Genomic DNA, 115343 nt, shown 5'->3' on the forward strand with positions numbered 1-115343 from the left:
TGTTGCTGTTAATTCGCGTGCAGCAAGTGCATCTGGGTTTAGCCATACTCGCATTGAGTATTTACCGCCACCGAATAAGCGAATATCACCTACGCCTGGCAAGCGCGCAATTTCATCTTTAATGTTTAAATCAGCATAATTAGATAAGTAAGCTGTGTCGTGCGTTTTTTCAGGTGAGTATAAATGCACTAACATGGTTAAATCGGGTGATGATTTTTCAGCCACAACACCTAAACGTTGTACCTCTTCTGGCAAACGCGGAAGTGCACTGTTTACACGGTTTTGTACTTGTACTTGAGCACGGTCTAAATCGGTACCTAACGCAAATGTTACCGTTAGTGTCATACGGCCATCACTGGTACCTTGCGAAAACATATACAACATGTTTTCAGTACCGTTAATTTCTTGCTCCAGCGGTGTTGCCACTGTTTGCGCAATAACGGTAGGGTTAGCACCTGGGTAGTTGGCGGTAACAACAACTGTTGGAGGAACTACTTCTGGGTATTCACTTACTGGCAATTGGAATAGTGATATGCCACCAGCAATTAAAATAACCAACGAAAGCATAGCCGCAAATATTGGGCGCTGTATAAAGAAATGCGAAAATTTCATCAATAAACCTTATTGCTTAGCCACAAGTTGTGCGTTGTCGTTTGACAATGTAAATGCCACACCGCTTGTATCAATTGTTACTGTTTGCGGAGAGATTGGCATACCAGGACCTACGCGAGCAGGACCATTTACAGCAATTACATCACCTTCGTTAAGGCCCGATGTAACCGCACGTAATGCACCGTAACGCTCACCAATAGTAATTAGTTTGTATTCAAGTACGTTGTTTTCGCCAACGGTTAATACAAAACGATTTTTTAAGTCAGTTCCAATTGCACGTTCTGGAATAATAATAGCGTCGCTAATAGAATTGGCTGCAAGCTTGATACGTGCAAACGAGCCTGCGCGTAATTGGTTGTTGTCTTCATTAAATACCGCACGTACACGTAATGTGCCCGTTGATGAATTAATTTGGTTATCAATAAAGTTAATGTAGCCTTTATATGCAAAATCACTTTGACCGACTTTTTGCATTACAACAGTTTGATGGCTCGCAGCAGTAACATCATTAAAAGAGCTATTCCATGTGCGCTCATCAACATCAAAATAAGCGTACATAGCTTGGTTTGAAACAATCGATGTTAATACGCTTTGACCCGCAAGTACGTTATTACCTTTAGTAATATTTGCACGAGAAATAATGCCATCAATTGGTGATACTACTGACGTAAATTCTAAATCAAGTTCTGCTGAGGTAAGTTGTGCTTGCAGTGCAGAAAGCTGTGCTTCGCGTTGGCGCAGTGTTGAAGTACGCGCTTGTGCTTGCTCAGTTGAGATTGCCTTACGGTCTAATAAGCGTACCGCACGTTTGTCTTCACTTTTAGCTTGTTCAAGTGCGGCTTCTGCACTTTTAATTTGCGCTTTTAAGCTTGCAACAACCGCTGCAAATGGGCGAGCATCTAATTGAAATAAAACATCGCCTTCTTTAACCACGTCGCCTTCTTTAAATTCAATGCTATCGATGATTCCTGATACACGCGGCATTAAAGCAACTTCTTGTGGAGACTCTAAACGAGTTGTATATGTGTGCCAGCTCTGTACCGGCTTAACAAGCACCTGTGCTACATCAATTGGTTGAAGTTGCTGTGCAGGTGCTGATTGAGCTGTGCTCTCATCAGCACAACCCGCAAGTGTTAAAGATGCCGCAGTAAGTGCAGCAGCAATTAGATGTTTGTTCATGAAGACGCTCCATTGTTGATTAGCCTCGCATAATACGGATTAAACCCGTGTGTAAAAACCATAGATTTTTAAATTCATTAATGCCAAAATGGCATCAATAGATTAGTTAAGGTGTAATAATGGATACAACAAGTCGACTTTTAATGTTACTTGAAGTAGTTGAGCAAGGCTCTTTTGCTAAAGCTGCAGAAATACGCAACATAGATCGCTCTGTTATATCTAAACAAATTAGCCGTTTAGAGGATGAGTTAGGCGTTAGGTTACTTAACCGTACTACCCGTTCATTTTCGCTCACTGCGGCAGGCGCCGAAATGATCAAAAAAGCCGCAGAGCTTAGAGAGCTGCTCGGCGAAACCGTGCGCATGGCTGAAAACTACCATTTAGAGCCGCGCGGCGTTTTAAAAATTACTTCATCAACACTTATTGGTCGTCGTTATTTACAACCTGTACTTAATGATTTTCAAAAACGCTTTCCGCAAGTAGAAGTTGAACTGCGTTTAGACGATAGATTAGTCGATATAGTCTCTGAAGGATTTGATTTGGCTTTTCGTGTAGGAGAGCCTAAAGACTCGTCACTTATTGCACGTAAAATAGCGCGTAATCGATTATTAATTTTAGCTGCGCCACAGTTTATTGAAACTTATGGTATGCCAAAAACAATGGAAGAGTTAGCGAAATTACCAGCAGCAAGCTATGCCAGTAATTCTATTCGAGTAGAAGCAATAGATTATTACGATAGTAAAGGTGAGCGCTGCGAGCAAAAAATAAAAAGTGTGTTTCGTGCTAATGATGCCGAGTCATTGTTAATGAAAACATTATCGGGTACAACTTACTTTGTCGCCCCTGCATTTATTATTGGTGATGAAGTAATACAAGGTAAGTTAGTGCCTTTATTGACCGATGTAAAACTGATGGAATTGAGCGCAATGTATGCCGTATATCCGCATCGAGATTTACCAGTAAGAACCCGATTATTTTTTGACGCTGTACGCGAGCATTTAGGAAAAGATAAACCGATTTGGGAAAACGGGATCCCTAACTTTGAACAAATGTACTAAGTAGCACGACTTACGCAACGACTGCCTGGTAATCATTTTCTTTTTTAAACTTACAATACACTTTATTGCGACCAAATTGCTTTGCTTTGTATAACTGTTTATCAGCTTGGTTTACAAAGCTTTCCAATGAATTGGTACTTTTAAATTTTGCGACACCAATACTGGTTGTAACATTGATTGCAAGGCCGTCAATGTCAAATGTGGTACTTTCAAAACGTGCCCTTATTTGTTCAGCGGTATTAAGTGCAGCCTCTTCATTTTCAAAAGAGCTAAATAAAGCAAACTCCTCACCGCCGACTCTAAATAAATACCCTCTAGCGAGTATAACTCTTAGTAAAGTCGCTACTTCAATAAGCACTTGGTCACCCACACCATGGCCATATTCATCATTTACTTGTTTAAAAAAATCTAAATCAAGTAAGAATAAATATAACTGTGATTTATCTTGTAGTTCTACTTCAAAGTAGTGGTTCATTGAAAGGCGATTGCCTGCACCCGTTAGTGGGTCAAGTAACGCTAAATTTTTAAGTCGCCTTGAAAAGTGTGAACGACTCCCTTCAAAAACGTGAGAAATTGCCCAAATACTTAAATAAGCACAGAGTAGATTAAGGGATAAGTTAAAAGTCTCAAAAGGGGCAAGAGTAGACTGACTACCTAAAATAAACACTTGGATCACTAATAAATTTGCAGAGAAAATTACACCATATTGTTTACCCAATAGTAGGTAGTACAAAATAGGTAATGCAAACGACCATACATACACACCGTTACGAGGCGACGCCAAAGATGTACCCAAAATAACGATGAATGTGATAAGTGCGCACATTACAACGGATTGCCAAAACTGTAATGGTCGGCGTATAAGTGTAATGTAAGTAAATATACAATAAATAGAAAAACAGATTTCGATATAGCCAAGCAATGGAAAGTTATTTACAGTTAAATTAAATCCCGCAAATCCAACCGATAAAACACCAAAGCAAAGGCACATCCCTCTTAGAACGTCCTTTCTTAATGATTTAGTGCTATTAAGGGCTGCGATATCCATTCTAATCACTTAATAAAAATAAAAAGTAAGTTTAACGTGAAAATACAATTTAACAAGCTTTGTTGCTCTAAAACCATGTAAACACACCCTTTTATTGGTGATTTAGGAACACGTTTGATGTTTTTGTTTACAAGTTAGCTCTAAAAATTAACCACCTAACATAGATAAATTAGTGGTGATGCCCGTATTACCTTGATGCAAAAGATGAGTTGGCTTCTTAGTTTTAATATAACGAGATAACAAGGCCATTAATTCACTATGCGAACTATCGTTCATATATTCTCTTAGCGAAATACCCTCTTCAGAAAACAAACACAAGTGCAGATTTCCTTTTGCTGTAACCCTCAATCGGTTACAGGTACTACAAAAGTCGTTACTGTAAGGCATTATTAAACCAATTCTGCCTTGATAATCGGGGTGGGCAAACTCTTGAGCAGGACCTGCTGATGCACTACGCGCAACTTGCTGCCAGCCCGTTTGTAGTAACTGAGTTTTTAAAACTTGCCCAGAAACATGGTTAGCATCAAAAAAGGCTTTGTTGTCGTTTGTTTGCATCAATTCTATAAAGCGGATGGTGACGGGGCGGTGTTTAACCCAATTTAAAAATGTATCAAACTCTTTTGCGTTGTATTGCTTCATCAGCACGCTGTTTATTTTTACCGAATCAATACCCGTTTCAAGCGCAGTATCAATACCTTTCATTACTGAGGTAAATTTGTCATGCCCAGTAATGGTGTTAAACATGCGTGAATCTAAACTATCAATGCTTACGTTAATGGCGTTTAAGCCTGCATCTACCCAGTCATGAATATTCTTATGAAGAGAAAAACCATTGGTGGTCATTGCAATTTTTTTTATGCCCGCAACATCTTTTGCCGCGCGAACAACATCTATAAAGTCTTTTCTAAGGGTTGGCTCTCCGCCAGTGATCCTTACTTTTTCAATACCATGGTGTGCAAACGCTTTAAGCGTATTGCTAATTTCATCAATTGTGAGGAAGCCACGGTCGTGACCGCCCTGATAACCATCTGGTAAACAATAAACACACTTAAAATTACATACATCCGTAATAGACAAACGTAGGTAACTAAACTCTCGCCCTGTTGGGTCGATTAGCATAAATAAACCTTAACTAATATCAACACGTAATAACAACCTAATACCAATTTGCAATAATGCTTAATCGTTTAATTAAGCAAACTGGTATAAACAACGCTACCTATTGATACATAAATAATAATTACATAAATATATTTAATAACTTAAAGGGGCAGCATAAAACATACCCCTTTAATTATTTTTGTTTTACGCTTCTAAGCCTTTTTTAAGTTCGCTTGGCTTCATTGGTAGGTCACGTAAACGCACGCCTACAGCATTAAACACAGCATTACCAATAGCAGGAGCGACCCCTATAACACCAGGTTCGCCTAAACCAACTGGAAACTCATCGCTTTGTAAAAATTCAATGTCAATATCTGGCGCATCTTGCATTCTTAGCGGTAAATAAGTATTAAAGTTAGTCGCTGATACCTGTCCATCTTTATACGTATTTGATTCATGCAATGCAAGGCTGCTGCCCCATAGTAACGACCCTTCAATTTGCGCCAGTGCGCCATCAGGGTGAACTATTAAGCCCGCATCTACAACAACATAGAGCTTTTTAAGCGTTATTTTACCACTATCACGGTTAACGTGAACATGCGCTGCGGTTGCAAGCCATGCTGGCATGGTACGTTCTTGCCCTGAGCTTACAGAAAAACCAATGCCCTCATCTTTAGCTAATTTAACAGAAGCTACTTTATCAGACACCGTTTTAAGCACATTACGTAAGCGCAGTGCTCCACCAACGCTCTCAGGTGCTTTACCCGCTTGCTTGCCTTTACCGTCTAACATTTCAATTCTAAATTGAACTGGATCTTTGCCTTGCTTATGGGCAATTTCATCAATAAACGACTCAAGGCTCCATGCAATCCAGCCAGGCCCTACTGAACGTAACCAACCAGGAGTAAAGGTGCTTTGTGCAACTTCGTTATTAATAGCACGTGCACGATGACTGCTCATGCTATACCAATGATCAGCGCCCGATGCCGAAAATGCATCAAATTTACCTTTGCCATCAACACCCGGTGATAAAAACCCTGGTGCCATAGCTTTAGTAGGCCAACCAGCGGCAAATGCATGTTCCATTCCTGTGAAGGTACCATTTTTATCAAACGACGCCGTCATTTTTGCAGCAGATGCAGAGCGAGACTGATCGAATAAACTATCATCTGCTCGTGTAAATACCAGTTTTACTGGTTTACCTACTGCTTTTGCAGTTAGAGCCGCAGGTACAGTCCAATCACCAAATAATCGACGACCAAAACCACCACCTAAATAGTAAGGACGGATAATTACTTTGTTTTGTTCTATATCGAGTGCTTTAGCAAGCGCTGGTAACGTAAGTGACTGCCACTGGTTACCAGTATGAATAATCCAATTTCCGTCTTTAAACTCTGCAACCGCATTTAATGGCTCTAGCTGATAATGACTCGCTGTCGCTGTGGTATACATTGATTCTAACGACTCACTAGCGTCTGCTTGGGTTTTCTTTATATCGCCTTCATCAACAAACAAAGTGCCCGAGTCGCGTTGCTCGCATAATCGCTTACCTTCTTTTTGAATATCAGCTTCAGATATATTTGCCGACTCACCCTTTTTGTAACTCACCTTTAAAGCATCTACTGCTTTAATGGCACTTGGGTAACTATCAGCTAATACAACAACCCAGCCTTGCACTGTGTTACTAGGGTCATTTAAAATTTCATAGCCTTTGTAACCTTTAATTGCTTTTGCTGCACTATCGTCAACGTTTGTTACTGTGCTGCCATAACGAGTTGGTGGAATAACTGGACGCGCGTACAGCATGCCTTCAACTTCTACATCTATCCCATATACTGCTGTACCATTTGTTTTGGCTGGTATATCAAGCGCTTTAAAGTCTTGTTTAAGCCCAGTTAAATGACGTTTATTAGCAGGTTTTAGTGGAAGGTTTGCAACTTCATCACTGGTAAATGTACGATTAAACTCGCCTTTTTTAACTATGTCAGCATAACTAACCGATTTTTCGCCTGCAATAATGTAGCCCTTTTCAGCACGACATTTATCTGCAGGCACGCCGAGCATTTTCGCTCCTGCTTCTATTAATGCAATTCGACCCGCAGCGCCGGCTTGAGATAATGGCTTAAAGCTTTGAAATACAGACCATGAACCACCCGTTACCATAAAGCCCCATTTTTCATGAGTATCTACGTAGGTAATTGATACTTTATCCCAATCACATTCAAGTTCATCAGCCACAATACGCGCAAGAGCAGTACCGATATGTTGACCCATTTCAACTTTAGCAATACTCACTTCTACGGCGCCGTCGGTGCTCATCGTCCACCAAATAGTGGGTGAAAAAGCCTGTTGCGCAATTGATTCTTTTGCACTGAGCGAACCCGAAAATAACGCAGGGGCAAACGCCATGACTAAGCCTGCGCTAGCAGTGCCAATCATAAACGAGCGACGATTTAAATTAACGGTTTCGCTATTTTTTTGAAATAATTTTTTCATTATCGGCTCCAGTTAAGCGTCTTGTGCATTTGGATCAAATATATTTACTACACTTTGTGACTCATCTGCAGCGCGTTGAATAGCAGTTTTAATACGTTTATAAGCCATACAGCGACAATAGTTACCATTCATATGGCTTACTATTTCTTCATCTGAAGGGCTTGGATTAGCTGCCAGTAATGTAGCAGCTTGCATTATTTGCCCCGACTGACAGTAACCGCACTGTGGTACTTGCTCTTCAACCCATGCTTTTTGAAGTGGATGTTCGTTATTAAGCCCTTCAATTGTGGTAATGTTTTTTCCTGCAATTGCGCCAATTGGTAAAACACATGAGCGAGTTGCTTGCCCATCTAAATGCACCGTACACGCACCACACATTGCAATACCGCAACCAAACTTCGTACCTTTTAATCCAATTTCATCGCGAATAACCCATAACAATGGTGTATCTTCACTTGCGTGTGATTCAACCACCTTGCCATTAATTGTAAACGTCACCATAGCTTGCCCCTTGATTAAGCTTTATAAACTGCGTTTAAATTGTTTAATTTAAACTCAGGTTATAACAGTTAAGATTGTTGTAACTACTAATCCATAACACATATAGTTACCGCATAAGCTACATTAACAGCTAAATACCATAACCACTACACTAAAGCGTTAGCGCAGCTAAATACCATAACCACTACACTAAAGCGTTAGCGCAGCTAAAACTTATTTTGCCCTACTACTACTTTATCACTCATTTTTAGCTATAAAATTACTTAGCTGCTTTTGAGTATCTATGTCTACACTCGCACTACTTAAACTAATTGTATTGACGACCTCACTGCTGGAGCGCAGTAATTGCTGCGCACCTCTATCTGAAGTTAAGCTTGCAAGCTGAGATAAATCAACCGCTGGGAATAAAGCGGGTACACCTAAACGCTCGCCATAGTTTGCGCACCAGCGCGATGGGTTACGTTTAAAACCAGTAACTAGCTCACTTAAGTGCGCTACTTTTAGCTCAACCTGATCCGCAAGCATAAATAAAATCCCATCAAAGGACTTATTTTTAAACAAAGTTTGAGAAGCTGTCGCTATTGAATGACCCAAACCTTGGCTCCATTGCTTGTTCTCAATCAGCTCTATGTTTTTATAGCCTGCCAGTACTTGCGCTACTTCTTTATGCCATGCCCCGGTAACTACATACACGGGCGTGTCATCAAGTGCTTGCAGTGTATTTACAGCATGCTCAATCATTGTTTTGCCAAAGCCAATATCAGCTGTTAATTTACAGCCGTTAAAGCGAGATGATTGCCCTGCGGCTAAAACAACTTTTGCAATTAGCACGGCTCCTGCCCCCAATGACTTAGTGATTGGGCATCTTTATCACACAGCACTGCATGTATTTCGCTGATCAGCGATAGTGCAATACTCTCTGGCGAGTCGCCGCCTAAATTTAAACCGACGGGCCCAAAAACAGGAGACTTAATTTGTGAAACACGCGTATTTGCGTGCTCTAAAACTTGTTCACGTCTGTGCTTCGGACCCAATAATCCTATATATTTAAACGGAACATCTTTAAATTGAGCCAACGTACTGGCGTCAAGTTCAACGCTGTGAGCCATTAAAATAGCAGCATCTACTTTATTAGTTATGCAATATTCTTTTAACTCACTCGGTGTGGAGCGCAAAATAGCATCTGCATTTTTAAAATATTGCCTTTTTGCATTGGCAGCGCGTGTATCCCATACAGTTACACTCCAACCAAGTTGTTTGGCAAATGTATAAACCGGAACTGCATCGGCCCCACCACCCACTATTAATAAATGAGGCGGCGGATAAATAGAAGTTTGCAAGCACGTAGCGCCTTGTAATTCTACCAACTGCGCTTTGCGGTTCATTGATAAACCATGTAACTCATCATTTTGCGTAAATACACCACTGCCGGCTGGCAAAATGGGGCTTACTTGTTGAAGGTATCGCCCTGGTTTATTCTCATTAAGTGCTTTAGATACAAGCTCTAACTGCAAATAGTCATTAGCTTTGTGAATGGGCTGTAGTAAAATATGTACTATGCCCCCACAACCAATGCCAAGTTGAAATGTTAAATCGTCTTCATCGGTGGCATCATAACTAATGGTTTTACTGGTTAAAGTACTCATTACTTGTTTAGCGTGGCGCTGTATGTCAGCTTCTAAACAGCCACCCGAAAGCATCCCCAAGCGCTCGCCTAGGCTCGAAATAAGCATCATAGCCCCTAGTTTTCTGTAGCTAGAGCCTTCAATTTTGTACAAAGTAGCTAAAACCCATTCTTGGTTGTCCCTATTGAGATGCCAAGTGTTTAAGATACTTTTCAAATCTGTAACCATATATTGCCCTTTAAAAAGCATTTTTTGCGTTTAAAAACAAACCAGCCTAAACAGCTAATTTAAAACTTAATAATTCACGCACAATTTAGTTTTCTATTATATCGTTTAAGGTCTCAATTAACTCATCAAATTGATCATTAACACTTTGGCGTTGTTTATCATTTAGAGTTAGGTTTAATTTGTAGAGTAAATTTATATATAAATTTAAGTTTACTTCATTGCTTTTCAATAGCGCGTTGCTCATATAAAGTTCGCGCTCTTCAATAACCGTACTTAACTGATTTATAAATTCTTTTTTTGTAATTTCAGCATTTGTAAATACCTGTTTGGCTGCATTCAAACGGTTTTGCTTGTACTCTAACCACAGCGCTCCTGCATCTTGGTGCTGCTCATTAGTTGATTTAATCAGCGCTTTTTGTTGTTTATTAAGCTTGCCTATCCACTGCTCGTAGTATTCAAATTGCTCTTCTAAACGCTCACTTTTTCGCTCAAGCGGGGTTTGTTCGTTAAACTCTTCGCGTTCGTCGTTAATTTTTATTTGGATATTGTTTAAAAGCTCACCTCTTTGCTCACTTGATAAGGTTGCCCCAAGCTCAGCTAAAGGCAGCTTTGCGTATCCAAGTAGGTTCTGCCAATGTTGTTTTGCAAGCACAACCTGTGTTTTTAATTGTTTAGCCTCCAATGTTTGGTTAAACAATACTTTTATATTTTGTATGTCTTGTCTGTAGGCGGGTAACTGGGTAGTTCGGTGCCAATTTTGTGTTGTTGTAATTATGTTTTTTAGCTGTGTATTTTGCTTTTTATTTAAATCAACATAATCGTCAACCCAAAATGACGAAAGCCAGCTCAAGTTGTTATAAGTGAATGAGGCTGAACAGCTACACAAAAATACCATGCTGATAGCAAAGCATGCATTTATCACTTTTTTAGCTTTAAGATTATTAAGCATCACTTTCCTTATTTTAATTTTATAATTATGGAAACCTTATTTGATAATAATTATCATTTAAGTATTGACTTGCATTTAGATCTAACTGATAATCGTTCGCACAAACACAGTGTAACGACCTCAGTGCCTACGGAAGAATATTCAGCAAGGATGCTGACACATTAAAAGAAGAGCGTGCCGCTTCGTGTTATTACTTACTCGACCCAAGTAATAACATCAAATATCACATTTACTTGCTACATTGCTCATATTAGTGACGGTTAATATGACTCAAAAAAGCCCTAACGGGCTTTTTTTATTTCTTTAAATTTTCTATAAAATCTGTATCTTACACTTCTTAAACTCGTTTACTTACCTTAAAAGTCCACCGCGCTATTATTTACATTTTATACGCACGATCTGATAAGGTATCGCCTTGCGTTTACGCTAAAGCTGGCGTAAAACATAACAGTAGGCACCCTTTTTTGCATCTATTTATAATAACCGATTTAGTCTCTACTTAAATGCATTGAGTATTAAACGTTTGAAATGCCCAAATAGTGCAAAAATTTAATAATTTAGCATTTAACTAAAGTCTGTTTACCTTTCGGGATTAAAACTTGTTCTATTTAGACGCTATTTAATCCCGGCAAGATATACTGGCCCTAAAACCTATCGTAACTATTACTAATTGGAGACATTAATATGTCACAGTTTAATTTGAAAGCACTCGTTCTTGCTGGCGTTTTACTTGCCAGCCCTTTCGCTCATGCAACATTAGAAGATGGCATAAGAGCAGCTAACGAAGGTGAATTTGCAGTCGCCCTAAAAGAATTCCAATACCTAGCAGATAAAGGTTTTGCGCCAGGAATTTACGAACTAGCTAAATTATACGAAGGTGGATACGGTGTAACACGCGATTACCGCAAAGCAGCTGCACTTTATCAACAAGGCGTTAAAAAGAACCATGCTGATTCGATGTTTGCTCTAGCTGTTTTATACGATGAAGGTAAAGGCGTTAAACTTGATCATCAAATGGCAGTTACCTTATTTGAAAAAGCAGCTAAGAAGAATTTACCTGCAGCTCAATTTAATTTGGGCGTAATGTACGCTAATGGCGTGGGTGTTACACGAGACTATGAAGCGGCACGTAACTGGTACGAAAAAGCAGCTGCAAACAATTACTCTTTAGCGCAATTTAATTTAGCCCTCATGTATTTTGAAGGACTAGGTATGCCGAAAGATTTAGAAAAGTCATATATTTGGAATACTATCGCTGAGTACAACGGTAATATGCAAGCGAGTCATAGCCGTAAACTTGATGAGCGTAAAATGCTGCCTAAAGAAATTGAAGAAGCTAAAGAAAAAGCCGATGCCATTTATGCAAAAATACAAGTGGGTACTTATGCTGGCGAAGGTCGCTTATTTTAAAGTCTTATTTTAAAGTTTAAGAGTTTAAGACCGTAGCTTTAAACTAATCTAAAAAAGGCTGAATTACATAATGTAATTCAGCCTTTTTAATATATCTTGATTAGCAAGTTAACACTTATTCAACTTTACCAAATCAGCACCCTATTATTTTATGTAAAGCCACTTTAGAAGCTTAATAATAAGTTTGCTTTGTTTTAGTAGCATAACAATGCGAGGATTAAACGAGCCCGATACTAACGTATTTTTAGCATGGCTAAACGTTAAAAACCCTTCTATACCATGATAATGCCCCATTCCTGAATGCCCTACACCACCAAAGGGAGCATCATCAGCAGTTACTTGCACTAAGGTGTCGTTTATTGCCACAGTGCCACTGATTGTTTGCTTCATAATGTATTCTTGAGCGTGCTTATCTTGGCCTAAAATATAAAGCGCTAATGGGTGGTGATGAGCTTTAATATAGTCAATTGCGCTGTCGAGCTTTTCATAACTCATTATTGGTAGTATTGGACCAAATAACTCATCTTGCATAAGCTGCATTTCGTCAGTTACTTGAGTTACTAAATGCAGCCCCATACGGTGCTTTTCTTCGTCTTGCTGGTTTTGCTCAAGTGGCTTAATAATGTTTGCACCCAGTTCTTGGGCTTGCTCTAAGTAGGTTGCCAAACGTTTATAATGCGCATCGCTAATGATAGAAGTTAAGTTTTTACCTTCAACACCGTCTTTAAAATGCTTTTTATACAACTCGCATAATTGCTGAATAAGCTGATGCTCAAGCTCTTTGGGTACAAATACGTAGTCGGGTGCAACGCATATTTGCCCTGCGTTGGCCATTTTGCCAAACAGTAAGGCTTGTGCCGCTTTTTTAATATCGGCATTTTGCGTAATAATAACTGGCGATTTACCACCGAGTTCAAGCGTTACCGGCGTTAAATTACGACTCGCTGACGCCATTACTAATTTACCTACGTTCGTAGAACCCGTAAATAATAAATGAGCAAATGGCAGTGATGAAAACTGTGCTGCAACATCACTCGCCCCTAGTATTATTTTACAATGAGCTTGCAGATCATCTTTAAAGATTTTTTCGATAACGGCGTTTGTATGAGGTGTGAATTCGCTTAATTTAAGCATCACTCTATTACCGGCAGCTATAGCGGTAAGCACAGGTACTAACGCTAACTGAATGGGGTAATTCCACGGTGCAATAATACCAACCACACCTTTGGGCTGATAATTAACACTTACTTTTGAAGGCCATAAGCTTAAACCCACAGAGCGATTACTTGGCTTTGCCCATTTTGGCAATTTTTTAATAATGTGCGCGAGTGTTTGCACTGTAGGTAATATATCGCCTAGTAATGTATCGAAAGCGGTTCTGTAACCAAAGTCTTTTGAAGCAGCATCTACTAGCTCTTGCTCAAGTTCAACAATACGTACACGGAGTTTTTTCAATAAAACGAGACGTTTATCAATTGGCAAGTAAGGCGTTTCGAGAAAGCTTTTTCGCAATTCATCAAACTGGGGAATTAAAGGCATTGCCTGTGATGTCTCAGTGCTCAAAATAGGTTACTCAATTTTTAAAGTTATTAACGACTATAACCTTGTTCTGTTTTTCGAGCAATAACACTAATTATCTAAAAAAGAGCTTCTTGAGTACTACAAATAAGTATAAAGAGTAGTTTTGTTTAAAACTGTAAATATAAACAAAGCTACTCTGGCATAGGTTGGTTAGAACTAATTTAGTTCAGCTTTAAAAGCCAAATACTTGGGCTGCAATCGTCATTGTAACCAGCGTAATTAATACAATAGCCACAATGTTTAGCACAAAACCCGCTCTTATCATGTCGCGCATTTGAATTTGCCCTGAGCCAAACACAATAGCATTTGGTGGTGTCGCTACCGGCATCATAAACGCACAACTACACGCTATAGCTGCAGGAATAACCCAAACCAATGGTGAACCTGTTATAGACTCTGCAACGGGCCCTAACAAAGGAAGAAAGCCAGCTGCAGTCGCTGTATTGCTTGTGATCTCAGTTAAAAACGTAATTAATGCCACAACAACAAGTACACTCATAACAAGTGGAATAGTGCTAGCGCCTTCAATTAGGTGAGCAATAAATTCAGCAAGCCCTGATGACTTAATTTGAGATGCAAGCGTAAGCCCGCCACCAAATAATAATAAAACGCCCCACGGCACTTTAGCTGCGCTTTCCCAATCAAGGATACGCTCATTTTTGCCTTTATTCGCTGGCATTACAAACAACAGCAATGCCGCTGCAATTGCAATAGTAGTATCTGAAATATTAAGACCTGTTATGTCACCTAATAGAGGTCTTAATATCCAACACAGTGCTGCTAAAACAAACACAAATAACACGCCTTTTTCGGCGCGCTGCATTATACCTAGGCTTTTTAACTGCGTTGAAAACACCGCTTTTGTATCAATTTTTTGATCGTTTTTAATATTAGCATCTACTTTATACGCAAATTTAGTAAGCCAAACCCAGCTAATAATTAGCATGCCTAAAGACAGTGGTACGCCTACAATCATCCATTGCGCAAAGCCAATTTCTATTTGGTAACTATCTGACAAGTAAGCAGCCATTAAAGCATTAGGCGGAGTACCGATTAAGGTAGCAATACCACCAATACTTGCACCATAAGCAATTGATAACAGTAAAGCCTTACCAAAACCTTCATTACTCGGGTCTGATTGCTTTACTAAATTGGTAATCGAAAGCGCAATAGGCAGCATCATTACAGCTGTTGCGGTATTAGACATCCACATCGACAAAAATGCGGTTACCAGCATCATGGCTAAAATTTGCAAGCTTGGCTTTTTACCCGCATATAACATGGTGCTTAGCGCAATACGTTTATGTAAGCCCCAACGCTCCATAGCAATAGAAATTAAAAAACCACCTAAAAATAAAAATATTAGTGGGTGCGCATACGGGGCAGCCACGCTTTTAATTGCTGCTATATCAGCCAGTGGTGATATTACCAGAGGGAGCAAAGCAGTTGCTGGAATTGGTACTACTTCGCTCACCCACCACGATGCCATCCAAAATGCTAAACCTGCGGTTTTAAATGCCGCTACAGACATACCCATTGGTGGATCGAGTAAACATGTCATTAGCATTACTACAGGGCCTAGTATCAAAAAAAGCCATTGGAAATGTCTTTTCTTATCTGGTTTTTGCGTGAGTATATTATCTGTCATGGCAGGCCTCTAAAATTTGTATTTAAGACCAAGCGCAACACTGCTGTCGTCTTGTTCTTCTAAATTAAGGTCGGTGTATAAAAGGTAAGCAGTTGTTTGCTTATCAAATACATAGTCAAGGCCCGTAGTCCATTGTGTTGCCTCAGAAGTTTGACGAAGTAAAGAGTCATCTTTAGCAAACTGTAATTTAGGTACCCATTTATCAAGCGTATAGCTTGCACTTAACACATAACCGCTACCTGATTTTATACCATCTGTTGATTCAGAATGCTGATATAGCGCACCAAGCTGTAATTGTTCAAATTTATAGGCTGCTGCTATTCGGCTCGCATTAATATTATTAAGAGAATCAACATGGCTTAATGATAAGTAATATGAGGTGTTTTTTAAGCTACGATCACCATAAATAAAAGTTGCTGCAAATCCAGCTTCGTTATCTTTGTTGTCGTCTTTTGGAGCATAAGTAAACGAAAATTGCGTATTATGCCAATAATTAGAAGTGTATGTTAGCGTATCACCAAGTCTATCTTGTCCTGCAATAACTTGGGCTATGTCACCTTGGGTTTCATTAAAGTTATCAACTTTGCCTTCAGAGTATTTAAAGCGAGTATCATTTCTTCCCACTACAAGCTCGCCAAATTGACCTTTTAAACCAAGATAAGTATTCCTTGCACTAAATGGCTCTTCGGTGTCATCTTGCTCAAAGCCTTTTACTTGCACTTCGTATTTAAAAACAACGTTTAAATATTCATTTAATTTGTGTTGCCCTTGAATGCCTATACGCGAAAATGGCGCTTCAATCTGCGTGCCTTCTTCTGCGTAACGCATAATACCCGTATCTGTATTAGCAATTTGAACTTCGGCTTTACCATAAACATCATATTCAGTAGCGCAAGCCGTGTACGAGTAAAAAGCAAAGCTACTTATTGAAGTGAGTAAAATAGTAGAGTGTGTAAACTTTATCATTATGTGTCCTAATTATTAGAATCTACTTGTTGTCAGACCTAATAAGGCAACTTTACTGCCAATGGTAAAATACTCTTATATTTCAGGCACTTAATGGATATTGCATATAAAAAAAGAGAATAAATGTGCGGTTTCCCACACACCATAAAAACGAAGTTGTCACATAAACCACACAATTTAGTCAATAAACATATCGCGGTTTAAATTGTATTTACTCATTTTATCGTAAAGGGTTTTACGAGCGATTTGCAGTGTATCCATCGTATTTTTAATACTGCCATGGTTACGCTCTAGGGCTTCTTCTATTAACGACTGCTCATAAAAAGCAACTTTTTCAGATAAGCTTAAATCGGGAGAAAGCTCACCTTTAGCCTGCGTTTTGCTAACACTAAAAGCAAGTTCTACTCCTAATAAAACCGCGCGCTCAGCTTGGTTTCTAAGCTCCCTTACATTACCAGGCCAGTCGTACGCTAAGAGTCGCTGTTGTATTTCGCTATTAAGAGGTGCTGGCGGCTTGTGATAGCGTGTTGCTGCAATAGAGCTAAAATGCTTAAACAGTAATACTATATCTGCTTTGCGAGCTCTAAGAGGCGGTATATCTACTTTTACCAAGCTTAGTCGATAATATAAATCTGCTCTAAATTCACCTTTTTCAACTAATAAAAGCAAATCTACTTTAGTGGCTGCAACAATTCTTATATCTAATTCAATTGCTTTATTATCACCTACTGGAGTTACTTTTCGCTCCTCTAATACGCGTAATAATTTAACCTGCAACGACATTGGGGTACTTTCTATTTCATCTAAAAAAACGGTACCACCTTGTGCAAATTCAAACTTTCCCTTACGAGTGTGAGTTGCTCCGGTATAGGCACCACTTGCAGCACCAAACAACTCGCTTTCTATCAACTGCTCAGGCACCGCGCCGCAATTTATAGCCACAAAATTACTTGCTGAGCGAATACTTTGATCGTGTAAGTAACGCGCTACAAGCTCTTTACCCGTGCCAGTTTCACCTTCAATCATTACATCAGCTGGGGTATCAATAACCGTATTGAGTAAATGCATCATATCTTGCATTTTAGGAGTATCACCCAGTATTCGTACACCCGGCGCTGAGGTTTTTTGTACAGCAAGTTTTAGTGCACGATTTTGAATCACTAAGCTACGCTTGTCGCATGCTCTTGCTATGCAATCAAGCAATGTTTCGTTTACTGGTTTTTCAAATAAGTCATACGCGCCTAATTGCATAGCTTTAACAGCAATAGTTACATCGGCGTACCCTGTTAAAAATATAACCGGCAGTTCACTATCAAATGCCGTGACTTGCTCAAGTAAAGTAAGCCCATCCATTGCAGGCATATTTATGTCACTCAGTACAACGCCCATAAAACGTCGATTAAGCTTTGTTAGAGCCGTACTTGCATCATTAAAACACTCAACTGTATAGCCTTCGAGAGTAAGTAATTGTTTTAATGAATCTCTGATCATCGCTTCATCATCAACTACAATGATGTGCTTACACGGTGAGTTTTCAATCATCTGTTTTATCCTGCGTGCTTGATAGACTGATTATAAACTCAGCCCCGCCTTGCAGTCGATTGTGCGCACTTAAAGAGCCATTAAACGAATCAATGATTTGTTTTGAAATAGATAATCCAAGGCCTAAGCCGTTACTCTCTTTAGTACTATAAAAAGGTTCGAAAATATTACCAAAAGCATGTTGCTCTATTCCAGGCCCTGTATCTAAAATTGAGAGTTTTACTCGATTATCAAAGCACTCAACATTAAAACTTAATTTACGTATTATTGCGCCATTCATAGCTTGGCTCGCGTTAGTAATTAAGTTAACCAACACTTGCTCAAATTTAAGTGAATCAACCCACACTATTAACCCACTATCTAAATTAGGCTGCTCTACGTGTACGTTATCTTGCTTTAGTTGTGAGCTGGCAATCATCAAGGCGTTATTTAATAAACCAGCTAACGGATAAGGCCTTAATTGAGTTTGTGATGGTTTGCTAAAATGTTTTAGCTGCCCCACTATTTTGTGTACGCGACCTACAAGCCCCTCAATCACCGTTATGCTTTCGCCAAGTGCGGTGTAATTTTGCTTAGCGAGTAAACGTTTGGCGCTTGCTAGGTAAGTATTCATAGCGCTAAGGGGCTGGTTTATTTCGTGATTAATACCTGCGCTTAACTGCCCAATTGTTGCAAGTTTTGCTGATTGAACTAATGCAACTTGCGTTTTCTCAAGCTCTTGTGTGCGCTCAATCACTTTTTGCTCAAGACTATGCCTAGAGTAAACGAGCTTTTTATAACCCGCAAAACGAGCAAGTAAACTATAACCAACAATAATAACTAAAGCATAAATGCTAAGTGCCCAAAACAAGCGTATTAATTGAGCTGAATTTACTTTTGTTATATCAACAAGTACGTTCATATGTGCACTAAAATAACGCAGTGGTTTTGTCGCACTCACATAAAGGTTTTTATTAATTTTAAAATGCGAAATACCCTGGCTCTTATATTGAAATTGCTTAATATATACAGGTTGATGATCTAAATAAGCACGGCGTAATTTTATATTACGTCGCTTTGTTATATCAAACTCGCTGAAGCTATTTAAACGCCATGTTTGCATATCAGACATCGCAATTATATTATCACTAAGCTCTAAATAAAAATGGCTACCTTTAGATGTATTTAAAAGCTCTCTGTCGTTTTCAAATTTGCTTACATTCACTTTTAATACAACAACACCAACCGCTTTGTTGTCGTGATAAACAGCCTGCGAAAAATAAATGCCACGCTCTTTTGAACGCATACCTAGTGCAAAGTAGGCCACTTTTTCACCTGCAAATGCACGTTTAAAGTAAGGTCTAAAGGCAAAGTTACTGCCTAAAAATGTGTAATCGGCTTGCCAGTTACTACTTGCCGTTACTGCGCCTTGGGCATTAAGTACAAATATATCTGATGCACCACTGGCTTGTTGTATATCAGCTAAGTAATTATTTATAGCGTTGTAATGGGCTTGGTCGCCGTTTGCAAATTCAATCATTAACTGATTATAAGTAAGTAGCTGGGGAATAGCCGAAAAACGAGCGAGTTCAGTATCAATGTAATTATTTAATTGAGTAACCTGACGCTGCGCTTGAGCTGTTGCTTTTTCAATATCGTGAGCGCGGCCTACCCAAAATGTAACAACCAAAATTAATACTAATAATATACATACTGTAATTATTTTTTTAGAAAACGTAAACATGGCCTACCCGAGAAATAGCCTAAAAATTTAAGGTCGCTAGTGTAACGACTTATATGAGGCAGGGATATAAACTTTTTGTTAACAAATGAATTTAATTATACTTATTAATTAAATCTAGTCCTAAAAACAAAAAACACCGCAAACAGGTCTGCTTGCAGTGTTTAAGGTTTAGAAAAAAATTAATACGTTATTAATTTGTAGCTAAAGCTGATCTGTTTTTTAGGTATTTGTATAAACCAATTAATGAAGCAGCTATCCAAAATATTTCTATCACAAAGCTAGCTAAATTAAAGTTATAGCAAAGGCTAATTAACAACAAAATCGCCCCTGTTAAATTCATCATATTATACGTTAGGCTAGATGGGGACGTTTTTCCTAGCTGCAGTAAGAAAAATGAACCAACTACTAAAAAAGTACCTGTCATACCTATGATGTCAAATAAGAGTGCTATCACGAAACTATCCTTTATCCATTTTTAAATAACCCAATAAACTGGCCCGATCCATGGGGAGGGTATTTTTTCATTCATTGAAACAGCAAACCGAGCGATTCTATCAATATGGTAAATTCTAACAAGGCCATATGTCCGTATGAAGAAATTTTACTGTATCTGAATTATTTAAAAGTTACTTTGCCACCAATTATTTTATAGGCAGGCGCACCACGAATAATCGCTTCTCGGGCAAAAGGCCGACTGCAATTAGGGCAAATACAGGGCTCGTGTGTAAAGTCTTGACTAATACGCTCTTTAAAACACTTAACTAATGCTCCTTTGCCTCCTTTTCGATATTTAAATAGGGAAGCTTTACAAGCAGAGCAAAAAATATCGACCGTTTTAGTAGGGCCTTTTTTATTGGGTTTTGCCATTAAGTCCTGCTGTACTATATAAAAAATTATTCTTTATGATACCAGTTTATAGCAATTCGTTTAATTAAGTGATCTATTTGAGGGTAGAAAAACGTGTTGATAGCTAGGCGAAAATTCGCTATTTAATTGTCCTAAATGAGAATTTTTTAACACAGGGAGAGATACATTTAGCCTCGCAAAATGATTAAGTATTATTGCTCATTGGTATTAGGTGGGTAAAGGTGACCACTGGGTTTTAGAATTTTTACGCGGTATAGTTATTAAAGTGAGCTCATAATAATTTAATGATGATGAAAAATATAACCTAATCTTTGAAAAAGAAGCGGTTTAATTGAGATGATAATACATTCATATTAAAAGGTTTGATTATAAACCCTGATACTTTAGCTGCAATAACTTGCTTAACTTTATCTGTACTATCCTCACAGGTAACCATCAACACAGGAATATCGGCAAGGGCTCTGTCTTTTCGAATGTTTGTGAGTAAATCAACACCATCCATTTTTGGCATATGAAGATCTGTAATAACCAAATCGAAATGTTGGTCACGCAATAAAGCCAAAGCTTGTAATCCATCAGTAGCTTCAACGATATTGCAATACTCCAATTTTCTTAGCATATTAATTAAAACATGACGCATGAGCGGCATATCATCAACTACTAATATTTTCATTAATACCGCTACCAAATCATGTAAATACGATTATATAAACCTACTCTACTCTCAGGTAAGAATCAAACTGGGCATTAACGGCTACTCAACCCTTACGGCCAAATACCTAAAATAAGCCCCATTAACGAAAACTGTAAAATACAGTAACTCCCGTTAATTAAAAATAGCTTTAAAGGGCGTTGCTCAAATATATAACTTAACCCTAGTGAACTACTGATCCAAAAAAAGCCGATCACAAAGCCTGTTCCTATACACTCAACTAAGCTTGCGTCTTTACCTAAAAATAGAGACAACATTAAAGCCGCTATAAATACTAAAAAGAAGCTGCCGCCAAATATCAACTTAGGATTGGCTGATTGTAAATCAAGGACAGTTAAGCCAATACTTTCTAGCCAAGCGTTTTTAAAGAGTGCTTTTGAGTACCATATGCCGCCAAGCATAAAAGAAGACAATGCAGCCACCAGTATTGCAAAATAATCTACATCTAAAAGGTTCATACAAACAGCCGTATACAAAATGTGTAATACCGTTTGGTATTAAATATTAACGGTATAAAGATACTCTCAATGTAGTTACAAATAAGGTATTGAGCAAATTGCTTAACTTGAGTTAATTGCCTTTATGAAGAGTAATTTTAAAAATAAAGGCTATAAATCGCCAAATTTAGCGTCAGTTAACGCCGCTAAATTAGTTGGGGAGAGTGCGATTTCTAAACCTCGCTTTCCGGCGCTCACATAAATAGTATCAAAAAGTGAAGCACTACTATGAATAAACGTAGCTAAGCGTTTTTTTTGTCCAAGTGGACTTACTCCCCCTAAAATATAACCAGTGCTAGCTTGAACTTTTTGCGGGGCAGCCATTGCTACTTTTTTGGCACCACATAATTTTGCCAACTGTTTTAAGTTAACTTGTTGCGACACAGGAGTAACAGCAACAATTAGCTGCCTTTCATGCGTTTCAAGAACGAGAGTTTTATATACTTGGGCGCTATCTAAATTTAACTTTTCAACAGCTTCAAGCCCATATTGACTATTACCTGCATCGTGTTCGTAACTGAGTACTTCAAAGGGGATTTTTTGTTTTTTAAGTAATTCGATTGCTGGGGTCATACTATTTAATCGTGTTTTTTTTAACAGTAACAAAAATAAAATTTAAAGCAAAAAAAACGACGCTAAAAAGCGCCGTTTCATTATTAATAATAATTTAAATTTACTTAGTTAAATCATCAAAAAACTTTTTAACACCGTCAAAAAAGCCTTGCTCTTTAGGACGATTTTTCGAGCTATCTGTACCCATACTTTCATCTAACTCTTGCAGTAGTTCACGTTGACGCTCGTTAAGATTAACTGGCGTTTCGATTACTACCTTACAAATTAGATCGCCTTGGGCACCACTTCGAACAGACTTAACGCCTTTGCCACGCATACGGAACATTTTGCCCGTTTGCGTTTCAGAAGGTATTTTAAGTTTTGCACGACCATCAAGTGTAGGCACCTGAATTTCGCCACCAAGACCTGCTGTTGTAAAGCTAATTGGTACTTCACAGTATAAATTATTTGCTTCACGTACAAATATTTCATGTTCGCGAACAGATACTTGCACGTACAAGTCGCCAGATGGCGCGCCGTGCATTCCGGCTTCACCTTCACCAGTTAAGCGGATACGGTCTCCTGTATCAACGCCAGCTGGAATTTTAACTGAAAGCGTTTTAGTTTTTTCTACGCGGCCCTGACCATGACATTTGTTACAAGGGTCTGAAATAATCTGACCTTGTCCCTGACACGTTGGACACGTTTGCTGAACAGCAAAGAAACCTTGGCGCATTTGTACTTGGCCAGCACCATGACACGTAGTACATGTTTTAGGCTTAGAACCTGCTTTAGCACCACTGCCATCACACGGCTCACAACCCACCCATGTTGGTACTTTAATTTCAACTTCTTTACCACGAACCGCTTCTTCTAAGCTCAAGTCCATGTTGTAACGTAAGTCAGAACCACGTTGTTGACGAGATTGACGTCGACCACCGCCGCCACCAAAAATATCGCCAAATACGTCACCAAATACATCACCAAAATCGCCATGACCGCCACCAAAGCCGCCATGACCACCGCCACCGCCTTGCTCAAATGCCGCGTGACCATGTTGGTCATACATTTGGCGTTTTTGAGGATCGGTTAAAATCTCGTAAGCTTCTTTAACTTCTTTAAATTTAGTTTCAAGCTCTTTATCGCCTGCGGTACGATCTGGATGATATTTCATCGCTAAGCGTTTATACGCTTTTTTTATGTCTCGCTCACTCGCATCTTTGCTTACGCCGAGGGCTTCGTAATAATCGCGTTTTGACATATCTATCACACTACTCTTTTCTGTTTGCAGCGTGAGCTGCTGGATAAACCGATAAATCGCATCGATTTATCATTGAATTTTTAAACCTTAAATACATGCAAAAGGCGCGACAAGCTATTGCTCGCGCGCCTCAATTGTTCATCCTAACCTAAACACTCGATTGAGTTAAGTGTTTTTGGCTAGCGAGAAGCGTTAGCAACAATTACTTGTCGTCTTTCACTTCTTCGAACTCTGCATCAACAACGTCGTCGTCTTGCTTAGCTGATTGCTGTTGCTCGCCTGCATCTGCTGAACCTTGCTGTGCTTTCGCTTGTGCAATTTCCATTAGTTTTTGAGACTTTTCAGCAAGAGCTTGAGTTTTAGCTTCAATCTCTTCTTTGTTGTCGCTCTTAATAGCAGCTTCTAAATCTACAACAGCCGCTTCAATCGCTTCTTTGTCTTCGCTTGGTAATGCATCGCCAGCTTCTTCAATTTGCTTACGAGTACCGTGTACTAGAGCATCAGCTTGGTTACGAGCAGCTACAAGTTCTTCAAACTTTTTATCGTCTTCAGCATGTGCTTCTGCATCACGAACCATTTTTTCAACTTCTTCATCGCTTAAACCTGAAGATGCTTGAATTGTGATTTTTTGCTCTTTACCTGTATCTTTATCTTTCGCAGATACATGTAAGATACCATCGGCATCAACATCGAATGTTACTTCGATTTGCGGCGTACCACGTTGTGCTGGGCGAATACCTTCTAGGTTAAATTGACCTAGAGATTTATTGTCGCTTGAACGTTTACGCTCACCTTGTAACACGTGAATTGTAACAGCAGATTGGTTATCTTCAGCTGTTGAGAATGTTTGCGATTTCTTAGTAGGAATCGTCGTGTTTTTCTCAATTAATGCAGTCATTACTGAGCCCATTGTCTCAATACCTAGAGATAATGGAGAAACGTCTAGTAATAGTACATCTTTTACGTCACCAGCAAGTACACCACCCTGAATCGCTGCGCCTACTGCAACTGCTTCATCAGGGTTTACGTCTTTACGTGGTTCTTTACCGAAGAAATCAGCAACTGTTTTTTGTACTAAAGGCATACGTGTTTGGCCACCAACAAGAATAATATCGTTGATGTCGCTTACTGATAAATCAGCATCAGCAAGTGCACGTTTAAGTGGCTCTAGAGATTTAGTTACTAAATCTTCAACTAGTGATTCAAGCTTAGCACGTGTTAGTTTCACGTTCATGTGCTTAGGACCAGATGCATCAGCAGTTACATACGGAAGGTTTACTTCAGTTGATTGTGCAGATGACAGTTCAATTTTTGCTTTTTCAGCAGCTTCTTTAACACGTTGCATTGCAAGAGGATCAGTTTTTAAGTCTAAACCTTGATCTTTCTTGAATTCAGCTACTAGGTAGTTGATTACACGGTTATCGAAATCTTCACCACCTAAGTGTGTATCACCGTTTGTAGCAAGTACTTCAAAAGTGTGCTCGCCTTCAACTTCATCAATTTCAATGATTGATAAATCGAAAGTACCGCCACCTAAGTCATATACTGCAACGATGTTTTCGCCACGGTTTTTATCCATACCGTAAGCAAGTGCCGCAGCAGTTGGCTCATTGATAATACGTTTAACTTCAAGACCCGCAATACGACCTGCATCTTTCGTTGCTTGACGTTGTGAATCGTTAAAGTATGCAGGTACTGTGATTACAGCTTCAGTTACTTCTTCACCTAAGAAGTCCTCTGCCGTTTTCTTCATTTTTTTCAGTACTTCAGCAGAAATTTGTGGTGCAGCGCGTTTTTCGCCACCCGCTTCTACCCATGCATCGCCGTTATCAGCTTTGATGATTTTAAACGGCATAATGCCGATATCGCGTTGTACTTCTTCGTCTTCAAAACGACGACCAATTAAACGCTTGATTGCAAATAATGTGTTTGTCGGGTTAGTAACCGCTTGACGCTTAGCTGATTGACCTACTAATGTTTCGCCGTCTTGCGTGTAAGCAATAATAGACGGGGTTGTGCGATCGCCTTCCGCGTTTTCAATAACACGTGCTTTGCCACCATCAAGTACTGCAACACAAGAGTTTGTAGTACCTAAATCGATTCCAATAATTTTACCCATGAAACTTCTCCAACTTCAATATTCGTTAATACGTTCGATGACATAGTAAATAGGGATGCGCCAAACTTATTTCAACTGTAAAAATGAAAAAAAATCCATTTTTTGTGATTTATTTACAAAATAACCCTAATAATTGTAAGGAATGGTGATTTTTGCACCGCCAGAGACGTTTTTAATTACTGGTCTGACTAGTTTGGTTGTGTTATAAATTTATTAAATCGCACTATAAAAGGACATCTTCATGCATTTTGAACAATTACTTCTACAAGCTGCAAAAATTGGAAGTTCAGACAATACCGAACAATTAACTAGCACAATGCAATTTCCAGAAAACTGGTGCCAAGGCAGAACTGCCTTTGGTGGGCTCTCAGCCGCACTGTTGTATCAAGCTATCAGAGGAAAAGTATCTAATGATCGTCGCCTACTCTCACTCAGTACAAATTTTGTAGGGCCATTACTAGCTGATACTCCTTTTTCGTTATCGGTAGAAATATTACGACAAGGTAAAAGCAGCACACAAGTACTTGCCAAAGCCATTCAAAATGAACAAGTGTGTGTAATTGTACAAGCGTGTTTTGCTAAAAGTAGAGAGTCGGGTGTAAATGTGCCAGTTTCAAAGTCTTTAGGATTAAAACCGGTAGACGAGCGCCATACTCTACCTTTTATTAAAGGCCAGATGCCTGAATTTTTTCAACATGTTGATTTATGTCCTCAACAAGGTGCCATGCCATTTAGCAGCGCAGAAACTTCTCACTTAGGGGGGTGGATGCGCTTTAAGCACACCCCAGAGCAAATAACAGAAGCGCATGTAATTGCATTAACAGATGCATGGCCACCTACGTTATTACAAATGTTTAAACAACCCGCTCCAGCTAGTAGCATGTCATGGTATTTAGAGTTTGTACAAGAGCCAAACTTAACACCTGGAGAATGGCTTGGCTTTGAAGCAATCACTCATCATTCAAAAGATGGCTATGGTTTAGAAGATGGCTGTATATGGTCACAATCCGGTGAGCTAATAGCGCTTACACGTCAAACAGTGGCGTTATTTGATTGATGAATGGGTTTGGCCTTCATCAACAATTCTTTTATAAGTACCGTTTTGCTTGATGAGCGCCAAACCAATATCAAACTCAGTAGCTAAAGAGAAGTTATTAAAATAAGCAGGTCGCTCTGCTTTTGGAAATAAAGTGTAAATTTGCACAGCTTCGGGTGATTTATGTTGATTGTAGTAATAGTAAAAAATACGCTTATCTAACACAATTATATCCACCCAACCTTTTAACAGCTTATCTACTTGCGCTTTTTGATTAATAACCTCTTGATATGAGCTAAAGTGTTTAACATTACTTTTAAATATAGAAGGCAGATATGCAGTTGCATTTTGAAAAGCAAGAACGTTTTTATTAAACATGCCTTCTATTTCATCAATATTATATTTATTTCGCTTGAGTGTAATGGCTACATTTTCATAACTAAGTACCGGTTTACTTGGGTAAATACCAGGACTACTTCTTCCTGCATAATTTAAAAGTATATCCACTCCTTTATTATGCAATTGATGCTCAGCGCGTTTATTCGACATATATTGCACATTAATATTGGCAAATCCATTAGCCTTTAACGCGGCTTTGATTAAACCTAGGTGTATACCCGAGTCTGTCTTTGCAAAAACATAGGGCGGGATTGATGCGCTCGCGGCGATAATTACTTCTCGCTCTTTATTAATAGCCACAGCATTTTGCGAGAAAATAAAGAGCCACATTAATATGCAGTACAAATAATATTTCAAACGCTTCCTTTATATAACGAGCAGCTTGATGGCAGAACGCGTTGTATTAATGTATTAAATATAGCAAAATTGAAGAAATATTCTTCTTGCTTGGTATTAAATTGCAAACTGTCTGCCCCTGTTGTGATCTGATCATAGATATACCTCGCATAATCGCAAAACAAATGGCGATATGCCCACATTGTCACCATAAACTTTGCGAAGCCGATGTTAATCACGACAGTCGCATAGTTGCACTAAGCTTTAGCGCACTATTAATGCTGCTCAGCAGTATGTTTTACCCTTTTATTTCATTTAGTAGTAGCGGTATAACTCAAACTATTACACTGCCCGACGCGGCTCGAATTTTGTTTAATTATGATAGTGAGCTGCTTGGCTTATTTATTGATTTGAGCATTATTGCCCTGCCCATGGGTTTGCTTGTTATTTTAATTCCTTTGCATCTTGGGCTTTTAAAAGCATTACCAGAGAGCATTGCAAGGCGACTACTAAAGTTCACTTTGGCGTTAGAGCCTTGGATTATGTCGGAAATATTTTTAATTGGCGTACTTGTTAGTATGGTTAAAATCATGTCGCTGGCTGATATTAGCTTCGGCACGAGTTTTTGGGCTTATGTGGGGTTTGTTATTTTATACATAGCTGCACTTGTTCACTTAAATCGCCCACGCTTATGGGCTCAAATAAAGCCTGTAAAAGTACTCGAAGGCGCAGAGCATGCTAAACGTGCAATAGATGAAAATATTAAAGCCTGCCATGTGTGCCATCAACTATGTACCGGTAATATTTGCCAGCGTTGCCATACAAAAACACACGTCAGAAACCCTTATAGCGTACAAAAAGCAGCAGCTTGGCTAATTACTTCTGTTGTTTGTTATATTCCAGCTAATGTTTTACCTATTATGCATACCACTAGCCTTGGGGATGAATCACCTTCTACTTTAATTGGTGGCGTAATTACACTTTGGAAAAGTGGCTCCTACCCCATTGCTGCCATTATATTTTTAGCCAGTGTTGTTGTGCCGCTTGCAAAAGCATTTGTACTCAGCTTTTTATGCATAATGGTAACAAGGCCTGCAAACAGACACACAAAAAGTTATACACGAATTTATCAACTGACAGAGTTTATTGGTAAATGGTCGATGATAGATGTATTTGTAGTGGCTATTTTAGTTGCCTTGGTTCAATTGGGTAATTTAATGTCAGTAACGCCAGGATTAGGCATTGTATTTTTTACAGTTATGGTAATATGCCAAATGATGGCTGCCCATGCCTTTGACCCACGCTTATTGTGGGATTCACCCAAAAATAAAAAATCAGAGAACAAAGCATGACCGAAACTGCCGAAATAACAAAAGAACCGAAAATTTCCGCTATCTGGATTATTCCGGCAATTGCGCTGTTAGTAGGCATGTGGATGCTATACCAATACCAAGCTAATAAAGGCCCTACGATTTTTATCGAAATGCCACAAGCCGAAGGCATTATTGCAGGTAAAACTGAAATAAAAGTACGCAGTGTAAAAATAGGTCAAATTGATCATGTTCGGCTATCCGACACGCAAGACAGCGTAATTGCTCGCGCGCAAATAGATAAAAATTACAACGAGCTACTGACTGACGATGCCAAAATTTGGGTCGTGAAACCACGCATTGATGAAACAGGTATTAGCGGGATGAGTACGTTATTGTCTGGTGTATATTTAGAGTTTTCACCCGGTGAAAGTAAAGAATTAAAAGAGCGTTTTAAGTTACAAGATGAACCCGCCCTCATTGGTAAAGATGTGAAAGGTGGTCGTTTTAAATTAATGAGTTACAACGCTGAAGTACTTGATGTAAGCACCGGTATATTTTTCAAAAATTATAAAATAGGGCAAATAGAAACCGCCACTTTTGATTGGGAAAACCAAGCAATGAAGTACGGCGTATTTATTAAAGCCCCTTATCAAAATCTGATCACCATGAACTCTATTTTTTGGGTGAACGCAGGAATTGAAATTGACCTATCTGCCGATGGTATCAATATTAATACGGGCTCTTTAAGCAAACTTTTAAAAGGCGGTATTTCGGTTGGTTTACCTGAGCAACAGGCCCCGGGTGAAATAGCACAAGATGGGCATAGCTTTTCATTAAGCCAAAGCTATAAAGAAGCATTAGAAGAGCGCTTTTACGATTTTGATTACTACCTAATTGAATTTGAACAATCAGTTCGAGGACTACGCACTGGTGCACCTGTCGAATACAGAGGTATGCGTGTAGGTACTGTTGTTGAAGCCCCTGCTAATGTAATTGTTAACGGTAAGCCCGCTCACTTTAGAAACCACAATACGGCCGTTCCGGTACTTATAAAAGTAGAATACGGACGCTTGTATCACGACAGTGCTTCAGCAAAAGAGTATTGGCAAGGTAGTTTAAAAGGCTGGATTGAAAGTGGTATGCGCGCCTCGTTAAAGCCTGGTAATTTATTAACAGGTGCTGTGTATGTAGATTTTGATATATACCCAGATGCACCGCAAGCACACCTAGGTAAACTTGTTCAGTATGATGTTTTTCCAAGTGTTTCTAGTGGGATAACTGTATTAGCAGATCAAGTTTCTGACGTACTTAATAAGGTAAACAACTTAAAAGTTGAAGACAGCTTGGCACAAATGCAAGCTACATTTACCGATTACCGAGCGCTTGCTAATGAAATGCGAGAGCTGCTAAGCCAAAAAGATACACAAAACTTACCAGGCGACTTTAACCGTAATTTCGAAAAGATGACAAAAAGCATGGAGCAATTTGAAGTCACTATGCGCCAATTTGATAAAACCATGGCCAGTTACCAAGCCGGTTCTGAACTTCATCATCAAATACAGCAAACATTAAAAGAGTTTAAACGTTTAAGTGAAGGTCTACAGCCTCTAACTCGCGGATTAAACGAGCAACCTAATATGCTAATTTTTGATAAATCATTACCAGCAGATCCAAAACCAAGGAAGCAATAATGAAATCGTTATTTTTAACTGTAAGTTTATTATTACTATTGGCAGGTTGTAGTTCATCAATACAAACTGCGACACAGTATTACCAGTTTGAGCAGCCTATAGGTGCATCGTCTCGAAACGTTGCAGATACAGATGCGCAACTAAGAATACAAACTGTTGTACTTAGAGGCGCTTTAAATAATTTGGGCATTGCGATGAAAATAGATAGCAACCAAATTCATGCTGCAAATTATAACCTGTGGGGCGAATCGCCGGATGTAATGCTTACTGCAACAGCCCAGCAAACACTTTTTAATGCTATGCCCAACTGGATGGTAATAAAAGGCTTACCGGTCATTACTGAACTTGATCAACAAACGTTTTATGAGCTTGAATACGAAATTCACCACTTTAATGGCGATATGCAAGGTAACGCTGATATTTCTGGGCTTTGGCGTTTATATTACACACACCCTGAAACAGGCCGACGCCTTATAAGTATTCATAACTTTTCGCAATTGGTCCCTATTGATGATGATGGCTATGACGGTTTAGTTTCAACACTTGAAGCAACATGGCTAAATATAAACCTAAATGTTGCAAAACAAATAGAACAAGCAAGACTTTAATCGTTAAGTGACAATATAATCACGGCGGTTTTATCATCATTGATAACCGCCTTGCCCTCTATTTTAAAACCCAATTTTAACAACACATTCTGCGATGCCCTATTATCTGGTGATGTTATTGCACACAGTTTTGTAATTCCAAATTCATGCTTATGTTGCAAAAGTGCGCTGGCCGCTTCAAAAACATAACCCTTTTTTTCAAAACCGCTTACAAGTGCAAAACCTAAATCAGGTTGCAGTAACGCGGCGCGTTTATAAAACCCAACAACGCCAACCACTACAGCATTATGCAAAGTAATAATGTAAGGCCCAAAGCCTTGGCGTACATGAGAAGCAATAAATGACTGATTGATGTACGACTTGGCATCATCAAGGGTATAGATTGCTTTATCACCAATATGCTCTATGAAACTCGCCTGATTAACTAGCTTAAGTAAAATAGCTGCATCAAGCTCATTTGCATGGCGCAACAACAATCGATTTGTTTTAAATACAGCGTTCAATGTAAGCTCCTCTAAAAAACTTTGTTTTGCATGTAACTTTTTGTTGACTGAAATTAAAAAGCAGATTATTTTTGCGCCGATGTTTTTACAGGCACAACAATAGCGGTTTGCACTCCTTGCACCGTCTGGCGCCAAAGCCAACGCGTTTCACTTAAGCCGCTATTTAACATAACTGTTTATGTGTCCCTCCCTCGCGTACAAAAGCAGTGACTTGGAAGATGATTTTACAACAAACTTATCATCTTCTTTGTTTTTGTATAAGCAGTTTAAAAATTAATACTATTTTAATTTTTATACATGCTTTTAATTTTGTGAATACTTAAATGCTTGAACCTTCTGCGTTAAGTTTACTGCCACCGTTGGTGGTAGTTGTATTGGCTGTTGTATTACGCCGCCCCATTTTATCTTTACTTATTGGTGCTTTAGTTGGTTTAGTTATCGCCGATCCTGCACAAGTACTTACTAACTTTGCGAGTACATCGCTAAAAGTGATGACAGACGAAACCATCGGCTGGCTAATACTTGTATGTGGTGGCTTTGGTGCTTTAATCGCGCTATTAGTTCGCACAGGTGGCGCATCGGCTTTTGGCAAGTTAGCCCTTAAATACACTAAAGGTAAACGCTCATCTTTGTTTATGACCTTTTGTTTGGGTGTAGTTATTTTTATTGATGACTACTTAAATGCGCTTACCGTGGGTGAAACCATGAAACGCATTACCGATAAATTTAAAGTGAGCCGTGAGATGCTTGCCTATGTTGTAGACTCTACTGCTGCACCAGTTTGTGTACTTGTCCCTTTATCTACCTGGGCGGTTTTTTTTGGTGGCTTACTTGTAGATAACGGTATTGCTGAAGAAGGCAAAGGGATTGCGGTTTATATCCAAGCCATACCGTATATGTTTTATGCGTGGTTTGCAGTGCTTGTTGTTTTACTTGTTGTGCTGGGTATTATTCCTGCGATTGGTCCAATGAAAAAAGCAGAGCAAATGGCGCAAATTGAGCAAGCTCAAGTCGATCCAGCCCAATACAATGATGTTCAAACAGCGGATGAATATGCAGTAAAAGCCGTAGAAGAGAACTTTGAAGATGCTGATCCTAAAGGTAAATTACGTAACTTTTTGGTGCCGATTATTTTACTGGTTGCATTTACTGTTTACTTTGAAATAGACGTATACAAAGGCTTATTAGCAACAATGGCGGTCACTCTCCCGTTTTATGCTCTACAAAAATTAATGAGCGTAAGTGAAATGATTGAACGCATGCTTGATGGCTTTAAAAGTATGATCCCCGCGATTGGTACTGTTATAGCTGCGTTTATATTTAAAGATGTATGCGACTTAATTGGTTTGCCTCAGTTTGTTATTGGCAGCTTAAGCCCTTATATGACCGCTGCATACTTACCAGCCGTGGTATTTATTTCAATGGCTATTTTAGCGTTTGCAACGGGGTCTAGCTGGGGTATTTTTGCTGTATCAATTCCCATTGTTATGCCACTGGCTAATGCGGTTGATGCAAACATACCACTGGTAATTGGGGCGCTATTATCGGCTTCCTCTTTTGGTAGCCAAGCGTGTTTTTACTCAGATTCAACCGTACTCGCAGCGCAAGGTTCTGGTTGTAATTTAATGAGCCATGCCGTTACACAATTGCCTTACACGCTAATTGCTGCGGCATTAGCTGTTATAGGCTTTTTAATAATGGCTTAAATTAGCTGAATAAATAAAAACCCCAATGTAGTAATACATTGGGGTTTATTTTTAGCTGTATAAATAAAGCTTATTTTTGTAGTTTAATACCATTGTAATAGGCATCAAGCGTTGTGATTTTAGTTTGATTTGGTAAATCGGCAAAGTCACTTTCTATAAACTTAGTCCCGCGTAATTGCACATTTAAACGTGCCGCATTAGGATTAAGCATTGTTTGCTTGTAGTAGTCCTTTATATCTGCAAGCGTTACTTTTTCAACTTCATCAATCAGCTTTTGCTTAGAATCAAAGGTAAAGTTTTCACGGTACCAATCGTTTATAAGTGGGCTCATTTCGTCACTTAAGTTTTTAGGCTGCTCTTTAAGTGATACAAGGGTAGAGTTTTTAAGCTGCTCAAAAGTCTCTTCGCTCATGTTATCAAGTTCAACTGCGTATTCTTTTTTAAACTTATCAAAACGAGCTTGTATTTCTTTTGGTCCTTTAACCGGTGTTTGGATATACAAACCAATTGCTGAGTAATCTTCAATTGGGCGAGCTAACGCACCTACTGCGTATGCAAGTTGCTCCTCAGTACGCATTTTATCAAACGCAACTGTTCTAAAGTGGCTTTGTAATACAGCTGCTTCTGCTTTTTGTTTGTAACCCGCAACAGGATGAACGGTCATATCAACCACCGCTACATCGGCTACATCGATATCTTTTTGCAGTACCAGTGTTTCGCCCGGTTGTGGCAACCACGCTTTGCTTCGTGCAAATTCACTGCGCTTATGATTACTTGGTAATGTTGCACTTAACTCTTGTGCAATCGCGTCAATATCTTGCTGATCGTAGTTACCGTAACTAAATACGCGTAAATCGTTTTGTGCAAACGTAGCTGTTTTTAATTGTGCTAAGTCGGCAACACTCAGTGAGTCAGCGGCTTTTATAAGCGCATCTGTATCAAAGCCACCTGTACGGGTTAGTTTTGAATACTCGCCAAATGCTTGTGCATACGGAAACTGCTTTTGTTGGTTTAGTAAATTACGCTTAAAGCGATCTACCGCTTGGCTAAATGCTTGTGCTGTTTCATCGGCTTTTAATCCGGTTAAAGCTTGTTTAAGCAATACATCTTGCTTATCTGTAAAACCACTCATAGATAAAACAAGACCATTACTCGGCGCAAGGCTTACGCTCATACCGGCGATTGCTGCTTCGGTACTTAACTGACTTTGTTGAATATTGTATAAATCAGCCCAAACAGAATAAAGTACTTCTGCTTTGATATCGTTCAAACCGGGTTGAGTATTTATATAAACTTCGACAAGCCCTTTTGGCTGCTCTGCAAATTTTTGACTTGCTTGGCGCCATACTTTTACACCATTTTTATCGTAAGCAAGTTCTGGGTGTTTTTGCTCTTTAAATGCTTGCGTTTTTATTGCAAAATTTTCAGGCAATAAATTGTTTACTGTTGGTAGTGCTAACTTAAATTCGCTTAGTTTTTTCCAGCTGGTAATTTCATCATCGCTAATGTCACTGATGCGGTATTTACCGTCGTAAAAGTGTAGTTGTGAGTCTGTCTCTTCTTGCTGCGATACATACCAAATACGAAGGGTGTCGGCATTTAACTGCTCAAGTACATTGTTTACAGCGTCAGCGTCAAACTTTGCATAATAATAATGTGCATTAATAGCGTGATTTAACGGATAGTCTTGCATGCTTTGCGTAAGCGAGCTTACATAATTAAACTCATCACCTTTTTCTAAAAACTTAAACTGGTTATTAAGGGAAGTACGAATTTCGTTGAAGTACTTGCTATCAACGCCTTCTTTTTTAATTAAATCGATGTACTGCATAATAGTCGCAACTATTTCATCACGATTTTTCATGCCTTCATCGGTAAGTTCTACATTTACATTTAACGAACCATAGTTGCCATATTGATTTGGTGCAGCTGAAGCTGAAAGCTGAGACACCCATCCTTTATCACGAAGAAGTTGCGCTGGGCTGCCCGGCATTTCATTACTTAGTAAATACGCTACAAATCGGTTTGGTTTAAGTGCAAATTCGCTATTATTATTAGCAATGGTGAAATCAAGTTGCAGCTGTTTTACATCTTCATTTGGTGCATAAAACACGCGTTTTCCGCCAGCGTTATCAAAATCAAGTTTTGCAGTCACTGTTGGTTTTTCGATATTTTTATTTTTTATGTCAGCAAAGTATTTTTGCGCTTTTTGCTCCATTTCAGCAATAGGTAAATTAGAAATAAGCGCAACTTTCATAATATTTGAAGAGTAGTATTTATTATAAAAATCAACCGTTTCTTTATGAAGTGAACTGTTTTCTTTATCACCAAGGGTTTCTAGGTTACCAATTAAAAAGCGATTAGCTGGGTGATCGCCCATCATTTTACGCGCGAGTTTAAATTGTCCAAAAAAGTCCATTTCGCGGCGCATTGACCACTCTGCGTTTACTGCATTTTTTTCTTTGTCTGTGTATTCTGGGTATAACTTAGGCGCTTTGAAAAAGTCAGCAAAACGGTCTAGCCCTTCATCAAACGCGTCGTTATTAATTTTAAACATGTAATTAGTAATATCGAGCCACGTGTAAGCATTGTGCGCGCCACCATTTTTGGTCATAAAATCAGAATACCCTTTTGTGTCTGGGTAGCGATCTGTGCCTAAAAACAGCATGTGCTCTAAATAATGCGCCATACCTTGTTGCGACATTGGGTCGTGCAGTAAACCAACACCAACGCTTAGTGCCGCTGCTGATTTTTCAGCACCTGGATCTGACACTAAAATTACTTCAATGTCGTTTGCCAGCTTAAGTGTTTTATATTCACGGTTATCGTTAGGACTAACGACTAACGTATCTGATAGTAAAGAGGCCTGAGGCGCCACTGAAACCGAAGCCGTATTTGAACAACCACTTAAAACTGCAAGTGCGATTGCACTAAAACCAATAATTTTTTTCATTTTTGTTTTCCATTAAAAAGTATTGCGCAAAATAGCGTGCGCCAATTCAAAGCAATATAGTTAAGCTAAACTAACATTTTCAATTAATAACTTTCTACAAAATAACGCTATTTTGTGTAACACATTGTGAAAAATGTCTTCATAATCGGATATTAGTTGGGAGTCTGCCAACCTTGCGAGACTAAAAATCATTCAATATCAAAAAATACGCAAATTCTAAATAATAATAAGGAAAAACAATGGAAAAAATCATCATACTTGCCATGTTTGCACAAGTTACGCTTTCACTGGTTGTCATGCTCATTATGGGTAAAAGGCGCTTTGCCGCAGCTAAAAACAAACAACTAGATTTAAGTGATTTTAAAACAATGCAGTTAGATAAGGCTGGGGACACTATTAGGGTTGCAGATAGAAATTTTTCAAATCAGTTTGAAATACCTGTGCTTTTTTACGCGGGATGTTTACTTGCACTGCAACTAAATAGCGCCAGTACACTTGTGGCAATACTGGCCTGTTTATTTGTAGCAACACGTATTGTGCATAGCGTTATTCATTTAGGTGAAAACAACGTACGCGCACGTTTTAACGTGTTTTTACTGGGTTGTATTTGTGTGTTTTCAATTTGGCTAGCAATGGTTTGGCGAGTACTATTTTAAACAGCAAAGTTTAATAATAGTAATGTGGACGGCTGGTTTAGGCCATCCACATTACCGTTAATTTTAATTATTTAGCACGTTTTAAACGAGGTACCGCAAGTAAAAAAGCACCTAAAAGCCAAATTAACCCGCCGCTAGAACTGCTGCTAGAATCTGTTGATGTGTCAGAATCAATTAGCGTATTTTCAGTAACAGTAAGGCCTGCTGCTGAATTAGGATCATCATCCATTACCGCCACATTTTGAATAGTCACTAAGTTAGCACTACTAATTGTTACATCAGTACTTGCACATTGCTCAGCAGTAATATCAACCACGGGTGTTTCATCACAGTGTACTAAGGCTGCAATTTTATCTAAAGTTGATTGGCTTGCTGCAGTAATTTGTCCAAACACAGTAAAGCCACCATTTTGCGTATCAAGTGCTGCACTTCCTGCGCTATTATTAGACATATTAAAAAACCACTGACTTGTTGCGCCATTAGCATCACCCGATAATTTAGCCATCGCGATGGTGCCCTTAACATTAGAAAAAACGGGCTCATTTTCTACAGCAGGCTTTGTAGTAATCGCATCTAGCGAATCAGAAAATGTAAATCCACCACCTTGAATAACAAAGTTACTAACAGAGCGGTGAATTACTGTTTCGTTATATGAATCGTCTTGAACGTAACTTAAAAAATTTGCGACTGTTTTGGGGGTTTGTTGATCAAACAGGTTAATCTCTATGACACCTTGGCTCGTGTTCATTTCAACTATAGTAGCGGTGCTTGTAAAACTTGCTGCAGCAAGTGCTGAGCCAAGTAAAAGTTTTTTCATGTTTTATTCCTGTTGTTATATTTTTTAAATTATTAGTGAATGCGTTAACACATTAATGCCATCGGCGACTAAAATCGATTCTAAAGTGTGAGTAGATACAATTAAGACCGTGTTGATAACAAATTAATTACATATGCCATTATTTATATTCTTTTTTGCTATATAAATCTAACTATTTAAAATTAAATCATCTTAAAAGTGTGGTCACTTATTTGTTACCTTAAAAAAACACAAACAACAGGATCTAACAATGCCACACACTAAACAAACAATTTGCGACTTTGGTTTACACAAAGGTGAACCATACACAAAACTACCGGCGAGCTTTTTAACGTGGATGGTAGGTATAAACCATACTAAGCGGGAATATGCGGATGCAGAGTTAAAGCGTCGCGAAAGTGCCGCCACAAATCGATTAACTGTACCTTCTAAATAAAATGTCAATAAGTACGTTTTTTTAGCATAAAACTAGTTTAAACTACCCGCTTGATAAATTAAGTAGACCTTAATCCATAGGTATTTTATGCGTATAATTATTTTATTTTCGATTATTTTTAGTGTACTTGGATGTACATCTCCTGCTCCTGAATCAACCTCTAACAGTACCCCTACTGAATATTTAACTGTTCTTCATACTAATGATAATCACGGCCGTTTTTGGCAAAACGAAAAAGGCGAATACGGTATGGCCGCTCGCAAAACGTTAATTGACTCTTTACGTAATGACGCCCAAAAGCAAGGTCATGCCGTTTTACTTCTCTCTGGTGGTGACATCAATACCGGTATTCCTGAGTCAGATTTACAAAAAGCAGAACCTGACTTTAAAGGTATGTCGCTGATTGGTTATGATGCAATGGCATTAGGTAATCACGAATTCGATAACCCTATTGATGTATTGAAGCAACAGCAAAAATGGGTGAACTTTCCTTTTCTATCAGCCAATATATTTGAAAAAGAATCAGGCGAACATGCGTTTGATAGCTATAAAATATTCAAAAAAAATGGCTTAACTATTGCTGTTATTGGATTAACAACAACAGACACAGCTAAAATTGGTAATCCTCAGTATATTGGCCACTTAGAGTTTAAAGACCCTGTTGACGTTACCGCAAAACTAGCTAAAGAAATAAAAGCTAAGTACAACCCTGACATTACCATTGCGCTGACTCATATGGGTCATTATGTTGATGCTAGCTTTGGCATTAATGCACCAGGTGATGTAACACTTGCTCGCTCACTTCCTGCAAACACACTTGATATGATCATTGGCGGTCACTCACAAGAACCTGTGTGTATGAGTGATACAAATGTAAATGACGATAACTTTAAACCTGGCCTTGCCTGTAAACCAGACCAGCAAAACGGTACTTACATTATGCAAGCCCATGAATGGGGTAAGTATGTTGGTAAAGCTGAGTTTAAGCTTGAAAACGGAAAATTAACGTTACTAGACTACAAACTCATGCCTGTTAATTTGTATGTAGATAAAGTTCAAGCTGATGGCTCTACTAAAGCAGTATTAGCAAACGAGTACATTAAACCAGACCCTAAACTTGAATCTTATTTAGCAGTATACCAAGCTAAAGGCGCTAAACAAATTGAAGGTACCATTGGTGAAGTAGATGCTCGCTTAGAAGGTGACAGAAACAAAGTTCGTTACCAACAAACAAACCTTGCACGTGTAATTATCCAAGCTCAAATGGATGTAGTAAATGCAGACTTTGGATTAATAAGTGGCGGTGGTATTCGCAGCTCAATAGAGGCTGGTAAAGTAAGCTATAAAGATATTTTAAAAGTACATCCTTTTAAAAACCGCATTACTTATATGGATTGGCAAGGCAGTGATTTATGGGATTACTTAAATACAGTAACGAGCTTCCCACCGGATGCTGGTGCTTATTTGCAATACCATAAAATATCGTTTGAGCGTAAAAATAATCAGTTGGTTAATGTTTTGATCAATGGCGAACCGCTTAATAAAAATAAAACATACAGAATGAGTCTAAATAGCTATAACGCATCAGGCGGTGATGGTTATCCTGCGCTTACAAATAAAAAAGGCTTTGTAAGTACAGACGAAACAGATGCTAAAGCACTTCAAGACTTTATTTCAAAAAATAGCCCTCTCAAAGCGGCTGAATTTACCCCTAAATAACCTCTAAGAATAAGAGGAAAGTAATCTAGTTACTTTCCTCTTATTTCAATATTACCTTTTTTAATATTTACCAGCCCATAACTATGCAAACGAGAACGAGAGCCTTCTCCATAGGCTTTAGGTGGGTAATATAACTCTTTTTCTTCAGGACACTCACTAAGTACTTCATCTAACGCCGCACGTATTTCACTCAAGGTTTTTTCTAGACTATTATTAAAATTAGGTCTTTTTCTAACCGTATGACCAAGTTCGACCAACCTATAAAAATACTTGTTAGCGAGCTCTAGAAGCTCCTCTGGTACATCTTTATTATGACTAAGCGCTACATCATCGTTATTTGTACAATACTCTACAAGTGCTAAATAAAAGCATAATGGCTTATTGGCTAAACCCACTTTTTGCTCTGTATTACAACTACTTGATAGTGTTTTATCGTTAAGGTCAACTATAAGTATTAGCGGCGTAGGCTCTGTAATTGATTGATGCTGTGCATTATTAAACTGCTTATTACTTTGTTTAATAAACGCAAACTTTACCCAAAAACTAATCAACACACTTAATACTAAAAATATAAAATAGTAAATAAAATGGCTTAATGTAAAGTGGGTTTGCTGAACGTTAAATACAACTAATATAGGTCCATTATTAGTGCTCAAACTACGTGTTATTCGGTGTGAATTTACAGGTGCTAGCATTTCGCCTTTTGGTGCAATAGCAACAACTTTAAGATCGTTCGAATTAATGTAGCTATTTAAGGTTTTAATGTAGCTATTAACGGCATCTTTATTCCCCGAATGCTTTAGCAGCTCATTTGATAAATCAAGTAATGGTAAGTCGAGTGCTATTTGCCTTTCTATCTGCGTTATTTTTTGTTTAGTAACTTGCTGGCTTTTTTGAATTACAGAAATATAAAACACAGAAGATAAAGTTAAAAATAAGCATAGTAAAACAAGTAGTTGTTTATATTTACTCATCACTAACTTCCTCTTTTAAGTTTACTGAGCTAGTACCGCAACTCCAAAACGATTGTGCATTTTGATAATAATGCAAACTTTGATCTTTAGACATATCAAGCAAATTTGCCTGTACTGCACATAATAAATCAGTATTGTTTTGCTGCATTTTTAAATACCATCTTGTTCCAGTAATATTATTACTCAAAGGCGTAATATAGTTTTTTGAAAAACGTTTTTCGTCACTCTCTTTCCAAAACGAAGCAATAATATCTACTTTTCCGTCGGCGAGTAAATCGCGTAATTCGTTATGAGAACTAGCATAAGTGATTTTCAAATTAGCTAAATTTATATCCAGTTCTTTAAACATTTGCTTTGGTAAAATATGCCCTGATCGGCTGGTAGGATAATCAAGCAAACCTATGCGTTTATCTAAAAAATATTGTTTAGTAATTCGAGGTTTTTCTTTAGAAGATATAAAAAAAGCCGTGTAGTCAGAAAAACCAACTACGGGTTGGTAGTTATAGGTCGACTCCGCTTTAAATGCAGCCATAATATTGCTTTTAGCCAAAATTAGGTCAGCAATTCCTTTACCAACAAACTCAAAGCTATCTGCCGTTCTATATCCCCAATACCCTTTTACCGTGCCATATTGCTTAGCTACTACGTTATCAGAGCATAACTTTTGTGTTAATAACTTGGCTATTTTTTTTGATTGTGTAAAAACAATTAATTGGCCTTTATTACTTGTAGCAGTTGTTTGACACTCTGTTGAGGTTTCGATCATAACCGGAAAATGTAAATCATCATTGTATACACTAACTTGACCGCAAACCCACGTAACGACCAACAATAGAAACAAAAATGTAACAATTAAAATTTTGTGCAACACAATATTTTTATAATTCAAAGCAATGCCACCCAAAAATAGACGATATAGTGTATTTGAACAATTTCGCTTACCTATTACAACAAGTAATTTTACCTGTCAAACATAATACACTGATTTTAAAAGAAATTCAATAAGAAACTATGAATTTTAATAAGTCCTTCCTATCAACATTAAAAATGAGGACAATTGACCGCATTAGCTTATAGCAACCCCATGAAATATTCATTTAGGAAGTTTTAATGCATAACAATATAAAGTACTCGATATCTTCTGCGCTTTTGATTAGTGCGATATTCACAAGCACTAACTCACACGCTTGGGGTCAAAATGGCCACCGTATTGTAGGGCAGATTGCACAATCTCATATAAGCGAAACAACTAAAGCGGCAATTAAACCTTATTTAGATGGTGAGTCACTTGCGCAAATATCAACGTGGCCTGATGAAATGCGCTCTGCTCCTGGCGACTTTTGGCAAAAGCAATCATCTCGTTGGCATTATATTAATGCAGCACCAGGAAAATCTTTCAGCTTCAATCACGATCACACTAAAAACAAAGAATCTGTAAGTAATATCCTAGAAGGCATTCACTATTCAATGCAAACACTCACTGATAAAAATAGCACCTTAGATGCTAAGCAGTTCAGTTTGCGTTTTTTAGTGCATTTAGTAGGCGATAGCCATCAGCCATTTCATGCCGGTCGAGGTGAAGACAGAGGTGGTAACCGTATTAAGGTTTCATTTTTTAACGAAGAAACAAATCTTCACAGCCTTTGGGATACAAAGTTAGTTGAGAACGAGAACTTGTCGTTTACTGAATACGCTCAATTTATTGATACAAATAACAGCGAATTAATTGCTGAGTATCTACAAAGCTCACCTAAAACTTGGGTTGAAGAATCACACAATTTAGCAACAAAAATTTATAAGTACACCAACGACGAAGTTGGGTACAGCTACATTTATAACAACACTCCAATTGTAAAAACACGCCTACAACAAGCGGGTATTCGACTAGCTGGACTATTAAACGCCTTATTTGACCCTTCTGCAAAAGAGTTAGAAACGGCACTAAAAATGACGACTGACAAATAAACAGTATTAAATTTATATAACCTACACACGGGAAATCAACATTATGACTAAGCTTCGCCTTTCGAAATTAACTGGAGCGGTAATTTTAGCTCTAGGTGTTTCTACAAGCGCAATAGCTGCTGATACTTCATCTGCAATGCGTGGTAAAATTACGACGCCTTCAGGTGGCAGTGCTGCAAACGTTAAAATTAAAGTAGTTCACCAACCAACGGGAACTATTAGCGAGCTAACTACAAACGAAAGTGGTACGTTTATCGCTAATGGCTTACGTGTAGGTGGTCCTTACATGGTTATCATCGATTCTGATAAGTTTAATGATACAACTGTTGAAAATATCTATCTAAATCTGGGTGAAACTTACCGTTTAAGCTCGCAGCTTGCTCCGCTAAACATCGAAAAAATTGAAGTGTCTGGTTATAAGATTGTTCAGCAATCTGGTGGCTCAAGCAGCTCATTTGGTTCTGATACTATTGAGAACATGCCAAGCTTTAACCGCGACATTAAAGATATTGCGCGCTTAAACCCACTTGCCAGTATTAATGGTAATGGCGAGCTAACGTTTGCAGGTAGTAACCCTCGTACCAACGGTTTAACCGTTGACGGTATTGGTCAAAATGATGACTTTGGCTTGAACTTTGGTGGCTACCCTACTTCTCAGCCTCCTGTAGCACTTGATGCTATTGAACAAGTTTCTGTTGATGTATCTCCTTTCTCAGCTTCTAAAGGTAACTTTGGTGGCGGTACTATTAACGCAGTAACAAAATCTGGTACAAATGAGTTTAAGTTCTCTGGCTTTTACGAAATATCTACCCCTGAGATAGCTGGCGATGTAAAAAGTATTCGTGAAGAAGATGAATTAGACCCACTAACGGGTCATAAAACTTATTCTTTTTATGATGTTGAGCCTATTCAATCAGAAAAGCGTTATGGTTTTAACGTAGGTGGCGCTATTCTTGAAGACGAGCTGTTTTATTTTGTAAACTATTCTAAATGGTCAAGCGAACAAGATCTAGATTACGGCTTCGACGGTTCTGGTGCTGCTAATGAATTTAATACTTCTGAAGCTAACTATAATCGTTTCATTTCTATTTTAAATAATGAATACGGCCTGACTGATTCATTAGCAGGTGCGCCTGAAGATACTAACGAAAGCTTATTAGTTAAACTAAGCTGGAATGCTAGCGATGAACATCGCCTAGATTTCACGTATCAGTGGCAAGACGACCAAGACGAGCGCAATAGCAGTAGCGGTGGTAACTCTGTTGTTATGCGCTCTAACACTTACGCTTATGTTACTAAGTTTAATAATTTTTCAACTAAATTATACTCAGATTGGAGTGACAACTTCTCTACTGAGGTCGGCATTGCATATAAAGACGTAACTTCAAACAGCAATACACGTTCAAATATAGGCAGTGTTAGTGTCTATGAAGAAGAAATAAACGGTCGTGGTACAGGCGCTCAATTTGCTTTTGGTACAGACAGCACCCGCCACGCTAACGTATCTGAAACTAAAAACCTAACGCTTACGTTTGATGCAACCTATTTAATGGATGAGCATGAAATTAACTTTGGTGCGCAGTACGAGTCATTAAAACTTTATAACCTATTTGCCGAAGATTCATTAGGGTCGTGGCAGTTTAAAAGCTTAGATGATTTTGAAAACCGCATGGTAAGTTTTGAAGCTAAAGATTCGAAAAAAGATGAAAATGGTAACTACCCATACGCTTTTGAGTACAAAAATGCCTATACTAATAATTCATCTGATAAAGCTTATGATGTAACGCGTAACCAACTTGCGCTTTATATTGAAGATAAGTTTTACATTGGCGATGACTTAGAAATGACTGCTGGCATTCGTTACGAGCGCTTATCATCAGATGACAAACCAACGCTTAATGAAAACTTTGCTAATACCTATGGCTTTACTAATCAAGAGAACCTTGACGGACTAGATATTATTTTACCGCGTATTGGCTTCAAATATTATGCTACAGAAGCACTTACAATAAGTGGTGGTATTGGTCGCTTCCAAGGTGGGATACCAAACGTATGGTATAACAACTCATTCCAAGCTGACGGTATTACAGAGGTAACCGCTCCTTCTAGCGTGATCAACGAATACTTCGCGAATAACCAAGCTGATATTACGCAGGTACCTAATGAAATTAAAAACTCATTAGAAAAAGGCAGCGGCAGCGTTGCTTTTATAGACCCTAATTTTAAATTGCCTTCAAGTATTCGTACTCAAATTGGTTTTGAATATGAATTCGACTCTGAACTATTAGGTAATGGTTTTAAGTGGCAAGCAGAAATTGCTTACCATAAAAAAGAAAATGAAGCGGTATGGCACAATGCTTCGATTCAACCAGTTGGATTAGCAGCCGATGGTGAGCGTGTTATAAACCAAACTATTTACAACAATTTTGATAATGCTGATATCGTAATGACTAACTCATCTGAAGATGGTCGTTCAATTATTATCTCAACAGGCCTTGCTAAAGAATGGGACAACGGTTTATTTACCTCTTTTAGTTATGCACATCAAGACGTAACTGAATCTTCTATTGGTTCAGCATCGCAAGCTGAAGGTAACTACAAACATAATGTTACTGTTAACCGTAACGAAGACCTTGCCGCACGTGGCTCTTACGAAGTAGAACACAGTTTTAAAATTAATTTAGGTTACAATACTGAATTCTTCTCAGGCTACGCAACCAAGTTTAATGTTTACTTTGAACGTCGCTCAGGTCGTCCATTTAGTTATACTATGGATATGTATCAAGATGACGATTTAGGCGATACGAGTACGTTATACAAAAACAGCGCATACTTACCTTATATCCCAACAGGAGCTGATGATTCTCTCGTAAACTGGAGTGAATCAGGAATGAATTGGAATCAGTTAGAGCAGCTGTTAAATAAAGCAGGTATATCTGAACGAGGCCAAATACTTGGTAAAAACACAGCGACTCAGCCTTGGGTAACAACCATGGATGTGAGCATCAAACAAGAAATCCCTGGCTTTGCACAAGGCCACAGTGGTGAAATTTACTTCATGATTGATAACTTTGCCAATTTACTTAACAGTGACTGGGGAATCGAAAAACGCTTAAGCTATGCAAACCAAACTATTTATGACTTCGGTGGTTTAGATGATGAAGGTCGTTATATTATCGATTCAGCATACGACGGTGCAGATGTGCGTAAGTACTCGCAAATCAGTTCATCGTCATCAGCATGGCAGGCTAAAATTGGTATTAGTTACAAGTTTTAAGCCTTAAGAAAATACAAATGACTTGTTAAGTTATTTGTTAACAAAACCCATTGCAAATTTGTAATGGGTTTTTTGTTTTTCACACCCCAATTTCACATGTTTGTCATAAAGCCCACGTAATATATACCCCGATATAGAGTTATTGCTCAAAAAAACACTCAAATAGACAAAAACAGTACTGTTTATTAAAAATATATTGCAGTTGTATTTTATTTGTAACGAATAAATAAGGTACACTAGTAACGGATTTTGAATAAATGAACTTTAACTGTTTATTTTGAAAAATTTTAAAATAAAAATATAAAAATTTAATTAATAACTACACGGGAAAATTAAATGAAAACTCAATTACGCAAAACAGCTCTATCACTTGCTATAGCAGCATGTGTTGGTGTGAGTGGTGCTGCAATTGCAAACGAAACAACCTCTGCAATTAAAGGTCAAATAAAGGGCCCTAACGGTAACCCTGCTGCAGGAACTAAAATTACTATTTTACACGTTCCTTCAGGCTCTGTTAAAACAACTGAAGTAAATGACGCTGGTTACTTTACTGCTAAAGGTCTTCGTGTTGGCGGCCCTTACAAAGTAATCGTAGACTCAGACATCTACGCTGACCAAGAGTTCAATAATATTATCTTGAACATTGGTAGCGACTACCCTGTTAATACTTCACTTGAAAATATCTCAGATGTTGAACAAATTGTAGTAACTGGTCGCCCTATCAGCACTATGTCTGGTGGTACGGGTCCTGCTTCAACATTCACATTAAGCGATCTTGAAAATCAACCAGCTATTAACCGTGATTTAAAAGATATTATTCGTATTGACCCTCGCGTTGCTATCGATGATAGCCGTGGTTCAATCAACTGTGGTGGTGGTAACCCACGTTTTAACAGCTTAACCCTTGATGGCGTTCGCATGAACGATAACTTTGGTTTAAGCTCAAACGGTTACCCTACTATTCGCGCCCCGTTCTCTTTTGATTCAATCGAGCAAGTAGCGGTAGAATTAGCCCCTTTTGATGTACAATATGGTGGTTTCACATCATGTAACATTAATGCAGTTACTAAATCTGGCGGCAACGACATTCACGGTGGTGTATTCTACGATTACACTAACGATTCGATGAAAGGCGATAAGATTGAAGGTAATGACGTTGATAACGGCGATTACAGTGAAAAACGTTATGGCTTTAATGTTGGTTTACCGCTAATTAATGACACGCTTTTCCTTTTCACTTCTTACGAAAAACTTGAAGGTGTTAAACAGTTTAACTATTCATCTTTAGTGTCTTCTGCAGAAATTGATGAAATTAGACAAATTACACGTGATGTTTATGGTTACGAAGCCGGTGCAACACCAGCAAGCTCACCAGTAGAAGATGAAAAAATCTTAGTGAAGCTAGATTGGAACATCAACGATGACCACCGTGCTAACCTAATTTATAACTACAATGATGGCTTTACTTTATCGCAATCAGATGCAGATGGTGATGAGCTCGCATTTGACAGCCACTTTTATGAGCAAGGCGCAGAGTTCACTTCAATCGTTGCATCACTTTACTCTGATTGGAATGACAACTTTTCAACTGAAGTTCGTTTAGGTAAATCAGAGCTTGACGCTCGCGTTCAGTCTTTAGACGCGGCAAGTGGCTTTGGTGAGTTCCAAATAAGCACTGATGACGCTACTGTGTACGTTGGTCCTGATGACTCTCGTCAATCAAATGATTTAAACTACGATACCACAACAGCTAAATTCTCGGGTACTTACTACCTTGATCAGCACACGATTACCGCTGGTTTTGAGTATGAAAAGTTAGAAGTATTTAACCAATTCGTGCAACATACTGAAGGTGAATGGCGCTTTGCTTCGATTGACGCATACAGAAATGGGATTGCTAATGCAGTTTATTATAATAACTCTGCAAGTACTAATAACCCAAATGATGCAGCTGCTAACTTTGCTTATTCACAAAATACATTTTATGTACAAGATGAATACAGCTTTTCAGATATCGATGCATCATTAACATTTGGTCTTCGTTACGACAGCTATTCAAGCGATGACAAACCAACATTAAATCAGAATTTCACTAATCGTTACGGATTTAGCAATCAGTCTACTTTTGATGGTATTGATCTAATTCAACCACGTGTTGGTTTTGAGTGGTATGCAACCGATGCACTAGAAGTACGTGCAGGGGTTGGCTTGTTCTCAGGCGGTAACCCCAATGTATGGTTGTCTAACTCATATTCAAATGATGGTATCACCAATATAGGTGCTTATATCAGCGATATCAGTAATTCATATAAAGTTGGTTCTGGTGATGATGAAGTCACTCTAGTTGACCTATTTGATACGCCAAATGTAAATGGTGGTACTCCAGGTTACGACGTTCCACAAGATATGTTTGACAAAGTAGCAAATACTGAAATTGGTTCGGGTGATGCTACAACGAACGCGGTAGATCCTAACTTTGAAATCCCATCAGAGTGGAAGTACTCTTTAGGTGCTACATATACTACAGAAAACGACTATGTTATTGCTTTGGATTACCTTTACACTAAGAAGCGAGATGCAGCGACTCTTGTAGATATTGCTTTACAAGATTCTGGTAAAACTACTTTTGATGGTCGTCCTATCTATGAAAGAAAAGAAGATCCATTAAATCCAGGTAAATATCGTAGTGGTGAACTATTACTAACAAATGTGAATGGTGATAGTGGTGAGTCTTCAATTATATCTGCTGCAGTAAGTAAAGCGTTTGATAATGGCGTTAGCGTTCAGTTCTCATACGCTTACACTGATGCAGATGATGTAAACCCAATGACTAGCTCTGTAGCCAGCTCAAACTACGGTAACCTAGCAACATCAAACCCAGGCAACCCTGGCGTGGCATCATCTGATTACGAAATCCCACATCGCTTTACATTAAACCTAGGTTATAAACACGAGTTCTTCGATGGTTATAACACCCGCTTTAACCTATTTGGTGAAGCATACAAAGGTTTACCATATAGCTTTACCTACAAGAGTAATCGTGACACCGGTGCGGGCGATATTCAATTTGGTGATAGAAACTCTAATGGCGCGCGTCAATTATTGTATGTACCACTTGAAAATGATCCTAACGTTGTTTACAACATGAGTGCTGATGAAATCAATGAGTTTAATGACTTTATTGCATCTGAAGGCCTTAAACGTGGTGAAATCACAGGGCGTAACCAACAGAACTCTGATTGGTTCGTTAAGTTTAACTTTAAAATTACTCAAGAAGTACCTGGCTTCATGGATGGCCATAAAGGTGAAGCATTCTTCGTAATCGATAACTTAACTAATATGTTAAACGATGATTGGGGTGTATTAAGAAAAGGCTCTTTCGTAGGTAATAAGATGGTTGAAGTAAATATTAATGACCAAGGTCAATACGTTTACTCAAACTTCAGTGCACGTAGTGCTGAACAGTCTGTACAACGCGATGCCTCTTTATGGGAAATGCGTGTAGGTCTTCGTTACACTTTCTAATTTAGAACTGTAATCTAAAACAACATTTAAAAGCCCACTTTGGTGGGCTTTTTTATGCCCTTAATTTGTTATTTAACTTTTCAAAAATACTCACTAACACTTCGTATTCTTCGTTGGTTAAAGTATTCAGTAATTGTTTTTCCCAATTCAGTGCATCGGGTGCTATTTGCTCATATAAGCTCTGCCCTGCTTCACTCAGTACAAGTAAGGCCGCGCGTTTGTCTTGTGCATTTAACTCACTTTTCACTAAACCTTTATCTATTAAAACTTTTACCGCACGCGACACTGTCGACTTGTCCATATTTGCTTGCGTGCATAAATCCTTTGCGTTGCTCTGACCATACTGCGCTAAATTAGCAAGTATTCGCCACTGCGGAATATTTAAACCGTATTTAGTTTGATAAACCTCGGCAAAGTCGTTACTTACACGTGTTGCTACATTTGATAATTGATAAGGTAAAAAAGTTGCTAAATCAATTTTCATTTTTGGTAATCCCTGCTTGATTAGGTTTACTTTGGTGTTCATTAATATTTACGCAGGTGCGTAGTTGCACATTTGATATTAGTCTCACTTGAGAGTATCTTAACTGAAATAAAAAGAATATTAAACCAACCTCTCTCACAGGAGTCAGTAATGGCGACACAATTAAGTTATATGACCGGTTTTGGTAATGAATTTGAAACACAAGCGCTACCCGATGCACTGCCAATAGGACAATTTAGCCCACAAAAGGTCAAATACGATTTATACACCGAGCAATTTAGTTCGACTGCATTTACGGCTCCTCGCGCTTCAAATCGTCGCACTTGGTTTTACCGCCTTCGTCCATCTGTAGTGCAAGGTGATTACCAAGCAATTGATAACGGCCTAATAAGAACAGCCCCAATCACTGAAGCCGTAACACCACCAACAATGCTACGTTGGAATCCTATTGATATTCCTTCACAGCCTACTGATTTTATTGATGGCTTGGTAACGATGGCAGCTAATGGCAGTGCTAATGGGCAATCTGGTATTGGCATTCATGTATATGTCGCTAATCAGTCAATGCAAGGGCGTTACTTTTGTAATGCCGATGGCGAAATGTTGTTTGTCCCTCAGCAAGGTGAGTTATTAATTCACACCGAGTGCGGTAAGTTAAGCATTAAACCAGGTGAAATTGCTGTAATTCCCAGAGGAATTAAGTTCTCAGTTGATTTAATTGATAATACAGCCCGTGGTTATATTTGTGAAAATTATGGTCATGCGCTTGAACTTGCAGAGCGAGGACCTGTTGGTGCCAATGGTTATGCCAACGACAGAGACTTTCAATACCCTGTAGCTGCCTTTGAAGATAAAGAGGGTCACTTTGAGCTTGTTTCTAAATTCAACGGTAATTTATTTAGCTGTGAAATTAAGCACTCTCCTTTTGATGTGGTTGCATGGACGGGTAACAGCTCCCCCTATAAATACGACTTATCGCGTTTCAATGTAATGAATACAGTGAGCTTTGATCATCCCGACCCATCTATATTCACTGTGCTAACCTCTCCTTCTGCTACTGAGGGTATGGCAAATGTCGATTTTGTGATATTTCCACCACGTTGGATGGTAGCCGAAAATACATTCCGCCCGCCGTATTATCACCGCAATATTATGAGTGAATTTATGGGCTTGATTGAAGGTGTATATGATGCAAAAGAGCACGGTTTTGTACCTGGTGGCGCAAGTTTACACAATTGTATGTCGCCACATGGACCTGAAGCCGACGTATTTGAAAAAGCCTCAAACGCTGAGCTTACACCACAAAAATACGAAAACACATTGGCCTTTATGTTTGAGTCGCGCTATATAATTTCACCGACAAAATATGCATTAGAAGGTAGGGAACGCCAACCAAACTACACCGATTGCTGGCGTACTATTAAAAAACAATTTACAGGTTCACAGGATTAATTATGAAATTATACAGCTACTTTCGCTCATCAGCGGCCTATAGGGTGCGTATAGCACTTAACTTAAAAGCAATTGATCATGAACTTGCTATTGTTAACCTTTTAAAATCGGAGCAGCTTGGGGAAGAATACTTAGCGACGAATCCGCAAGGGTTACTACCTGCACTTGAAACCGATGACGGTGTTTTAGCACAATCGCTTGCAATACTAGAGTGGCTTGATGAAACTTATCCGCAATCGCCATTAATTACGGGGACTGCGTGGCAAAAAGCGCAAATAAGAAATTTAAGCTTTGCCATTGCTTGCGATATTCATCCTGTTAATAATTTACGCGTGCTGAAGTATTTATCGAACGAATTAGGTGTTGATGACGAGGCTAAAAATAAATGGTATCGACATTGGATAGAAATTGGTTTTGAAAAAATAGAACTGATGCTAAACGAAAATGATGACTACTGTATTGGTGATCAACCTACACTTGCTGACATTTGTTTAGTGCCTCAAGTATTTAATGCAATTCGTTTTAACGTAGATATGAGCGCTTACCCAAAAATTGCAGCTATTTACGAACACTGTAATAAATTAGCTGCATTTAATGATGCTGCACCGCAAAATCAACCCGATGCAAATTAAGCTAGTTCAGTAACTAACTAGAGTTCAGGTTAACTAACTTTGTAGCGCACTATGAATAACCGTAATGTGCTCAATTAAATCTAAGCCCAGATCAGTTAAATACCCGCCATCTGGGCTGTCTATAATCCCTTTTTCAAATAAGCGTTGCGCTGCACTAAGTAAGCTTGGCTCTGCGTCTGAGTGTAATTTAATACCCTGCATTTTACTGTCGCGAGGAAACTTTGCTAATAGTGTGAATTCTTCGATCATTGTTTGATTAAATTGCATTGTGTGCACCTTTTTATTTGAATCCAAGTTGTTCTGTGAGTAACTAAGTTTATAATTAAAATCACTTTGTGTACTTTACACTAGCACGTTTTTTAGCTTAATGTATTATTTTTAACCCTCCCTATTTAAAGGCCTCTAATGCGTAACTTTTTAATTCTATGCTTTTGTTTTAGCAGCTTATCGTATTCAATACTTAGTGAAGCAACAACCCTTAAAACCCATTCAATTATTGATGCAAACCAGTTTGTAAATGAAGAATCAAACTGTTGGTACGACAACAAACGCTATAGCGAAGGCGCATTAATACAAATTCACTCATTTACACTTTTGTGCGGTGCTAAAACACCCCAACACAGTAACAGCCAACTCATTTGGCTTAAAATAGATAAACAGGGTAATGCTATTTACCCAACAGCTCCTAAAACAATCACTGTGAATTAGCGCTAAAAGCTGATTTGAGCTACAATGCACGCAGTTTAAATAAGTAGTATGGCTATGGATAATCAACCTAAAAACCCTTTACATGGGGTAACGTTAGAACAAATACTTGTTGAGTTAGAACAGCGACTTGGCTGGAGAACACTTGGCGAGCAAGTAAAAATTAAATGTTTTACTGATCAACCCAGCATTAAATCGAGTTTAAAGTTTTTGCGTAAAACGCCTTGGGCTCGCGATAAAGTGGAAGCACTTTATATTCACACTATAAATAACAAACCTATTCGTAGACCAAAAAGTGCGCCGAGAGAAACATCTTCTCAAGCGCCGGATACAACAGGGTTTGTTTGGCCATCAATTAAAAAATGATGTAAAAAAGGAGCTAATTTAGCTCCTTTTTTGATTGTAATTAGCGCGATTTATTGCTCTTTGCAAATCACATTTAATGAGGCCGGCTCAATAGTAATAACAAGTTTGTGAGCAGTTTTAACTTCACCGTCAAGTACGTACTTAAGCTCTCTTTCACCTGTCACCTCGACTCTTTTAGCATTTGTATGATGCGAATTTATAGCTAAATGTGTTTGCGTTAAACTGCTAAACATCAGTTCTGCAATACTCAATATTGTCGTAGAATTTTCATTATTTGGTGTTAGCCAATTCACATCAAGAAGCCCGTCACTATGATTTGGCTGCCCACCACCTTGAGCCAATAACGTTGTAAAAGGCGCAGCATTAGCCACAATAAAGCTATTTGTACATATTTCTTTGGGCTCATTATCATCGAGTTTTACACTAAGTAACTGTGATTTTTGCTCGCCAAACGCTTCAAAAAAGCCATTTAAATAGGCAAGTTGCCCCGACTTATTTTTCGACTCTCTATCTGCTTTTTCTATCATTGATTGCTCAAAACCAATGCCCGCTAATAAAAGTACTAATTCGTTATTACAATAAGCGGTATCTATTGTGCTTGTTTGACCATCAATTATTAAATCACAAGCTTGTTCAACAGGAATAAATTTAGAGCTAATCCCCATCAATACATGCGCAAGTGCGTTTGCAGTCCCCATAGGGATAATGCCTAGTTTACATTGTGTATTTACAAGTACGCTTGCAACTTCGGCCACTGTCCCATCGCCTCCACACGCTATTATCATGTCTGGATTTTGCGCAATTGCCTGTTTAGCCAGCTCAATACCGTTAACGTCTGGTGAAGTAATAAGTACTTTCAAATCGTAATAGGCCGATAACCGCGCAACAATTAAGTGCTCTTTTTCTTCCCATAACCGTGTACCAGATACAGGGTTTGCAATTAACACGGCTTTATTTTTAATCAGCAGCTCACCTTTTTTATGACGCTTAGCTAAATGGCGAAGCTGATGCTTATTTAAGTTTGCTGTTTCGCGGGTTTCTTTTATTTGTGCAAGTACTTCATGTACATCTGCATTTTTGTTTTGGCTCAATAAATAAGCTGCCATTACAAAAACAGATCGCCCACGACCTAAAGCACAGTGCACAACTACGCGGTGATTCTCTTTAATATGGTGATGAATCCAATTAATAGCCTGATTTAACTGAGAATGGGTAGGAATACTATGATCGAGCACTGGAATGTTTAAATAATTAATATTCTCTTGTGTTGAACTCCACTCGAGTCCGTCGAATTCACACGTAACATCTAAAATCGCCGTAATTCCGTTATCTTTTAATGTGTCTATATCTGAGGGAAATAATCGGCAAGCTAAAAATAGGTTTTCGTTTATTTGTTGAATAGGCGGCACTTTATCGCGCTTACGTGACCAGGCATTGTAAATTTGCACACCAAATAAAAATGGCACAAATGCCCATCGTATATAAAATGGGATCACCCCATTTTCACGTTTTCTAAATATTTTTGCTGTATTAAAAATATATGCGGTACTCACTAATAAAAGTGACAGCGCAGTCCAATAAAAAACAATAGCAAAATAAACAGAGTTCACTTCCCAACCAATAAAAATAAGCAGTATTGCTAATAGTAAATAACTAATTGCAGCCCACATAGTCTCTCCTTTGTGAAAATAATGCCGATTTATAATCTTAATTTAAACGGCTTTAAGTGGTCTTATGCAAATATCACGCCATATAAATGCCATTTAAAATTCAAACGCGAACAATAGGCCATTGATATATATATAGTAATTAATAAACTAAAATCTACTACAGACCGCTCTTTGTGCATTTTTTACAAACATGTGAATAAATTATACTTACACGTCTAAATTTCAAACACTGATCGGTTATTACTTGTACTAACGTATAAAGCAGCGAATCTAAAAGGCAATTAAATTTTTTGCATCCAAATCACACCCTCAACCGTTTACTCAATGATAATAAGAAAAACAGTACCCCTATGGATAACGATGATTTACTCCCTCTTTTGTGCGCAACAGCACAAGGAGACAAAAATGCTTTCTCAAGTTTATATCAACAAACTAGCGGCAAACTTTTTGCTATTAGCTTAAATATGCTCACTAACAGAGCTTATGCGGAAGAGGCACCACAAGACGCTTTTATAAAAACTTGGCATAACGCATCTGAATATAACGCCTCTAAAGGCACCGTTTTTAGTTGGATGATAAGTATAGTCAGATACAGAAGTCTTGACTCATTGCGCTATCACAAAGTACGAAAAGAGCAGTCGTTAGGCGATGACGAATATGAAAATGAAAATGTTGACGTTAATTACGATGAAGAAACAAAACTGGTTAATTGTATCGAACAGCTTGAGCCGCAACAAAAACAAGCTATTCACTTAGCTTATTATAAGGGGCTGAGTCATAGCGAGCTAGTGGATCATATAGAAACGCCATTAGGTACAGTTAAAAGCTGGATTAGGCGTGGGCTTATGCAGCTACAAAGGTGTTTAACATTATGAATTATAATAAACCCGAACTATTAGACGCGCTTGCTGGGCAGTACGTGCTTGGCACACTTAGAGGGCTTGCCCGTAAGCGTTTTCAGCGTCTGTTACTTAATTCAAATCAAGCACGTGAAGCAACAAATATGTGGGAGCAAAACCTAAACAACTTAGCGAGTGCTATTACACCACAAACACCACGTGACGATGTATGGATAAATATATTACAAAGTATTGAAAACAGATCACAAACAAGTAAAACAGTCATACATACTAAGCCCTCAATTTGGCGCACATGGTCTTTTGTGGCGACTGCCGCATGCATTGTTTTAGCCTTTTTGGTTATTCAGCCTAGTACCAATGTTATGCAAACTCAGCAAATTGCTTTGGTTCAAAATCAAGATAAACAATCATTGTGGTTTATTGATGTAAGCGAGCAAGGGCTCTCAATTAAAGCTAGTAGCCAATTGGTTGCTCAAATTAATAAAGATTATGAGCTGTGGATGATTTTAAAAGGTCAAGATGCACCTATTTCATTGGGTTTACTGCCCAAGCAAGGCAGTAAAATATTATTTAAAGATAACCGCTTTAACGCAAGTGATGTCGCATTGCTAGCAGTGAGTTTAGAGCCTATTGGTGGCTCACCAAATGGTTCTCCTACTGAGGTGCTTTACACCACAGAGCTAGTACTTTTATAAACTCACTATTATGACCAAAGTTGGCTGCTTACACAAAGCAGCCAACCTTCCCTTTAACTTTTTAACAAAAAATAAAATAATTTAACTTTTTTGCATCCAATTTAAATCCTGCCCCGTTATTAGCTATGACTTCAATCAAAACTAAAGGACAAAGTCATGAAAGCTTTAACTCCATCAATACTCGCAGTAGTAATATGTAGTACGTTTGTAAGTACACCAAGTGAAGCATCTAGCCACAGAGAAGCGCCAAATATAAGCCGTTTCCCAACTTTAGATTCAACCGATTTTTATGTATTTAATAGTTACGAGCAAGGTCGTGATGATTTTGTAACATTAATTGCTAATTATATCCCGTTGCAAGATGCATACGGCGGTCCTAATTACTTTGCAATGGATCCAGATGCTACCTACAGCATTCATATAGATAACGACGGCGATGCTGTTGAAGATATTACATTTGCGTTTAACTTTAAAAGCATGCTTCCTAATGATAATAAAGGTGTGCAATTAACTGTTGGACTTGAAGGTAATCAACGCACCGTGTCTGTACCGCTTAAAAATGTAGGCGGTGTATCTGCCGGTGATGACAGCGCTGCAAATTTTAGCGAATCATACACAATGAGTATGATTAGCGGCGCGCAGCGTACTGGCGAAACAACGGTATTAAACAACACAACATCAAACTCAAGTACATTTTCTAAACCACTTGATTATGTGGGCAATAAAACATTTGGTTCAATGAGCGATTATCAAACTTACGCTGACCAATTTGTGTATCAGGTTTCAATTCCTAACTGTGAAAGCATGGCACAAGTTTTTGTAGGACAACGTAAAGACCCATTTGTAGTTAACCTAGGTAAAACATTTGATTTAGTTAACTATGTACATGTAGAGGGTGATAGCGCCCCTGGTGCTGGTGACGGCGGTGGTTTTCCAGGTGGTATAACACAATCAGCTGATAACGACGACCTTGCAGATAAAAACGTAACATCAATTGCTATCGAAATACCTAAGAGCTGTATTGTTGGTGAAGGTAACGGCGTAATAGGTTCGTGGACAACAGCAAGCCTACCTCAAGCTCGCGTATTAAACCCTAATGCTAAATTTACTAATAACGCCGTTAATGGTGGTGCTTTAACACAAGTTTCACGCTTGGGTAGCCCGCTTGTAAATGAGCTTGTAATTGGCATTAAAGATAAAGACACATTCTCAACAGCGCACCCGAAAGATGATGCACAATTTTTAGATTATGTATCTCACCCTGCACTACCAGAGTTATTAAACATTTTATTTAAAGATGCTGTTAATACAACACTAGATACTAACTTTGAAACACTGGCACCGACTAACTTTCCGCGTACTGATTTAATCACTGCATTTTTAACGGGTTTTGCAGGAGTTAATCAGCAAGCAACTGTAACACCTTCAGAAATGCTGCGTTTAAATACAGGCATTGCAGCAACAGCGCAAGCTGATCAATCTGCATTTGGTGTAGCGGGTAATGATTTAGCCGGCTTCCCAAATGGTCGTCGCCCGGGTGATGATGTGGTTGATATTGCACTTCGTGTTGTGATGGGTCGTTTATGTCATCCGATTCCTGTAAATGGTGAAGACACTGATTTAGGACTTTGTGCACCAGAGGATGCTAATACAGGCACAGTGCCATTTACAGACGGCGCACCTATTGATGCAACAATGATGGATTCATCATTCCCGTACCTTGCAACACCACTTGCTGGCTCTAAATAAGGAGTAAAATAATGCGTAATTTAAAAACTACCCATATTTGTGTTCTCCTCAGTGCATTAACATTGGGAGCATGTAGTAGCGATGATGATAAAAAACAGCCTACACCGGTTGTAAACACAGCGCCGACCGCAAGTGATGCAATGCTAACTACACAAACTGAAGTAAGCATTACCGATATGCTTAGCGCAACCGACAATGATGGCGATTCGCTTACTTACTCATTAACAAGTGAACCAACTCTTGGAACTGTTACCGTTAATAGCGATGGTAACTTTACCTATACACCAAATAAAGAAGTGACAGGTTCAGATAGTTTTATGTTTGGTGTAAGTGATGGCGTTAATTCGCAAGTAACTGCAACAGTAAACATTACAATTGACGCACTACAAGTCGACTTTGCTCAATTTGCAACCGATGCATTTAATCAAGCGCCAAATGCAGAGCCGTTAACTGTTAACGGTCGGGTGTTTACAAACACAGATACCGATGTTGATGGATTAATTTCAACAAACGGTAACTAACCAAGTCATTAAGCTGACAGGCCATGGATGGCTTTTTTCAAAGGATATTTATAATGCATTTATCAATTTTTAAGTCCGTCGCATTTATTACTTTATGCCTAACACCCTTTGCGTTGAGCGCTGCGCCTTTTACCCCAAAAGATGATGCAGTTATTGCCAAAAGTAATTCAACGCTTAGTGCTTCTCTCTCTGTTGACGAAATAAATACATTAGTCACTAACAGCCAATATGCCGGCCAAACAGAGCGCTTACAGGGGCTACTTAAAACCCGTTTAGCCCAGCTATATAAACAAACACCCTCATCTCAAATTGGTTACTTATATGCTCGCGTTTTACAAAAAGAGCACCTTTTTGACGAAGCTATTGATATTGCTAACAACGTTTTGATTAAAGAGCCAAAACATAATAATAGCCATTTATTGCTAGCCAATATATTTATGACTCAAGGTAAGTTCGCACAAGCAAAAAAATACTGCGTAGCCTTAATTGGGCAAGTAAGTACTATTACTGCTAGCACCTGTGTACTCGATGTACAAAGCCAACATGAAAGCGTTTTAGACAGCTACCAAGCATTAGTAAAAATTATAAATAATAATCAAACTAGCCTAGCTACAAACCATGTTTTAAGTGAAATGAGCTACCGTTTAAATAACTACAAACAAGCTATGTCTCACTTACAAAGTGTAGATTTAGTTCAAGCCCCTGTGAGCCTTATTGTTTTATGGGCCGATATTCAAATTGCTCTAAATCAACCACAACAAGTATTAAATACATTAAGCGTACTGCTTCCTGATAAAAGTAATTTAGAGGATGCTATTTTGCTAAGACTTTCAATCGCAGAAAAAAAACTAAATAAACGCGATAAAAAATGGCAAAATACAATGGCGCAAAGAGTTACACTACGAGAGCTTCGCAAAGATTCTTTTCATGCAAGTGACTTAGCTAAATATTACCTTGATGTACAACCAAATCGCGAAAAAGCACTTTACTGGGCTCATATTAATTGGCAACAGGCTAAAATGAGCACCGATGAGCAATTACTTACTCAAGCAAAAGCGATGCAACGAGACACACTATGAAAACGCCTTATCTATTTATACTCACTTTAATGCTGTGTATTTTTTCAACTTACAGCTTTGCCCATCAACTAAGTACAAGTTATATAACCTTAAATAGCGAGAACAATAACGACACCAACAAAAACCAATACACGGGTACCTGGCAAATTAATATAGCCGACTTAGAGCACGCAGTACCTCTGGATTTAGATAAAAACGGGCAAATTTCGTGGGCAGAAATAAAAGCAAAACGCAGCTCAATTAATAACTTCATTGAAGAAAATTTAAATATCACGCAAAACGCGCAATCATGCCCTTTAAAAAGTGAAGGTATCTATCAGCTAGATAACCATTTTAACCAGCCTTATTTGGTGATTCCGCTGCAGTTTAGCTGTGATGACAATGAAACAATCTCCCTTTCCTATTCTGCTTTTTTTAAAACCGATGCCAATCATAAATCCATCGTAAATATAAACGGTGTATCTCGTGTATTTAATATCAACGAGGCACAACAAACGTTCAGCTTTGAGCAAACAAGTTATTTAAGTACCTTTAATCAATACGTGTATCAGGGTGTTTTACATATTTGGATTGGTATTGATCATATTTTATTTTTAATCGCCCTGTTACTTACCTGTGTTTTAAAGCGCAGCGATAAAGCATGGCAAGGTATTAGCTCTAAAAAACAAATTATTAAACACACAGCATGGATAGTAACCGCGTTTACACTTGCGCACTCTATTACGCTTACCGCAACAGCTATGAGCTTAGTCTCACCAAATAGCCGCTGGGTAGAGCTTGGAATTGCTATATCGGTTTTATTTGCAGCATTAAATAATGTGTGGCCGTTGGTACTTCGTTTAGGTTGGCTTACTTTTGCTTTTGGTTTACTGCACGGGATGGGATTTGCGAGCGTACTTGGCGAGCTTGGCTTGTCGAGCGACTATCAACTGCTTAGTATATTGGCGTTTAATTTAGGCGTCGAAATCGGTCAACTTAGTATCTTACTGATAGCCTTACCAATACTCATTTATGTACGACACTACACTTGGTATAAAAAGTGGTTAATGCCAATGGGCTCCATTGCTATCGCAATCATTGCACTTCAGTGGTCAATCGAGCGTTTTTAAATAGTATAAATAAAAAAGCTAGCCAAAATATTGGCTAGCTTACTTTTTAGTTATCTATTTTGAGCGTTACTGCGCTTTATCAAATGGCATCAGTAATGTTTTCATCGCAGGGCGAAGCGCTATGAGTACCGTTTCTTCGGTTAGCTCAGGGTAAAGTAACTTTCTAAGTAATAACCCTGCCATCATCGAAAAAATAACATTAATTCGGCTTTCAAGTTCACGCTCATCAATGTCTTTGAGCGCACTTCGCTCGCTTGCTAAAAGCTGCCTCATGCGCCCTCTTGCTTGAATATCGGTTTCACGCAAAAGAGTAGCGACTTTAATATTACGACCCGCTTCTGCCATCATATCTAAATCGATAACACATGAGCCTGTATCCATGTGTCTTTGCACGCCAATATTTAAGCCATCTAAAAGAGCCGCCAAAACATCACCAGGGTGATCTTCAAACTTTTGAAAGATAGAGAACATTTCTTCCATGTCTTTTTCAATAATGCTTTCTATAATCGCCTCTTTGCTTTCAAAGTAATTATAAATATGGCCTGCACTCATCCCTGCCGTTTTAGATATTTCTGCCATACCTGCACCGTGGTAACCTTTACGGCGAAAACACTCTGCAGCAGCTGATAAAATTTGCTCACGCCTAGCAAGTGCTATCGCGGGATCTGTTTGCCTTTTTGCTTTAGGCTTCATGTTCAACTCCACTACCAAGTCATAAACTCAGTAAAGCAAGAGCTATAAATAGTCTTGCCATGTAAATATGTAATGCGGCTTTAAAAGCCGCAAATATTATTTCTCTTCCTGAGTTGTTTCACTGGCTACATTCCATCCGCCACCAAGCGCTTTGTACAAGTTAATTTGACTCGCAAGATACGCTTGCTGACCCGCAATTAACTGCTGTTGCGCGCCGTACCACGTACGCTGAGCATCAAGTACTTGCAAGTAGCTATCTGCGCCTTTTTCGTAACGCATTTTTGATAAATCAAACGTGATTTGTCGACTACTTATAAGCATATCAAGGGCACTTAATTGCTCTTGGTAACCTTCTCTATCAGCAAGTGCATCGGCAACTTCGCGAAACGCATTTTGAATTTTTTGCTGATACGTTGCCACTGCAATTTCTTGATCTGCTTTTGCTACATCGAGATTTGCTTGGTTACGTCCCATATTAAAAATAGGTAAGCTAATTGTCGGCACAAAACTCCATGTCCCAGAGCCTGAATCAAACAAGCCACTTAAGTCACTTGAAGCAGACCCCGCATTGGCTGTTAAGCTTATGCTTGGATAAAACGCCGCACGAGCAATACCAATATTGGCATTAGCAGCAAGCATTAAATGCTCAGCGGCTTTAATATCAGGGCGCTGTGATAACAGGTCAGACGGTAAACCAACGGGTACTTCTGGCATACTGATCAAGTTAGTCAGGTCTTTATTAGGTAGTAAATCAGCTGAAACAGATTTACCTACTAATAAATCTAAGGCACTTTTATCACGCTTTAACAAACGTTTGTACGTTGCTATGTCTACTTTTGCCGTAGCAACTGTGCTTTTAAGCTGCTCAAGAGTAATAGAAGACGTCGCACCTAAATCAAAGCTTTTTTGCGTAAGCGATAATGACTCTTGCTGAGAGGTAAGCGTTTCTTTTGCAAGCTCTAGCAGTTGCAAATCAGTTGCATAATTTAGCCACGCATTTGCCAACTCTGAAATTAAAGACACCTGCGTGCTGTATTGACTAAGCTCTGTAGAGTATAAGTTTTGCAGTGCTTGCGCTGATTGGTTACTTACCTTGCCCCAAATATCTAACTCGTAAGAGGTAATACCCACTGTTGTACTGTATTGCGAGCTAATAGCTGCATCGCCAGTACCTGATAAGTCAGCCGGTAAACGCTGGCGCGTACCTGAGGCATTTAAATCAAGGGATGGATACAAAGCAGAGTCTTCAATTTGATATAAACCACGCACACGCTGCACATTAAGCACTGCAATTTGCATGTCTTTGTTATGCTCAAGGCTTTGACTAATTAACGTTTGTAGTTTTTCGTCATTAAAAAACTGCTGCCAATTTAATTGCTGCGCAGCGCTTTGCCCAGTATCTGATGCATAAGCATCAGATACTGGTAAAGCAAGGTCTTTTTGCTCTGGCGCTAGTTGGCAACCACTTAGCACCAATAAAGCAATTGCACTTAGGCTGAATGTTTTAATGCTCATTCTGCGCTCTCCTTCGTAGTCTCTTTAGCTTTGCCAGGAAATACACGGCGCACTAACACAAAGAATAACGGTACAAAAACAACAACTAATATTGATGATGCAAGTGTGCCGCCAATAATCGAAATACCTAACGCATTTTGCGCACCAGAACCCGCGCTTGAGGCAATAGCAAGCGGTAAAACACCACAAATAAAGGCCATCGAAGTCATAAGTATTGGACGCAAACGAAGGCGAACAGCAGCAATAGCCGCATCAACTAAGCCAAGCCCTTCTTCCATTTTATGAATCGCAAACTCTACAATCAGTATCGCATTTTTAGATGCCAAACCAATGGTGGTCAACAAGCCTACCTGCAAGTAGATATCGTTAGATAAGCCACCGCCAAGCGCTGCCATAATTGCACCAAATATACCCAGTGGCACAATCATCATTACCGCAAACGGTACCGACCAACTTTCATAAAGCGCGGCTAAACATAAAAATACAAATAACAGCGATAGGCCATATAGTAGAGGTGCTTGACCGCTACTAGAGCGCTCTTGGAATGAAATACCGGTCCACTCAGACGAAATACCATTTGGTAATTGTTTAACTAAACGCTCCATTTCATCCATTGCTTGGCCTGTACTGTAACCTGGCGCTGCACTACCTTGAATTTCCATTGCTGAAAAACCATTGTAACGCTCTAAACGCGGCGAACCATACGTCCAGTAGGCACTAGCAAACGCTGAAAAGGGCACCATATCGCCATTATCATTGCGTACATACCACTTATTTAGATCCTCAGGCACCATGCGAGATTGTACATCACCTTGCATATACACTTTTTTCACTCGACCACGGTCAATAAAGTCATTCACATAACTACTACCCCATGCTGTCGAAAGTGTACTGTTAATATCGTTTTGCGACACACCAAGCGCTTCGGCTTTTGCCAAATCTGTATCAAGTTGTAGCTCTGGCATATCTTCTTGTCCATTTGGACGCACGCCCGCTAAAATTGGACTTTGGCTTGCTAAACCTAATAACTGATTTCGTGCAGCTAAAAGTGCCTCATGGCCAAGGCCTACACGGTCTTGTAAGAAAATATTAAAGCCATTAGCAGTTCCCAGCTCAACAATTGCAGGTGGCGGAAAGGCAAAAACAAATGCTTCTTTTATCGTTGAAAAGTAGCCCATCGCTTTACCTGCAACACCTTGAACAGATAACTCGTCACGCTGACGCTCATCCCAATGTTTAAGATTTACAAAGGCAATTGCTGAGTTTTGACCAGAACCTGCAAAACTAAAACCAGTCACGGTTAAAATACCGTTTACTGCTTCAGATTGATCGTTTAAAAAGTGATTTTCTACCTTTTTAACAACCTCAAGCGTTTGCTGTGTTGTAGAACCCGCTGGTAATGAAACTTGGTTAAATAAAATACCTTGGTCTTCGTCTGGTAAAAACGCCGTTGGTAAATGCGAAAATACATACACCATGCCACCCACTATCACCGCGTAAATAAGTAAATAACGCTTAGAGTGGTTGATCATTCGGCTAACAAAGCCTTGCGCACCGCTATTAGTTTTATCAAACCCACGGTTAAAGCCAGAGAAAAATTTGCCAATAAATGAGGTGTTATCGTGAACGTGGCTTGGTTTTAAAAGCGTTGCACACAATGCAGGTGTTAAAATAAGTGCCACCAATACCGAAAGACCCATCGCCGATACCAGTGTAATAGAGAACTGACGATAAATAATACCGGTAGAACCACTAAAAAATGCCATTGGAATAAATACAGCCGAAAGCACCATAGCTATACCTACCAGCGCGCCTTTAATTTCATCCATAGATTTTCGTGTTGCTTCAAGCGCTGAGAGTTTTTCCTCGGTCATTAAGCGCTCTACGTTTTCTACAACAACGATTGCATCATCTACCAATAATCCTATGGCAAGTACCATCGCAAACATCGTTAGTGTATTTATTGAATAACCAAAGGTGTATAAAATACCAAACGTACCAAGTAAAACTACAGGCACGGCAATAGTTGGAATAAGTGTTGCCCTAAAGTTTTGTAGGAACAAATACATAACTACAAATACTAAAACAACGGCTTCAATTAAAGTGTGAATAACTTTTTCGATAGAGAGCGATACAAATGGCGTTGTGTCGTAAGGTACAACCGCATCTAACCCTTCAGGGAAAAACGGTTTTAACTCTTCAATTGCTTTTTTAACACCTTCAGCTGTATCAAGTGCGTTCGCGCCACTGGCTAATTTGATACCTAAGCCTGATGCTGGTTGTCCATCGTAACGTGCAACAACACGGTAGCTTTCACCGCCAAGCTCTACTCTAGCAACGTCCTCTAGACGCACAAAAGAGCCATCTGGATTGGTTTTAACTAAGATTTGTTCAAATTGCTCTGGCGTTTGTAATCGGCTTTGCGCCGTTACTGTAGCATTAAGCTGCTGACCATCAACCGCTGGCATACCACCAAGTTGACCAGCAGATACTTGTGCATTCTGTGCAGAAATAGAGGCGCTGATGTCGGCAGGTGTAAGCTGATAGTTTTGTAGTTTTGCAGGGTCTAACCAAATACGCATCGCGTACTGAGAACCAAACAGCTGTACTTCACCTACGCCTTCAACACGCGAGACAACGTCTTGCACGTTTGATGAAACATAATCGCCAATATCAATATTGGTCATGCTGCCATCTTTAGACACAAAAGCATAAACCATTAAAAAGTTACGCGCTGATTTTGCAACTACCACACCTTGCCTTTGTACGGCTTCTGGTAATAGTGGAGTTGCTGTAGCTAGTTTATTTTGCACTTGAACTTGTGCAATATCAGGGTCAGTTTCAGCGCTAAACGAAAGTGTAAGCGTAGCAGAACCACTCGACTCAGACGTAGATGACATATAAAGCAAGCCATCAAGCCCTTTCATTTTTTGCTCAATAACTTGCGTTACCGTATCTTCAAGTGTTCGTGCAGATGCACCAGGGTACGTTGCAGTAATACTCACTGCAGGTGGTGCAATTGAAGGATACTGCGAAATAGGTAAACTCCTAATCGCCAAAATACCTGCAAGCATCACTACAATAGCGAGTACCCAAGCAAATATCGGTCTATCGATAAAAAATCGTGACATTAAAACTCTCCGTTATTGCGCTTGATCGGCTTTAGCAGACGATTGAATTTCAGAAGGATTCACTGGTGCACCAGGGCGGATTTTTTGTAAGCCTTCAACAATTAATTTATCGCCATCCATTAGACCATCGGTAACAAGCCAGTCAGAACCTATTGTGCGGTCTACTTTTAAAACACGACTTTCAACTGTATTTTCTTTGCTCACAACCATTGCTGTTGGTTCGCCTTTTGAATTACGGCTAACGCCACGTTGCGGAGCTAAAATAGCACCCGCTTTAACACCTTCCACAATAGAAGCTCGAGCATACATGCCAGGCAGTAATAATTTTTCTGGGTTTGAAAATTTAGCACGCAGTGTTACTGAGCCAGTACTTGGATCAACGGTCACTTCAGAAAACTGTAATGTGCCTTTATGAGGATAAATAGAGCCATCTTCCATAATAAGTTCAACGTCAGTTTGATTAGCCGAATCGACAGTTAGAGCACCTGATGATATTGCTTTTTTAAGTTGGGTAAGCTCATTACTTGATTGTGTTAAATCGATATAAATTGGATCTAACTGAGTTACTGTAGCAAGTGCTGTACTTTGATTGGCACTTACAAGTGCACCCACTGTTACGCTTGATTTACTAATTTGACCACTAATAGGAGAAGAGACGTGGCTGTAATCGAGATTGATTTGCGCTGATTTTAACTGCGCTTTAGCTGTTAATAATTCAGCATTAGCTTGCTTGTATGCGGCATCTGCTTCATCAAAATCTTGTTGGCTCACGGCTTTAATTTTTAAAAGTTCTTTATAACGCGATGCTTTTGATTTAGAGCTGGCAATGCTTGCCTCTGCGCGCGCTACGCTTGCTTCACTTGCTGCTAAGTCTGCTTCAAATGTAGCAGGGTCTATTTGATACAGTGCTTGGCCTTGTTTAACCTCATTACCTTCAACAAATAAACGAGATTGAACAATACCACTTACTTGTGGGCGAATTTCAGCAATTTGAAATGCGCTGATACGACCAGGAAGTTCTTTTTTGAGAGTAAGCGCTTGGCTTTTTAATGTAAGTACACCCACTGGTACAGCTTTAGGAGCTGAAGCTTGTGATTGCTCAGTTGCTTGATCACAACCAGTTAAAGCAACAGAACCGATGAGGGCTGACAATACAAATAAAGCGATGCGGGAACGCTGCATGTTAAATACCTTTTAGTTTAGAGTGAACGATCATTCTAAATTAAAACGCGCTGATAATGAATCTTAATTAGAAGAAATTTACACAAACTTACACTCCCCAGTACAATATACGTCTTAGGTTGCATTTAATGTTAATTAGATGAAAATAGAATCAAGACTGTATGAAAATAAAACAACCTAACACATTGAAATTATTTCATTTTAGGAACAAGAATTTTAACAAGTACAAAAAAGCCAAGCAAATACAGCTTGGCTATTTATATAAAACTAAAGCGCACCTTATTTTAAAGGATATTAGCACTCTGTGGGTTAATAACCCTTGAAACTAACAACTGCTCTACCCTAATCCCTTCTACGTCAACTACTTCAAACTTAAAGCCTGAAAAAGTAAAATGTTCCGCACGTTTAGGTATACGCTTCATGTTATAAATTAAAAATCCAGCTACAGTCTCGTAAAGCATCTGGTCAGGAAATTCTTCTATATCAAGTACTTTTGCTAAATCGGTAATTGGGGTTAAACCATCTACAAGCCATGAATTTTTATCGCGTTCTATGATTAATTCGTCGCCTTGGTGAGTAATTAAATCCCCCATAAACCCTTTCATTAAGTCTTTAACGGTAACAATACCCACCGAAAGTGCATATTCGTTTACTACAACAGCAAACGGCTTTGCTGCACTTTTAAACGCATTTAAGGCTTCTGATAGGCTTAATGTTTCCGGTAAGTAAAAAACATCTTTATCAATCAGATCATCGTTTATATTGGCGGCTTCGCCTTTTAGTACTTGTCGTAAAATATCTTTAGATTCAACAGAGCCATGCAACTTATCTAAATTTCCTGACACCACTAAAAAATGATTATGAGGATGATCAATAATTTTAGTCGCAATATCATGGCTAGATTCATTTAAATCAAAATAGACAATTTGGTCGCGTGGAGTCATAACGCTTGATAAAAATCGCGCTTCTAGGTCAAACACATTGCCAATGAGTTCATACTCTTGCTTTTGCAAACTACCATAAGCAGCACCTGCTTCCATCATAGCAACAATGTCCTCAGTTGTTACATTGTCTTCTCGCTCAGCGGGCACTTTAAACAAACGCAGCACAAAGTTCGTTACCCCATTAAAAAACATCACCAGTGGAGTTAATGCAAAGGTAACCCAGCGCATTATTGTAACCACTCTGACAGCGACAGCTTCTGGCATGATCATCGCTAAACGCTTTGGCATTAAATCGGCGAACAATATAAACAAAGATGTAATAGTAAAAAACGAGAATAAAAAGCTAATTTTTTCTAAGTGTGCGCCTTGATAAAAAAGCACTAAAACACTTTCAACATAAGGCGATAAAGCCTGCTCGCCCACAATACCACCCAAAATCGCAATCGCGTTGAGTGCAATTTGGATCATGGCAAAAAAAGCCCCTGGATTTTCTTGTAGCTTTAATACCGCTGCTGCTTTTATATTTCCTTCATCTGCCATTACCCGCAGTTTTATTTTACGCGACGCTGCAATTGCTATTTCTGACATAGCAAACAACGCACTGATCAAGATCAATAAGCTAATCCCGATTAAATCACCCATTTAACGCTCCAATAAGTTAGCGCTTTTTTAAACAAAAAGCAGCTGGATTATAATCGGTTTTTTAAACGCAGCAATTTATATTTACGAAATATATTTAAGCTATTAATTTTCAATTATTTAAGAGGTAAAACAGTGAGTTTAAAGTGCTTAAATTTTATTAAAGGCAACTTTTAATTGAGAAACTAAAGCCGGATCCATATTTATATTACAGGCAAAAAATAACGGAGACTGAGTTGTGTTTAAATCAAGTAATGGTTCTAGTAACTCAAGCTTAGGCTCTGTTTTAACTCGATAGTTAAATTGCTTTTTGTTGAGGATAACAAAATCAAGTATATGGTGACGAGTGCTTATGAGTTTATCTATTTTATCTAGGCTATCGATGAGTAATAAATGCTTGCTTTCACTAAAGCCCCTTTCAAGCAAATAATGATGACTAAAGTTATCACGCAGTACTGCTATTTTGTATTTTTTAGCATCATTGAGAGTGTTTAACTTTATACCTCTGGATTTTAGACCATAAATGGCAGAGTCAAAGCTTTCCAGTTCGCCTACCCAGTTAAACTTACTTTCTCTATTAGGTAATCGAACAATCGAAAATATACAGGTGTTTTTATCGCGTAGCGCTGCATTGTAGGATATGGCCCAACTATGCGCCAACATAGTGTAGTTTATACCTGTACCTTCTAGCGCTTTATGAACTTTTTCGACAGAGCGGCCAACGAGTTTGTTATCTTCATTAATATACTGAAAGTCCGGAAATACTTCCGTTACTATTGTAATTTCAGCTGCATCAACTTTAATACAGCTAATGAACAATAAAAAGATCAACAATTTCATCTAGCGAGGCCTCAACTAACTCATTATATGTATTTAATAAATATAGCTGAGGCTTTATGAACTGCTAGTTTTTAGTCATGTGATGCACACTTATACGCTGATAGTGCTAGTATTTATAGCTTCTACAGCTTACTTGTTCATTGCACTAATTAAAAAGGCTGAAATTTTAGCGCCTTCTCTAAGTGTAGTTTCTGAGCTTGATTGGCCAACTAAAGAGCTGTCGGTAAATGGCGCTATCTCCATCATATCTGCACCCGTAATAGGAAACTCATCCGCAATGGCTGATAAAATATCAAGCGCATGCTGAGGCGTTAAACCGTGATGCTCTGGCGTACCTGTGGCGGATGCAAATTCAGCATCAAGTGCATCAATATCAAAGCTTACGTATATTTCATCAACGTTATCGGCTTTTAACTGTGCAATAGCGTCGGCAGCAACCGCTGCTGCGCCGCGTTCAATGATTTCATGTGCCCAGTGCTGTTTAACACCAAAAGTATTTTCCCAATGCGCTTTAGGCTTACCACTTGAGCGAATACCAAATTGTATTAAATGATGCGGCGCCGGTAAAAACTCTAGTATATGTGTACACCAAGAGCCAAAGCATAAATCTATGCCTAAGCGCTCAACAAGTAAATCGGTATGCGCGTCAAAGTGAATAATAGCCGTGCGCTTACCTTGCTCACGTTTTGCTTTTAAGTACGCTTTAGTAAGTGGGTAACTAATTGAGTGATCGCCACCAATACCAAATAATCCTTTATCTTTAAACGTTGCGTAAAAACTGTCGCACACATCCTCAGTGATTGATAACGGGCTTACGTAATAGTCGTTATCTTCATCACCATATAAGGCTTTTTGGCAATTAGAAATGGTTGCATCATTTAGGTATTTGTCATGAAGTAAATGTGGGATCACACGTACATCACCTAAATCAAACGAATGACACTGAGGTTGCTGATCAATTAATGCTGAGCGGACAAACAACGGCCCCCAGTTTGCGCCGCGTAATATCCCACCGCCACAGTCTGAACTAATACCTAACATAACGGCTTTATGTGGTGAGTTTGGTAATTCGTTTAAAGACTCGCGCCACAAATTATCAACGTTTTCAGTTTGTCCATAAAGTTTATTACGCAGTGCGGCTTTGCGCTCTTTTGCAGTATTTACTGTGTATACGCCATCACCCGGTGCGCACAAACAGTGCTCAACTTTGTTTTTAAATGCTTCAAATTGTGTGCTCATAATAAACTCCTTCGGTTTTTATTCTGTACGTAGCTAATTACTTTTGAGTAGTTATGCAAAATCACTAAAAATGCCTAAACTTCAAATAAATGCCACTTTGCTAAATAAGTCAGTGCTTAATATAAGTAAACACGTTAGTTTTTACGTGTTCACTAAAAATTTAAGCCATTGAATTTATTTGATATTAATTAAAATCTGTAATCATCCATTTAATCGTAGTTACGCGCTTGAGTGATACTTATTATGTCTGCTTGAACATGTCAACAGCGCAACAAGGCTACGTATATAAGTACTTGAGTGAATATTCATAGTTGGTGAATAAATCAAATTAGCCCTTAAGATTATTAAGGCTTTATTGGAAGAGTTAAGATAAAACGGACAATCGTCCTGTACTTGATAAACGTTTCTAGCAATCATGCTAGATTGACAACAAATTATTATAAAAGGCTTAGCTATGGAAAAGGTATTTCACTTAGGACTATGTATTGACGATCTTAAAGGTGCAAAACTTGCGATTGTACCGGGCGATCCAGATCGTGCAGCACGTATTTCACAATTCCTAGACAACCCAACCTGCCTTGCTCAAACTCGCGAGTTTCATGTTTATTTAGGTCAATTAAACGGCCACTCTGTGGTTATATGTTCTACAGGTATTGGTGGTCCATCTACGTCGATTGCAGTAGAAGAATTAGCACAACTTGGCGTGCGTAAATTTTTACGTATTGGTACAACCGGTGCAATTCAGCCACACATTAACGAAGGCGAAATTTTAATTAGCCAAGCGTCTGTACGTTTAGATGGAGCTAGCCAACATTTTGCACCACTTAGCTACCCTGCTGTATCTGACTTTTATGCAACACAAGCTATGGTACAAGCATGTAAAAACCTAAATATCGATTTTCATATTGGCATTACTGCATCAAGCGATACATTCTACCCAGGGCAAGAGCGTTACGATACGCACTCTGGTTACGTTCCTAAATCACTACAAGGTAGCTGCGAAGAGTGGCAAAAATTGGGCGTGATGAACTACGAAATGGAATCGGCAACATTATTTACTATGTGTGCAGCCCTTGGATTACAAGCAGCATGTGTAGCAGGCGTACTTGTTAACCGTACTCGCCAAGAAATACCAAATGTAGACCACGGTGAAATTGAGCGTAAATCTGTAGCAGTAGTATTAGAAGCAGCTAAAGTATTACTTGATTAATACAGGTTATAGCAGTCAGTGAGTTAATTCGATAGAATGACTCGCTTTAATAAAGCACAGCTCCGGCTGTGCTTTATTGTATGCAAGCCACTATTTAAGTGGTGCGCTAATTACTTTAAGTGCAGGTAAATGCGTAAAACTGGCAAGTACAGCTTTTGCCACTTGCGACTGGTTTTCACGACCCGCTGTTTCGAGCAATGTTATTCCCTTCACCGTACTTTCGTTAAAGCTAAGCCCAGCTAAAAAGAACTGACTTAGTGCACTTTGTAGTGGCGATAAACTTGGACTGTAAGCTGCATTTTCGGCGTAACTTCCGTAAAAATCACCATCACTAAATGTACTTATTTTTACGGCGCTAAAGTTTTGGCTGTAAGGCACGTACGCATTAAGTGCAAAACGCGCAAGGGTTTCATCAAGGTCTTCAGCGCTAAAATTACCTTGCTGTGGTTTTGGGTTAAATAAGCTAAATTCGTTACCTAAATCGGTAGGTCCAAATGAATGCGGCAGTAATTCAACAAGTTTAAATTGCTGATCAGGAAGTAAAATATCAAACTCTTTCGCATCAGCTAGTTCGTTCATAAACTGGCGACAATACCCACACGGTGCATCGCTAATCGCTATTTTAACTATCTTTTTAGCACCGTTTAACCAGGCGTTATTTATAGCCGATTGCTCTGCATGAACCACTAAACTCAACGCTTGATGATCAAACTCTACATTTGCACCAAAGTAAAAGCTTACCTCACCCTTTTCATCAAGTGCTTTAACAATTGCGCCTACATGAAAATCTGACACTGGCGCAACAGCATACTCAGAAGCTAAAGGTACTAAACCTTGTAGTAATACATCATCAGACACATTGAGTTGCGCGCATAACGCTTTAATATTATTAGAATTTAATATGCCACGTTGTGATTTTAATTGACTACGTAATGACGCTGTTTGCGCTACGCTTAATGTGAAGTGCGAATTTGTAAGTGCTGTATCTTGCTGTACAGTAAAAGTTGCTGAAGCCATAATATTTTTTAATTATTCAATGGCTAAGTAGTTTAAAAGGTTAGGGTGTTAAATACCAGACTATTTAACGCAAAAAAAGGGAGCACATCGCGTGCTCCCTTTTAATACCAATAGGTATACCTAACAAAATAAAGTGTTAGCCGGTATTACGCATACCTGCAGCTATACCTGTCATCGTGATCATTAACGCATTATCAATGTCACCTTCGTTTCGTTTTTCCTCTGAGCGAGCACGGCGTAAAAGCTCAACCTGTAATAGGTTAAGTGGATCGGTGTACGGATTACGTAAACTAATCGACTCCTTAATCCAAGGTTGTTCGGCGAGTAGGCTTTTTTGCGGGCTAAGTGATTGCACCAAGCTAATCGCTTCTTGAAGCTCTTTACGAAGTGTTACACCCAATGGTTTGTACATATCTTCCACCAGCGCATTATCGTAATGCTCACTCAACCAGCAATCGGCTTTACTAAATACCATTTCTAGCATTTCTAGGCGCGATCTAAAGAATGGCCACTGTAGGCTCATTTCGTTTAGGGTTTCTGCGCCGTACTTATTAAGCGCAGCTTTTAAGCCAGTTAACGCACCTAACCATGCAGGAAGCATTAAACGGTTTTGGCTCCACGCAAAAATCCATGGAATAGCACGCAGGCTTTCAACACCACCATTAGGATTACGTTTTGCAGGACGCGATCCAAGCGGCAACTTAGACAGCTCAAGCTCAGGCGTTGCCATTCTAAAGTAAGGTACAAAGTTTTCATCATGGCGAACTACATTACGGTAGTGCTCACACGACTCCTCACTTATTAGCTTCATTACTTCGCGCCATTCTGGCTTTGGCTCCGGTGGCGGTAGTAAGTTACTTTGCAAAACTGCGCCTGCGTAAATATTTAAGCTTTGCAGTGCTACATCGGGTAAACCAAATTTAAAGCGAATCATCTCGCCTTGCTCGGTTACACGTAAACCACCTTTTAAAGAGCCTGGCGGTTGTGAATGCAGCGCTTGTGCAGCGGGTGCACCACCACGACCTACTGTACCACCACGTCCGTGGAATAAAACAAGCTCAATACCACGTGCATCAGCAAGTTGTACTAGTTTGTCCATTGCTTCGTACTGCGCCCAACCTGCTGCCATCATGCCGGCATCTTTAGCTGAATCAGAGTAACCAATCATTACGTTTTGGGTGTTTTTAATGTGCCCGCGATACCAAACATTATCAAGCAATGTGGTAATTACATCACTGCCTGCGTTTAAATCGTCAAGTGTTTCAAACAACGGTGCTACTGGTAAATCAAAGCTGCAGCCGCTTTCTTTTAGCAATAGTTGTACCGCTAAAATATCTGACGCTGTGCGCGCCATCGAAATAATATACAAGCCAAATGTTTGTTCGTCTTGCTTAGCAATAACATCAAAGGTGTCTAGCACTTCTTGAACATCAGGGCTTGGTTGCCAATGTTTTGGAATAAGCGGTCTGCGAGAGTTAAGTTCAGTAAGTAAAAAAGCTTGTTTATCTTGCTCTTGCCATTGGTTGTAGTCGCCTAAACCTAAATAACGAGTCAGCTCAGAAAAAACATCGCTGTGACGAGACGAGTCTTGGCGCACATCGAGTTTAGCTAAACGCAAGCCAAAGCTATTAATACGGTAGAGTAAATCAAGCAATAAGCCATCTGCAACTACTTTCATATTACACTTTAATAACGAGCGGTAGCAGACCTCTACAGGGTGCTTAAGCTGATTAATATCGGTAATTAAATCTTGTGAATCGCTACGCTTATTTTTAATTTTAGCGCCCAGGTTAGCCACGGTCTCTGCAACTTGGTTTTTAAGCTTTTTGATCACCGCTCTGTATGGTTCAAAGTCTTGACCTGCCAACTCAATAAGCTCATCACTGGCGTCTGACATAGATAATTCAGCGCATAACGTTTTTAAATCTTGAATATATAAGTTAAGCGCCATCCAACGACCGTGGTCAAGCACCTCTGCTGTAACCTGCGATGTTACAAATGGATTTCCATCACGGTCTCCACCCATCCAAGATGTGAACTCAATCGGGCTGTAATCTTTTGGTAGCTCTAAACTTAATTGCTCTTTAACATTGGCTGAAAATTCACGTAAAAAGCGCGGAACAGCGTGCCAAAGACTGTTTTCGATTACCGCATAACCCCATTTAGCTTCATCAACTGGCGTTGGGCGAGAGCGACGAATGTCGTCGGTATGCCAAGCCTGGCTAATAAGCTGTTCAATACGATTTAAAATAGCGTCTCGCTCTAGCGGTAAGTTATCTTTTCGCTCTAATGACGCTAAGCAATCACTTAGTTCAACATGTTTGTTAATAATAGTACGGCGCGTCACCTCGGTTGGGTGGGCGGTTAATACTAAGTTTATGTGGAGTTTTGAGAGTGTTTCGGCCAAATGATTACTATCTAGCTGGCCTTGTTCTGCTTTTGTAACTAACGTTTTTAATGTTTGAGTGAGAGGGTTTTGTTGACCAAGGCCAACGTCATTAAAACGCGAAACGGTATGAAATTGTTCTGCTACATTAGCAAGGTTTAAAAAATGATTAAATGAACGGGCAACCGGCAAAAGCTCTTCATCACTAAGCGCATGTAAAACGTCTATTAGCGCTTGTCTGTCGTCTTCATTACCACTGCGAGATGATTTAGATAAAGCCCGAATTTCTTCTACTTTATCTAAAATAGCTTGGCCTTGAGCATCCTTAATAGTTTGTCCTAGTAATTGCCCAAGTAAATTTACATTACCTCGCAAGGCGGCATATTGTTCACTCATTTCTCATTCTCCTTTGTTTCGTAGGACACTATTAATATCATCATGAAGAGATATTTAATAGATCCATTTGCAATGTCTTGTCGTAAAAAAGTATATATAAAATAATCACAAAGCAATTACATGATCATTTTTTACGATGGAAACTGCCCTCTTTGCAGCACCGAAATGCAGCAACTAAAACACGTAGACTCTAAAAATCTAATTACGCTTGAAGATCTTAACGCGAGCGACTTTAGTGAACGCTACTCGTATATTGATAAAGACAAAGCAATGAACTACCTGCAAGCCCAAAAGCAATCAGGTGAAATGATTTACGGGCTTGATGTAACGTACGAAGCATGGAAAATAGTGGGTAAACACAGCTGGTTGAAAATTTTTCGCTTGCCAATAATTCGCTTTTTCGCTGACTGCGGATACCTGTTATTTGCAAAGTATAGGCACCCCATCAGTCGCTTTTTGATGCCAAATACTCAGTGCAGTAACGGCCAATGTGGACTAAAAGCAAAAGGTGATAAATGAAAACCATTGTTTTATTCGGCGCAAGCAGTGCCATAGCAAATGCATATATAGAACATTTACAAATAAACACGCCTACTCATCAGATTGTTTGTATTAGTTCAAAAAGCATTGAATCTGACTCTAGTGTTGTCCACCTACACACTGACTACACAAAACAAAGTTTAGCGCGCGTTACTAATTACCTAAAAGAGCAAAATGCCGATATACAACAAGTTATTATATTCAATGGTACACTGCACAACGAAACCCATATGCCCGAAAAAAAGCTGGAGGATTTAGACGCTGAGTATTTTAGCCAACTTCTCAATTCAAACACCCTAACTCCCCTACTTTGCTTGCAGAGTATTTTGCCGCTCTTAACACATAAAACGCAGTGTACTATTACAGCACTTAGTGCGCGTGTGGGCAGCATTAACGACAATAAATTAGGCGGTTGGTATACGTATCGCGCCTCTAAGGCAGCTCTTAACATGCTATTTAAAACCGCAGCGATTGAGCTTTCACGCCGAGCTAAAAATACCAAGCTCGTTTTATTTCACCCAGGGACTACTGATACTGCGCTTTCAAAGCCATTTCAAAAAAACGTACCCGCTGGAAAACTCTTTACAGCTGAATTTGTAGCTAAGCAGCTTTTTACACTTACTTTTAATAACCCTCATTTAGAACTCAATGGTGAGCCTGCCTACTTAGATTGGCAAGGCGAAAACATACCGTGGTAAGGACCTTTAATGCATTTTACTAAAGAGCGCATAAACGCACTTGAAAAACACACTCGTACTCATTTAATTAATTCGCTTTCGGGTTTTAAAAGCGCTAACTTAATTGGCACGCAAAACAAACAAGGCAATACTAATCTCGCCATTGTTAGCTCAGTTATTCATTTAGGTGCTCACCCGCCGCTAGTTGGCATGATAATGCGCCCAAATAGCGTGCCTCGACATACGTTCGAAAACATAATCGAAACCGGTAGTTACACCATTAACCAGGTTAATAAAGCTATTTATAAGCAAGCTCATCAAACATCAGCCCGCTACGACAAAGGCGAGTCTGAGTTTGATGCTACAGGCTTAACGCCTGAATACTTAAATGACTTTGCAGCGCCTTTTGTTAAAGAAAGCCGCTTAAAGTACTCGGTTAAATTTGTAGAAAACCAACATTTAGCCATCAATGGTACAGAGCTTGTAATAGGTGAAATCACTGATGTGTATTTAGATGAAGTAGCACTTCAAAGTGATGGCTTTTTAGATTTACAGGCTATTGAAACCGTGGCAGTAACCGGGCTTGATAGCTACCACACAAGTAATAAACTCACGCGTTTACCGTACGCTAAAAAATAATATGCCCTTTTAAGAGGCTATAAACTAATAGCCTCTTATCGCATAACATTGAATTTTACCTTGGTATTAATCACACTAGCTAAAAATCCAAGGAGAAAAATATGACCACCATAGGTATTGGTACACAATCAAGCGAGCAAGCGCTGGCAAGCCTAAGTAACATGACGCAAACGCTGACCCCTATCGCAGCTGACGAACATTTAGAGCGCATAGCCAAGGCGCAAGCGTATATGATAGCAAACAACATAGATGCAATTTATTTAAACGCTGGCACCAACCTTACCTACTTTACAGGCATGAAATGGTACGCGAGCGAGCGCATAGTTGGCGCGATATTACCCGCCCTTGGTGAAGTACAATACATTGCGCCTTATTTCGAAATTGGTTCACTAAACGGGTTTAAAGTAATAGAGGGACCTATTCATGGGTGGCAAGAGCACGAAAATCCTTATGCACTTTTTGTCGAAGTATTAAAAAAGTTAAACATTAATGAAAACGCAACTATTGGCATTGATGAAAGCGCACAATTTTTTATATTCGACGGCATTAATAAAGCACAAATGGGTTTAACCCTCATAAATGCACAACCTGTAACGGCGCATTGCCGTATGCATAAATCAGTTCATGAACTTAGCTTAATGCAACGCGCGATGGACATGACCTTAGCCGTGCATCAAGCCACAGCAAGCATGCTTTATGAGGGAATAACCACCACCGAAGTAGAAGCTTTTATTAAGCAAGCACACCAAAAAGTAGGTGCGCCAGGTAACTATTTTTGTATTGTTTTATTTGGTGTTGCAACGTCTTTCCCGCACGGTGTTAAAGATGCCCAAATACTTAAAAAAGGCGATATGGTACTAATTGATACTGGCTGTAAAGTACACTATTACTTATCAGATATAACCCGTACCTATGTATTTGGCGAACCAACAATGCGCCAACGGATGTTTTGGGATCATGAAAAAGCAGCGCAAATGGCCGCGTTTAATGCAGCTAAAATTGGTGCTACGTGCGAAGACGTTGACGCGGGCGCACGTAACTATTTAGCAGCGCAAGGGCTAGGCCCGCATTACCAAACACCGGGTTGCCCGCATCGAACGGGTCACGGTATTGGGCTAGATATTCACGAATGGCCATACTTAGTTGGCGGTGATAAAACCCCACTTGCCCCAGGCATGTGCTTTAGTAACGAGCCAATGTTAGTTATACCCGATGAATTTGGCGTGCGTTTAGAGGATCATTTTTACATGACCGACAACGGCCCTCATTGGTTTACACAACCAAGTTATAGTATTGACGACCCATTTGGCCTTAACGCTTAAAACTGAATACCTTCAAGAGCAGCTGCTTAGCTGCTCTTTTTAGTTTGGCATTGATAAAGTGCAGTTCATCCCAATATCCCCTGTTATACCAAAGCAATCCTCAAAAGGATAAATATGAAAAACTTTAAAATTGATATCGTTTCAGACGTAATGTGCCCTTGGTGTGTAGTGGGTTATAAAAACCTAGAAACTGCACTAGAGCAACTCAAAGACGAAATGAGCGCAGATATTACGTGGCATCCTTTTGAACTAAACCCAGATATGCCAATTGAAGGTCAAGACTTAAACGAACACTTAATGCAAAAGTACAACCTAACAGAAGAGCAAGGCGACGAAAATCGTAAAAACATGTTCGAAGCCGGTCAGCGTGCTGGGTTTACCTTTAATTTTGATGGCAAACGTATCATGATCAACAGCTTTGATTTGCATCGTTTATTAATGTGGGCACGTGAAGAAGGTAAGCAAACGAAGCTAAAACTCGCCTTTTTTGAAGCGCACTTCACAGATTTAAAATACTTAAATCAAGAAGAAGCGTTGCTCGACGTTGTTGAAAAAGTAGGTCTTGATAAAGAAACTGCACGCGGTATTCTACATTCAGACAAATACGTACAAGACGTACGCCAAGAGCAAGACAACTTTAAACAGATGGGTATTACGTCAGTACCTACGTTTATCATAAACGATAAGTATGCACTTACTGGCGGACAACCAAGCGACTCATTCATTCAAGCACTAAAACAAATTAGTGAAGAAGAAGCTAAGCAAGACGCTTAATACACAAATAAAGTTTAAAATTAAGAAAGGCTGCACATTGCAGCCTTTCTTGTATATAGCGAAGATTACTTCTTACTTAAAAATAAACTAAGTACGATAAAGTACTTTAATTACATGCCAGCCAAATTTAGTTTTAACTAGATGAGGCTCTAAAATTGCGCCTTTAAATGCAATTTTGTCAAACTGTGGAACCATTTGTCCGCGTCTAAATTCACCTAAGTCACCGCCTTTTTTACCCGATGGGCATGACGAATACTTTTTAGCTAAGGTCTGAAACTTTGCACCTTTACCTAATTGCTTAATAATATCTTCTGCAATTTCTTTGTGCTTAACCAAAATGTGAAGTGCATGTGCTGTGTTTGCCATGAAAAAAGCCTTTTATACCGTTAGCTAAAATTAAACGCGGCGATTTTAGCACAACCTCATAAACCTATCATCTACTTATACTGCAGTGTATTAACGCCTAATTTATAAATAATGTTTAGCATCCTCTGGGTTGGGTACTCTGCAATACTGATATTTTCCAAATAACGAATACCTATTTAAAGCAACCCTATCGTATAACCAATTATTAAACCTATTTGGCAAAATACTAAATACGTTTGCTAGTTTGTATGGGTAACCTAGCTGCTTAACAACATTAAAAAAAGCATGGCTTTGTGTAAATGCTTTACCATTTTCAACAAGCACCATTGAAGCGTATTCACTGGTTGAAAAACCAAAGTGTGTTAACAACAGTTCTCCTTTTGGAGATTGCACGCTGCATAATTTAAAAATAGTAGTTTTATCGTGAGCAATAATAAAGTTACACCACGCGCTGCAAAGCTTACATTGCGCATCAAATAAAATAATTTTTTGGTTTTGCATTAATATAGCTGCATCATCGCTCATAACACCTCCCTTAAATTAAGTAATAAATTACTGCTGCACCGGCTTTTTTTGTAACTTGCGCTGCAAAGTACGTCTATGCATATTAAGTTGCCGCGCGGTAACCGACACATTGCCATTATTACTGTGTAATACTTGTTGAATATGCTCCCACTCTAAGCGCTCCGGCGACATAACCGCATCATCAATAACATTCGATGCCGATGACACAGGATCGGTGTTAAGCGCTTTTAATAATGTTGCCATATCAACCGGCTTAGTAAGGTAATCGTTTGCGCCTAAACGCATTGCCTCTACTGCGGTTGCTATACTTGCAAACCCGGTTAGTAAAACAATATGAGTTTGGGGGAGCAAACTACGCAGCGGCTTTATTAGTGTAAGTCCGTTATCGTCACCTAGTTTCATGTCTAATAAAACAAAGTCGGGCAATAGTTTACGCGCGGTAAGTAATGCATCACTTTGATTATGCGCCACCTCGCAGGTAAAGCCTTGTTTAGTTAAGCGCCTTGCCAGTGTGCAGGCTAAATTAATGTCGTCTTCAATTATAAGTAACTTCATGAGGCGTTATTCTCAGTGTTTACAATAGCGAGTTTAACTTTGGCGACAGCGCCGCCATCTGCATGGTTAAACAAGGTAAGTGAGCCATTTAAACGCTCGAAGGTAACATTTGATAAAAGCACAGCAAGCCCCATTCCTTGATCGCTTGGCATAAGTTGACCACCCAGCTCTGCTAATTGCGATGATGAAAAGCCAGGGCCAAAATCGCGAATTAACAAGTAAACGCATTCACTATGTAAGTTATCTTGCTGCCAACTCAGCTCTAATTGAGTTTGACCTTGTTTTTGATTAGCGAGCGCGGCGTTTTGCAATAAATTTAAAATAGCAGGCAATAACATGGCATCACTTATCAATGTTGCTGCAATAGGTGGCGTAATCCATTTAATGTGCTGATCAGCGTATTGCAGTAAAAGCGTATCTGTAATTTGCGTTTGCAGTTGCTTTACGGTGGTATGCTCTTGCGAATTTTTAAGGCGTAATTGCTCTGAGAGCCTTCTAAAGTCGTTAAGTTGCGTACTACACTGAGTAAGCGGCGCTTGCATGTGCTTAACAATGGGGTTGTTTGGTTGCTCTTCTAATAACTCTTCAAACAATAGCTGTAAATTTGCAATTGGGGTCGCTAGTTGATGGGTTATTTGTGCTGCGGCCCCATCAAGGGTAACAAGCTGTTCATTACGCAATTGTTTTTCACGCACGTTTGCAATAATTCGCTCTCGCTCTTTAAGTGCCCTGCTCATTGCGCCAATTACTAATGCGATTACGCTGGCACTTAAAACAAAATTGACCCACATGCCAATAAAGTGACCACTCATATTCATTTGATGCATGCTGTGATCGGGCATCTTTATCAGTAAAAAACTGTATGCGGCAATGGCTAATACCGCAATATAAGCTAATCCTTTTTCTCGCAACGTAACAGCAGCGATCATTATCGGGAGCAATAACAGTGATACAAATGCATTGGTTGCACCACCGCTTAGAGAGAGCAAAACCGTTAAAAATAATACATCAGCGGTTAACTGCATCAACATACCCAAAGGTTTAGCGCGGCTTACATTACGATAGGCAAACAGGCTAATAAGCTGAAACACAGCCTCAACGGCAATAACAATCAGTAATGGCAGTAATGCGATTTGATGTTCTAGTAAAAAATAAACGCTAAGCACAGCAATTAATTGCACCGCAATAGCGCCGCTTCGCAGCATTAATAGTCGACTAATGGTGGGGTCGGTTTGCATTAACAAGAGGTGATTGCCCAATCAAATGTTTAATAAGGTTATTTTAACGGTTATATGATTTTTAATCATCATCCATCGAAATTGAAATTGAAAACGGTGCACAAGGCGTTCCTTGGTGAAACACCATTTTCCATTGCCCGTTAGTTTGGCGCCAAAGCGACATACGCAATGAATAATTAAATTCACTGCGAGCAGAGCGCCTATAAGCTGCTTGATAACTAAGTTGCACTACATCATCGCTCAGCATTCGGCCCTTAAAATGCTGATTATAAAACTGTGGCACAACCTCGGTAGGTAAGCGGGTAAGTACTTGGTATTTATTAAATGTAGTGCCGTTGGCAGCAATTTCGATAAATTCATCATCGAGTAAAGCATCTAATGCGCGCTCAGATTGGCGAACTTCTGGGTCTAGTAACTGGCGCTCAGCGTCAATCAAATGATTAAACAACGACACTTTTATTTTGCTGCTCATAACTTTCCCTATTGTTTATAAACTTGCCCGGCTTTCATAACAAATTGCACGTTTTTAAGTACGTCGATATTTTTAAGCGGTGAGCCATTCACACTGATAATATCTGCTTGTTTACCAACACTCAAGTCGCCAATGAGTGCGCTTTGCCCCAGTAGTTTAGCTGCATGTATGGTTGCTGACTTAATAGCTTGGGCTTCGCTCATACCATTGTTTACCATTAAACTAAATTCGTTAGCATTAAGCCCATGACGCGACACACCTGAGTCTGTTCCAAAGGCTATATTAACCTTGTTTTTCAGTGCAAGTTTGAACGAAGCCTGCATTTTTGGAGTCACTTCACGCACTTTGTCGACTATTGCCGGTGGCATATTTGGATTTGTAAGCACCTCTTCGCTTACCGTTGCACCCGCTAAAAGCGTCGGTACTAAATAAGCTCCCGTTTTTTTAAATAACTTTATTGCCTCTTTATCTAAATAAGAGCCATGCTCAATAGAATCTACACCGGCTTTTAAGGCCGCTTTTATACCTTGTGTACCGTGCGCATGCGCTGTAACTTTACGACCCAAGTGATGAGCAGTAGCAACAATTGCAATCAGCTCTGCATCTGTAAGTTGTTGGTTAACCCCTGCGGCGGTATTACTCAATACTCCGCCTGTGGCAGTAATTTTAATTACATCAGCGCCACTTTTTATTACCTCGCGTACCGCACGGCTACAATCATCCGCGCCATTACAAATACCAATCCCACCTGTAACCGCATCTGTAATATCTTTTCGATAACCGTGCATATCAGCGTGTCCACCGGTAGGCGATATTGTATTACCCGCTGCAAAAATACGAGGGCCGTTAATATCATTTCTCTCGATAGCGCGTTTTAGCGGAAATATAACTTTATGATCGCTACCTAAATCTCGCACTGATGTAAAACCCGCATCGAGCGTACGTTGCAAATATTTAATTGAGCGCAAAGCATAATCGGCATCATATTCTGTTGCCCAGCGGTGAGGGTTTGCTTTAGCATCTCGCTCAAACGTAACGTGAACATGCATATCAATAAGACCAGGCATTACAAATTGATTTTTAAGATTGATAATATCGGCATCAGATAGGTTAAGTTCTGCTTTTGTGAGGTAGCCGTTTTTAATGGCTGTTATTGTATTATCTGTTATGACTAACGTTTGCTCTGTTTTTGCTTTTTGATCCTCAGATGCAAGTAAGCTGCCCGCATAAATAATTTTATGCTGTTGGGCAAAAGCCCCATTTGCAATTAATGCCAGCGTTATTGCAGTGAATGTTGTTATTAGTGTTGTTTTCATACTTGCTCCTTTTTTATACTAGCATTACCTTAAATAACCTGTAATTGCGAATATTTACGACACAAAGCATGCTATAAACTAGTCTTGAAAGCCGTTTTTTGGTATAACTCACCCATTAGAAATACATGTCAGACCACCTTAAGAGAACATACTATGCCTTACGCACATATCACTGGTTGGGGTAAATGCATTCCACCAGCAAGCATTAGCAACGATGAAATTAGTGAAATAGTTGATACCACCGACGAGTGGATAACCACGCGTACAGGCATTAAATCTCGCCGAGTGAGCCATGTAAGTACCGCCGAGCTGGCAACCGTTGCTGCTAAGCATGCTATTGCGTGCGCGGGCGTTGATCCTAAAGATATTGATTTAGTGATATTAGCCACTTGTACACCTTCTACTGTTGTGGCAAATACCGCCTCACAAGTGCAAAAAAATATTGGTGCAACCGGCGCTGCCGCAATGGATACAAACGCGGCATGTTCGGGCTTTTTATATGCATTGCAAGCTGCTACAGCACAAATTCAAGCGGGTATGATCAAAAAAGCCGTGGTCATTGCCGCTGAGCGTATGACCTGGTACGTAAACTGGGCACGTCGCGATAGCGCTGTTTTATTTGGCGATGGCGCAGGTGCAGTAATACTTGAAGCTGCCGATACGCCTGCTGGTTTACTTGGTACCAAAACCGGTTGTGACAGCGAAGACCGCGATATTTTACACATCACCAACTTTGGTAGCGATTTAAATAAGTATGAGCCAATTGGCCCTTCTGATTTATTATTTGAAGGTCGTGAAATATTTAAACGTGCTGTAAAAGGTATGAGTGAAGCCTGCGACGACGTACTTAAGCAAGCTGATTTGAGCCTTGACGACATTAATGTACTCGTTCCACACCAAGCTAACTTACGTATTATTCAGGCTATTCAGCATCGCTTAAAAGTACCTGACGAAAAAGTAATGGTTAACATTGGTGAGTATGGTAATACCTCTGCTGCTACGATTGCTATTGCGTTATGTGAAGCGGTTGAGCAAGGGTTAATTAAACCGCATTCAAATATTATGTCTGCTGCATTTGGTGCAGGTCTTACGTGGGCTGCAAGTTACATAAAATGGGGCGAACGTGTAACGCCTATTAGTGTAAGTGATGCCGCTTTACCGCCATGTGATAAAACTGGTTTAGAGCTTGTAGCACCGGCTGTTAAAGCATGTAAAGAAGCCGAGCAAAGCTAACACAACATGTAATAAGCCACATTTAAAACGCACTTATTTAAGTGCGTTTTTGCTTTTTAAGGAATTAAACTTGAAACTTTTAGGTATTCATCACGCTGCGATTATTTGTAGTGACTATGTACGTTCTAAACACTTTTATAGCAATGTACTTAAACTTGACGTTATTAATGAGCACTTTAGAGCTGATCGTAATTCATATAAGTTAGATTTAGCCATGCCCGATGGTAGCCAAATAGAGCTATTTTCGTTTGATGGATCGCCCGCAAGACCAAGCTATCCCGAAGCACAAGGCTTAAGACATTTAGCTTTTAAGGTAGCGGATGTACAGATTGCAAAAACGTATTTAGAGTCGTGCGATGTAAACGTTGAGGATATTAGAGTGGATGAAATAACCGGCAAAAAGTTTACCTTTTTTGCCGATCCAGATAACTTGCCACTTGAGCTTTATGAGGTTTAAAACTCATAAGCTCAAGTTCTTACTATTGAATCAAAAACTTACTTATTAAAACGATTTTGTAAGTAGTTAAACACTGCACGAATACCTAATGCTTCACCACCCGTTGGACGACCTGGTAATGCACGTAAGTTCCACGCCATTACATCAAAGTGTACCCACGGTGTTGTTGGCTCAACAAATTCTTTTAAGTAAAGCGCTGCAGTAATAGCACCACCAAACGGTGTACTTGCACAGTTTGCCATATCGGCTACATCACTTTTTAGTAAGTTTTTGTATTGCTCAAACAACGGAAGTTGCCAAACAGGATCATGTACACTTAAACCTGCATCAATAATACCGTTTGCTACATCGCGCTCTGTTGAGAAAAAGCCCGGAAGCTCCGTGCCCAGTGCAACACGACATGCACCCGTGAGGGTAGCAAAATCAATAATTAGCTCAGGATTATCGTTTTGTGCTTCGCTTAATGCATCACACAATACTAAGCGCCCTTCTGCGTCTGTATTATCAATTTCGACCATAATGCCTTTGCGTGTTTTAACAACATCGCCCGGGCGAAATGCATTGCGCGATACTGCATTTTCAACAGCAGGTACAAGCACTCGTAATCTAATTGGTAAGTTAGCTGCCATAATAAGCTGTGCTAGTGCAATTACGTGCGCCGCGCCGCCCATGTCTTTTTTCATGTTACGCATGCCAGAGCTCGGTTTTAAATCAAGTCCGCCTGAGTCAAAACATACGCCCTTACCTACTAGCGTAATTAATGGAGCGTCTGCTGCGCCCCATTTTAAATCGAGTAAACGTGGTTTGTTTTCACTTGCACGACCCACCATATGAATAGTTGGGTAGTTTTGCTCTAGTAACTCATCGCCAATCCACTGTGAAAATTCGCCATTGTAAGTTGCAGCTAAATCTTCCATTACTTGCGATAAATGTTGCGGCATCATATCTACCGCTGGAGTATTAACTAAATCACGTGCAAGTGTAATAGCATCAGCTTGTTGGCTAACACGTTCAAACAACGCTTTATCGCTAATGGCTAATTGCGCTTTAGCTGTTGGCTTTTCTTTATATTCACTAAATTCGTAACCACCAAGTACAAACCCTAAAGCAACTTGCTCTACAAAAGCGCTGTCGCCTTGAATTTGATAAGTACCAGTAGGCAGTGTATTTGCTAAATTACCCGCAGCCCAAAAATCATCGCTGCTTTGCATTAAACAAAATACCTGGCTTAACTCGCCCGTTTTAGCATCAGGGATTAAAGCAACACCTTGCTTTTCAAAACCTGTATTAGTTAACCAATTTTGTATAAATGCAGGCTGCTGTGCTTGCCAGTCAGATAATTCGTTTTTAAGAATAAAAGATAAAGGAATACCAGAAGATGTATGACGTAGTAATGCACTCATTAAAAAGCTCATATAATATAAAAATGGTACTTAAGAGCATATCAATAAGCGCACCTAAAAGGTATCGCTAATTTGGAGGGATTTTAGTTACTTTTTTAAGCTATTTTTGGATTCTTGCTTTTGATTTTCTTGATCTATTTTTGCATCAAGCTCTTTAATAGATTTGCTCATATTAAACGAGCTTGGCAGTACATCAACTCCCACTAAACTCCCTAATTTAACAACTAAAGGAATTGTAAGCGGGGCAAAAGGTAATACTGCAAACACACCGAGCCCTAACCCTTTCAAAATATCAACAAACTGTTCATTAGCGCGTTTTAATTCTTCTTTACTTGTTTGGCCTTGGGTATAGCGCCTATAAATAGAGAGCATTTCTTTGGTTTCTTGTCTTTCTTGAGCAAGTGCAATTTTAAGCGCCACCATAGCACGACGAAAACGCAGCTGTTGGCGTTTCTTACTAATTTTAACTACCCGCCAAGGTGCACGGTGAATAACTTTATATAATCGCATAACTTTTATTTTCACACAGCAACACAGGTTCACAAAGAATAATTTACTTACAGCATCCTTTAACTTACCCTTTGCACCAAATTAGTATTAAATACATACAAAAGTGCAGAATATGACAAACCAATTACCGAAAAAACCTGAAAAACCAAAATCTGATGAATGCTGCGGTGGAGGCAGTTGCTGCCCCTGCGTGTGGGATGAATACAAAGAAAAATTAGCAGCTTGGCGATGCGAACAAAACATTGAAACCCCCACAAAAAAGAAACAAATAAATAACATTTAAACATTGCCAGCGCATTAACACTCCCCTAAAAAGCCCTATTTGCACCTATTTAGTTCATTTTCCCTTTACTTTGCACCACTATTGCATTTTTTCTTGAAGTGAACTTTTTTGTTATCAAATGGTTAATTAACAATTGCCCTTCCCGTTTTTTACCTATAGTCTGTAGATAGGACTTCACAAAAAGTAAGCTTAATTGATTAGGCTGTTGAGCTAAAAACTCAAACTTATGTGAAACAAAAAATTAAGCAAAAATAAAAGATGTGAAATCAGCATCAAAGATAAGAATTATTCTAACTGGGGAAAATTAGAATGAAATTAAAAAGTAATGCGCTAAACCAAGCAATTAAATTTGCCTTAGCTACAACCACTGCAGGGTTGTTTATTTCTGGTTCTGCTATTGCAGCAGACGAGCAACAGCAAACTAAAGTAAATAAAAACGTAGAGAAAATTGCCGTAGTTGGTACGCGTTCAGCTCCACGTTCAATTGGTGACTCACCGGTTCCAATCGATATTATTGGCGGCGAAGAACTTGAAAAGTCAGGCAATACCGACATGCTTGAGCTTTTAAAAGGTGCTGTGCCATCTTTTAACGTACACCAAAATCCTATTAGTGATGCGGCCTCTCTTGTTCGCCCAGCTAACTTACGTGGTTTACCGTCAGACAGCACATTGGTTCTTTTAAACGGCAAACGTCGTCATCGTGCTTCTGTAATTGCATTTTTAGGCGGTGGTATTAACGATGGCGCTCAAGGTGCTGACATTTCAGTTATTCCAAGCATCGCGATTAAACAAGTAGAAGTACTTCGTGATGGCGCAGCAGCTCAGTATGGTTCTGATGCGATTGCCGGTGTAATGAACTTCCAACTAAAAGACGCTTCTGAAGGTGGTAAATTAGAAATCCGCCATGGTCAATTTTATGAAGGCGACGGCGATACAACACAAGTGTCGGGTAACGTGGGTTTACCATTTACCGACAATGGCTTTGCTAACTTAAGTTTTCAATATAAAACAGCTGATGCAACAAGCCGATCAGTACAACGTGCCGATGCTGCTGCACTTTCAGCGGCCGGTGTTCCTGATGTATCTTCGCTTGCACAAGTATGGGGCGCACCAGAAGTAGATGACGATATTACAATTTTTGGTAACGTGGGTTTAGAGCTAACAAATGACTCTGAATTTTACATGTTCGGTAACTACTCTGAACGTGATGTACGTGGTGGCTTTTACTACCGTAACCCGCAAACACGTTCTGGCGTTTACTCTAACGATGGTGGCGAAACACTACTCGTTGCCGACACAACACCTGATATGAGTGCTAATTGTCCTACTATTGCAATAACAGATGCCAACGTACTAGATGATCCAGCTTACATAAATGGTGTAGCAAACAACCCAGATTGTTTTGCCTTTAACGAGATGCTTCCAGGTGGTTTTACACCTAACTTTGGCGGCAACATTACTGATACTTCTTTAACTATTGGTACTAAAGGGCGATTCACTGGTGGTTTCTTAAAAGATACTTACTATGACTTAAGCGGTACTGTGGGTTTAAATGAATCACGTTACTTTATTTACAATACGGTTAATGCCTCTTTAGGTGCAGATACGCCACGTGACTTTAGCCCAGGTAAATACGAACAGCTAGAGAAAAACTTTAACTTTGATTTATCAAAGGGTGTCGACTTTGGTTTAGCATATGATGTAAACATTGCCGGTGGTTTTGAATGGCATGAAGAAACATTCACTATCGTCTCTGGTGATGAAGAATCTTACACTGCAGGCCCTTTAACAGCACAAGGTTTTGGTATTGGCTCTAACGGCTTTCCTGGTTTTAAACCATCACAAGCAGGTGAATTTTCTCGCCGTAACTATGCAGCATATGTTGATGTTGAAGCACCGTTTACTGAAGACTTCTTAATGGGCGTAGCACTTCGATTTGAAGACTACGACAGCTTTGGCACTACCACTAACTACAAAGTAATGGCTCAATACCATTTAACTGAAGATTTAAATATTCGTGGCTCTGTAAGCAGTGGTTTCCGTGCACCAACGGTTGGTCAAGCTAACGTAAGTAATGTACAAACAAGTTTAGATGGCGGTGTATTACAAGATTCAGCGCTTCTTCCACCAACAAACCCAATTGCAGTGCAATTAGGTGGTACAGAGCTTGAGCCGGAAGAATCACAAAGTTATACGCTTGGTGCTGTATACACAATTGGCGAATTATTTTTAACGCTTGATTACTACAACATCCAAGTAGATGACCGTATTAGCCAATCAGATAAAATCAACTTAAGCCAAGCAGACAAAGATACCCTTGCAGCAGCAGGAGTACCTAATGTACAAGGTCTTGCTCAGGTAAGCTTTTTTACAAACGACTTTGACACAACAACACAAGGTATCGATTTAGTTGCAAACTATACAGCTGAATTAATGGGCGGTAGCTCTACATTTAGCCTTGCATATAACTGGAATGATACTGAAGTAACTAAATTTAGTGAAATTACAGGTGCGTTTAAAGTTAAGCGTTTAGAAGAAGATTTACCTAATCATCGTGCAACGTTCACATTGTCTCAACAATGGGAATCAGTTTCTGCATTTGCTCGTGCAAACTACTACGGCGAATACCAAGGTGTTCACGTTGATTATGATGCAACAGCTAAAACAGCAGATGCTGCAGTCACTATTGATGCTGAAGTAACTTACTTCTTAAATGAATCAGTTAGCTTCTCAGTAGGTGCTCAAAACTTATTCGACCAAGATGCTGAAAAACTTGATTTTGCAGATGCAACGGGCATCCCTAATAACAACTGGGGTGGTCAGTTCTACGAAACATCTCCGTTTGGTATTAACGGTGGCTTTTACTACGCTAAAGCAACATATACTTTTTAAACTATTTTCATGAAGAACCAAAGGCGAAATGTTAAAGACATTTCGCCTTTTTAATTTTATAGTTAATAAAAATAATAATGAACAATACCAATTGCATTGAATAAGTGTTCTATTATAGCGCTCAGAAAATAGCGTAATAACAAGGCGAAAACTATGATATATAGTTGCTCTATATGAATAATTTTTAACGCAGTGAGTACGCTATTTAATGCGATAGAATGATTATTTTTTTAATAAAATTGGTATAACTATGCTACTTGAAAAAGCCAACCAACTACTGCAACAAAATAAACTCAAAGAAGCTGAGTTTCATTTTAAAACGCTATTAAATAGTAACCCTGAAAATGGTGAGGCTTTATTTGGCTTAGGCAGAATTGCCTTACGACTAGAACGTTACGACGCTGCTGTATACCTACTCCAAAAAGCCTGTGAGCGCTTGCCTCATATGCTTGAACCATTACATGCCCTTGCTGATGCATTTAACGGTGTTCATTCGCCAAACGATGCACTAACGGTGCTTGAATACGCAAAAAAATTAGCAAGTCATAACCCAGAGCCTCATTATTACTTAGCACAGCACTATTTAACACATGGCGAGTTAGATAAAGCTCATACAACCTTTGCTCATGCACTCAGTATTGGGGTATACCCTGTAACAGCTTATATTTTATTTGAACTTGTGCAGTTAGGTCGCTTTGATAATGAGCATAATTATGTAAGTAATTTGCACCACTTATTAACTCAAACGAGTAATTTACGTTTAAAAATGGTGTGTTACTACGCATTAGCAAACAGTTACGATGCACTTGAGGATACCGAGCAAGCATTTAATTATTTTATATTGGCGAATAAATTACAAAAAAAATTAAGTGAATTTAACACTAAAGATTTAACCCCTTTTTACGATGAAATAATAAAATACAACACCGAGGAGTTTATAGCCTCTGCCGATAAAAAGTTTACGGGTAATATCACGCCTGTATTTATTATTGGCATGCCTCGTAGTGGTTCTACCCTTGTGGAGCAAATGCTGGCAAGCCATAGTCAGTTTTCGAGCCTAGGAGAGAGCACGAGTATTAGTAATAACGCAGTTGCTTTTATCGAACAAAAAACGGGAGTGACTTACCCGCAATGTTTAGCATATTTAACGCCGGATTTAATCAAAAAAGTCCGCGAGCTGTATATTACAACATTAAAAACAGCATCGCCCATCAGACCTTTTATAATAAATAAACTGCCGAGTAATTATCAGTCGCTCGGACTTATATATATTCTATTTCCAAATGCTAAATTTATAAATTTAAGTCGTGATTTTAATGCCACCGCATTTTCTATCTTCACTAATTACTTTGCTGAAAACGAGCCTTACTTTTGCTCACTACCTGAGTTTAAGCTTTATCATAAGTTGTATGAAAAATTGATGAGCCATTGGCACTCTTTTAAAGAGATGCCAATTTATGATGTCAGTTACGAAGATTTAGTGAGTAACCCAAAAGAGCAGCTAACGCAGTTACTTGGTTTTTTAAACTGTAGTTTTGAAGAGCGCTGCTTAGCATTTTATAAACAAAAAACACCGGTAACGACCTTGAGTAAACATGCTATTCGCCAACCTATTAATAACGCCGCAATCGCTAAGTGGGAGCGTTACAAAACACCTCTTTTAAAGTTACTTGATGAGAATTAATTAATCGGATGTGCTTTAAACCAATTAAGTAAATCTTTAAATTGATCATCACGCGCACTTGGGTGGGTAAGCATATTAATATGATCGTAATCAAAATTATGCCCGTGTTTACGACCGTAAATTTGCATTTGTTGAATGCCTAGCCCCGATTCGTCCATAAATTTTTGAATATCGATTGGTTGCGCTAATGCTTTATCTTTTACCGCAGCAATATGAAGCGTTGGCGGTAAATGCAGGTTGTTTAGCGCTTTTGCATAATCAAAATTATCATCAGAATCTATCCATGGCTTCTTTTTAGCCCATTGCATACTTTGATAATGCGACTTTTGAGTTTCGTTATCGCTTCCCCACTTATAACCTTTAGCATTTAAATAGCCGTGTTTTTTAGCAAGTAAAGGTGCCATAAAATACCAAATTAAATTGGCTTGTAATAATTTTTGAGGATGATTATTAAATAAAGAACGCTTAGAGCCAAAATACACACACGCTTTTACATCATTAATATATTCTGGAAAACGTGCAAACGCGCTGTTCATCAATACCCCGCCCCAAGAGTGAGCGACCCAGTAGTCAGGCTTCTTGCCTTCAATCAACTCTATTTGCTTAATAAAGGCAGGAATGTCTTCTAGGATAGACTCAGTTTGTCCATATTCGGACTCGCTCGAAATAATTGGCTTACTATCACCTCGTCCACGTAAATCAGCCACATAACATCTATACCCATGCTCAGCCAAAAAAGGGGCAAGCCCTTTATTAGAATGGGTGTAAAAAATTTTACCGTTTTCTATTGCTCCATGCATAAAAAATACGATGGGCCCTTGCTGATCTTCATCGCTAATACGGCGTAAATGAAGAGTTTGCTGAGAGTCTAAATCAACTATTATTGATTGCTGAGAAATTGCCACAGTTATTCCTTTTTATTATTTTCAACTCATCCTACCAGCAATATTAAATATACCAAAGGAAATGTCTGCACTTTACTCATCAGCATTTGTTACAATCACCACATCATATCTGTTGTTAAAATGAAGCCATGAAAGAAAATAAAGCACGTTCAAAATTACACCCTCGTAACCTACATAAAAATGGTTACGACTTCAATTTATTAACAACAGAGCACCCTGCTCTACTGCCTTTTGTTATAACCACACCTGCAGGTACTAAAAGTATTGATTTTAGTGATAACAAAGCCGTTAAAACACTCAATCAAGCCCTTTTAAAAGCACATTATAATATTGATTTTTGGGATATTCCCGAGCACAACTTGTGCCCGCCTATACCTGGGCGTGTTGACTACATTCATTACTTAGCCGACTTATTAAGTGATGATAATCAACAACAAATACCTTTAGGTAAGCAAATTAAAGTACTTGATATTGGTACTGGTGCTAATTTAGTTTATCCGCTTACTGGTACAAGTGAATATAAGTGGCATTTTACAGGGACTGATATTGATGCAACCTCAGTAAAAATAGCAAAGCAAATTGCTCAGTTTAATGGTTTAAAAATAACCCTAAAACAACAAAAAAACGCATCACATATTTTTAAAGGCGTTATAAATCAAAAAGATTTATTCCATTTAACACTTTGTAATCCTCCGTTTCATGCCAGTGAAGAAGAAGCGACTAAAGGTAGTGAACGTAAATGGAAAAACTTAGGCAAAACACCAAGTAACGCGCTTAACTTTGGTGGCCATAATAATGAATTATGGTGCGAAGGCGGTGAAGTACAGTTTATCTCTAATATGATTAAAGAAAGCGAAGACTTTGCAGAGCAAGTACTGTGGTTTACGTCGTTAGTATCCAAAAAAGATAATATTGCAGCCCTTGAAAAAGTATTAAAAGCCCACCCGATAGCACAATATAAAATAGTTGATATGGCACAAGGTCAAAAAATTAGCCGCTTTATTGCATGGAGCTACTTTGATAAAGAAACCCGCGAGCAAATTTGTAGCGAGCTTGATTAATACCAATTTTATTAAAAACAATAAAAAGGATAAGGCAATCATGATAGATTTTCGCTCTGATACAGTTACAAAACCAACAAAAGAAATGCGCGATATTATGTGCAGCGCACCGGTTGGTGATGATGTATATGGTGATGATGAAAGCGTTAACCAACTAGAAGCTTATGCGTGTAAGCGTTTTAACTTTGAAGCCGCACTTTATTGTAGCTCAGGTACACAAGCCAACTTACTTGCAATAATGGCGCATTGTGAGCGAGGTGACGAATACATTTGTGGCCAAAATGCGCATAACTATAAGTTTGAGGGCGGCGGTGCAGCTGTTTTAGGGTCTGTGCAACCACAGCCTATCGAAAACGATGCTGATGGCAGTATACCTTTTAGTAAAATATCGACGGCTATAAAACCAGACGATTGTCATTTTGCAAAAACGCGATTGCTTAGTTTAGAAAATACCATTGGCGGAAAGGTGCTGCCTCTTGAGTACTTAGCCCAAGCTCGTGACTTTGTTAACACACATAATTTAGCGCTGCACTTAGACGGCGCACGAGCATTTAATGCCGCAGTTGAGCTAAATGTTGATATCACTGAAATTACAAAACACTTTGATTCAGTTTCTATTTGTTTATCTAAAGGCTTGGGAGCGCCCGTAGGCTCTTTATTATTAGGCTCACCAGCACTTATTAATAAAGCAAGACGATGGAGAAAAGTACTTGGTGGCGGTATGCGCCAAGCCGGAATGCTTGCAGCCGCTGGGCAGTTTGCACTTGAGCACAATGTAGAGCGCTTAAAAGACGATCATGCAAATGCACGTTATTTGGCTCAACAATTAAGTGAAATCAGTGGCTTTACTGTCGATATGAGTAACACCACTAATATGGTTTACGCAACATACACTAACAGTATAAACATTGAAGAGATTGCTGAGGCACTTAAACAACAAGGTATATTATTTAGCCCAAGCAAGCAGCTTAGGCTAGTAACGCATTTAGATATTACGCGCGAAGATATTGATATATTTTTAAATGCTTTGTCGGCCCATATTTAACGCGGCTTTATAATGTTTGCGGCATACCGAAACATATCGGTCATTGCCGCCAATTTCTACTTGGTTACCATCGGCTATTGCATCACCATTTTCATCGGTACGAAGTACATGGTTAGCTTTACGCCCGCAGTGGCATACAGTTTTGAGCTCAACTAACTTATCAGCCCACGCAAGTAAGTATTGCGACCCTATAAATAGCTCGCCTCTAAAGTCATTACGCAGGCCATAACACAATACCGGTATACCAAGCTCATCAACCACATCGGTTAATTGCATTACTTGTTCTTTTGATAAAAATTGGCACTCGTCAACTAACACACAATGGCGCTTTTTATCATTATTGAGTGATTGAATAAGATCAAAAACATCTTTACTGGCATCAAATACATGCGCATCAGCTTGCAAACCAATACGAGACGATACTTTACCCACGCCTTGTCTATCATCAATGGCCGCAGTAAGGATCACAGGTTCCATACCACGTTCTTTATAATTAAATGCAGATTGTAATAACGTGGTTGATTTACCTGCATTCATTGCAGAGTAGTAAAAGTATAATTGAGCCATTGCGGTGCCATTTTATAAAAAGTCCGCTTATGCTACCTTAATATTAAATTAATACCAATTTACAAACGCGAATTTTATTTTGTCAGGGCCTGTTTATTTAAGTGTTTGTAAGTATTTAATATACACAGGTGCACTTTCAAATTTTGATAACCACTGCCACATTTGTAAGCTTAGAGCATTTTTTTCTTCGTGAATTTTTTTGAAAAAACAAGATAACCATGGCTGGTTTCGTAAGGGGGATAAATAGGTTTAACATTATTACCCTCATACGGATAACTCGACACTTTTAAGCTATCTACTTGGCATAGATCAACGCTCGCTTGCACTACCCCCTTATCTAGCAACTCAAAAGCTTTGCTTTTAGAAAACGTATTATGAATAAAAAATGGTTCTTCTTTTAACGCGCTATTTAGCCCATAACCATTAGGAATAGCTATCGTAAATGCTTTATTTTGAAATACTTCACGAGTCTCCCATTCCTTATGAAATTTATAACGCCCTATAAGGCAGCTGCCAAATTCACTTACTGCGTAGTCATCTTGTAACTTACCTTGCTCATCAACAGGGTAAACAGCAACGTTTTCTCGCCCTTTGCGGTAACTTGCAATAACAGCATTAACTCGATTAAATTCTAAATCGTTTAAGCATCTACGCCATGGCTTTCTAACAAATGATATTGCTACATTGGGCAATGCTAAATCAAGTTTTTGAAGTATTTCGATTGATGCACCAGGTTTATCTGTTGGTATATTTTGGCCATCACCTAAAAACATAGGAGCTATATTTTTGTCTTCGTAACAAAACACGAGACTTTGCGGCTTGCTAAACGCAGTAGCGGTAAACATTAAACTGGCAATAAAAAAGTACACTAAGCTATTAATACGCATAATAATTTTTATTAGTTGATTATTTAAATTATAGGTTGAGTTAAGCAGACTGGCTATATTTTATCAATTAATTTACATTAATCCTTCGTGTTTCAGCAACCAAAGTTTCCTATCAAGCCCACCAGCATAGCCCGTTAACTTTGCATTTGCGCCAATAATTCGGTGGCAAGGCACTATAATACTAATCGGATTTTTACCATTCGCAGCACCTACTGCCCTCACTGCTTTTGGATTATTGAGTTGGTTTGCAATATAGCCGTATGTTTGCGACTTTCCAAAAGGTACCGTTAATAGTGCTTGCCATACGCTTTGTTGAAATACCGTACCATTTGTATCAAGTGGTACATCAAAAGTAGTACGTTTTTTTGCAAAGTACTCATTTAACTGCGCAGCACAAATAAGCACCGCCTTGTTAGCGACTTGCTCAAATGGCGTATGAAGGTGCTCAACTGGAGGATAAAACCCAACGTAACTCACTCCTTTATCTGTCGCTTGAATAATTATGTCGTCTATAGGGCTCGAAATGGATGTTTGAATGATCATTATAATTGCTGCCAAAGTTGAAAAGTTAAGTAAGAGCGAAAAGGAGCGCTGTTAGCAGGTACGAAAGGGTTTGCCGCCGCTTGAGCTTTTTTAACACCTAAGTCGCCATCAAGTAATATATCGGGCTGGCTTTGCCCTCGCAACTTTGCATAATTTACCGTCCAAGGACCAATTCCCTTTAAATTAAGCCATTCGTCTAAATCGTCATTTTCAGGATTTAGTGCACAAAACTGGGCTAAGTTGTGTAGCGCATTTTTGCGTGCTTGTGGCATTTTAAAAAATGCAAAATCACTATTAGCAACAATTTTAGCCGTAGGAAAATAAACGGCATCGCCCTCTTTTTCGCCTAATTCGTCAACTAACGTTGTTACTAAATTATGCGCGGCAGTAACACTCACTTGTTGCCCAAGTACTGCCCTTATACCGGCTTCAAAACTTGACCAAATCCCCGGAAGCCTGAGCCCTTCACACACTGTAAATGCATTGTTTATATTAGCCCTTAAATGCGTTTGAATTAAATTAATATCGGCATCTAAATCAAGCACACGACGTATATTATTTATAGCCGATTGCAAATAAGCCGTATTATCTATATCGATAGATACAATAAAATGGTTTTTACTCTCTATAAATTCAGCAGTAAAGCTTCCTTTATATTCCTCACTTGCAAAAGTACGTCCGTAGCTCGTTTGCGTTATCCACTCCATTGGTTTTATCAAACGCCTTTGTAAAAAGCTCTGCAAAGCAGGCCAATTATAAGGCGGCCTAAATGGTAGCGTTAAAGTGAGTGTTGATGTTGGTTTTTTATCGCCACTGCGCAGCTTTGAGGGAGCTATATTTAACTGCTGTAAAAAAGCATCATTAAAGCGCCTAATGCTTTTAAAGCCAGCAGAAAATGCTATTTCGGTAAGAGGTAAATGTGTTTCTTGAATCAGCTTTTTAGCAAAGTGACACTGGTTAAATAATCGGTATTGCGTAATCGACACGCCAAAATGCTGCTTAAACAACTGTCTTAAATAACGACTACTTATGCCTAAACGAGCGGCTAATTTTTCGCAGTCGTGCTCATCATTTTGATCAATTAATTGCTTAGCTCTCAGAGCTGTGGTTTTTGTACCCTGCCAAGCAGCGCTGCCTGGGGCACTATCGGGTCTGCATCGTATACATGGCCTAAACCCAGCTTGGGCTGCATTATGCGCAAACTGATAATACGTGACGTTTTTTTCGTGAGCCGTTGGTGCAGGGCAAATAGGTCTGCAATAAATACCGGTACTTTTAACAGCAACATAAAAAAGCCCGTCAAAACGAGGATCGCGACTCTGACGTGCTTTTTGCCAATGTAAAATGTCCATAAGCGACTCTGTAAAATAACCTAATAGAGTCTAGCTTATAGAAAAAAACTCACTTTACTAGCCATATTCGGAACTCAACTAATAGCAGCTAAGTAGCGCTTTTCAACTTCAGTCCAATTAATTACATTATAAAAAGCAGCGATATACTCAGGGCGCTTATTTTGATATTTCAAGTAATAGGCATGTTCCCATACATCAAGTCCCAAAATAGGGGTATTTCCATGCATTAAAGGGCAATCTTGATTAGCGCTATTTTGTACAATCAGCTTTTCATCTGGCGTGACGCATAACCACGCCCAGCCACTACCAAATTGGCTAATTGCAGCGGCTGTAAATTCCTCTTTAAATTCATCAAAACCGCCGAGTTGCTCATTTATAGCTTGGGCCACAATACCTTCAGGTTTACCACCTCCTTGCGGGCTCATTACTTGCCAAAACAAACTGTGATTAAAGTGCCCACCTACGTGTTCTTGAACCGCTTTTTGCAATTGAGTGGGCAGCTTACTTATATTAATAAGTAACTCCTCAGCATTTACGTTAGCATATTCAGTGTTCTCTAATGCTGTATTAGCCTTATTTATGTAGGTTTGATGATGTAAAGTATGATGAATATACATTGTTTTACTGTCTATATGAGGCTCAAGTGCATCATATTCATAATTAAGTGCTGGCAAGGTAAACGACATAAATTACTCCTTTTTAGTGCAACTGGTTGTTTGGAGGTGTGTTTGAGCTTAAACAAAAATTCACTTGCTCAATAAGTTCTGGAAAAGAAGGATAACGCTGTGCGAATGATACAAGTTCAGAGGAAGTTTTAATGTAATGATGCTTACTCACTTTTTGTATATCGTAATGAGTATGCTTAATTAATGAAGAGAGTGTTAAGTGTACTTCGCATAGCCATTTGCATGCATTTTCAGGCTGTTGCATAGCTATATAGGTATCAGCTAAATTATGTGAAGCAACAACAAGTGCGGGTATGCAATGCTCAATAGCATGGATGACATTGTTATTAATCTGAGCATATAAAAACTGCTGAAGAAGATGATCTGCAAGTGTTTTAGCTAATAAGTATTTATCGCGGGCTTCGAGAAGTGCACCTTGTTCAAATGCATAATTACCTTGCATTATATTCGACTGCCAAGGGCTTAATGCTTGATCAAGACAAAGTAAATCTGAGTGGGATTGTTTTTGATTTGAGATCATATAATCATCTGCACGTTTATTTATGGGCGTGTAGTTAACTTACACACCCACAAAACTAAATGCAAATGATTTTCATTAACTATTTAGCGAAGTCTAGTAATTCCTGCCCTGTTAAGCGATATATAATCCATTCGTTTTGCGGCTTTGCACCAATGCTATTGTAAAAATCGATAGCGGGTTTATTCCAATCAAGCACTACCCATTCAAAACGACCACAGTCATTACTAATCGCCTTATTAGCTAAGTGCTTCATAATGGCTTTGCCTGCACCATTGCCACGGCTATCTGGGCTTACGTATAAATCTTCAAGGTATAGGCCATTTTTACCTAACCATGTAGAGTAATTATAAAAATAGACCGCAAAACCAATTGGCTCATCACCTTCTAAACAAATTATGCTGTGCGCAGTAGCACCTTCACTAAACAGAGTATCTAAAATAGCCTGTTCGTCTGTTTTAACTGCATCCGGTTCTTTTTCATATATGGCAAGTTCGGTAATAAAGTGCAAAATTGTTTTCGCATCACTTGGCTTTGCATCACGTATTATAACGGGTTGGCTCATTGTATTTTTACCTTAAATATACTGCTCTAATTTATCTTTTAAAATATCTAATTGAATCGGTTTGCTCAAGTAGTCATCCATTCCAGCGGTTATACAACGCTCTTTATCAGAGCCCATTGCGTTAGCCGTAATAGCAATGATCCTAATGTTTTTGTGTTGTATACCCGCCATACCTTTACGTATAGCTGCAGTTGTAGCAAAGCCATCCATAACAGGCATCTGGCAATCCATAAGAACGAGCTTAAAGAAACCAGAATCGTGAGACTCTAATATATCTATCGCTAATTGACCATTTTCGGCAATTGTAACGTCACAATTAAGCTTTTTGAGCATTAATGTAGCCACTTGCCGATTAATTGGATTATCTTCTACAAGTAATATTTGGGTAGGTTCCTGCACCTTTTCTTTTTTAAGAGAGGAAATATAGCCTGAAGTAACAAGTGGGAGTGTCTCATCTGAATCATTACTTGTTATGACTGACAGTGCAGAAATTAAATCGGCAGTGGTTACAGGTTTGGGGAAATATGCCTGAAAGCCTGCATTAGAATAGCGCTGCGCACCTTCCATACCAGCAATACTGGTCATCATTACAAGTGGCATTGATTTATAATGTTCATGTGCTTTTAGTGCTTTACACAGCTCTATACCATCCATTCCTGGCATTTGCATATCAAGCACTGCAATGTCATACATGCAATTGTTACTTTTATACTGCTGCGCGCACATATCAAGAGCTTCGCGTGCGTCACATGCAAGCGCAACTTTAGCGCCCCAGTGCTCAAGCTGCTGTGAAATTACAATTCGATTTGTCTCGTTATCATCAACAACCAAAACGGTTAGCTCTTCCATATTAATATTAGGAATATAACGTTCTTTTTGATCTCCCGGAGTCAGCATTATAGTGGCAGTAAAAGTACTCCCTTTACCGGCTTCGCTAGTGAGAGAGATAGCTCCCCCCATTAGTTCACAAAGCTGCTTACAAATAGCCAGCCCTAAGCCACTGCCCCCGTACTCACGCGTTGTTGATGCATCTACTTGAGAAAACGGAGTAAATAATTGCTGTTGTTTGTCTTCACTTATTCCTATGCCTGAGTCTTTTACACTTACAACAAATTCTAAACCTTGAACCACTTTATTAATTTTCGCACTTACCACAACCTCGCCTTTAGCCGTAAACTTAACGGCGTTACTCAGTAAATTAGTAAGCACTTGGCGAATTCGCCCGGGGTCACCACATAATTGCGAAGGCTCCAAGGCTAACAAATCTAAAATTATTTCAATGCCTTTGTCTTGAGCAGTAAATGCTTGCGCGGCGGCAACTTCGCCAATTAAATCTCGTCCATTAAAGTTAATTTCTTCAAGTTCGATTTTACCAGCCTCGGCTTTAGAAAAATCTAAAATATCGTTAATTACGGCTAATAAAGAATGTGCGCTTGTTTTGGCAATGTCTACTTTTGTCTCTATTGACTTAGGTAATGATTCTAATTGAACAAGCTCTAGCATACCGAGCACACCATTCATTGGCGTTCTTATTTCGTGGCTCATAGTTGCTAAGAATTGACTCTTAGCAAGCGCTGCATCTTCAGCTTTAACAAGCGCTACTTTTAACTCCTCACTGATTACTTTACGCTGCTGAGAAACTAAAGAGCTTCCCACTAAAGTAGCTAATGATCGAAGATACGTTTCTTCGCTTTGCGTCCAATAGTGGTGCTCGCCTACCGTTTCAGCACACAAAATACCTAAATTACCATCGCCAGTTGCTATCACTGCATCAAGCATCGATTTAATATTTAGTGGTTTTGCATACGCTTCTATAAAATCAGCAGTTGCTGGGTGCGTATAAACATCATCAATAGCTACTAAGTTTTGCTTATAAATGGCGTTATAATATTCAGGGTAGTCTTTAGCAGTTAAAACAGCATTTGTATCTACAAAACCTTGCCCTTTAATGTATAAACCATGACATGTCATCACATCTCTTTTATCGTTAAAAATCCATACCGAAGCGCGAGTAATATCTAGCACTTCACACATAGATTTAACTGCTAACTTTTTAACTTGTTCTACATTACTGTTTTGTACTTCAGGGGCAACAGTAAGTGCGGCTAAATTTTTGTTATACCTGTTTGTTTTTTCGCTTTCGAGTTCAAGTCGCTTATGCGCATCAATACTTTGAAACGAGCCAAAAACACGTACGCATTTTCCATCTCTAAGCTCTGCTTGGCCCATTGATTTAACCCAACGCTCCTGCCCCGAATAAGTTAAAATAATAAGCTCAACACTCCAACTTTCACCTAGAGTCACAGCGCATTCAAACAAGGTACTAATAGTGTCTCGGTGTACTCCTGGTTTATAAAAATCAATTGCGGTATCTATGCTAGGCTCATAGCCCTCTAGTACCTCATGAATAACTTTAACTTCATCAGACCAATAAAGCGTATGTGCCTCTAAGTCAATTTCCCATGCGCCAATCTGACCTTGCTTACTCATGGATTCGAGTAAATTTTGCTGACGATTTATTTCTAATTGAGTGTTGTAACGATCCGTAATATCTAAAATAAACCCATCTAAATACAATATGTTGCCATCATCTGCGTAAATCGCTTGGCCTTTTTCGTTTACCCAATGCAAGGAACCATCGCGAGCTGTAATTCTATACTCAACAGACCATGGTTGCTTGGCGCCGACACAGCTTAATATTTCAGCTTTTATTTTTGTAGAATCGTCATCGCATATTAAATCAAAAAAGTTAATGGCTTCGCTATGTATCAACTCATCAGGCGAATAGCCTGTTATTTCACTCGCTTGGTCGCTCATATAAAGCATGCTTAATTTGTCATCAAATTTACATCGATAAATAATGCCCGGTATATTTGATACTAAAGATGCAAACCTATCTAGACTTCCTTGCAATTCATGCTGTGTAGATTTTTGATCAGATATGTCTAAATGCGTACCTATCATACGTTTTGGAGAGCCATCGGTATTCCACTCAACTATTTTTGCAGTATCGAGAACCCAAATCCAATCTCCATTTTTATGCTTCATGCGGGCTTCGCTAACATAATAGTCAGTCTCGCCGGCAAAATACGCTTTAAGTTTTCTCTCCGATATAGCTAAATCATCAGGGTGAGCAAATGTATACCAAGTATCTATAGTGCATGGTTCAAGCTCGCTGAGTTTGTAACCTATAATCTCGGCCCAGCGATTATTAAATGTCACTTTTTTAGAATCGATATACCAATCCCAAATACCCACGGCTGTTGAGTCAATCACTAGTTGTAACTGTGTTTTGTGCTGTTCAAGCTCTAGCTCTTGTAATTTAAGTGCTGAAATGTCAGTACGAATAGCAATATAGTTTTGTGGTTTACCGTTTTCATCTAAAAATGGCACGATGGTCGTATCTACCCAATAAAAATCACCATTTTTAGCTTTGTTACATATTTGCCCGTTCCATATGTCGCCATGTTTAAGGGTTTTATACATATTTTTAAAAAATTCTTTTTCGTGTTTTCCTGAATTTAAAAGGCGATGGTTTTGACCTATTAATTCGTGTTCATCGTAGCCACTAATCTCACAAAATTTCTTATTTACAAAAGTGATGGTGCCATGCAAATCAGTTACAGCAACAATAGCGTGTTCATCTAATGCACTTTTTTGCTCGGCTAACTGTTTTAATGCAATTTGAAGTGCAGAGCGTTGTTTTTGTAATATACTTTGTTGCTCTGCTTTTACGTCCACTAACTTACGAAGACCTAATGAAAGCTGATTAAACTCTATACTGTCGTTTATTATTGGAACTTTAACCAAATCGCCTTTTGTAATATTTTCAACAATTTTAGCTAAGTTAATTAAAGGCTGAGAAAGCCGGCGACCAAACCACCAAGACAGCGTTAATATAAGCAATAACGCCCCCGTATTAGTCAATACAGCAAGCTGCTTATAATAATTGGCGCCTTGTAGTGCGACTTCTTTTGGTTTTGATACGAGTAGCTGCCAGCCAGATTCATTTAAAAACTCTAATGAATTAATATACCCATATAAAGTGACTTCATTCTTATCACTATAAGTAAAAACACGTTGTGTTGGTGATCCGTTTTGAGAGAAAAATAGTGGTTGGGTATCGTCTGAATTATTACTTTTTTGAATTTTATTTTTGTACATAACATAAAATGTTATGTCTTTATTAGCAGCGTGTATTTTACTTAAATTATTTAATAAGCCGTTTAAATTTATATCTGCGATCAATATTGTTTGTAACTTATTTTCATCATTTAATACTGGCAAGCCAATAATATGATAGTCGCGCCCTGAGGCAGTCATTGACCGAAACTGAATCTTGCCTGTATTTTTAATACCTGTGCGTATGTCGTCAAAGCGCTGCTCTTTAATAACATCAAAAAAAGGTGATAAAGGTCGTGAGTTAACAAGGTTTATATCTATAAGCTCTACATGATTAACGAAGTCATACTGCTCAACAAATTGATTTATTAATTTTTGTTTTTTAGCAGAGCTAATATCAAGTTGTGACCTAAGCAAATATAAATCTTTAACATGGTCTGCAAACCAAATATCAGCAAATTGCTTGCCTATATTATTAAGCTCGTTAAGTTCGGTGTCTGCATTTTGTTTAAGGGTGCGATTTACGTGTTCAAGACTAAACCACGTAAGTATACAAAGTGGCACTAAAGCTATAATTATAAAGGTTATAATTAACTTACTTCGAACAGATTGTCCTTTACCTGTTAATTCACCAAAGTTTAAACCTTTGTCCATGCTTAATACCCAGCAGCTTTTAATCATTTAATATTACTTACATTAATGCACTAAATATATAAAGACGCAAGTTTTGAGCCGTAAACTCCTTAAAAACTCGACATTTAGCGCGACAAACTTAAATTTACGCATTTAAGAAAATACGCCTTTATCATTAACTTAAAATTACGTTCATGTACGCGACAACTTCTGTAGCTGTTTTAAACCACCCATGATATAATCAATATTCAGTCAATGTATTTGAAGGGATTATGGCAATGGCGCACGATCATTCACATAGTCATGTAGACGAAAACCAAAGTAATAAGCAGCTCACCGTTGCAGTTTTTATTAATGTATTACTAACCATAGCCCAAGTTATTGGTGGGTTATTTTCGGGCAGTTTGTCACTTATAGCAGATGCACTTCACAACTTAAGTGATGCCGCCGCTATATTTATAGCCTTGATTGCACGAAAAATCGGTAATAAACCAGCTGATGACACTCATCACTTTGGCTATAAACGCGCTGAAATACTCGCCACTCTTTTTAATAGCAGTACACTAATAATAATTGGTGTGTATTTAATTTTTGAATCAATTTCGAGTTATTTAAACCCTCAACCAATTAATGGTTGGATAGTTGTGTGGGTGGCCGCAATAGCGTTAGTGATTGATTTAGCAACAGCGTATTTAACCTATCGAGCTGGTGCAAATCACAGTATAAATATAAAAGCAGCCTTCATTCATAACGTATCAGATGCAATGGCATCTATTGTGGTAATCATTGCTGGCACCTTAATTATTTTATATCAATGGTATATTGTTGATTTAATCGCCACTGTACTTATTTCTATGTATGTAATTTATCATGGCATTTTACTTTTAAAACAAAGCTGCAAAGTTTTAATGCAAGCAGCGCCTGACAATATCGACACACACGCAATATCGGATGCTATTAGTAGTAAATTTAATATCGAATCGGTAACCAGTATTAAGCTTTGGCAATTAGACGATAAAGAAAGCTACTGCGAGCTTATTATTAGCACTCAGCAAGCGATTAATTTGCAAGCCATAAAAATATTCTTACACGATAATTATAATATCGAAAATTGCATAATAGAAATCCAACCAAATACACAACTATTTAATTGAAAACAGCTCGTATTATCATTTACAATATTAGCATTAACTCATAATGAGATACCGTTTTTGAAAATTTGGTTACGTAGAATTCATTTAGGCCTTGCCCTTATTAGCGGACTATTTTTATTAATAGTGAGCTTAACCGGTGCTGTTATGATTTATGCAAAAGACATTCAGCACTTAATAGAACCCGCAAAATGGCAAGTAGCACCACAAGCTACTTTTATGCATTACGATGAGCTTATACAAAATGTACAAACTCAAACTAAGCAAAAAATTACTTTTTTTATGCCAGAGCAAGCACCGGACGCCGCATGGCAGTTTAGGTTAGCTAATAAACACTACGCTAGTGTTAATCCCTATTCAGGGAGTGTACTAAACGTCTATGAATCAACCGATACTATTTATGGGTTTGCCCAAGGCTTACATCGCTGGCTGTTGTTTGAAAATAGTAAGGGTGAAAAAACCTTTCGAAATTGGATGTCGGTATGTGCATTGCTACTTTTAATAAATGTATTACTGGGCTTTTACTTATGGGTAAAACCAAAAAACAGAGTTAAACGTTTAGCTATAAAACCAAAAGCCAAATTTAGAGTGCTCATGTATCAATTACATACCGTGCTTGGTGTTTACTTTTTTATACCCCTTATGCTTATTGCCTTTACTGGCATGGCATTTAACTGGAAAACACAAACTCAATCTGTATTAGAATTTGTAACGTTTAACAAAGTAGAGCAAAGACCTAAAGCGCCAAAAATAATCCCCCTTTCTCAAGCTGTTTTAAATTATAACGAAGCAATAAAAAATGCCGAGAGCGTATTCCCTGATGGCAAAACATATAGAATTTACTTGCCTAAAAAAGATGACGAAGCAATTGCACTGAGAATGCAAAACCCTGGCGAAAGCCATGCTTACAGCTGGGTTTGGACTAACCCATTTACTGGTAAAGTATTAAACTCATTTGACGCCAGTAAAACCAACTTCACAACACAAGCATGGAACTTTAAGTATAAATTTCACATTGGTGATTTTGCAGGTCCTATAGTGCAGTTTTTATGGTTATTAATAGCCCTTTCACTCGCATTTTTTATTGTAAGCGGTGTGTATTTTTGGTTAAAACGCCACAAATGGAAATAAATATCATTAACACTTGCGTCATTAGTTGATAATAATTACCATTACGCAACTTATTATCAACTAAGACCCTCCCATGTTAAAAACTTCGCTTTGCCTTATTGCTGTTGCAATAAGTGCTAACACGTTAGCAAATGAAAATAATAAAAATGAATACACTTCTGATCAGTTAGAGCATGTGATTGTATCTGGCAGCCGAATATCAGAAAGCATTGACGAAGTACCAGCCTCAATTACCGTTATTAATCAGCAACAAATACAGCAGCATTTAAAAGTAAGCTCAGAGCTGGGGAGTTTACTCGCGCAAAGGTTCCAGGCCTTGCACCTAACACTGGCAGCTCAAGTAATTCAGGACAAACACTGCGTGGTCGCGCGCCATTAATAATGATTGATGGCGTACCGCAATCAACCCCTCTTCGTAATGGTTCATTAGGTGTAAAAACGTTAGACGCAAGCGCAATAGCGCGCATTGAAGTCATAAAAGGAGCAACCTCTATTTATGGTAATGGTGCCTCAGGTGGCATTATTAACTACATAACAAAACAAGCGCGTAGTGATGGTAAACCGGAAGGCGAAATAAGTATTTCAAGTCGCTTTAGCGCTGTTAAGTTAGCAGAAAGTGGCGGCGGTAGAATATCAGCAGCAGTGAACGGTAAACTTGATAAACTAAGCTATCTACTAACAGCAAGCTATGAAGAAAACGGCGTACAACGCGATGCACAGGGCGATATTTTAGGCTTGCAATATGGTTTATCTGATTCTGAAACTCAAAACTACTTTACAAAGTTAAGTTACGATTTTGACGACGAAAAACAACTTCAGTTTAGCTACAACTTTTACAGCTCACAACAAAAAACAGACTTAGGCGATGTGACTGGCGATGGCAATATAGGGGAAAAAACATACGCTATACACGTCCCTTTAGAGCTTCAAAAACAAGGTAAACCGCAAGGCCCTGAAGGCAACGAGAATATAACCCTAAAATATGTTGATTACGCGCTGTTTGAAAACACACAAATGACCCTCGATCTATATAAACAAAATATAGAAAACGTGTTCTTTTTCTCAACCGCTTTAGCCAATCTTGATGAAGGTTACAGCGGTGGTCAATCGGTTATTAAATCAGATAAACAAGGTGCACGAGCCACGTTTAATAGCCAGTTTGATTTTGAAAATGTAACAGCCACCCTAATCTACGGCATTGATGCCTTAAACGATAAAACATCGCAACCTTTAGTAGATGGCCGAGTGTGGGTGCCAGAAATGGACATGGAAAGTATTGCCGGCTTTTTACAAACTAAATGGGTAATAAACGATGATATTATCCTAAAAGCAGGCGTAAGAAACGAAAGCATCGATTTGAGCGTAAGTGATTATCAAACATTAAAGCTGTGCAGAACCGAATCACAATGCTCAGTGCCATTGAGTGTGCGTGGCGACAGTATTAATTACGACGCGACAACCTATAACGCTGGTATAAAATACAATTTAACAGAGGCGTTTAGTCCGTTTTTTAGTTACTCACAAGGCTCTGACATCTCTGATATTGGTCGCCTACTTCGCTCTGCGACCGTTGAAGATATTGCGCTTATTCAAACCCAAGCTTCAATAATCGATAATTACGAAGTTGGTTTTACCTCACAGTTTGAAAACGTGCGTTTTGAATTTGCACTTTACAGAAGTACCTCAGAGCTTGGTACAAGTAGTGAATATAATGAAGTAACGGGTGTTTACGAACCCGTACGTGCACCACAAGAAATATGGGGTTACGAAGGGCTAGTTAACTACACTATTACCCAAGACCTTAAATTAAGTGCTACTTACAGCTATGTTGAAGGTAAAAACACCGAGACAGATGACTATTTAGGCGCAAGCCAAATTAGCCCACCTAAAGCAACAGCTAATGTAACATGGCAAACAAATGACGAACTATCACTTGCAATGAGCTTTTTATACGTAGGCGACAGAAAGCGCTTTGATAAAAACGCACAAGGCCAATACTCCGGCGATCAGGGCCCTGTTAGTAGCTACAACACATTTAACTTAAGTGGCCAATACAATGTTAACGCCAAGTGGAGTGGCTATTTTGGAATAGAAAACCTTTTCAATAGTGATTACTACCCAGCCCGCGCACAAGCATATACTTACGGTGGGTACAACATTAAAGGATTAGGCACAACTGCAACATTGGGTGCTACATACCAATTTTAACAAATAAACACTATAGGCATGCCCTGCATGCCTATATGCTTAACAAATCCCACATAAATAGACGTCTCACTTTTTTATTTAAGGCGTCTATTAGATGCTAATGCAAATAAAAAACTGTCCATAAACCAAGCAGTAACGCAAACTTAAATAAGAATCAAAACCAATAGTAACACAATGATTTTTATAGAGAAAACTTGCAATATAGGCTATTTGTATTACACTGCATACAATTGAAATAGTTAAGGCGATTTATCATGAAAGGTAATCAAAAAGTAATCGATGCGTTTAATACATTGTTAGCTAACGAATTAGCAGCAATCGACCAGTATTTTATACACTCGCGCATGTATGACGACTGGGGTTTAAACAAACTATACGAGCGCCTTAACCACGAAATGGAAGAAGAAAAAGATCACGCAGACTGGCTTATTAAGCGCATCTTGTTTTTAGAAGGTGTACCAAATATGACTAAGCGCCGTGATTTACTTATCGGTAACGATGTAAAAAGCATGATGCAAAACGATTTAACACTAGAGCTTGAAGTAGTTGCGTGTGTTAAAGACGTAATCGCAATATGTGAAGAACAACAAGATTATCAATCTCGTAGCATTTTAGAAAAGCTGTTATTTGATACCGAAGAAGATCATGTTTACTGGTTAGAGCAACAACTTGGTCTAATTGATAAAATTGGTTCTGAAAATTATCATCAAGCACAAATGGCTTAGTAGGAGCATATTATGAAAGGCGATAAAGACGTTATTGCAGCGCTTAATAAAGTACTCGCTAATGAGCTTGTTGGTATTAACCAATACTTTTTACATGCACGTATGTTTAAAGATTTTGGCTTTACACAGCTTGATAAAGCAGACTACAAAGTATCAATTCAAAAAATGAAAAACGCTGATCGTTTAATTGAACGTATTTTGTTTTTAGAAGGCTTACCAAATCTTCAAGACCTAGGCCGATTACGTATTGGTGAAAACAGCGAAGAAATGATTGCTGCTAACATGAGTTTTGAACTCGATACTATTGATGAGTTACGTAGCGCAGTTAAACTGGCTGAAAGTAAAAAAGATTACATTACCCGTGAAGCCCTTGATCACATTTTAAATGAACAAGAAGAGCAAATTGATTGGTTAGAAACCCAACAATTACTTATTAAAAATACGGGTATCAAAAACTACTTACAGTCTCAACTGTAAATAGTAACAAGCATAAAAAAAGCAGCTAAAAAGCTGCTTTTTTTATATCTAAATTTTATATGTAATTAAGCAACTTGATCCGTTACATCCGCAATTTGAATAAGCCTGCGATTAAGGATCTTTTTAGTACAACCACAACACTTACCGCATTGGCTGCCTACTTTAAGCTCTTTGGTTAATTCACGCATGGTCGTTGCACCATCGTCAATTGTTTGCTCAATTTTTTTATCAGTCACACCGTGACAAAGACAAATATACATCAATACAAACCGTGTTAATTACATTCAATAGATGCATACTAATCTAAACGACAATTGTTATCAATAGCTTCCTCACTAATAAATATAAATTATTTATTAGAATATGGTATTTGTTCTCTTAACTATATTTACCTAAGAATAAAGTTATGGAATAATGGCCGCCTCTTAGGGGAGTAGCCCGCTCAGTAATGAGTAAACTTATCAACACAATTGCACCTCATGTGCATGGTAAGTTTGTAATGTTGTAGCAAGCGTTATCGGCGAGACCTAGGTAGACACTATCCTCATGGCGGGAGATAGTTGTTTGCCTTGGTTTAGCATTCCCGCCTGTAAGAATCAATAATGGAAGTTTTTTTAACCTCAACCGTCACTGTTACACTTGCCGAAATTGGCGATAAAACCCAGCTTTTATCACTCCTGTTAGCTGCCCGTTTTCGTAATAAAAGCGCACTTATTCTTGGTATTTTAGCCGCAACTTTACTCAATCATGGCCTATCAGCGTGGTTTGGGCAGTGGTTAAGTAATAGTTTTTCTTCTGAATATTTACCTTGGCTTGTAAACATCAGCTTTATTGTTGTTGGCCTTTGGCTATTAGTTCCAGACAAAGACGAAGATGTAAGTAGTAAATACGATAGCTACGGGGCTTTTTTAGTTGCTTTTGTATTATTTTTTATTGCAGAAATTGGTGATAAAACACAAATAGCGACAGTGTTGCTAGGCGCACAATATCAGTCTGTGTTTTGGGTAACGGTAGGAACCACGTTAGGTATGCTAATTGCTAACGTGCCTGTTATATATGCTGGTAATGCATTACTAAAAAGAATATCTCTAAACACCGTACGTGCTATTGCTGCTTGTGTGTTTGTGTCATTAGGTATTTATGGCTTAGTTACAATTTAATCAATGTTAAAGCTCGAACCTATTAATTTAAGTGCGAGCTTTAATTTTTTCTGCACGTTATTTACGCATTATTTACACAATAACATCCCTTGGTTTGTGTAATTAAGAGGTTTGAGTTAAAACCTGCAGCTAAATTAGTGACCGCAGTTTCAACAAAGCCACTTCCCTGGGCACACGCTAACCCTTCGGAGAGAGGACCGGCATAAACAAAATCACCGTTTTTATTAATAATAACGGCGGCAGGCGTTGCCGGAATAACAAGTTTAAGCTTTGGTGTTAATTCAACTTGTACAACCTTCATAGCTTTATTGGCAGCAAAGGAGCTTAACGATGAAATATGCGGCTTGGCTTGTATGGTGCACCCGCAATTTTTTTCTGTTATCAGTACTAACGACGCTTCGTTAGTGTCATCCCAATCCAATTGCTTTTTAAAGTTACTAAACCACTGCTTTTGCAATAAAATATTTGAGTTATCAAACGGTTTAAGCTGCTCTAATTGAAAATAAATTAACCCTGCAACAACGCAAATTAGCCATGCAAATATAAGCGAAAATACGAAAGTGTTAGATTTATTTAAACTTGGCAATGCTTTGCTCTAATACATCAATACTTACATCGATTAACTGCACCTTAGCGGTTAACTGCTGCACTATTTGCGTATCTTGGTACTGATTTTGGCGCATAGTATCAGTACTGCTTGCTATTAACTCGGTATTACCTGCCTGCTCCGCTACGACTTGTGCAACTGAGTCAGAGCTTGAAGATACTGCGGCTATTTGCTCGCTCATTGCTGAAATATTCTCTTTCATTGCAGCACTAATACTTGTTAAATCAACTACAAAACTCACACACTGACTCATTGATTGCGTTGACGTTTTACTATTATTAACAAGATCTTTTAATGTAAGACTAATTTTATCTGTTGTTGCTTTACTGTGGTTAGCCAAAGATCTTACCTCATCAGCAACAACAGCAAAACCTCGACCGTGTTCGCCTGCGCGGGCAGCTTCAATAGCTGCATTTAAAGCAAGTAGGTTTGTTTGCTCAGCAATGCCTGATATTTCATTAAGAAGCCCTGAAATAACATCGCCAGCTGCCACTAAGTGATTTATTTTTTCTTCGGTATGATTAAGCAGTGTTAACAACTCTCTACTTTTAGCGTCTGTTTGAAGCACTTCTTTTAATGCATCACCTGCAGATTGTGTAATATGGTCAACTTGGCGCTTAAGCACCTCACTTTCTTCTTCTACAAGTTTAAAGCCATTGGCAACTTGAGCGCCAGAATTAGCAATATCATCGGTTTGTTGCGTACGTTGAACCGCTCCACTCGCTAACTGATCGTGAACATCAATAAGCTCTTGTGAGTTTTTTTGCAATGATTCTGATTGTGTTTGTACCTGTTTAATAACATTAGATAAGTAATCTAGTAATGTGTTAAATCCTGCTACAGCTTCGCTTTTAGTGTCATCCGCGCGAAGAGAGAGTTTAATGTTTTCAGGATCTTTCATTATTTGTTCTGTCGCATAACTTAAAGATAAGCCCGCACGACGTTCGCGTTGCAATGTTTTAGCTATATAACCTGCGACTAGCGCTTCAACAATCGCATATCCTGCATGTATAAGTACTGTAGTAAAAGCGAGTCTATCCGGATCAAATACATAAAAACCTGTATTTTGAGTTTGAAGATAATAAAAAGATAAATGATGAACAGCAACAAATATAATTGCCGTTATAAAAACACGCCACTGCACAAACATTATAAGTACAGCCATTAAAATGAATATCTCAAAGTGGACTTCTATTAGCCCGAATGTTTGTTGGATGTGCAAAAAGGAGAACATCATAATAGCGGCTGCAACTACGTGTGCGGTTACAGCGTTGTCTGGATGCGTTCTGAGTAACAAAATTGGGAGTAAGTAAAGTGGCAAACCAATAACAAAAGCTTGAGTTAACGTACCAAAATAAAGACCAACACCAATAGACTCAATAAATAAAAGACTAAAAATAATGGTAAACAACCGAGCGACACTAGACATAAAACCCTTAAATATAGCAACCGACTAAACACACAGCTTTATACGTAATAAAACTTAAGCTGGAGCACTTATTTTAATAAAACCTCAAACAATTGAAGACAAACTCAAATAGGCTTATTTTATTATAGGTAATATTTTTTTAAAAGTTGGTGTTGCAGCTTGTTTTGTCCACTGAAAAATAACAATTTCAGCACATGAAATTACCGCACCCGCTTGGCGTAATTGCTCAACTGCCAAGTTTTTATGTTGCGGATTTCTCGAGCCAATACCATCGTGTACGACAATAACCTCAAAACCATTTTCTATTAAATCTAAGCATGTTTGTAAAACACACACATGCGCTTCAGTGCCCACAACAACAACCTGCTTTTTATCATGGCTTTTTAACTTATCAACAAAGCTAGGCTCTGCACACGCACTAAAGTACGTTTTATGAAGATACGTAGCATTAGGTAACGTATTTTTAATTTGCTGATTAGTCTCGCCCAACCCTTTGACATATTGCTCGGTTATTAAGACTGGGACACCGTGAATAATACCCGCCTGCGCTAACTGCAATGTACTTTTTAAAATATTCGGAAAG

At 38.8% G+C, this 115343-nt stretch carries 101 protein-coding genes and 1 pseudogene (2 of these 102 only partly in view); 42 read left to right on the forward strand and 60 right to left on the reverse strand.

Translation table 11 applies throughout. From position 1 onward, the window contains the following. Positions 1-612, reverse strand: partial view of an efflux RND transporter permease subunit gene (locus ABX891_RS18750; protein WP_354630362.1) — the 5' end (the start) only. 2541 nt of this gene lie to the left of the window's left edge; the window shows 612 of its 3153 coding nt (coding positions 1-612); it begins with the start codon at positions 610-612; the stop codon falls past the left edge of the window. 9 nt (positions 613-621) lie between these two features. After that, positions 622-1791, reverse strand: coding sequence for an efflux RND transporter periplasmic adaptor subunit (locus tag ABX891_RS18755; protein WP_024595653.1), 1170 nt, complete (start codon positions 1789-1791; stop codon positions 622-624). Positions 1792-1910: 119 nt separating this feature from the next. Here ABX891_RS18755 and ABX891_RS18760 point away from each other — a divergent pair, with 119 nt between their 5' ends. Next, entirely contained in the window at positions 1911-2849 is a 939-nt protein-coding gene (locus ABX891_RS18760; protein ID WP_354630363.1) for a LysR family transcriptional regulator, read from the forward strand. Between the two features lie 10 nt (positions 2850-2859). On the opposite strand, the gene ABX891_RS18765 is transcribed toward ABX891_RS18760, so the two are convergent. The 7 genes from ABX891_RS18765 to ABX891_RS18795 form a co-directional block, all read right to left on the reverse strand. After that, positions 2860-3897, reverse strand: coding sequence for a GGDEF domain-containing protein (locus ABX891_RS18765; RefSeq protein WP_165742510.1), 1038 nt, complete (start codon positions 3895-3897; stop codon positions 2860-2862). A gap of 147 nt (positions 3898-4044) precedes the next feature. Further along, positions 4045-5016, reverse strand: a complete 972-nt coding sequence (gene moaA / locus ABX891_RS18770) for a GTP 3',8-cyclase MoaA (RefSeq protein WP_165742511.1) — start codon at positions 5014-5016, stop codon at positions 4045-4047. Between the two features lie 186 nt (positions 5017-5202). Next, the gene (locus ABX891_RS18775; RefSeq protein ID WP_165742512.1) at positions 5203-7494 is read right to left on the reverse strand and encodes a xanthine dehydrogenase family protein molybdopterin-binding subunit; all 2292 of its coding nucleotides are present in this window, start codon (positions 7492-7494) and stop codon (positions 5203-5205) included. Positions 7495-7506: 12 nt separating this feature from the next. After that, positions 7507-7995 carry a (2Fe-2S)-binding protein gene (locus ABX891_RS18780; protein ID WP_007582016.1) on the reverse strand — a complete coding sequence of 163 codons (489 nt, stop codon included), beginning with the start codon at positions 7993-7995 and terminating at the stop codon, positions 7507-7509. A 237-nt stretch (positions 7996-8232) separates the two neighbouring features. Beyond that, complete coding sequence (locus ABX891_RS18785; RefSeq protein WP_165742513.1) at positions 8233-8826, reverse strand: nucleotidyltransferase family protein; 594 nt, start codon at positions 8824-8826, stop codon at positions 8233-8235. Beyond that, entirely contained in the window at positions 8820-9848 is a 1029-nt protein-coding gene (locus tag ABX891_RS18790; RefSeq protein ID WP_354630364.1) for an XdhC family protein, read from the reverse strand. The genes ABX891_RS18785 and ABX891_RS18790 overlap by 7 nt, the downstream gene beginning before the upstream one ends. Before the next feature lie 85 nt (positions 9849-9933). Continuing rightward, the gene (locus tag ABX891_RS18795; protein ID WP_354630365.1) at positions 9934-10797 is read right to left on the reverse strand and encodes a DUF6279 family lipoprotein; all 864 of its coding nucleotides are present in this window, start codon (positions 10795-10797) and stop codon (positions 9934-9936) included. A 684-nt stretch (positions 10798-11481) separates the two neighbouring features. On the opposite strand from ABX891_RS18795, the gene ABX891_RS18800 reads away from it, so the two are divergent. Continuing rightward, the gene (locus ABX891_RS18800) at positions 11482-12207 is read left to right on the forward strand and encodes a tetratricopeptide repeat protein (protein ID WP_149593050.1); all 726 of its coding nucleotides are present in this window, start codon (positions 11482-11484) and stop codon (positions 12205-12207) included. A 144-nt stretch (positions 12208-12351) separates the two neighbouring features. On the opposite strand, the gene ABX891_RS18805 is transcribed toward ABX891_RS18800, so the two are convergent. From ABX891_RS18805 to dnaK, 12 genes are all read right to left on the reverse strand, one after another. Beyond that, positions 12352-13746: a coniferyl aldehyde dehydrogenase gene (locus tag ABX891_RS18805; RefSeq protein ID WP_502936061.1), complete on the reverse strand. Its 1395-nt coding sequence runs from the start codon at positions 13744-13746 to the stop codon at positions 12352-12354. A 214-nt stretch (positions 13747-13960) separates the two neighbouring features. Next, positions 13961-15436: an SLC13 family permease gene (locus ABX891_RS18810; RefSeq protein ID WP_354630367.1), complete on the reverse strand. Its 1476-nt coding sequence runs from the start codon at positions 15434-15436 to the stop codon at positions 13961-13963. Between the two features lie 9 nt (positions 15437-15445). Next, positions 15446-16402, reverse strand: coding sequence for a porin (locus ABX891_RS18815; protein WP_278382315.1), 957 nt, complete (start codon positions 16400-16402; stop codon positions 15446-15448). Positions 16403-16579: 177 nt separating this feature from the next. Then, on the reverse strand, positions 16580-17944 hold the full coding sequence (locus tag ABX891_RS18820) for a sigma-54-dependent transcriptional regulator (RefSeq protein ID WP_002959078.1): 1365 nt from the start codon (positions 17942-17944) through the stop codon (positions 16580-16582). Beyond that, positions 17937-19667, reverse strand: coding sequence for a sensor histidine kinase (locus tag ABX891_RS18825; protein WP_354630368.1), 1731 nt, complete (start codon positions 19665-19667; stop codon positions 17937-17939). Before ABX891_RS18825 ends, ABX891_RS18820 begins: the two co-directional genes overlap by 8 nt. Positions 19668-19857: 190 nt before the next feature. Beyond that, entirely contained in the window at positions 19858-20121 is a 264-nt protein-coding gene (locus tag ABX891_RS18830; protein ID WP_024595558.1) for a CBU_0592 family membrane protein, read from the reverse strand. 161 nt (positions 20122-20282) lie between these two features. After that, positions 20283-20534 carry a hypothetical protein gene (locus tag ABX891_RS18835; protein ID WP_002959073.1) on the reverse strand — a complete coding sequence of 84 codons (252 nt, stop codon included), beginning with the start codon at positions 20532-20534 and terminating at the stop codon, positions 20283-20285. A gap of 304 nt (positions 20535-20838) precedes the next feature. After that, positions 20839-21207: a response regulator gene (locus ABX891_RS18840; protein ID WP_024595560.1), complete on the reverse strand. Its 369-nt coding sequence runs from the start codon at positions 21205-21207 to the stop codon at positions 20839-20841. Between the two features lie 92 nt (positions 21208-21299). After that, on the reverse strand, positions 21300-21704 hold the full coding sequence (locus ABX891_RS18845; protein ID WP_354630369.1) for a DUF1761 domain-containing protein: 405 nt from the start codon (positions 21702-21704) through the stop codon (positions 21300-21302). A 150-nt stretch (positions 21705-21854) separates the two neighbouring features. Then, positions 21855-22316 (reverse strand): Cys-tRNA(Pro) deacylase, encoded by a 462-nt coding sequence (ybaK, locus tag ABX891_RS18850; protein ID WP_024604031.1) that lies wholly within the window; start codon positions 22314-22316, stop codon positions 21855-21857. A gap of 100 nt (positions 22317-22416) precedes the next feature. Beyond that, complete coding sequence (gene dnaJ, locus ABX891_RS18855; RefSeq protein ID WP_002959065.1) at positions 22417-23556, reverse strand: molecular chaperone DnaJ; 1140 nt, start codon at positions 23554-23556, stop codon at positions 22417-22419. 202 nt (positions 23557-23758) lie between these two features. Continuing rightward, positions 23759-25675: a molecular chaperone DnaK gene (dnaK, locus tag ABX891_RS18860; RefSeq protein ID WP_002959064.1), complete on the reverse strand. Its 1917-nt coding sequence runs from the start codon at positions 25673-25675 to the stop codon at positions 23759-23761. Between the two features lie 241 nt (positions 25676-25916). Between dnaK and ABX891_RS18865 the strand changes: the two genes are divergently transcribed. Next, the gene (locus tag ABX891_RS18865) at positions 25917-26732 is read left to right on the forward strand and encodes a thioesterase family protein (protein WP_165742522.1); all 816 of its coding nucleotides are present in this window, start codon (positions 25917-25919) and stop codon (positions 26730-26732) included. Here ABX891_RS18865 and ABX891_RS18870 read toward each other — a convergent pair. After that, on the reverse strand, positions 26721-27467 hold the full coding sequence (locus tag ABX891_RS18870) for a substrate-binding periplasmic protein (protein WP_165742523.1): 747 nt from the start codon (positions 27465-27467) through the stop codon (positions 26721-26723). The two genes, ABX891_RS18865 and ABX891_RS18870, sit on opposite strands and share 12 nt — an antisense overlap. 164 nt (positions 27468-27631) lie before the next feature. Here ABX891_RS18870 and ABX891_RS18875 point away from each other — a divergent pair, with 164 nt between their 5' ends. Genes ABX891_RS18875 through ABX891_RS18885 form a run of 3 tightly spaced genes read left to right on the forward strand, consistent with a single transcriptional unit; the run spans position 27632 to position 31058 of the window. Next, positions 27632-28798, forward strand: coding sequence for a paraquat-inducible protein A (locus tag ABX891_RS18875; RefSeq protein WP_231619869.1), 1167 nt, complete (start codon positions 27632-27634; stop codon positions 28796-28798). Further along, positions 28795-30450 carry an intermembrane transport protein PqiB gene (pqiB, locus tag ABX891_RS18880; protein WP_165742525.1) on the forward strand — a complete coding sequence of 552 codons (1656 nt, stop codon included), beginning with the start codon at positions 28795-28797 and terminating at the stop codon, positions 30448-30450. Before ABX891_RS18875 ends, pqiB begins: the two co-directional genes overlap by 4 nt. Next, complete coding sequence (locus ABX891_RS18885; protein WP_165742526.1) at positions 30450-31058, forward strand: PqiC family protein; 609 nt, start codon at positions 30450-30452, stop codon at positions 31056-31058. Before pqiB ends, ABX891_RS18885 begins: the two co-directional genes overlap by 1 nt. Here ABX891_RS18885 and ABX891_RS18890 read toward each other — a convergent pair. Further along, positions 31055-31561 carry a GNAT family N-acetyltransferase gene (locus tag ABX891_RS18890; RefSeq protein ID WP_138490392.1) on the reverse strand — a complete coding sequence of 169 codons (507 nt, stop codon included), beginning with the start codon at positions 31559-31561 and terminating at the stop codon, positions 31055-31057. The two genes, ABX891_RS18885 and ABX891_RS18890, sit on opposite strands and share 4 nt — an antisense overlap. A gap of 323 nt (positions 31562-31884) precedes the next feature. Between ABX891_RS18890 and ABX891_RS18895 the strand changes: the two genes are divergently transcribed. Beyond that, positions 31885-33267, forward strand: coding sequence for a Na+/H+ antiporter NhaC family protein (locus ABX891_RS18895; protein ID WP_354630370.1), 1383 nt, complete (start codon positions 31885-31887; stop codon positions 33265-33267). A gap of 70 nt (positions 33268-33337) precedes the next feature. Here ABX891_RS18895 and ABX891_RS18900 read toward each other — a convergent pair whose 3' ends face one another. Continuing rightward, on the reverse strand, positions 33338-36220 hold the full coding sequence (locus ABX891_RS18900; RefSeq protein WP_354630371.1) for an insulinase family protein: 2883 nt from the start codon (positions 36218-36220) through the stop codon (positions 33338-33340). Between the two features lie 239 nt (positions 36221-36459). Between ABX891_RS18900 and ABX891_RS18905 the strand changes: the two genes are divergently transcribed. Next, a complete protein-coding gene (locus ABX891_RS18905) occupies positions 36460-36876 on the forward strand; it encodes an MAPEG family protein (protein WP_354630372.1) in 417 nt (138 codons plus the stop codon). 67 nt (positions 36877-36943) lie between these two features. On the opposite strand, the gene ABX891_RS18910 is transcribed toward ABX891_RS18905, so the two are convergent. Further along, positions 36944-37693 carry a peptidylprolyl isomerase gene (locus ABX891_RS18910; RefSeq protein WP_354630373.1) on the reverse strand — a complete coding sequence of 250 codons (750 nt, stop codon included), beginning with the start codon at positions 37691-37693 and terminating at the stop codon, positions 36944-36946. A gap of 250 nt (positions 37694-37943) precedes the next feature. On the opposite strand from ABX891_RS18910, the gene ABX891_RS18915 reads away from it, so the two are divergent. Beyond that, positions 37944-38129, forward strand: coding sequence for a hypothetical protein (locus tag ABX891_RS18915; RefSeq protein WP_024594581.1), 186 nt, complete (start codon positions 37944-37946; stop codon positions 38127-38129). 87 nt (positions 38130-38216) lie between these two features. Next, the gene (gene ushA / locus ABX891_RS18920) at positions 38217-39848 is read left to right on the forward strand and encodes a bifunctional UDP-sugar hydrolase/5'-nucleotidase UshA (RefSeq protein WP_024594580.1); all 1632 of its coding nucleotides are present in this window, start codon (positions 38217-38219) and stop codon (positions 39846-39848) included. A gap of 29 nt (positions 39849-39877) precedes the next feature. Here ushA and ABX891_RS18925 read toward each other — a convergent pair whose 3' ends face one another. Together ABX891_RS18925 and ABX891_RS18930 are read right to left on the reverse strand one after the other, a co-directional pair. Further along, positions 39878-40822: a hypothetical protein gene (locus tag ABX891_RS18925; protein WP_354630374.1), complete on the reverse strand. Its 945-nt coding sequence runs from the start codon at positions 40820-40822 to the stop codon at positions 39878-39880. Continuing rightward, complete coding sequence (locus ABX891_RS18930) at positions 40815-41711, reverse strand: type 2 periplasmic-binding domain-containing protein (protein WP_354630375.1); 897 nt, start codon at positions 41709-41711, stop codon at positions 40815-40817. The genes ABX891_RS18925 and ABX891_RS18930 overlap by 8 nt, the downstream gene beginning before the upstream one ends. A 221-nt stretch (positions 41712-41932) precedes the next feature. On the opposite strand from ABX891_RS18930, the gene ABX891_RS18935 reads away from it, so the two are divergent. The 3 genes from ABX891_RS18935 (at position 41933) to ABX891_RS18945 (ending at position 49589) form a co-directional block, all read left to right on the forward strand. After that, the gene (locus tag ABX891_RS18935; RefSeq protein ID WP_182671135.1) at positions 41933-42787 is read left to right on the forward strand and encodes a S1/P1 nuclease; all 855 of its coding nucleotides are present in this window, start codon (positions 41933-41935) and stop codon (positions 42785-42787) included. Positions 42788-42830: 43 nt separating this feature from the next. After that, on the forward strand, positions 42831-46064 hold the full coding sequence (locus ABX891_RS18940) for a TonB-dependent receptor (protein ID WP_354630376.1): 3234 nt from the start codon (positions 42831-42833) through the stop codon (positions 46062-46064). A 336-nt stretch (positions 46065-46400) separates the two neighbouring features. Beyond that, positions 46401-49589 carry a TonB-dependent receptor gene (locus tag ABX891_RS18945; protein ID WP_309169247.1) on the forward strand — a complete coding sequence of 1063 codons (3189 nt, stop codon included), beginning with the start codon at positions 46401-46403 and terminating at the stop codon, positions 49587-49589. Between the two features lie 52 nt (positions 49590-49641). Here ABX891_RS18945 and ABX891_RS18950 read toward each other — a convergent pair whose 3' ends face one another. Continuing rightward, complete coding sequence (locus tag ABX891_RS18950) at positions 49642-50073, reverse strand: MarR family winged helix-turn-helix transcriptional regulator (protein ID WP_309169471.1); 432 nt, start codon at positions 50071-50073, stop codon at positions 49642-49644. A gap of 150 nt (positions 50074-50223) precedes the next feature. On the opposite strand from ABX891_RS18950, the gene hmgA reads away from it, so the two are divergent. Both hmgA and maiA read left to right on the forward strand, forming a co-directional pair. After that, positions 50224-51525, forward strand: coding sequence for a homogentisate 1,2-dioxygenase (gene hmgA / locus ABX891_RS18955; protein WP_354630377.1), 1302 nt, complete (start codon positions 50224-50226; stop codon positions 51523-51525). A gap of 2 nt (positions 51526-51527) precedes the next feature. Continuing rightward, positions 51528-52157 carry a maleylacetoacetate isomerase gene (gene maiA, locus ABX891_RS18960; protein WP_354630378.1) on the forward strand — a complete coding sequence of 210 codons (630 nt, stop codon included), beginning with the start codon at positions 51528-51530 and terminating at the stop codon, positions 52155-52157. 33 nt (positions 52158-52190) lie between these two features. Here maiA and ABX891_RS18965 read toward each other — a convergent pair whose 3' ends face one another. Beyond that, on the reverse strand, positions 52191-52424 hold the full coding sequence (locus tag ABX891_RS18965) for a TIGR02647 family protein (protein ID WP_007582405.1): 234 nt from the start codon (positions 52422-52424) through the stop codon (positions 52191-52193). 138 nt (positions 52425-52562) lie between these two features. On the opposite strand from ABX891_RS18965, the gene ABX891_RS18970 reads away from it, so the two are divergent. Both ABX891_RS18970 and ABX891_RS18975 read left to right on the forward strand, forming a co-directional pair. Continuing rightward, complete coding sequence (locus tag ABX891_RS18970; RefSeq protein WP_008134362.1) at positions 52563-52865, forward strand: DUF1496 domain-containing protein; 303 nt, start codon at positions 52563-52565, stop codon at positions 52863-52865. 54 nt (positions 52866-52919) lie between these two features. Continuing rightward, positions 52920-53228, forward strand: a complete 309-nt coding sequence (locus ABX891_RS18975; RefSeq protein WP_010553962.1) for a VF530 family protein — start codon at positions 52920-52922, stop codon at positions 53226-53228. 50 nt (positions 53229-53278) lie between these two features. Here the strand turns inward: ABX891_RS18975 and ABX891_RS18980 are convergent, their stop codons facing one another. Next, positions 53279-54898: a diacylglycerol kinase family protein gene (locus ABX891_RS18980; protein ID WP_354630379.1), complete on the reverse strand. Its 1620-nt coding sequence runs from the start codon at positions 54896-54898 to the stop codon at positions 53279-53281. A 350-nt stretch (positions 54899-55248) separates the two neighbouring features. Between ABX891_RS18980 and ABX891_RS18985 the strand changes: the two genes are divergently transcribed. The 6 genes from ABX891_RS18985 to ABX891_RS19010 all read left to right on the forward strand — a co-directional run bounded on the left by ABX891_RS18985 (position 55249) and on the right by ABX891_RS19010 (position 60911). After that, positions 55249-55773: a sigma-70 family RNA polymerase sigma factor gene (locus ABX891_RS18985; RefSeq protein WP_354630380.1), complete on the forward strand. Its 525-nt coding sequence runs from the start codon at positions 55249-55251 to the stop codon at positions 55771-55773. Then, complete coding sequence (locus ABX891_RS18990; RefSeq protein ID WP_354630381.1) at positions 55770-56453, forward strand: anti-sigma factor; 684 nt, start codon at positions 55770-55772, stop codon at positions 56451-56453. Before ABX891_RS18985 ends, ABX891_RS18990 begins: the two co-directional genes overlap by 4 nt. A gap of 156 nt (positions 56454-56609) precedes the next feature. Beyond that, entirely contained in the window at positions 56610-58202 is a 1593-nt protein-coding gene (locus ABX891_RS18995; RefSeq protein ID WP_354630382.1) for a DUF4331 domain-containing protein, read from the forward strand. An 11-nt stretch (positions 58203-58213) separates the two neighbouring features. Then, positions 58214-58723, forward strand: coding sequence for a cadherin-like domain-containing protein (locus ABX891_RS19000; protein WP_149603607.1), 510 nt, complete (start codon positions 58214-58216; stop codon positions 58721-58723). A gap of 53 nt (positions 58724-58776) precedes the next feature. After that, positions 58777-59802 (forward strand): hypothetical protein, encoded by a 1026-nt coding sequence (locus ABX891_RS19005; protein WP_354630383.1) that lies wholly within the window; start codon positions 58777-58779, stop codon positions 59800-59802. Beyond that, complete coding sequence (locus tag ABX891_RS19010; RefSeq protein WP_290192543.1) at positions 59799-60911, forward strand: HupE/UreJ family protein; 1113 nt, start codon at positions 59799-59801, stop codon at positions 60909-60911. Before ABX891_RS19005 ends, ABX891_RS19010 begins: the two co-directional genes overlap by 4 nt. A 66-nt stretch (positions 60912-60977) precedes the next feature. Here ABX891_RS19010 and ABX891_RS19015 read toward each other — a convergent pair whose 3' ends face one another. The 7 genes from ABX891_RS19015 to ABX891_RS19045 all read right to left on the reverse strand — a co-directional run bounded on the left by ABX891_RS19015 (position 60978) and on the right by ABX891_RS19045 (position 71094). Continuing rightward, positions 60978-61604, reverse strand: a complete 627-nt coding sequence (locus tag ABX891_RS19015; protein WP_290192542.1) for a TetR/AcrR family transcriptional regulator — start codon at positions 61602-61604, stop codon at positions 60978-60980. A 96-nt stretch (positions 61605-61700) separates the two neighbouring features. Further along, positions 61701-63119, reverse strand: coding sequence for an efflux transporter outer membrane subunit (locus tag ABX891_RS19020; RefSeq protein ID WP_354630384.1), 1419 nt, complete (start codon positions 63117-63119; stop codon positions 61701-61703). Further along, the gene (locus ABX891_RS19025) at positions 63116-66250 is read right to left on the reverse strand and encodes an efflux RND transporter permease subunit (RefSeq protein ID WP_354630385.1); all 3135 of its coding nucleotides are present in this window, start codon (positions 66248-66250) and stop codon (positions 63116-63118) included. Before ABX891_RS19025 ends, ABX891_RS19020 begins: the two co-directional genes overlap by 4 nt. Before the next feature lie 12 nt (positions 66251-66262). Further along, complete coding sequence (locus ABX891_RS19030; RefSeq protein ID WP_354630386.1) at positions 66263-67432, reverse strand: efflux RND transporter periplasmic adaptor subunit; 1170 nt, start codon at positions 67430-67432, stop codon at positions 66263-66265. Between the two features lie 284 nt (positions 67433-67716). Further along, the gene (paeA, locus tag ABX891_RS19035) at positions 67717-69018 is read right to left on the reverse strand and encodes a polyamine export protein PaeA (protein ID WP_197117100.1); all 1302 of its coding nucleotides are present in this window, start codon (positions 69016-69018) and stop codon (positions 67717-67719) included. Positions 69019-69165: 147 nt separating this feature from the next. Beyond that, entirely contained in the window at positions 69166-69855 is a 690-nt protein-coding gene (locus ABX891_RS19040) for a transporter substrate-binding domain-containing protein (protein ID WP_002959026.1), read from the reverse strand. A gap of 129 nt (positions 69856-69984) precedes the next feature. Then, entirely contained in the window at positions 69985-71094 is a 1110-nt protein-coding gene (locus ABX891_RS19045) for an arginase family protein (protein ID WP_024605708.1), read from the reverse strand. A gap of 454 nt (positions 71095-71548) precedes the next feature. On the opposite strand from ABX891_RS19045, the gene udp reads away from it, so the two are divergent. Next, positions 71549-72304 (forward strand): uridine phosphorylase, encoded by a 756-nt coding sequence (udp, locus tag ABX891_RS19050; RefSeq protein ID WP_007375563.1) that lies wholly within the window; start codon positions 71549-71551, stop codon positions 72302-72304. A gap of 90 nt (positions 72305-72394) precedes the next feature. On the opposite strand, the gene cdd is transcribed toward udp, so the two are convergent. Beyond that, the gene (cdd, locus tag ABX891_RS19055; RefSeq protein ID WP_024605707.1) at positions 72395-73321 is read right to left on the reverse strand and encodes a cytidine deaminase; all 927 of its coding nucleotides are present in this window, start codon (positions 73319-73321) and stop codon (positions 72395-72397) included. A gap of 136 nt (positions 73322-73457) precedes the next feature. Beyond that, entirely contained in the window at positions 73458-76103 is a 2646-nt protein-coding gene (gene ppc / locus ABX891_RS19060) for a phosphoenolpyruvate carboxylase (protein ID WP_354630387.1), read from the reverse strand. A 120-nt stretch (positions 76104-76223) separates the two neighbouring features. Between ppc and ABX891_RS19065 the strand changes: the two genes are divergently transcribed. From ABX891_RS19065 to ABX891_RS19085, 5 genes are all read left to right on the forward strand, one after another. Next, complete coding sequence (locus ABX891_RS19065) at positions 76224-76622, forward strand: thiol-disulfide oxidoreductase DCC family protein (RefSeq protein ID WP_024605706.1); 399 nt, start codon at positions 76224-76226, stop codon at positions 76620-76622. Further along, positions 76619-77341 (forward strand): SDR family NAD(P)-dependent oxidoreductase, encoded by a 723-nt coding sequence (locus tag ABX891_RS19070; RefSeq protein WP_354630388.1) that lies wholly within the window; start codon positions 76619-76621, stop codon positions 77339-77341. The genes ABX891_RS19065 and ABX891_RS19070 overlap by 4 nt, the downstream gene beginning before the upstream one ends. Positions 77342-77350: 9 nt before the next feature. Then, the gene (locus tag ABX891_RS19075) at positions 77351-77959 is read left to right on the forward strand and encodes a flavin reductase family protein (protein ID WP_290192762.1); all 609 of its coding nucleotides are present in this window, start codon (positions 77351-77353) and stop codon (positions 77957-77959) included. 101 nt (positions 77960-78060) lie between these two features. Continuing rightward, positions 78061-79281, forward strand: a complete 1221-nt coding sequence (locus tag ABX891_RS19080) for a M24 family metallopeptidase (RefSeq protein ID WP_354630389.1) — start codon at positions 78061-78063, stop codon at positions 79279-79281. Between the two features lie 114 nt (positions 79282-79395). Continuing rightward, complete coding sequence (locus ABX891_RS19085) at positions 79396-80055, forward strand: DsbA family oxidoreductase (RefSeq protein WP_002959016.1); 660 nt, start codon at positions 79396-79398, stop codon at positions 80053-80055. Positions 80056-80142: 87 nt separating this feature from the next. Here the strand turns inward: ABX891_RS19085 and ABX891_RS19090 are convergent, their stop codons facing one another. From ABX891_RS19090 to ABX891_RS19115, 6 genes are all read right to left on the reverse strand, one after another. Beyond that, entirely contained in the window at positions 80143-80421 is a 279-nt protein-coding gene (locus ABX891_RS19090) for a peptidylprolyl isomerase (RefSeq protein WP_002959014.1), read from the reverse strand. Positions 80422-80523: 102 nt separating this feature from the next. Further along, positions 80524-80946 (reverse strand): thiol-disulfide oxidoreductase DCC family protein, encoded by a 423-nt coding sequence (locus ABX891_RS19095; protein ID WP_182692720.1) that lies wholly within the window; start codon positions 80944-80946, stop codon positions 80524-80526. A gap of 27 nt (positions 80947-80973) precedes the next feature. Further along, positions 80974-81501 (reverse strand): response regulator transcription factor, encoded by a 528-nt coding sequence (locus ABX891_RS19100; protein WP_354630390.1) that lies wholly within the window; start codon positions 81499-81501, stop codon positions 80974-80976. Further along, positions 81498-82739, reverse strand: coding sequence for a sensor histidine kinase (locus ABX891_RS19105; RefSeq protein ID WP_354630511.1), 1242 nt, complete (start codon positions 82737-82739; stop codon positions 81498-81500). The genes ABX891_RS19100 and ABX891_RS19105 overlap by 4 nt, the downstream gene beginning before the upstream one ends. Positions 82740-82800: 61 nt before the next feature. Beyond that, positions 82801-83211 carry a nuclear transport factor 2 family protein gene (locus ABX891_RS19110; protein ID WP_024605696.1) on the reverse strand — a complete coding sequence of 137 codons (411 nt, stop codon included), beginning with the start codon at positions 83209-83211 and terminating at the stop codon, positions 82801-82803. An 8-nt stretch (positions 83212-83219) separates the two neighbouring features. Then, positions 83220-84527, reverse strand: a complete 1308-nt coding sequence (locus tag ABX891_RS19115) for a metal-dependent hydrolase family protein (protein WP_354630391.1) — start codon at positions 84525-84527, stop codon at positions 83220-83222. Between the two features lie 153 nt (positions 84528-84680). Between ABX891_RS19115 and ABX891_RS19120 the strand changes: the two genes are divergently transcribed. Both ABX891_RS19120 and gloA2 read left to right on the forward strand, forming a co-directional pair. Then, entirely contained in the window at positions 84681-85760 is a 1080-nt protein-coding gene (locus ABX891_RS19120) for a ketoacyl-ACP synthase III (protein WP_101216126.1), read from the forward strand. Between the two features lie 70 nt (positions 85761-85830). Next, entirely contained in the window at positions 85831-86217 is a 387-nt protein-coding gene (gloA2, locus tag ABX891_RS19125; RefSeq protein WP_024605693.1) for an SMU1112c/YaeR family gloxylase I-like metalloprotein, read from the forward strand. Positions 86218-86255: 38 nt separating this feature from the next. Here gloA2 and ABX891_RS19130 read toward each other — a convergent pair whose 3' ends face one another. Next, complete coding sequence (locus ABX891_RS19130; RefSeq protein ID WP_354630392.1) at positions 86256-87620, reverse strand: leucyl aminopeptidase family protein; 1365 nt, start codon at positions 87618-87620, stop codon at positions 86256-86258. 87 nt (positions 87621-87707) lie between these two features. Next, positions 87708-88130, reverse strand: a complete 423-nt coding sequence (locus ABX891_RS19135; protein WP_354630393.1) for a hypothetical protein — start codon at positions 88128-88130, stop codon at positions 87708-87710. A gap of 112 nt (positions 88131-88242) precedes the next feature. Here ABX891_RS19135 and ABX891_RS19140 point away from each other — a divergent pair, with 112 nt between their 5' ends. The 3 genes from ABX891_RS19140 (at position 88243) to ABX891_RS19150 (ending at position 92989) form a co-directional block, all read left to right on the forward strand. Further along, complete coding sequence (locus ABX891_RS19140) at positions 88243-88413, forward strand: oxidoreductase-like domain-containing protein (protein ID WP_354630394.1); 171 nt, start codon at positions 88243-88245, stop codon at positions 88411-88413. Positions 88414-88722: 309 nt separating this feature from the next. After that, on the forward strand, positions 88723-91305 hold the full coding sequence (locus ABX891_RS19145) for a TonB-dependent receptor plug domain-containing protein (RefSeq protein WP_354630395.1): 2583 nt from the start codon (positions 88723-88725) through the stop codon (positions 91303-91305). A 250-nt stretch (positions 91306-91555) separates the two neighbouring features. Then, positions 91556-92989, forward strand: a complete 1434-nt coding sequence (locus tag ABX891_RS19150) for a tetratricopeptide repeat-containing sulfotransferase family protein (protein WP_024605690.1) — start codon at positions 91556-91558, stop codon at positions 92987-92989. Here the strand turns inward: ABX891_RS19150 and ABX891_RS19155 are convergent. Continuing rightward, positions 92986-93894 (reverse strand): alpha/beta fold hydrolase, encoded by a 909-nt coding sequence (locus ABX891_RS19155; RefSeq protein ID WP_024605689.1) that lies wholly within the window; start codon positions 93892-93894, stop codon positions 92986-92988. The genes ABX891_RS19150 and ABX891_RS19155 overlap by 4 nt on opposite strands. Positions 93895-94022: 128 nt before the next feature. On the opposite strand from ABX891_RS19155, the gene rlmF reads away from it, so the two are divergent. Together rlmF and ltaE are read left to right on the forward strand one after the other, a co-directional pair. Beyond that, the gene (gene rlmF, locus ABX891_RS19160) at positions 94023-94955 is read left to right on the forward strand and encodes a 23S rRNA (adenine(1618)-N(6))-methyltransferase RlmF (protein WP_354630396.1); all 933 of its coding nucleotides are present in this window, start codon (positions 94023-94025) and stop codon (positions 94953-94955) included. Positions 94956-94995: 40 nt separating this feature from the next. Next, the gene (gene ltaE / locus ABX891_RS19165; protein ID WP_354630397.1) at positions 94996-96000 is read left to right on the forward strand and encodes a low-specificity L-threonine aldolase; all 1005 of its coding nucleotides are present in this window, start codon (positions 94996-94998) and stop codon (positions 95998-96000) included. On the opposite strand, the gene ABX891_RS19170 is transcribed toward ltaE, so the two are convergent. From ABX891_RS19170 to ABX891_RS19205, 8 genes are all read right to left on the reverse strand, one after another. After that, the gene (locus ABX891_RS19170) at positions 95974-96567 is read right to left on the reverse strand and encodes a thymidine kinase (protein ID WP_166377125.1); all 594 of its coding nucleotides are present in this window, start codon (positions 96565-96567) and stop codon (positions 95974-95976) included. The two genes, ltaE and ABX891_RS19170, sit on opposite strands and share 27 nt — an antisense overlap. Positions 96568-96737: 170 nt before the next feature. Next, the gene (locus tag ABX891_RS19175) at positions 96738-97454 is read right to left on the reverse strand and encodes an amino acid ABC transporter substrate-binding protein (RefSeq protein WP_354630398.1); all 717 of its coding nucleotides are present in this window, start codon (positions 97452-97454) and stop codon (positions 96738-96740) included. 72 nt (positions 97455-97526) lie between these two features. Further along, entirely contained in the window at positions 97527-97997 is a 471-nt protein-coding gene (locus ABX891_RS19180; RefSeq protein WP_024605686.1) for a methylated-DNA--[protein]-cysteine S-methyltransferase, read from the reverse strand. Continuing rightward, positions 97997-99349 (reverse strand): DNA-3-methyladenine glycosylase 2 family protein, encoded by a 1353-nt coding sequence (locus ABX891_RS19185; protein WP_354630399.1) that lies wholly within the window; start codon positions 99347-99349, stop codon positions 97997-97999. The genes ABX891_RS19180 and ABX891_RS19185 overlap by 1 nt, the downstream gene beginning before the upstream one ends. A gap of 74 nt (positions 99350-99423) precedes the next feature. Continuing rightward, the gene (locus tag ABX891_RS19190; RefSeq protein WP_354630400.1) at positions 99424-100035 is read right to left on the reverse strand and encodes a superoxide dismutase; all 612 of its coding nucleotides are present in this window, start codon (positions 100033-100035) and stop codon (positions 99424-99426) included. A gap of 13 nt (positions 100036-100048) precedes the next feature. After that, a complete protein-coding gene (locus ABX891_RS19195) occupies positions 100049-100555 on the reverse strand; it encodes a DUF2753 family protein (protein ID WP_354630401.1) in 507 nt (168 codons plus the stop codon). 79 nt (positions 100556-100634) lie between these two features. Beyond that, complete coding sequence (locus tag ABX891_RS19200; RefSeq protein WP_024608844.1) at positions 100635-101117, reverse strand: GNAT family N-acetyltransferase; 483 nt, start codon at positions 101115-101117, stop codon at positions 100635-100637. 12 nt (positions 101118-101129) lie between these two features. Beyond that, positions 101130-105893: a PAS domain-containing protein gene (locus ABX891_RS19205; RefSeq protein ID WP_354630402.1), complete on the reverse strand. Its 4764-nt coding sequence runs from the start codon at positions 105891-105893 to the stop codon at positions 101130-101132. A gap of 257 nt (positions 105894-106150) precedes the next feature. Here ABX891_RS19205 and ABX891_RS19210 point away from each other — a divergent pair, with 257 nt between their 5' ends. From ABX891_RS19210 to bfr (ABX891_RS19230), 5 genes and pseudogenes are all read left to right on the forward strand, one after another. Continuing rightward, entirely contained in the window at positions 106151-107026 is an 876-nt protein-coding gene (locus ABX891_RS19210; protein WP_024600553.1) for a cation diffusion facilitator family transporter, read from the forward strand. Positions 107027-107083: 57 nt separating this feature from the next. Continuing rightward, positions 107084-108154: a PepSY-associated TM helix domain-containing protein gene (locus ABX891_RS19215; RefSeq protein ID WP_294115813.1), complete on the forward strand. Its 1071-nt coding sequence runs from the start codon at positions 107084-107086 to the stop codon at positions 108152-108154. A gap of 73 nt (positions 108155-108227) precedes the next feature. Further along, positions 108228-110362 (forward strand): annotated as a pseudogene (locus ABX891_RS19220) (TonB-dependent receptor). A 254-nt stretch (positions 110363-110616) separates the two neighbouring features. Next, positions 110617-111087, forward strand: a complete 471-nt coding sequence (bfr, locus tag ABX891_RS19225) for a bacterioferritin (RefSeq protein ID WP_002958985.1) — start codon at positions 110617-110619, stop codon at positions 111085-111087. Positions 111088-111099: 12 nt separating this feature from the next. Beyond that, a complete protein-coding gene (gene bfr, locus ABX891_RS19230) occupies positions 111100-111564 on the forward strand; it encodes a bacterioferritin (RefSeq protein WP_002958984.1) in 465 nt (154 codons plus the stop codon). Positions 111565-111629: 65 nt separating this feature from the next. On the opposite strand, the gene ABX891_RS19235 is transcribed toward bfr (ABX891_RS19230), so the two are convergent. Continuing rightward, the gene (locus tag ABX891_RS19235) at positions 111630-111824 is read right to left on the reverse strand and encodes a (2Fe-2S)-binding protein (RefSeq protein ID WP_002960627.1); all 195 of its coding nucleotides are present in this window, start codon (positions 111822-111824) and stop codon (positions 111630-111632) included. Positions 111825-112166: 342 nt separating this feature from the next. Here ABX891_RS19235 and ABX891_RS19240 point away from each other — a divergent pair, with 342 nt between their 5' ends. Further along, complete coding sequence (locus ABX891_RS19240) at positions 112167-112724, forward strand: TMEM165/GDT1 family protein (protein WP_024605680.1); 558 nt, start codon at positions 112167-112169, stop codon at positions 112722-112724. Between the two features lie 61 nt (positions 112725-112785). On the opposite strand, the gene ABX891_RS19245 is transcribed toward ABX891_RS19240, so the two are convergent. The 3 genes from ABX891_RS19245 to ABX891_RS19255 form a co-directional block, all read right to left on the reverse strand. After that, positions 112786-113310, reverse strand: a complete 525-nt coding sequence (locus tag ABX891_RS19245; protein ID WP_354630403.1) for a DUF6436 domain-containing protein — start codon at positions 113308-113310, stop codon at positions 112786-112788. Next, positions 113294-114760, reverse strand: coding sequence for a methyl-accepting chemotaxis protein (locus ABX891_RS19250; RefSeq protein WP_354630404.1), 1467 nt, complete (start codon positions 114758-114760; stop codon positions 113294-113296). Before ABX891_RS19250 ends, ABX891_RS19245 begins: the two co-directional genes overlap by 17 nt. A 114-nt stretch (positions 114761-114874) precedes the next feature. Then, positions 114875-115343 carry the 3' portion of a hydrolase gene (locus ABX891_RS19255; RefSeq protein ID WP_354630405.1) on the reverse strand. It continues 83 nt past the right edge of the window, so only the last 469 of its 552 coding nucleotides appear in the window; its start codon lies beyond the right edge, outside the window; the stop codon is at positions 114875-114877.

The sequence above is a fragment of the Pseudoalteromonas sp. NCIMB 1079 genome (assembly GCF_040567695.1).
GTDB classification, from domain to species: domain Bacteria; phylum Pseudomonadota; class Gammaproteobacteria; order Enterobacterales; family Alteromonadaceae; genus Pseudoalteromonas; species Pseudoalteromonas distincta.

Bases quoted from the DNA above. Each gene is read 5' to 3' on its own strand.
- ABX891_RS18755 (WP_024595653.1), bottom strand. From the start codon at position 1,791: ATGAACAAACATCTAATTGCTGCTGCACTTACTGCGGCATCTTTAACA.
- ABX891_RS18760 (WP_354630363.1), top strand. From the start codon at position 1,911: ATGGATACAACAAGTCGACTTTTAATGTTACTTGAAGTAGTTGAGCAA.
- ABX891_RS18765 (WP_165742510.1), bottom strand. From the start codon at position 3,897: ATGGATATCGCAGCCCTTAATAGCACTAAATCATTAAGAAAGGACGTT.
- moaA (WP_165742511.1), bottom strand. From the start codon at position 5,016: ATGCTAATCGACCCAACAGGGCGAGAGTTTAGTTACCTACGTTTGTCT.
- ABX891_RS18775 (WP_165742512.1), bottom strand. From the start codon at position 7,494: ATGAAAAAATTATTTCAAAAAAATAGCGAAACCGTTAATTTAAATCGT.
- ABX891_RS18780 (WP_007582016.1), bottom strand. From the start codon at position 7,995: ATGGTGACGTTTACAATTAATGGCAAGGTGGTTGAATCACACGCAAGT.
- ABX891_RS18790 (WP_354630364.1), bottom strand. From the start codon at position 9,848: ATGGTTACAGATTTGAAAAGTATCTTAAACACTTGGCATCTCAATAGG.
- ABX891_RS18795 (WP_354630365.1), bottom strand. From the start codon at position 10,797: ATGCTTAATAATCTTAAAGCTAAAAAAGTGATAAATGCATGCTTTGCT.
- ABX891_RS18800 (WP_149593050.1), top strand. From the start codon at position 11,482: ATGTCACAGTTTAATTTGAAAGCACTCGTTCTTGCTGGCGTTTTACTT.
- ABX891_RS18805 (WP_502936061.1), bottom strand. From the start codon at position 13,746: ATGCCTTTAATTCCCCAGTTTGATGAATTGCGAAAAAGCTTTCTCGAA.
- ABX891_RS18810 (WP_354630367.1), bottom strand. From the start codon at position 15,436: ATGACAGATAATATACTCACGCAAAAACCAGATAAGAAAAGACATTTC.
- ABX891_RS18815 (WP_278382315.1), bottom strand. From the start codon at position 16,402: ATGATAAAGTTTACACACTCTACTATTTTACTCACTTCAATAAGTAGC.
- ABX891_RS18820 (WP_002959078.1), bottom strand. From the start codon at position 17,944: ATGATTGAAAACTCACCGTGTAAGCACATCATTGTAGTTGATGATGAA.
- ABX891_RS18825 (WP_354630368.1), bottom strand. From the start codon at position 19,667: ATGTTTACGTTTTCTAAAAAAATAATTACAGTATGTATATTATTAGTA.
- ABX891_RS18835 (WP_002959073.1), bottom strand. From the start codon at position 20,534: ATGGCAAAACCCAATAAAAAAGGCCCTACTAAAACGGTCGATATTTTT.
- ABX891_RS18840 (WP_024595560.1), bottom strand. From the start codon at position 21,207: ATGAAAATATTAGTAGTTGATGATATGCCGCTCATGCGTCATGTTTTA.
- ABX891_RS18845 (WP_354630369.1), bottom strand. From the start codon at position 21,704: ATGAACCTTTTAGATGTAGATTATTTTGCAATACTGGTGGCTGCATTG.
- ybaK (WP_024604031.1), bottom strand. From the start codon at position 22,316: ATGACCCCAGCAATCGAATTACTTAAAAAACAAAAAATCCCCTTTGAA.
- dnaJ (WP_002959065.1), bottom strand. From the start codon at position 23,556: ATGTCAAAACGCGATTATTACGAAGCCCTCGGCGTAAGCAAAGATGCG.
- dnaK (WP_002959064.1), bottom strand. From the start codon at position 25,675: ATGGGTAAAATTATTGGAATCGATTTAGGTACTACAAACTCTTGTGTT.
- ABX891_RS18865 (WP_165742522.1), top strand. From the start codon at position 25,917: ATGCATTTTGAACAATTACTTCTACAAGCTGCAAAAATTGGAAGTTCA.
- ABX891_RS18875 (WP_231619869.1), top strand. From the start codon at position 27,632: ATGGCGATATGCCCACATTGTCACCATAAACTTTGCGAAGCCGATGTT.
- pqiB (WP_165742525.1), top strand. From the start codon at position 28,795: ATGACCGAAACTGCCGAAATAACAAAAGAACCGAAAATTTCCGCTATC.
- ABX891_RS18885 (WP_165742526.1), top strand. From the start codon at position 30,450: ATGAAATCGTTATTTTTAACTGTAAGTTTATTATTACTATTGGCAGGT.
- ABX891_RS18895 (WP_354630370.1), top strand. From the start codon at position 31,885: ATGCTTGAACCTTCTGCGTTAAGTTTACTGCCACCGTTGGTGGTAGTT.
- ABX891_RS18900 (WP_354630371.1), bottom strand. From the start codon at position 36,220: ATGAAAAAAATTATTGGTTTTAGTGCAATCGCACTTGCAGTTTTAAGT.
- ABX891_RS18905 (WP_354630372.1), top strand. From the start codon at position 36,460: ATGGAAAAAATCATCATACTTGCCATGTTTGCACAAGTTACGCTTTCA.
- ABX891_RS18910 (WP_354630373.1), bottom strand. From the start codon at position 37,693: ATGAAAAAACTTTTACTTGGCTCAGCACTTGCTGCAGCAAGTTTTACA.
- ABX891_RS18915 (WP_024594581.1), top strand. From the start codon at position 37,944: ATGCCACACACTAAACAAACAATTTGCGACTTTGGTTTACACAAAGGT.
- ushA (WP_024594580.1), top strand. From the start codon at position 38,217: ATGCGTATAATTATTTTATTTTCGATTATTTTTAGTGTACTTGGATGT.
- ABX891_RS18925 (WP_354630374.1), bottom strand. From the start codon at position 40,822: ATGAGTAAATATAAACAACTACTTGTTTTACTATGCTTATTTTTAACT.
- ABX891_RS18935 (WP_182671135.1), top strand. From the start codon at position 41,933: ATGCATAACAATATAAAGTACTCGATATCTTCTGCGCTTTTGATTAGT.
- ABX891_RS18940 (WP_354630376.1), top strand. From the start codon at position 42,831: ATGACTAAGCTTCGCCTTTCGAAATTAACTGGAGCGGTAATTTTAGCT.
- ABX891_RS18945 (WP_309169247.1), top strand. From the start codon at position 46,401: ATGAAAACTCAATTACGCAAAACAGCTCTATCACTTGCTATAGCAGCA.
- ABX891_RS18950 (WP_309169471.1), bottom strand. From the start codon at position 50,073: ATGAAAATTGATTTAGCAACTTTTTTACCTTATCAATTATCAAATGTA.
- hmgA (WP_354630377.1), top strand. From the start codon at position 50,224: ATGGCGACACAATTAAGTTATATGACCGGTTTTGGTAATGAATTTGAA.
- maiA (WP_354630378.1), top strand. From the start codon at position 51,528: ATGAAATTATACAGCTACTTTCGCTCATCAGCGGCCTATAGGGTGCGT.
- ABX891_RS18965 (WP_007582405.1), bottom strand. From the start codon at position 52,424: ATGCAATTTAATCAAACAATGATCGAAGAATTCACACTATTAGCAAAG.
- ABX891_RS18970 (WP_008134362.1), top strand. From the start codon at position 52,563: ATGCGTAACTTTTTAATTCTATGCTTTTGTTTTAGCAGCTTATCGTAT.
- ABX891_RS18975 (WP_010553962.1), top strand. From the start codon at position 52,920: ATGGATAATCAACCTAAAAACCCTTTACATGGGGTAACGTTAGAACAA.
- ABX891_RS18980 (WP_354630379.1), bottom strand. From the start codon at position 54,898: ATGTGGGCTGCAATTAGTTATTTACTATTAGCAATACTGCTTATTTTT.
- ABX891_RS18985 (WP_354630380.1), top strand. From the start codon at position 55,249: ATGGATAACGATGATTTACTCCCTCTTTTGTGCGCAACAGCACAAGGA.
- ABX891_RS18990 (WP_354630381.1), top strand. From the start codon at position 55,770: ATGAATTATAATAAACCCGAACTATTAGACGCGCTTGCTGGGCAGTAC.
- ABX891_RS18995 (WP_354630382.1), top strand. From the start codon at position 56,610: ATGAAAGCTTTAACTCCATCAATACTCGCAGTAGTAATATGTAGTACG.
- ABX891_RS19000 (WP_149603607.1), top strand. From the start codon at position 58,214: ATGCGTAATTTAAAAACTACCCATATTTGTGTTCTCCTCAGTGCATTA.
- ABX891_RS19005 (WP_354630383.1), top strand. From the start codon at position 58,777: ATGCATTTATCAATTTTTAAGTCCGTCGCATTTATTACTTTATGCCTA.
- ABX891_RS19010 (WP_290192543.1), top strand. From the start codon at position 59,799: ATGAAAACGCCTTATCTATTTATACTCACTTTAATGCTGTGTATTTTT.
- ABX891_RS19015 (WP_290192542.1), bottom strand. From the start codon at position 61,604: ATGAAGCCTAAAGCAAAAAGGCAAACAGATCCCGCGATAGCACTTGCT.
- ABX891_RS19020 (WP_354630384.1), bottom strand. From the start codon at position 63,119: ATGAGCATTAAAACATTCAGCCTAAGTGCAATTGCTTTATTGGTGCTA.
- ABX891_RS19025 (WP_354630385.1), bottom strand. From the start codon at position 66,250: ATGTCACGATTTTTTATCGATAGACCGATATTTGCTTGGGTACTCGCT.
- ABX891_RS19030 (WP_354630386.1), bottom strand. From the start codon at position 67,432: ATGCAGCGTTCCCGCATCGCTTTATTTGTATTGTCAGCCCTCATCGGT.
- paeA (WP_197117100.1), bottom strand. From the start codon at position 69,018: ATGGGTGATTTAATCGGGATTAGCTTATTGATCTTGATCAGTGCGTTG.
- ABX891_RS19040 (WP_002959026.1), bottom strand. From the start codon at position 69,855: ATGAAATTGTTGATCTTTTTATTGTTCATTAGCTGTATTAAAGTTGAT.
- ABX891_RS19045 (WP_024605708.1), bottom strand. From the start codon at position 71,094: ATGAGCACACAATTTGAAGCATTTAAAAACAAAGTTGAGCACTGTTTG.
- udp (WP_007375563.1), top strand. From the start codon at position 71,549: ATGGAAAAGGTATTTCACTTAGGACTATGTATTGACGATCTTAAAGGT.
- cdd (WP_024605707.1), bottom strand. From the start codon at position 73,321: ATGGCTTCAGCAACTTTTACTGTACAGCAAGATACAGCACTTACAAAT.
- ppc (WP_354630387.1), bottom strand. From the start codon at position 76,103: ATGAGTGAACAATATGCCGCCTTGCGAGGTAATGTAAATTTACTTGGG.
- ABX891_RS19065 (WP_024605706.1), top strand. From the start codon at position 76,224: ATGATCATTTTTTACGATGGAAACTGCCCTCTTTGCAGCACCGAAATG.
- ABX891_RS19070 (WP_354630388.1), top strand. From the start codon at position 76,619: ATGAAAACCATTGTTTTATTCGGCGCAAGCAGTGCCATAGCAAATGCA.
- ABX891_RS19075 (WP_290192762.1), top strand. From the start codon at position 77,351: ATGCATTTTACTAAAGAGCGCATAAACGCACTTGAAAAACACACTCGT.
- ABX891_RS19080 (WP_354630389.1), top strand. From the start codon at position 78,061: ATGACCACCATAGGTATTGGTACACAATCAAGCGAGCAAGCGCTGGCA.
- ABX891_RS19085 (WP_002959016.1), top strand. From the start codon at position 79,396: ATGAAAAACTTTAAAATTGATATCGTTTCAGACGTAATGTGCCCTTGG.
- ABX891_RS19090 (WP_002959014.1), bottom strand. From the start codon at position 80,421: ATGGCAAACACAGCACATGCACTTCACATTTTGGTTAAGCACAAAGAA.
- ABX891_RS19095 (WP_182692720.1), bottom strand. From the start codon at position 80,946: ATGAGCGATGATGCAGCTATATTAATGCAAAACCAAAAAATTATTTTA.
- ABX891_RS19100 (WP_354630390.1), bottom strand. From the start codon at position 81,501: ATGAAGTTACTTATAATTGAAGACGACATTAATTTAGCCTGCACACTG.
- ABX891_RS19105 (WP_354630511.1), bottom strand. From the start codon at position 82,739: ATGCAAACCGACCCCACCATTAGTCGACTATTAATGCTGCGAAGCGGC.
- ABX891_RS19110 (WP_024605696.1), bottom strand. From the start codon at position 83,211: ATGAGCAGCAAAATAAAAGTGTCGTTGTTTAATCATTTGATTGACGCT.
- ABX891_RS19115 (WP_354630391.1), bottom strand. From the start codon at position 84,527: ATGAAAACAACACTAATAACAACATTCACTGCAATAACGCTGGCATTA.
- ABX891_RS19120 (WP_101216126.1), top strand. From the start codon at position 84,681: ATGCCTTACGCACATATCACTGGTTGGGGTAAATGCATTCCACCAGCA.
- ABX891_RS19130 (WP_354630392.1), bottom strand. From the start codon at position 87,620: ATGAGTGCATTACTACGTCATACATCTTCTGGTATTCCTTTATCTTTT.
- ABX891_RS19135 (WP_354630393.1), bottom strand. From the start codon at position 88,130: ATGCGATTATATAAAGTTATTCACCGTGCACCTTGGCGGGTAGTTAAA.
- ABX891_RS19140 (WP_354630394.1), top strand. From the start codon at position 88,243: ATGACAAACCAATTACCGAAAAAACCTGAAAAACCAAAATCTGATGAA.
- ABX891_RS19145 (WP_354630395.1), top strand. From the start codon at position 88,723: ATGAAATTAAAAAGTAATGCGCTAAACCAAGCAATTAAATTTGCCTTA.
- ABX891_RS19150 (WP_024605690.1), top strand. From the start codon at position 91,556: ATGCTACTTGAAAAAGCCAACCAACTACTGCAACAAAATAAACTCAAA.
- rlmF (WP_354630396.1), top strand. From the start codon at position 94,023: ATGAAAGAAAATAAAGCACGTTCAAAATTACACCCTCGTAACCTACAT.
- ltaE (WP_354630397.1), top strand. From the start codon at position 94,996: ATGATAGATTTTCGCTCTGATACAGTTACAAAACCAACAAAAGAAATG.
- ABX891_RS19170 (WP_166377125.1), bottom strand. From the start codon at position 96,567: ATGGCTCAATTATACTTTTACTACTCTGCAATGAATGCAGGTAAATCA.
- ABX891_RS19175 (WP_354630398.1), bottom strand. From the start codon at position 97,454: ATGCGTATTAATAGCTTAGTGTACTTTTTTATTGCCAGTTTAATGTTT.
- ABX891_RS19180 (WP_024605686.1), bottom strand. From the start codon at position 97,997: ATGATCATTCAAACATCCATTTCGAGCCCTATAGACGACATAATTATT.
- ABX891_RS19185 (WP_354630399.1), bottom strand. From the start codon at position 99,349: ATGGACATTTTACATTGGCAAAAAGCACGTCAGAGTCGCGATCCTCGT.
- ABX891_RS19190 (WP_354630400.1), bottom strand. From the start codon at position 100,035: ATGTCGTTTACCTTGCCAGCACTTAATTATGAATATGATGCACTTGAG.
- ABX891_RS19195 (WP_354630401.1), bottom strand. From the start codon at position 100,555: ATGATCTCAAATCAAAAACAATCCCACTCAGATTTACTTTGTCTTGAT.
- ABX891_RS19200 (WP_024608844.1), bottom strand. From the start codon at position 101,117: ATGAGCCAACCCGTTATAATACGTGATGCAAAGCCAAGTGATGCGAAA.
- ABX891_RS19205 (WP_354630402.1), bottom strand. From the start codon at position 105,893: ATGGACAAAGGTTTAAACTTTGGTGAATTAACAGGTAAAGGACAATCT.
- ABX891_RS19210 (WP_024600553.1), top strand. From the start codon at position 106,151: ATGGCGCACGATCATTCACATAGTCATGTAGACGAAAACCAAAGTAAT.
- bfr (WP_002958985.1), top strand. From the start codon at position 110,617: ATGAAAGGTAATCAAAAAGTAATCGATGCGTTTAATACATTGTTAGCT.
- bfr (WP_002958984.1), top strand. From the start codon at position 111,100: ATGAAAGGCGATAAAGACGTTATTGCAGCGCTTAATAAAGTACTCGCT.
- ABX891_RS19235 (WP_002960627.1), bottom strand. From the start codon at position 111,824: ATGTATATTTGTCTTTGTCACGGTGTGACTGATAAAAAAATTGAGCAA.
- ABX891_RS19240 (WP_024605680.1), top strand. From the start codon at position 112,167: ATGGAAGTTTTTTTAACCTCAACCGTCACTGTTACACTTGCCGAAATT.
- ABX891_RS19250 (WP_354630404.1), bottom strand. From the start codon at position 114,760: ATGTCTAGTGTCGCTCGGTTGTTTACCATTATTTTTAGTCTTTTATTT.